The organism is Streptomyces sp. NPDC002889 (assembly GCF_042888425.1).
Taxonomy (GTDB): domain Bacteria; phylum Actinomycetota; class Actinomycetes; order Streptomycetales; family Streptomycetaceae; genus Streptomyces.
This window is the reverse complement of record NZ_JBIAPT010000009.1, coordinates 1-112,062: the sequence shown is the minus strand read 5'-3', so window position 1 is coordinate 112,062 and position 112,062 is coordinate 1. Positions and strand designations below refer to the sequence as shown.

Here is a 112,062-nt window from a genome sequence, read left to right as displayed (position 1 = left end):
ACGACCCGTACATGCCGCAGCTCGCCCAGCCGGCCCTCGGCGATCAGAGCGCGGGCGTAAGCGATCGCGGGCACCCGGCGGTAGTTGAAGCCGACCATGGCCAACTGACCGCGCCCCCTTGCCTGTTCGGCGACGGCGACCATGGCCTCGGCCTCGTCCACCGAGTTGGCCAGAGGTTTCTCGCACAGGACGTGCTTGCCCGCCTCCAGCGCCGCGATCGCGATCTCCGCATGGCTGTCCCCCGGTGTGCAGATGTCGACCAGCTGCACATCGTCGCGGGTGACGAGGGCGCGCCAGTCGGTCTCCGCCGCGGCCCAGCCGTGTTTGTCGGCCGCGGCCCGCACGGCCCGCGCGTCACGGCCGCCGATCGCGGCGAGGACCGGCCGCAGGGGCAGGTCGAAGACACGTCCGGCGGTGCGCCACCCCTGCGAGTGGGCGGCGCCCATGAACGCGTAGCCGACCATGCCGACGCCGAGTGTCGGGGCCTCACTGTCCCTCAGTTCCATCGGTCTCCTCGCGAGGTGACCACCGGCGTCAGCCGGTGGGGGAATCGCATCCCTGGTCTGTGATGGCTTGCTCACGTCCCGTGAGGGACCGGTTCGGGCTGGACCGCGACCCTTCGGCCGGAAGCCCCCCTCTTCGGGTTGGGCGCAAAGTCACACGGTTCCTCCTCGTCATGAGCGCAATGAGGGATCAACGCCGGTCAGCTGAAGCCGGTGGGCAGGTAGGCGTCGACGTTGTCCTTGGTCACGACGGCCGAGTACAGGGTCAGCGAGGCGGGGATCTCCAGCTCCGCCATGCCGCCGATGCCCTTGCCCTGCCCGAGAGCGCGGGCGAGGTCGATGGCGGAGGCCGCCATGGTCGGCGGGTACAGGACGGTGGCCTTGAGAACGCTGTTGTCGGCCTTGATGGCGTCCATCGCGGACTTGGCTCCCGCGCCGCCGACCATCAGGAAGTCCTTGCGGCCGGCCTGCGCGATGGCGCGCAGCGCGCCCACGCCCTGGTCGTCGTCGTGGTTCCACAGAGCGTCGAACTTCGACTGGGCCTGGAGCAGTTGGGCCATCTTGGCCTGGCCCGACTCGACGGTGAAGTCGGCGGCCTGGCGGGCCACTTTCTTGATGTTGGGGTAGTTCTTCAGGGCGTCGTCGAAGCCCTGGGTGCGTTGCTTGGTCAGCTCGAGGTTGTCGAGTCCGGCCAGTTCGATGACCTTGGCGCCGGGCTTGTCCTTGAGCTGCTCGCCGATGAAGTTTCCGGCGTTGAGGCCCATGCCGTAGTTGTCGCCGCCGATCCAGCAGCGGTACGCCTGCGGGGACGCGAAGATGCGGTCCAGGTTGACGACCGGGATGCCGGCCTTCATGGCCTGCAGTCCGATCTGGGTGAGCGCCTTGCCGTCGGCCGGCAGGATCACCAGGACGTCGACCTTCTTGTTGATCAGGGTCTGGACCTGGCCGATCTGGACCGCGGTGTCGTTGGACCCCTCGGTGATCTCCAGGGTCACGTCGGAATACTTCTCGGCACGGGACTTGGCGTTGACGTTGATGGCGTTCAGCCATCCGTGGTCGGACTGTGGTCCGGCGAAGCCGATGGTGACGGGCTTGCCCGGCTTGTCGTCGACCGACGGTACGTTCTGTGCGCCCGGCTCCTGCTTCTTGGGTTCGTTGCTGGTGCAGGCGGTCAGCAGCGCGCCGGCGGAGACTGCGGCGGTGCCGAAGATCAGGCTTCTGCGGCTGGTGGCCGGGATTTCTGGCATGACGGATCAACCCTTCAGCTGGGCGGTTGGGCAGGTGGGGGAAAGGAGGGGCAGGAAGCAGGGGCGGGAAGGCGTCGGCGGTCAGGCCTCGCCCCCGCGCAGGGTGCGGTGCTGGATCAGTACGGCGGCGACGATGATCGCGCCCTTGGCGATCTGCTGAACGGCGCTCTCCAGGTTGTTGAGCGCGAAGATGTTGGTGACGGTCGTGAAGACGAGGACGCCGAGCACCGAGCCGGCGATGGTGCCCCGGCCTCCGCTGAGGAGCGTGCCGCCGATGATCGCGGCGGCGATGGCGTCGAGTTCGTACAGATTGCCGTTGGTGTTCTGCCCCGAGCCCGCGAGGACGATCAGCATGAAGGCCGCGATGCCGCAGCACAGTCCGGACAGCAGGTAGAGGTGGAGCCGCTGGCGGCGTACGTCGATACCGGCGAGCCGCGCGGCCTCCGCGTTGCCGCCGACGGCAACCGTGCGGCGGCCGAAGGTGGTGCGGTTGAGCAGCAGCCAGCCGACGGCCGTGACCGCGGCGAAGACCAGAACCAGCGGCGGGATGCCCAGGATGTAGGCGTCCTTGACACCGAGGTCGAGCACGGAGTCGACGGTGACGATCTGCGTCTTGCCGTCGGTGAGCTGCAGGGCGAGACCGCGGGCCGCGGCGAGCATGGCCAGGGTGGCGATGAACGGCACCATCGAGCCGTAGGCGATCAGCAGTCCGTTCACACCTCCGCAGCTCACCCCGACGATCACGGCGGTGAAGAGGATGCCGGCGAATCCGTACTCCTGGGTGGCGACGGTCGTCGCCCATACGGAGGCGAGCGCCACGATCGCGCCGACCGAGAGATCGATGCCGCCGCTGGTGATCACGAAGGTCATGCCGACGGTGACGACACCGATGACGGATGCCTGCGTGAGGACCAGTTGCAGATTGCTCGTGGCGAGGAACTCGTCGGGCTTGGTGATGCCGCCGACCGCGATCAGCACGGCAAGGACGCCGAGCAGCGAGAGACTGCGGACATCGACGCGCAGTCCGAGCGGTGCCCGCGGGCGCCTGTCCGCCGGTGCGGACATGGCGGCGGTCACGGGCGTATCCTGCTGCGCCGGAGAGGCTGGGGGCGTCATGCCGTCGGGCTCCCTTCCATCACAAGGTCGAGTACGCGGTGCTCGTCGAGCTCCCGGGCGTCCGCCGTGTGCACGACGCTGCCCTCGCGCAGCACCAGCACCCGGTCGGCGAGGCCCAGGACCTCGGGTACTTCGCTGGACACGAGAAGTACGGCGAGGCCTTCGTCGGCCAGCCTGCGGATCACGGCGTAGAGCTCGGCGCGGGCGCCGACGTCCACACCACGGGTGGGCTCGTCCAGCAGCAGCACCCGGCAGCCGCGCAGCAGCCAGCGGGCGAGGACGGCCTTTTGCTGGTTGCCGCCGGACAGGGTGCGGATGCGTGCGTCGGGGTTGTCGGGGCGCAAGGACAGTTCCCTGGTCGCCTGTTGTGCGGCCGCCCGCTCCCGGCGGCGGTCGAGCCAGCCGGCGCGGGCGAAGCGGGAGAGGGTGGACAGGGAGACATTGCTGGTGACGGACTCCAGCATCAGCAGCCCTTGCGCCTTGCGCTCCTCGGGGGCGAGCCCGATGCCGGCTCGGACGGCGGCGCGTACGCTTCCGGGGCGCAGCGCGCTGCCGTCGACGAGGACACGGCCCGCGCTCGGCCTGCGGGCTCCGTAGATCGTCTCCAGGATCTCCGAGCGTCCGGAGCCGACGAGTCCGGCGAGGCCGACGATCTCCCCGGGCCGCAGCTCCAGGTCGACGGGGGCGAACTCGCCTTCCCGGCTGAGCCCTTCGACCCGCAGCACGGGCTCTTCGGCGGCGGCGACAGCGTTGTCGGGCCGCTCGGGGAAGACGTACTCGACATTGCGCCCGGTCATCAGAGCGACGACTTCGCGGGTCGGGGTGGACTTGGCGGGCAGTCCGACGGCGACCGCCCGGCCGTCCTTGAGCACGGTCACCCGGTCGCCGATACGGCGGATCTCCTCGAGGCGGTGGGAGATGTAGACGACGGCGACGCCGTCGGCGGTCAGGTCGCCGACGATACGGAAGAGGTTGTCGACCTCGTCGGGATCCAGGGCGGCGGACGGCTCGTCCATCACGATGAGGCGCACCTCGTGGGAGAGGGCGCGGGCCATGGAGACGATCTGCTGCTGGGCCGCGGAGAGCCCGCCGACCAGGCGGGCGGGGTCGATCTCCGGGTGCCCGAGTCGCCCGAGCAGCCGGGCCGCCGCGGTGCGGGCCGTGCCGGAGCGTACGACGAACCCGGCGGAGGTGGGCTCGTGGCCGAGGTGGACGTTCTCGGCCACCGACAGCCCTTCGACCAGGTCGAGTTCCTGGTAGATGGTGGCGATACCGAGGCGCATGGCGGCGATCGGGGACTTGAGGGAGACCGGCTCGCCGCGCCAGGTGATCTCTCCGCCGTCGGGCTGGTGGGCTCCGGAGAGCACCTTGATCAGGGTGGACTTGCCGGCACCGTTCTGGCCGAGGAGGCAGTGGACCTCGCCGGCGTGGACCTCCAGGTCCACGCCGTCCAAGGCGCGGACGCCGGGGAACGACTTGGTGATCTCGGACATGGTGAGCAGGGGTGGTTCTGGTGCCATGACACATCCCCTCGGCGGGTGCGGCCGGTGAGCGGGCAGGGTGGGACCAGGTGCGGTGTGCGGTGGTGCGGACCGGCCGAAGGATCAGGCCGGCGAGAACAGGTGGTCGCTGATGAGCCGGGCCGCGCCGATCACTCCGGCGGCGGGGCCCAACTCGCCCAGCACAATGGGCAGATTGCCGGTGGCCAGCGGCAGGGACTGCCGGTAGACCTGGGTGCGTACGCTCGCGAGCAAGGTGTGCCCGAGGCCCGTCACACCGCCGCCGATCACTACCAGTCCCGGGTTGAAGAAGCTGACGAGGCCCGCGATGACCTGGCCCACGCGATTGCCTCCCTCGCGGATGAGCCCGAGGGCGGTGGCATCACCGGCGGCCGCGGCCGCCGACACATCGAGGGCCGTGAGGTGGCCTGCCGTCTCGAGCCGCACGGCGAGCTCGGGCGAGCGCCCACTGCGGGCCGCGTCCTCGGCGTCGCGGGCGAGGGCGGCACCGCTGAAGTGCGCTTCCAGGCAGCCGTGGTTGCCGCAGGCACAGGCCCGGCCGTCCGGTTCGACCTGGATGTGTCCGATGTCGCCCGCGCTGCCCGTCGTACCGCGGTAGACCTCACCGCCGACGACGATGCCGCAGCCGATGCCGGTGCCGATCTTGACGCAGAGGAAGTCGCCGACGGAGCGGGCGACTCCGGCGTGCTGCTCCCCCATCGCCATCAGATTCACATCGTTGTCGACCATGACCGGGCAGCCCAGGTCCTGGCTGAGCGCCTCGCGGACCGGGAAGCCGTCCCAGCCCGGCATGATCGGCGGTGCGACCGGCACACCTTCGGGGAAGCGGACCGGGCCGGGGACACCGATCCCGGCCCCGTCGAAGCTTTCGGCGAGTCCGGACGCCTTGAGTTTGGCGGCCATGGACAGCACCTGCTCGAAGACGGCAACCGGGCCTTCGCGCACGTCCATGGGCTGGTTGAGATGCCCGAGGACCTCCAGCTCCGCGTTGGTGACGGCCACGTCGATCGAGGTGGCCCCGATGTCGACGCCGAGGAAGCGCAGCGCGGGCGCCAGCCGGATGTTGTGGGAGCGGCGGCCGCCGCGGGAGGCGGCCAGTCCGTCCGCGACCACAAGTCCGGTCTCCAGCAGCCGGTCGACCTCGACGGCGAGCTTGGAACGGGAGAGGTCCACCTGGTCGCCCAGCTGAGCACGGGAGTTGGGCCCTCCGTCGCGCAGCAACCGGAGCAGTCGAGCCTGATGTGCGTTCGCGGGTCGAGCGGTCATTCGTCTCACGTGCCCCTCCCCTCTCCTGGCCTTCGGCATGGGGAACCCCAACTCAGGCTCTCCTTCGGGCTTTCGAGGGGAACGTAGCAGCGCTTTGCCCAACTGGGAAGAAGTTGAGCGCAGTTCTGGTACGACTTTCCCCACACCCGGGACAAAGATGGGGCACGGCCGACGGCAGGCCCTGTACGGCGCACGGGGCGTGGGCCGACGAGGCCGTCGGCCTGCGCCGTCGCGACAGCCTCTCGCCCAAGGCCCTCGAGCCGACACGGGGTCAGGGATCAGGGATCAGGAACGGGGCCGGAGAAAAGTCACGGCCAACGGTCACAGGAGCGGAGCCAGCCGTTCGAGGAAGACCCGCTGACCGGCCACCAGTTTCGGGCGCGCTTCCTCGATGCCGAGCCACTCGGCCCGGTCGATCTCGGGGAACTCCCGCATCACGCCCGAGCCCCTCGGCCACTCCATCGTGAAGGTGCCCGGCACGACGAGCCCGGTGTCCAGGTCGCCCTCCATCGCCCACACCGTCACGAGTTTGCCGCCCGGCTGCCGGACCTCGCCGAGCGGGTGCCAGTCGCCTTCGGGCGGCTGAAGCCCGAGCTCCTCCTCGAACTCCCGGCGCGCGGCGGCCATCGGCTCCTCGTCGTCGCCGTACTCCCCCTTCGGCACGGACCAGGCCGCCTCGTCGCGCGACTGCCAGAACGGGCCGCCCATATGGCCGATGAGAACCTCGGGCTTCCCGTTCCTACGACGGAAGAGCAGCAGTCCGGCACTTCGTTTCGTCACCATGCCGTCAGTTTGCCCCGCTTCGGCGGGCCTGGCGTACGCCTGAGCTGTGCGCAGGTCAGGGGCAGCGGATGACCTGTCCCGCGTACGAGAGGTTTCCTCCGAAGCCGAACAGCAGGACCGGATCTCCCGTCACGATCTCCCCGCGCTGCACCAGCTTGGACAGCGCCATGGGGATCGAGGCGGCCGAGGTGTTGCCGGACTGCACGACATCACGCGCGATCACGGCGTTCACCGCGCCGATCTTCTGCGCGACCGGCTCGATGATCCGCAGATTGGCCTGGTGCAGCACCACGGCCGCGAGTTCCTCGGGCGCGACTCCCGCCCGCTCGCAGACCTTACGGGCGATGGGCGGCAGCTGCGTCGTGGCCCAGCGGTAGACGGACTGGCCCTCCTGCGCGAACCGCGGCGGAGTGCCCTCGATCCGCACGGCATGCCCCATCTCCGGTACGGAACCCCACAGCACGGGGCCGATGCCCGGCTCCTGGCCGGGATCGGTAGCCTCCACCACGGCCGCACCGGCGCCGTCGCCGACGAGCACACAGGTGCTGCGGTCGGTCCAGTCGGAGATCTCCGTCATCTTGTCCGCGCCGATGACCAGCGCGCGGGTGGCCGCTCCGGCCCGTACGGTGTGGTCGGCCGTGGCGAGCGCGTGAGTGAAGCCCGCGCACACGACATTGATGTCCATCACCGCGGGTGAGCGCATGCCCAGCCGGGCGGCGACACGAGCCGCCATGTTCGGCGAGCGGTCGATCGCGGTGGAGGTGGCGACCAGCACCAGGTCGATGTCCTCGGGCATCAGCCCGGCGGATGCCAGGGCCTTCGCGGCGGCCTGGGCGGCAAGCTCGTCGACCGGCTCGTCGGGGCCGGCGACGTGCCGGGTCTCGATCCCGACACGGCTGCGGATCCACTCGTCACTCGTGTCGACCATGGCCGCGAGGTCGTCGTTGGTGAGCACCTTGGCGGGCTGGTGGTGCCCGAGTGCGACGACACGTGAGCCGGTCATGGATGGAAGTCCCCTCGAAAGACAGTCAGGAGCCACCCAGTCTTGGCTGCTACCAACCGGTACAAGGGCAGGTGATCCCACAGCTTCGCGGCCCGGTCTTTGGAGCTTCCGGGAGAGTGCGACCCGGGGATTCCCGTCGGTGACCGATGGTGACCGACAGCGACCGTACACAACGGCCCTTGGCTGTCCGCATCATGCGGGAACAACCTCTCTCTGCACGTGCGTGACAATGAGATCGTCGAGGTCACCCCGCCGCACGACAACCCGGTGACCCACGGCATCCTCCGCATCCAGGGCCGTTGCGGCTGCCAACCACCTTCAGAACCGGGACTGATCACCATGGGACGGGTCACCGAGCGCCGCCGTACCATCCGGATCCGGGACGGTGCCGTCTCGACCCGGCCGGACACCCTGGTCGCCGAGGAACCCATGGAGATCCGTCTGAACGGCAAGCCGCTCGCCATCACCATGCGCACCCCCGGCGACGACTTCGCGCTGGCGGCGGGCTTCCTGGTCAGCGAGGGTGTGATCTCCTCGGCGGCGCACGTGCGCTCGATCGTGTACTGCGCGGGGGCCACGGACAATGGCTCGAACACGTACAACGTGGTGGATGTGCAGCTCGCGCCCGGTGTTCCGGTTCCCGACATCACGCTGGAGCGCAATGTCTACACGACGTCGTCGTGCGGGCTGTGCGGGAAGGCGAGCATGGACGCGGTCCGTACGACCGCGCACTTCCCGATCGCCGACACTCCCCCGGTCCGGATCGAGCCCGCGCTGCTCGCCGGCTTCCCCGACCTGCTGCGGGCGGCCCAGCGGGTCTTCGACCGGACCGGGGGCCTGCACGCGGCCGCGCTGTTCTCGCCCGAGGGCGAACTGCTCGACATACGGGAGGACGTGGGCCGGCACAACGCGGTCGACAAGCTGGTCGGGCGGGCGCTGCAGGACGGCCGGCTGCCGCTGTCCCGGGTGATTCTGCTGGTGTCGGGGCGGGCGTCGTTCGAGCTCGCCCAGAAGGCGGTGATGGCGGGCATCCCGGTGCTGGCGGCGGTGTCCGCGCCCTCCTCGCTCGCGGTGGACCTGGCCGCGGAGACCGGGCTGACCCTGATCGGTTTTCTGCGTGGAGCCAATATGAACGTGTATGCGGGCGAGGAACGCATCGCCCTCGGCACCGAGGTCTGATGCGCCCCGTCGCACGGGACACGGACCCTCAGCGCATCCTGCGGCGGGCGTCCGAGGGCGGCGGGATCACTTGTAGCTCGAGGGTGGCCGGGACGTCGGAGACACCGGGGCCGCCGGCGCTCGCCCAGGCTATGACGTCGTCGGTCACATCGTCGTCGAGGGCCCAGCCGATCCAGGCGGCGCGGGCGCCGCGGCGGCGGCCCTCGGTGGAGGGCTGGACCACGATGACATTGGCCTGTCCGCAGGGGCCGAGACAGTCGCTCGTCCGCACGGCGAGCCGCCCGTCCGAGGCGGCCGCCGCCTCGCGCAGCCGGGCCAGTTGACCCTCGTGATCGGTCCCGGGGTTCTTGCGTGCGTCACCGCAGCAGCAGCCGCGGCACACGACCAGAGTGCACGGGCGGGGTCCGAAGGGGCGCAGGGCGTACGTCGTCACCCGGCGATCTTGCCAGCCGCAGCGCGCGTGCGGGTCGGCGAGACGTCGCGGCCGGGCGAGTCCTTGGTCACGTCCCGCGGGGGGCCTCGGTCGTTGCAGGAGGACCCGGTGAGGGGCGGAGTTCCGTGGAGGTACCGTCGGCCTCCATATCCACCACCAGCCACGGCGTGGGCTCTGCCGCCCGGCGGCGCCCCGGGGTCCGCGATCCGGTCGAGGCGGGCTGCCCGGACACTTCCCCGCCGCGGCTGCGCCGCTTGGCGATCACCGCGCACACCATCAGCTGCATCTGGTGGAACAGCATCAGCGGCAGGACCGCCAGGCTCGCCTGCGCCCCGAACAGGACCGCCGCCATGGGCAGCCCCGCCGCCAGGCTCTTCTTCGAGCCGGCGAACTGGATCGCGATGCGGTCCGCACGCCCGAAGCCCAGGCGCTTCGCACCGAACCAGGTCAGTGTCAGCATCGCCGCGAGCAGCAGCGCCTCCACGCCGAGGAGCGCACCCAGCCGGGCCGGGGTGACCTGGTGCCAGACGCCCTCGACCATGCCCTCGCTGAAAGCGGTGTAGACGACCAGCAGGATCGAGCCCCGGTCGACGTGACCGAGCGTCCGCTTGTGGCGGACCAGCAGTCCGCCGACCCATCGGCGCAGCAACTGCCCCGCCAGGAACGGCACCAGCAGCTGGAGCACGATCTTCAGCAGCGAGTCCGCCGAGAAGCCCCCCGCGCCGCCGCCCAGCAGCAGGGCGGCGAGCAGCGGCGTGAGGACGATGCCGGCGAGGCTGGAGAAAGAGCCGGCGCAGATGGCCGCGGGCACGTTGCCACGGGCCAGGGAGGTGAAGGCGATCGACGACTGGATCGTGGACGGCACCAGGCACAGGAACAACAGCCCGGCGGCGAGCTCCGGGGTCAGTACGAGGGGCTGGAGCCCACGGGAGGCGGCAAGCCCCAGCAGCGGGAAGGCCACGAAGGTCGCCGCGAGCACCGTCAGGTGCAGGCGCCAGTGGCGCAGCCCGTCGAGTGCCTCGCGCGTCGACAGGCGTGCTCCGTAGAGGAAGAAGAGCAGGGCCACCGCTCCGGTCGAGGCGCCGCTCGCGATGTCGGCCGCGCTGCCCGACGCGGGCAGGAGCGCCGCGAGGAGCACGGTTGCGAGCAGCGCCAGGATGTACGGGTCGATCGGCAGCCAGGACGGCAGCTGCGGGGTGCGGCGGCGGCTCATGCGCTCCACTTGCTTTCGGTTCAGGGCGTGCCCGCTCCATGGTCCCCCTCTCTGCGCCGATCGGGAATCCCGTACACCGCTCTCACTGTCATCACGGATCGCGATGACGAGCTATCGTCGGTCCATGTACGACCCGACGCAGCTGCGCACCTTTCTGGCCGTCGCGCAGACGCTGAGTTTCACCCAGGCCGCGCGCCGGCTCGGGCTTCGCCAGTCCACGGTGAGCCAGCATGTGCGCCGGCTCGAGGAGGCGACGGGGCGGCAGCTGTTCACACGGGACACGCACAGCGTGGAGCTGACCGAGGACGGCGAGGCGATGCTCGGCTTCGCCCGGACGATCCTGCAGGCGCACGAGCGGGCCGCCGCGTACTTCACCGGCACCCGGCTGCGCGGCCGGCTGCGGTTCGGGGCCTCGGAGGACTTCGTACTGACCCGGCTCCCCGAGATCCTGGAGTCGTTCCGCCGCGATCACCCCGAGGTCGACCTGGAGCTGACGGTCGAACTCTCCGGAACGCTGCACGCGCGGCTGGAGGCGGGGCGGCTGGATCTGGTGCTGGCCAAGCGCCGGGCGGGGGCGACACACGGCGAACTGGTCTGGCGGGACCGCATGGTGTGGATCGCGGCCGACGGCGTACGACTGGACCCCGACCGGCCCGTTCCGCTGATCCTCTTCCCGCCTCCCGCCGTCACCCGGGCCCGCGCCCTCGACGTACTGGAGCGCGACGGCCGTGCCTGGCGCATCGCGTGCACCAGCGGGAGCCTCAGCGGCCTGGTGGCCGCGGCCCGGGCCGGCCTGGGCGTGATGGCGCACACCCACGGCCTGATCCCGCCCGGCCTGGTCCCGGTTCCCGACCGGGTCGGCCTGCCGGATCTCGGCACCGTGGACTTCGTGCTGTTGCACGGCCATCGCCGCAACACGGCCCAGGAGGCGGCGTCCGCCCTCGCCGACGCACTGCTCGCGGCGGGCGACCGCCTGCACGGGCCGGCCGGCCGCTGACCGGCCGGGGCCCGTACAGGTACGGACCAGGACGTCGCACGGTAGAGCGGCCGTGACCACGTCGTACAGATTCCGTGGAGATTCCGGCCCGGTCTGCTTACTCCAGGGTCAGTAATCGGCGCACACATTCCCTTCCATGGCCCGATTTCCGTGGCTGACCTGTGTCGATTCCATACATTCACACTTCACGCGGCCCCTCCCGCCCGCAGAATCGGTGGGGTAGCGTCACGGCGCTGTGCGGAGCGCCACAAGGAGCAGGCCATTGCGCGAGTTCACTGTCCCACCCATGGCCGCAGCGCCTCAGGTCGGCGGACTGGCGGATGCGGTCTTCGATCATGCCCTGGACGATCCCGACCGGGTCGCGCTGTGCCGCAAGGACAACTCCGGCCAGTGGCAGGACGTGACGTCCGCCGAATTCCGCGACGAGGTGCTGGCGCTGGCCAAGGGCCTGCTCGCGCAGGGCGTCCGGTTCGGGGACCGGGTCGCGCTGATGTCCCCCACGCGCTACGAGTGGACACTCTTCGACTTCGCGCTCTGGACGGTCGGCGCGCAGTCGGTGCCCATCTACCCCACCTCGTCCGCGGAGCAGGTCCACTGGATGCTCCACGACGCCGAGGTGTCCGCCTGTGTGGTGGAGCACGAGGACCACGCCATGACCATCGGCTCGGTGATCGACCAACTGCCGCAGCTGAAGCGGCTGTGGCAGCTGGACGCCGGCGCGGTGGCCGAACTGTTCGAGGCGGGTGCGCACATCGACGACGAGACGGTGCAACGGCACCGGCGCGCGGTGACCCCCGACTCGGTCGCCACCATCATCTACACCTCGGGCACCACCGGCCAGCCCAAGGGCTGTGTGCTCACCCACTCCCACTTCATGTTCGAGACCGACACTCTCATCGAGCGCTGGGAGCCGGTCTTCCACTCCAAGCCGGGTGACGAGGCCGCAACACTGCTCTTCCTCCCACTGGCCCATGTCTTCGGCCGGATGGTGGAGGTCGCCGCGATCCGCGGCCGGGTCAAGCTCGGCCATCAGCCGGTGCTCCAGGCGGCGGCGCTGCTTCCCGATCTGGCCACGTTCCGGCCGACCTTCATCCTGGCCGTGCCCTACATATTCGAGAAGGTGTTCAACGCTGCCCGCCGCAAGGCGGAGCTCGCCGGCAAGCTGGGACCCTTCGACAAGGCCGTCGAGGTCTCGGTGAGGTACGCGGAGGCGATGGAGCACCGGGCGTTCGGCATCGGTCCCGGTCCTTCGGCCGCGCTGCGGCTGCAGCACCAGCTCTTCGAGAAGCTGGTCTACAGCAAGGTGCGCGACGCGATGGGCGGCCGGGTACGGCACGCCATGTCCGGCGGCTCGGGCATGGACCGTCGCCTCGGCCTGTTCTTCGAGGGCGCGGGCGTCACCATCTTCGAGGGGTACGGACTGACCGAGTCGTGCGCGGCCGCGACCGCCAACCCGCCCGAGCGCACCCGCTACGGCACGGTCGGCCAGCCGATCCCGGGGACGACCGTGCACATCGCCGAGGACGGCGAGGTGTGGCTGCACGGCGGCCAGGTCTTCTCCGGGTACCTGGGCGACCCGAAGGCCACCGACGCCGTGCTGCGCGACGGCTGGCTGGCGACCGGTGACCTCGGTGCGCTCGACGAGGACGGCTATCTGACCATCACCGGCCGCAAGAAGGAGATCCTGAAGACGTCGGGCGGCAAGAGCGTGTCGCCCGCGGGTCTGGAGGAGCGGGTACGGTCGCATCCGCTGGTGGCCCAGTGCATCGTCGTCGGCAACGACCGCCCGTACATCGCGGCGCTCGTCACCGTCGACCAGGAGGCCGTGGACCACTGGCTGTCCATCCAGGGCAAGGCCCTGCTGCCGCCGGCCGATCTGGTGCGCGACCCGGATCTGGAAATGGAGATCCGCCGCGCGGTGGTGGCCGCCAACACGTCCGTCTCCAAGGCCGAGTCGATCCGTACGTTCCGGATCCTCGCCCATCCCTTCAGTGAGGAACACGGCCTGCTCACACCGTCGTTGAAGCTGAAGCGGAAGGCGATCGAGAAGGCGTACGCGGTCGAGGTGGAGGCCCTCTACCAGTGAGCACCCGGCCCGCCGTGACGACCGTGCCCGTGGCGCTCACGCCCCACGGGGCGGCCCGTGTCGTCGTCGCCGACGGCGACCAGCGCAGCTGCCAGGACGCGGCGCTCGCCGCCATGGCGGAGCCGGGCAGCCCGGCCGTGCCGCCGAGTGCCGCGCCCAGTACTGCTCTGCGTGATGCCGTCATGTCCCTCACGTCGCTGCGAGTTGTTCGTTCCTGATCAGAAGGGTGCTGGCGGCGGGAGCGTCCGGACCGGGATACGGCTGCGTGGCCGCACCGAACTCCACGAGTTCACATGGGCGACCCGCGTTCATTCACCTGCCCAAGCGTTGCGCGTTGACGAGCCGGGTCAATGGTCTGGACCGAAGGGCCGGAGCTACATCTCGCCAACTTCGGTGGCGGGAATGGGAGCGCGGAGGTGATCGTTGACCATGTGCGTACCAACCGACGACGTAAGGAACGACCGCTCGTGAGCAAGGTCCCTTCCCTGACCCTCAACAACGGTGTCCCGATGCCGCAGCTCGGCTTCGGTGTATGGCAGGTACCCGACGACGAGGCGGCGAAGGCGGTCGCCACGGCCCTGGATGCCGGCTACCGCAGCATCGACACCGCGGCCGTCTACAAGAACGAGAAAGGCACGGGCAGGGCCCTTGCGGCCTCCGGAATCGCCCGTGACGACCTCTTCGTCACCACCAAGCTGTGGAACAGCGACCAGGGCTACGACTCGACGCTGCGCGCCTTCGACGCCTCCCTCGACAAACTGGGCCTCGAATACGTCGACCTGTACCTGATCCACTGGCCTCTGCCCTCGAAGAACGCCTACGTGGACACGTACAAGGCCTTCGAGAGGATCTACGCGGACGGCCGCGCCAAGGCGATCGGCGTGTCGAACTTCCTCCCCGAGCACCTCGAGCGACTGCTGGGCGAGACCGAGATCGTGCCGACCGTGAACCAGATCGAACTGCACCCGCAGCTCGCCCAGTCCGCGTTGCGCGCCTTCCACGAGCGGCACGGCATCACGACGGAGGCATGGTCCCCGCTGGGCTCGGGCAGGGGCCTCCTCGAGGTCCCGACGATCGTCGCCGTCGCCCACAAGCACGGGCGCACCCCTGCCCAGGTGGTGCTGCGCTGGCACCTGCAGCTCGGCAATGTGGTGATCCCCAAGTCCGTGACCCCGTCGCGGATCCGGGAGAACATCGACGTGTTCGACTTCGAACTGGACGCCGACGACCTGGCGGCCTTCGCCGCCCTGGACGAGGGCAAGCGCCTGGGTCCCGACCCGGCGACGTTCGACATGGGCTGAGCGGTGTGAAGGAACCGGCGCAGCCGCGGCGACCGCCTTCGCCGCCCTTCACCACGGAGTCCGGACAGTACATGGAGTTCGAGGAGGACGCGCTTCTGATGGCCCAGGGGCAGGCGGTGACCGTGCGGTACCGTCCCGCCTCCCCTGCCCGTTCCGCCACCGTCATGGGACCGGGCGGGGCGTGGTCGCCGTTGTTCGGGCAGCTTCTCGGGATCTTCGTCACGGGGATGTTCACGCAGCTGGGCCTGGCCTGGGTGCGGGTGGGCTTCGAGCAGGTCCAGCGTTAGCGGCCGGGAGCGGTGCCGGGTGGCAGGACGAGCGAAGGAGCGGGAAGTGAACGGGGCGATGCCACCAGGGCTCTTCCTGGTACGGAACGTCGGCAGCGGGCTGCTGCTGGAGGTGTACGGCGGGGCCAGGGGCGGCGGCGCCGTCGTACAGCAGGGCAAGGACACCGGCGCGCCCGCCCAGCGGTGGCAGATCGATCCGGTGCCGGGCGGGAGCGGGCTCCACCACTTCGTCAGCGCGGCGAGCGGAAAGCGGCTGGACGTCGCGAACGCCTCGACGGACAACGGGGCCCGCATCCAGCAGTGGCGGGCCAACAACTTCGGTGCCCAGGAGTGGATCATCGAGCAGCATCTCGACGCGCCCGGCACGGTCACCATCGTCAGCTTCATCAGCGGGCTGTTGCTCGAAGTCGCGGACGGCAGCAGCCAGGAGGGCGCGCGCATCCAGCAGTGGGAGGACACCGACTCCCCCGGTCAGTGGTGGCGGCTGGAGCCGGTCTCCCCGTGACCGGGTACGGCGCGCCCCCGTCGGCCGCCGCCCGGTATCCGTTCCCCGATCCGGCCCGGATGCGGGGTCGCCACGGCCCTCAGCTCGGCCCCTGCCTGCCGGTGGCGTACTTGTCGGCGAGCCTGGCAAGCGCCACCGCGGCGACCAGCAGTCCGAAGTCGCGCAGCGCGATGTCGTAGTGGCCGGGGATGCTCAGCAGGTTGACGATGATGCCGGCGAGCCATCCGGCGACCAGCCAGCCTCCGAAGCGTGGCGCGATCGCGACGACCAGGCCTGCCACGATCTCGATCACACCTACGGCATACATCGCCGCCTGGGCGCTGCCCGGAACGATGCCGTCGATCCACGGCGCGAGGTAACCGGGCCAGTCGACGAGGAGATTGGCGAACTTGTCCAGGCCGAACAGGATCGGCGCCACCGTGAACACGATGCGCAGGCAGAGGAACGCCTGATGGCCGGGATCCGAGAGCGCGGCCCGCCGGGGGGAGACGGACGGTGCGGACAGGGGTGCGGACATGACCCCTCCTTCTCTTGAGTCTTCTATCTACAACTTCCATTAACGATAGAAGCCCCTTCGCTCTTAAGTCAATGACCGTGGGTTTTACACTGGTGCCGTGGACCATGACTCAGACCTCTCCGCAGTCGCCGCTCTCGACGAGCCCACCCGCAGGCGGTTGTACGACCACGTCGTACGGCAGATGGCGCCGGTCGGTCGCGACGAGGCCGCCGAGGCTCTGGGCCTCGCGCGGCAGACCGCCGCATTCCATCTGGACCGTCTCGCCGACGAAGGCCTGCTCGATGTCGTGTACGAACGGCGCAGCGGACGCAGCGGCCCCGGCGCGGGACGGCCCGCCAAGCTCTACCGGCGCTCTTCGAGGCAGGTCAGCGTCAGCCTGCCGGGGCGTCGCTACGACCTCGCCGGGCGGCTGCTCGCGCAGGCGCTGGAAGAGTCCGAGGCCACGGGTGAGCCACCACGGGCGGTACTCCACCGCAAGGCCCACGAGGTGGGCAAGGAGCTGGGTGCGCAGGACGGTGCCGGCGCCCTGGATCTCCTGGAGCGGTACGGGTTCGAACCGCACCTCGAGGGAGATGCCGTGGTCCTCCGGAACTGTCCCTTTCACGCGCTGGCCCGAGAACACACCGAGACGGTGTGCGGCATGAACCTCCACCTGCTGAACGGCTTTCTCGAGGGACTGAACGAGACCGGCCTCCACGCGTGTCTGTCGCCCGCCCCCGGCCGGTGCTGCGTCCGCCTGGAACCGGCCTCGGGCCACTAGGCCAACCGCCGTCCGCCGAGGCGCGGTTGCGTACTCGCCCGATTGAGGAAGCCCCCGCCGGGTCCCGTCGGGCGGTGTGCACCATATGCGCGGTCAGCAGATGTGTGTCGGCCCGTTGGCGCAGGCCCTGCCGGTCGTCGGGGCCGAGCAGCCGGCCCGGATCCGACCGAGGGCAGCGCGCTGATCACCCAGGTGGCGCACCGCGTTGTCCGCCCGGATCAGGTCCGTGTCGCCCAACTCGGCGACATCACCCGTGGCTTCGGCACACATGGTACGGAACCGCCCGGGCCGGCCCGGGCCGTGTGCTCGGCGGCCCGCGCCGAGGTCGTCAATGTGCGTGCCGTGGCAACAACGCGCCCGTGCGGTGCTCCTGCGGGCTGATGCCGCGTACCCGCTTGAAGGCGGCGCTGAGCGCGAACGAACCGCTGTAGCCGACCTTCCTGGCGATCGCCTCCACCGTCGCATCGCTCTCGCGCAGCAGATCCGCGGCGAGCGCCATCCGCCAGCCGGTGAGGTACGCCATCGGCGGCTCACCCACAAGATCGTTGAAGCGTCGGGCCAGTCCGGCCCGGGAGACCCCGCACTTGGCAGCCAGCGAGGCGACGGTCCACGGGTGCGCCGGATCGTCCTCGAGCAGCCGCAGCGCCCGGCCGACGATCGGGTCGCCCATGGCCCGGTACCAGCCCGGGGCCTCGGCGTCGGGGCGCGAGAACCAGTCCCGCAGCACCGCGATCAGCAGCAGGTCCAGGACCCGGTCGAGCACCACGCTCTGGCCGGGCTCGTCGCGGGAGATCTCCTGGTCGAGCACCGGCATGAGGGGACAGTCCCAGGCATCGGCGGGCAGCCGCAGCGTCGGGGGCAGGGCGTCCAGCAGCCGCCCGCTGACCTCCCCCTGCATCTGGTACGTCCCGATCAGCATGGTGGTCGAGCCGTCGGCGGCGTTGCCCCACGTCCGTACGCCCAGGTGCATGCTCTGGGCGAGCGGCTCGCCCTGGAGTGTGTGGCAGGTCCCGCCCGGGCCGATGCGTGCCCGCGGCGCCCTGTCGGGGGTGTCGGCCACGGTGTACGGCTCGGGGCCCCGGGCGATGGCCACATCGCCGGGGCGCAGCAGCACGGGCCGGCCCGCGTCGGGCACGAGCCATGCCTCTCCTTCTGTGACGCACATCAGACACAGCGGCGCGTGGTCCTCGATGCGGATCGACCACGGCGGTTCCATCACCATCCGCAGCACAAAGGCGCCCCTGGCGCGCGGCCCCTCCAGAAGTCCGGCGAGAGCGTCCATGACAGCAAGCGTAGACGGACGCGTATGGCATTGAGCCTTTGCAGCATGGAGAGTCCAGGAGCGGGCGCCGAATCTTGAGTCATGACACAGAACACGATGAACGAGACGGTGTTGGTGACGGCGGCCACGGGCAAGACCGGCCGCCGGGTGGCCGAGCGGCTGGCGGCCCGTGGCGTGCGGGCGCGGGCCGGCTCACGCAAGGGCCCGGTCGTCTTCGACTGGGAGGACGAGTCGACGTGGGCCGCGGCCCTGCACGGCGTGGACGCGGCGTACGTCGCCTACTTCCCCGATCTGTCGGCCCCGGCCGCACCGGCCGTGATGCGGAGCTTCGGGCGGCTCGCGGCCACGGCAGGCCTTCGGCGGCTGGTGCTGCTGTCCGGGCGCGGGGAGCCGGAAGCCGTGGTCGCGGAGGATGCGCTGCGCGAGTCGGGCCTGGAGTTGACGGTGGTGCGGGCCGCCTTCTTCGCACAGAACTTCAGCGAAGGGGCCATGTACGAGGGCGTGCTGGCCGGTGAGTTCGCCTTCCCGGCGGGCACGACCGCGGAGCCGTTCGTCGACGCCGACGATCTGGCGGACGTGGTGGTGGCGGCCCTGGTCGAGCCGGGGCACGCCGGAGAGGTCCACGAGCTCACCGGTCCGCGGCTGGTCACCTTCGAGGAGGTGGCACACGAGATCGGCCGGGCCACGGGCCGCGAGGTGCGCTATGTACCGGTGTCCGCCCCCGAGTACGCGCGGATGCTGCAGCAGTACGGTCTGCCGGCGCCCGAGGCCGAGTGGCTGGCCGGCCTGTTCGGAGCACTGCTCGACGGGCACAATGCGTCGCTGACGGACGGGGTGGAGCGAGTGCTGGGCCGGGCCCCGAAGGACTTCGCGGCGTACGCGAAGGACGCTGCGGCGGCGGGTGCGTGGGACGCATGACGGCGCGGGTCCCTCTCCGCACCGACCACGGCGGGCCGCTCATGAGCACACCGCACGACGTCGACTTCCCCGCCGCTCCGCGGGCAGTGGCCGACGGCCGCGCCTCACGGCGCTTCGACGGCCTGCCGTGGCTCGCCGCCCCGGGGCGTGGCTCACCGGCCAGGGCTCTGGGGTCGGCCTTCCTTGCGGAAGGCCCGGAGTACGTACGAGGGCTCGGCGCGGCGGACGTCCTGGCCGGGCAGCGTGGCCAGCTCGGCGGCCAGCTGTCCCGCCGTGGCCCCGCCGTCGCCGAACCACGAGCGGAAGCGGCCGGCGAGCAGCGCCTCGGCCGTACTGCGCGGGGTACGGCCCTGGCCGTGCCCGGCGAATCGTGCGCTGCCCGCCGGCCGCATCCCGCAGGAGCCGGCATGTCGCTCGATCAGATCGGCGCGGTCGAAGGCCGCGTCGAACGAGCGGTGCGGGGCGAGTACGGCGTCGATGTCGGCACCGACGTCGTGGCCGGCATCCTTGTCGACGGTCGTGATGAACACCCCGCCCGGCCGCAGCACCCGAGCCGCCTCGGCCACCACCGCGGATGCCTCGGCCACGAGATGCAGCAGCCATATCGCGCTCACCGCGTCCACGGCCGCATCCCGCAGCGGCAGCCGTCGTACGTCGCCGAGCACGACGCGGCCGCCGGTGCGTTCGACGGCCTTGCGCGCCATGCCGTGCGAGCCGTCGGCACCGAACACCCTCAGTCCGGGGCGGATCAGACGCCCCGTCACCAGCCCCGTACCGCACCCGATGTCGAGCAGGGTGCGGGCGGACGGCGGGACGAGGCCGAGCAAGGCCGCCGCGGCGGCCTCGGCCCGCGGCACGCCACCGCGTGTCGCGTCGTAGAGGACCGCCTCACGGTCGTAGTCGAGCATGGGCCGAGCATGCCAGGTGCGCGACCGCGCGGTCAGCTCGCGCCGTGCGCCGGGGCGATGTCCTCCACGCGCTGCGCCAGCCGGAAGTCCCGCTCGGTGAGCGCTCCCGCGTCATGGGAAAGCACCGACAGGGCAAGGGTGTTGTAGCCCAGGGTGAGGTCCGAGTGGTGGTTCAGCTCCTCCTGGATCTGCGCGATGTGGACGACCATGGCGGTCGCCGCGAAATGCGATTCGAGGCGGTAGGCACGGGCGATACGGTCGCCCTCGAGGGACCAGCCGGGAAGCTCCCGCAGCCGGTCCTCGATCTCCTTCTGCGACAGGGGCTCGGTGGGCATGACGAGGATCCTTCCGGCAGGGGACGGTGGCGGTGGCGACAGACGGGGTCACCATAGATCGGATGCCCGAAAAATTGGCTCCGTGCACCCGGACGCGCTGGGTACGTTCCACCGCCTGGAACCGTGCGGCCCTCGCGGGGAGGGAGCCGGGGGTGCGGCGCCGAGGTCAGTTCCGTGAGGCCAGCACCTGCTCGATGGTGTCGGCCTGGGCGGCGGGCTTGTCGGGGCGGTGGCGCAGCACCCGGGCGAAGCGCAGGGTGACACCGGCGGGGTAGCGCGGGGAGCGCTGCACCCCGTCGTAGGCGATCTCCACAACGAGTTCGGGGCGCACCCGTACCGTGAACCCGTCGTCCTCGACGGCGAGTTCCCGCAGCCGCTCGGTCTGCCAGCGCAGCATCACGTCGGTCATTCCCTTGAAGGTCTTGCCGAGCATGACGAATCCGCCGTCGGCGGTGCGGGCGCCGAGGTGGAGGTTGGACAGCAGTCCGGTCCGCCTTCCATGGCCCCATTCGGCGGCCAGTACCACCAGGTCGAGGGTGTGGACGGGTTTGACCTTCAGCCAGGAGCGGCCGCGGCGGCCGGCGGAGTACGGCGCGTCCAGTGCCTTGACCAGGACGCCTTCGTGGCCCCGGCGCATTGTTGCGGCGAAGAACTCCTCGGCAGCGGCGATCTGCTCCTCGTCCCCGGGATCCTCGACGACGGTCCGGCGCACCCGCATCGGTTCGGGTACGAGCCGTGCGAGTACGTCGTGCCGTGCACTGCCGGGGAGGTCGAGTACGGGGTCGCCGTCGACGGCGAGGACGTCGAAGTAGACCGGGGACAGGGGAAGTGCGGCGCGGGCGGCCTCGACATCGGTGCGCGAGCCGACACGGGAGGCGATGTCCTGGAAGGGGACGGGCCGCCCTGTGGTGTCGAGCGCGATGACCTCCCCGTCAAGGATGAACTGATCTCCCGTCATATTCCTGGCACCGGTGACCACTTCGGGCAGCCGGTCGGTGATGTCGTCGAGGGAGCGTGTGTGGACGCGGATGTCGTCGCCGTTGCGGTGCACCTGGACACGGATGCCGTCGAGCTTCTCCTCGACGGCGCAGGCGGCGTCCAGGGTGCGGACCGCCTCGGTCACGGACGCGGCCGTGTGCGCGAGCATCGGCTGTACGGGGCTGCCCACGCGCAGCCGGAACAGCCGCAGTGCCTCGGGCCCGTCGGCGAGCAGGGCACGGGCGACGCGCGGCAGCGAGCCGTCCAGCATGACAGCGCGGCGGACGTCGTCGGCCGGGGCGTTCGCGGCCTTGGCGACCGCCTCCAGGGCGACGGCGTCAAGCGCTCCCTGGCGCACTTCGCCGGTGAGCAATCGCGTCAGGAACCTCTGCTCGTCAGCGGTGGCCGCGGCCATGAGGTCCCGTACCCGGCTCTTGCGCTCGGCCTGGGAGCCGGGGCCGGCGACCTCGGCGAGCGAGGTGAGCGCGGCGTCCGTCTCGGTGACGGTCAGAGCCGGGACTTCGGCGGGCGGCACGGGGTCCTTGAGCACGCTCCAGCCGACGCCGATACGGCCCTGGGGGACGCGGCCGGCGAGATACGCAATGACCAGCGCGACGTCCTCGGGCCTGGCCTCGACGAACAGCTCCCCCAACGCGGCGATCTTGCGCGACCGCGCCGAGATGGCGGCGACCTCATTGGACACGGCGGCGACTCGGGCGAGCAGCATGCGCCCATCGTGCCCCGCTCGGCCAGGGGCCGCTCGTTCGCCGCGCGGGTCACGAGGTCCGGCGGGCGGATCCGCCAGGGGCCCGTTCCGGACCCTGCAGCCGTGGGTGGTCGCCCGGACCTACGAAGGGGTGGGCGAGCGGGGTGGGGGAGAGATCGCTGCGATCCTCGCCGGGTTCCAGGAGCGTGTCGGCGGCTCCCACGACCAAGGGGTCGGGTTTGCCGACTGCTTCCTCGTTCCTGCTGGTGTAGTCGAAGCGCCACAGCAGGCTGCGCATGGCCTCCAGTCTGCCCCTGCGCTTGTCGTTGGCCTTGACCACCGTCCAGGGAGCTTCGGCTGTGTCCGTGGCACGGAACATGTCGACCTTGGCTGCGGTGTAGGCGTCCCAGCGGTCCAGTGAGGCGACATCGGTGGGGGACAGTTTCCACTGCCGGACGGGATCGACCTGGCGTATGGCAAAGCGAGTGCGCTGCTCGGCCCGCGACACCGAGAACCAGAACTTCACCAGCAGGAATCCGTCCTGCACCAGCATGCGCTCGAATACGGGGCACTGCTCCAGGAACAGTTCGTACTCGTCCTTGGTGCAAAAGCCCATGACGCGTTCGACGCCTGCCCGGTTGTACCAGGAGCGGTCGAAGAACACGATCTCGCCCGCCGAGGGCAGATGGGCCACATACCGCTGGAAGTACCACTGGCCGGCCTCGCGCTCCGTGGGCTTCTCCAGGGCCACGACCCGGGCACCACGCGGATTGAGGCGTTCGGTGAAACGCTGGATCGTGCCGCCCTTGCCTGCGGCGTCCCGGCCCTCGCAGACCACGATGAGTCGCTGACCGGTGTCCTTGACCCAGCGTTGCAGCTTCAACAACTCGATCTGCAGTACCCGCTTCTGCCGTTCGTACTCGTTGCGCCGCACCCTGCGCTCGTACGGATAGTTCTCCCTCCACGTCTGGATCGTCCGGCCCGTGGCGTCGAGCAGCACCGGCTGTTCCGGCCTGCTCGCGTCCACAGTCAGGCCGTCCAGGAGTTCCGGGGCCTCTTCGTCTCGGGCGTCACTGCTCACCATGGCCTTCTTCCCGCTTTTACCCTCCTCACCATTGTCGTCCTCGGTGAAATGTGCGACGGCCTTCGCGGAGTGACGAGCGGCTCACACGCTGAAGGGAGGGAAAACAATGCGCGCCGGCGCGTACCTGCGAGGCCCCCGAAAGAACCAGAGGGCACTCCGATTGCCTGACCCGGACGGAGCGGCACGCCGAGACCGTCGGCCTTCTGGCCACCCGCCCCGGCGCATCGCTCCGCCCGCCGCGGTTCGCCCCTCTGCATGCGTGTACACGCCGACGCAGGCCCCTGGCTTCTCGACACAGAAGGGCGATGGAGGCGGGATACGGAGGTGACGGGCCCGGGAATGGAGGCGCCGGACGGCACAGGAGGACGGCTGCCTCGAAGCCCGACCGTGTCGTGCAGGCATGGATTCGTGCAGCCATTGCGCCAAAGGCGGCGGAAAGTACGGCAGGCCTTGGGGCGGAGGAATAGGGCCGGCACGGGCGCGGCTGTCATCAGCATGAGCACTCTTGGACTGATCGGCAGTGGACACATCGGCAGTACCCTCGCGAGGCTCGGCGTGGCCGCCGGGCTCGAAGTCGTCCTCAGCAACTCACGCGGACCTGAGACCCTCGCCGACCTGGTGGCGGAGCTGGGCCCGCGCGCGCGGGCCGCGACACCCGCCGAGGCTGCGGCCGCCGGCGACTGGGTCGTGGTCACCGTCCCGCTGAAGAACTACCGACAGGTGCCGGTGGCGCCGCTGGCCGGGAAGGTCGTTCTCGACACGAACAACTACTACCCGGAGCGTGACGGACAGATCGCCGAACTGGACGCGGAAGAGACCACCACCAGCGAGCTCCTCCAAAGGCATCTGCCGGACGCCAAGGTCGTCAAGGCGTTCAACAACATCTTCTTCGCGCATCTCGCCGCGCTGGCCCGGCCCTCAGGCGCCGTGGACCGTTCGGCGTTGCCGATCGCCGGCGACGACCCCGAGGCGAAGGCCGCCGCCACCCGGCTGATCGATCTCCTCGGCTACGACGCGGTGGACGCGGGGCCCCTCGGCGACAGTTGGCGTTTCCAGCGTGACACGCCGGCCTATGTAGTTCCGTACGCGAAGAACCCGCAGGGCCGCGGCATTTCCGTGGATGACCCGGGAGTGAGCGCGGACGCCGCAACGGTGCGCGCGGCCCTGGCTGCGGCCCAACGCGGCTGAGGAGCGACCGGGTCGGGATGAACTTGTCCGACCTTCTTTGCGAGGGGCAGGCCTGCCTTCTTTGCGAGGGGCAGGCCTGCTGCCGAGTTCCGCGCACCGCCGTTCGACGTCAAGACCGGGACCGGCACTGATGATGTGAGGCAACTTCGGACGGCCCGGTGGTGCAGCGGTGGGTGAACGGGCCGACTGCCAGGTCGCGTTGAGCGTCCACTCTGCCACCGACACCGTCTCCTGACCCCTCGCCCGGCAGCTGTACCCGCCCCGGGAACGGAGCGTGCCCCGGACAGCTGCCGGGCGGCCGGGGTGCCCGACGGGATCGGGCACCAGGAGAAGTGGCGTCCGGCCGTGGGCCTGGCGGCCACGCTCGCTGATGGGCAGCCGAGCGCTCCCGTCGTGGTGGCCGACACGGGACAGAGGGCCAGCACACCCTTCCGCATCCCCGCCTGGACCGCTTCGAAGGCCCACCTGGTGGCGCCGGCACCACCACGTCGCCCTGGCCACCGGCGCCCAGGCATGCATCACCCTGCGCCGGCTGCCCCAAAAACGCCCCCGCACCGGCCTGACCCTCCACCAGGTCCTCGACGCCATCCAGGCCCTCCTGCGGCGCTGGGCCGGAACCTGCACCACCTGCGGACGTCCCCTGCCCATCCCCAGAAGCAGAAGACCGGCCCCCGGCCTGACGAAGCGCTATCAGGGGGGTCGGATTCGGAACACATCTGACGCGTTTTCATCGGCCGGGTACCATCTCCCCACGGTTCACTCAACTCCCCTACTCTTCCGTCGACTTGACCGCATCGACGTAAGGAATGGGGAACCATGGGGAAGTTCTCGCGCACGGTCGTGACGACGGCCGCCGCGGCCGGACTGCTCGCCGCCGCACTCGCACCGGCACAGGCGTCCACGTCCCGCTCCGCGGACCCGGGCCGACTGCCCTACTCGTCCGCGACCTGGGTCGGCGTGCACAACGCGTACGAGAAGTCGAAGTACCCGTACTTCGCCGACGCGCTCGACTCCGGCGCCGGCATGCTCGAGATCGACGTCTGGACCAATGTGTTCGGCAGATCGTGGCGGGTGTCGCACAGCAACCCCCTGGGCAACAACAACAACTGCGAGAACGCCTCGACCCCCGCACAGCTGCGCACCAAGGCCAGGAACCAGGATCTCGGCGGCTGCCTCGCCGACATGAAGGCGTGGCACGACGCTCATCCCGGCCACCGCCCGATCCTGATCAAGATGGAACTCAAGGACGGCTTCCAGAACAACGCCGGCCGCGGCCCCGCCGCACTGGACGCACTGCTGACCGCGAAGCTCGGCGACGCCGTGTACCGCCCGGCGGACCTGGCGCGCGGCCAGGCGGATCTGGACACGGCCGTACGCAACAGCGGCTGGCCCACCCGCGCGGAGCTCGCCGGCAAGTTCGTGTTCGAGCTGATCCCGGGCACCCTCGAGCAGGACAACCCCGGGGACTCGCTGTGGACCGACCGCGAGTACGCCGAGCACCTGCGCAATCTGAAGGCGGCGGGCCGGCTGGGCCAGGCCGGCGCGTTCCCGGCGGTGATCAAGGCGGCTTCGGGCGACCCGCGCACCCGGTACGCGGATACCTCCATCCGCCCGTGGTTCGTCGTCTTCGACGGGAGCGCGGGCACCTACTCGAGCGGGTCGGTCGACACCTCCTGGTACGACCGCAACCACTACCTCGTCGTGATGACGGACGCGGCCGGGGTCGCACCCGTGATCGACGGCACGAACCCGACCGAGGCCCAGGCCCGCGACCGGGTCTCCCTGCTGGCCGGCCGCCACGCGAGCGTGGTCTCGGCCGACTGGTACCCCCTGCCGTCCGTACTGGCCACCGTGGTCCAGCGGGGCGCCGGCGGCTAGCCGGGGAGCCGTCACGGGAAGGGTCACCGCGGGTAACACTGATCACAACAGGGCCCGACAGGATCACGGAACACCGATCGATGGTTTATCGTTCATCTAGACGTGGATGCGAAGGGGAGAGTACCCCCGGGCCTCGCCTTCTGCCCGCACGGAAGATCGTTCGACGAAAGCCCTGCGGCGCGTTTCACCACGAGGCGAGCACCCTGTGCACCCACACCCCCTGACCGCCCCGGCCGGAAACCCCCGTCCGGCCGGGGCTCCCCACTCCTCCACCCCATTTTTTTGGGGATATGCGGCAGCGCAAGAGCCTAGCCATCCGCGCCCCATCGTCGGACGCTGGTGATGCAGGTCACACGCGCCACTGGTGTAGCTCGCGTCAGCAAGAGCCTGCCCGTGACGTCTATGTGCAAAGGGAGCTGAACGCACCGCAGCAGAGGAGCGAGCGATGTCACCCACCGTCGAGCAATCCGTTTCGGCCCGTCTCATCAGCGACGCACCGCACTCCCTGGTCGTGCCGGTGAGCCTGCACTACAACGCCCACGACCCGCTCGCCGTCCGTATGGTCTTCCCCGCCGCGGTCTGCCTCAACGCCACCGGCGTCACCTGGACCTTCGCCCGCAGCCTGCTCGACAAGGGCCTGCGCACCCCGTCCGGCACGGGCGATGTGCACATCTGGCCGTGCGGCCGCGCCCAGACCATGGTCGAACTGCGCTCGCCGGAGGGGGTTGCCCTGCTGCAGTTCGACACCGCGGGTCTGCGCCGCTTCCTGATCCACTCGTACACCACCGTCCCCCTCGACCTCGAGAGCGGCGCGATGGACATCGAACGAGCGCTGGCAGCACTGCTCGGCGAGGCCAAGGGCTGAGCCGGGCCGCCTACCGGGACCGGGGTCCCGTCTCGTACTACGGTCCGGGTATGACAACTGCAGCGTCCGACACCGGCGTAGGGAAGCTGCTGCGCGGCTGGCGCGCGCAGCGCCGCCTCAGTCAACTCGAACTGGCCCTGCGAGCCGGCTCCTCGTCCCGCCACATCAGCTTCATCGAGACGGGCCGCTCCCGCCCCAGCGAAGAGATGCTCCTGCGCCTCGCCGATCAACTCGACGTTCCCGTTCGAGAGCGCAATGCCCTGCTGCTGGCGGCCGGTTACGCGCCGCGGTTCACACAGACCTCGCTGGACGACCCGGCAATGGCTGCGCTGCGCGAGGGGATGGAGCGGCTGTTGCAGGGGTACGAACCGTACCCGGCGATCGTCGTCGACGGCGTGTACGACGTGGTCGCCGCCAACCGCGGTATCGCGATGCTGCTGGAAGGCCTGCCGGAGCATCTGCTCACCCCGCCGCTGAACGCCATGCGGATCACACTGCACCCCGAGGGTCTGGCCCCGAAGATCCGTAATCTGCCCGAGTGGCGCGGCCATCTCCTGACCCAGATGGAGCGCCAGATGGCGCCGACCCGCTCGGACGCGCTGCGCGAGCTGTACGACGAGGTCGCCGCCTACCCCGTCCCAGAGGCGGGCGACGACAACGGTCCGGGCGGAGGTGGCGCGCCGCCGTACCCGCACTTCGCGCTTCCGCTGCAGATCGAGCACGAGGGCCGGGTGCTGTCCTTCGTGTCGTCCATCTCCACCTTCAACACGCCGATGGATGTGACGGTCGCCGAGCTGGCCATCGAGACCTTCCTCCCGGCCGACCCGGCGACGGTCAAGTACCTGCAGTCCCTCACGCCCTAGTCGAGACCCCGCGGGCAGCGCACAGGGCGGACCACTGCAGGACCGCGAACCCGGCGACGGCCAGGGCCTGCAGCACGGTCCACACCGCGCCCGTGGCCGTCGGCTCCAGCCGGACGGCGAGCACCACGATGCCGCGGGCTTCCGCCTGGCCGTGAAAGCGGTCCAGCCGCCGGCGTAGAGCACGCCTACCGTCGTGATGCGGGCCGTGCAGTAGCCGTGTCGGCGGCGCATCAGCCCGGCGTCGGCTATCACCTTCGACAGTCTGGCGAAGTCACTGCCGGACACCCGTGAGGGCCGGGGGACGAACAGGAGCATGAATTGTCATCGTGACCGGAACTTTCCGTCGGCTGTGAGCACGTGGCTCGGGGAATCGGTTCACAGCGCGAAGGAGCAGGACCGAGCCATTCTGACGTTGGATGCTGTGCGGGGAGAGCGTCGCTGGCATGTTCCGCCGAATGCCCTGACGGACGCGTCGCGGTTACCAGTAGTGCCGTCGTCCGCCGACCGCGTGTCCTACCGCTCCAAGAATCCACAGCAGAACCCCGATCGCGACCAGGATGATCCCGATGGTCCAGAGAATGCCGATGCCGGCCAAGAGGCCGATGATGAGCAGAATGACTCCGAGGATGATCATGACGTCCTCCGGTATCGGGTGACCCCCCTCTCCTGTCACGGCTCCCCGCCTTGACGCGGGGCAAACCCGGGTCTCGGCTCGACCAGTACTTACGCCTCCCGGCAGCGGCACTGCGATTACGGTCCATGGGGACGGCAGATCGGCTGGGACCTGCAGGGGATATGCGTTTAAGAAACCATTTATGGGCGAGATGGAAGTTACCCATTGAGTTCGAGTGAGCGGGATGTGAGTGCTGTGGCCAAGGACGAGAAGGCCAAGGCCAAGGTCGAACACGCCAAGGGCAAGGTCAAGGAGACCGCGGGCCGTGCGGTAGGCAACGAGGGAATGACGGCCAAGGGCCGCGCCGATCAGGCGAAGGGTGACGTTCGTCAGGCCAAGGAGAAGACGAAGGACGCCTTCAAGCGCTGACAGGGGCCTAGGTGTGTTGTCCCGGAAAGGTTGCTACACACCTAGGACTCTGCCCACCCGTAGGGCACATGGCTGCGATGGATCCGACGCAGGTGGGATAATTGCGATATCGCCAGGCAAAACGCGTGTGATTGCGAAGGACAGGCAGGTGAGGTCATGCCCAGGCATCCGAAGCCGTCTCAGCCCTCACAGGGCGAGGGTCAGAGCCGACACACGGGCACTCAGCACGGCTGGGCGCAAGACGTGGACGAGACTCGTCAACAGGAAAACCCGAGCGCCCACCGTTCCTTCCACCCGGATGAATACGCCCCCGCGAAGGGCAGCGGCAGGAAGGTCTCCAAGGAGGAGTCGAAATCCGTCCCCGGTGACACCGTCGAGAGCACCAGCCGCCGCGGGGAACAGCAGGGCAAGGGCTCTGGCGAGAAGGGCATGCACGACAAGGGCCGCAGAGGTCGCTCACAGCGTCCCAGCGGAACCAAGGACGCCTCCGCCTCGACTGGTGTGGACCCCCAGGACCCGCCCGGCAAGCGGAGCGCCGGCTAGACAGCCGAAACGGTCAACCAGGTCATCATGGAGCCGACCGATGGCCAAACCAGTGCAGACCGCCATGCACGTGCGTGGCCAGTGATCATCGCGGACCCAGCGACGACACGTCAGTCAGCGGAGTGTGGAATGCCAGGAGTTCCGCCTGATCGGCCCTACGGCTCGCCCCAATTGCGTCGCAGCTCATGGGCCCCAAGCCCTTCACCGCAGCAGGGACCCCGCCAGAGCTGCCCATCCATCGATGCGCAGCTACGTCCGCGGCGAGCGTGTCTTCTACGCACCAGCTGGCGGTCCCACAACCCCGTGCGCTCGTTTCGGTCCATCAGCCGCAGCTGAAGCAGGGTCGATCACGGGCCTGCAAGGCCATGCGACTTGCCGCGTCTGGAGTATGCAGTGATTCACCAGCAGCACGTCTTGCAGGGCCGAGCCGCCGTCGTGACGGGCGCTGCCCGCGGCCTGGGGGAGGGCATCGCCCGGTGCTTGGCCCTGCGCGGTGCCCGGATAGCGCTGCTGGGCCTGGAGGAAAGTGCGCTGATTCGTGTGGCTGCCTCCCTCCCCACGACGGCGAAGCACTGGGCTGTGGATGTCACCGACGATGATGCGATGAGGCGGGTAGCCGACGAGGTGCGTCAATCTCTTGGTTCGCCGTCTGTCGTGGTGGCTAACGCCGGTATTGCCGAAGGGGGACCGTTCTCCGAATCCGATCCAGCGCTGTGGCGGCGTGTGATCGAGGTGAATCTGATCGGTAGCGCGATCACCCTCCGCGCCTTTCTGCCCTCGCTCATCGCTACGCACGGTTACTACTTGCAGATCGCTTCGATGGCGTCCATGGCAGCCGCGCCCATGATGAGCGCGTACTGCGCGTCCAAAGCCGGCGTTGAGTCCTACGTGCACGCGGTGCGCGCCGAACTAGTCCCCCAAGGCGTCGGTGTGGGCATCGCCTACCTCAACTGGATGGACACCGACATGATCCGCGACGCGGATCAACATGCTGTGTTGCGCGAGCTGCGGGCGCATATGCCTAAGCCCGCCAGAAAGATCTACCCGGTCGACTTCGTCGCTACGCGGCTTGCGGCCGCCGTAGAACGGCGCTCTTCCGCCGTCTACGTCCCCGCCTGGCTCCGCAGTGTGCAGGTGGTACGCGCGGGCCTGCCGGGCATGGTCGCCCGCTCGGCGCGTCGCGAACTCGCCCGCTCGTCATTCACCGCGACCGGCCCCCTTGGGGCAGGCGGCCGCGCGGCTGCAGAACGCAGCGACGCCATGTGATCCAGTGCCGCGTCGGGTTACGTTCGCTCGGTTCTCGTTCCCGGTGCCGGAGGCGCTTCCGATGAATTCTGCTGAATGCGGAGTCGGCCGGCGAGCAGCCGCTGAGCGGCGGTAAGGACGCGGGCCGTACCGGCGGCGCCGTGGAGCGCCGCGCGGGCCGCGTTGGCGCCGCAGGCGCCATGCACTCCTCCGCCCGGGTGTGCGGAAGCCGACGCCAGATAGAGACCCCGAACAGGAGTTTCGGGGCGCCCGGTACCCGGCACCGGGCGAAAGATCAGCTGCTGGTGCAGGCTGGCCGTGCCTGCGTTGATGGCACCGCCGTGCAGGTTGGCGTCAAGGGCCTGGAGGGTCGGGGGGGCCAGGATTCTGCGGGCCCGGATCAGCGAGCGGAAACCGGGTGCGTAGCGCTCCACATGCCGTTCTACACGGTCGGCCATGGCTTCCTGGTCGCGCTCGTCCCACGCTCCGGTGATGTCGTCCTCGCCTGCGTCGGCGGTAATGGTTTGGGGGACGTGTGTGTAGGCCCAGGCGGACTCGGTTCCGTCCGGGGAGCGAGAAGGATCCGCGGTTGTCATCTGCCCCAGGAGGGTGAACGGGCGATCGGGTACGTGGCCTGTGGCGAGCTGGCTGGCGAAGCGAGTGAGGTCGTCTACACCGTCGGACAGGTGCACAGTGCCGGCGCCGGCGGCGGCTTCCGCGTTCCAGGAGATCCGGCCGCCCAGCGCCCAGTCGATTTTGAAGGTGGCGAAGTCCCACTGGAAACGCTGCATGCTGTCAAGGATTCGGCGAGGCAGGTGCTGCTCGTCCACTAGTCCGCCATAGAGCTCGGGTGCGGAGACGTCGGCCAACACACAGCGGCGAACCGGGATCGCTTCCCCGCTCGCGGTGCGAACGCCCATGGCGCGGCCCCCTCGGACGACGATTTCCCGCACAGGTTCGCCGCACCGCACCGTACCGCCGAGGCGCTGGAGGCGACGCACCAGCGCGGTTGCCAGCTGTCCCGCACCTCCGGACGGGACCGGGAAGCCATGCTGCTGGCCGAGCATGCACAGCAGCCACCCGAAGCCCCCACTGCCGGCGGCCTCCGGAGCCAGATCCGCATGCAACGCATTCCCCGCCAGCAGCAGACGCCCGCCTTCACCACGGAACTCCTCCTCACCGAGCCGTCGGGCGGGCAGCACGAGAGAACGGGCAAGAGGCAGACCGACTGGCCCGCGGAGCCGCAGCGCAAGGCGGGTCCCGGCCTTCAGCGGGGGAAAGGGAGTGAACAGTGCGTCCAGGAGATCCCGGCTGACCTGTTTCCAGGTGCCGCACATGCGCGACCAGGCCTCTCCGTCCCCGGCGGCAAAGGCGTCCAGCCCTTCCGCGGTCCGGTCCTGTGACCGCTCGAGGACGGCGCAGCGTCCGTCCGGGAGGGGATGGGCGAGCACGGAGGGCGCATGGGCCCAGCGCAATCCCTCGGCCTGCAGATCGAGACGCCGGATGACTGGCGAGGCCGCGGCAAGCGGGTAGAAGGCACTGAACACGTCGTTCACATAGTCGGGATGGACCCCGCGGTCGCTGCGGACGGCGCCGCCGGGCTCGCTTTGCGCCTCGAGAACCTCCACGTTCCAGCCCGCGTCGGCCAGTAGATTCGCCGCCACCAGGCCATTGGGACCTGCTCCGATGACCACGGCGTCGTGCATGCTCAGCTCCTCACTCCCGGCACGAGCAAGCGTCTTTCACACGATGCGGTCGACAGAGGCTGCCGCCGGGGACATGCGCTCCACGAGCCGTGCAAGGCGAGGCAGCATGCTGCGGTGCCGCAGCTGGATCAGAAGGTCGAGGGGCGCTGCATGTAGAGCGCCTCCCAGCCCTCGCAGCGGATGCTCATCCACGATGACCAAGGTATGTCCGCCCCAGGACCGCACCTCAATAGCGATACGAGCTGTGCCCAGGCGGCCGCTGTGTACCTCGAGCTCCAGCCATCGGCGCGGTTCGAAACGCCGCACCACCGTGCGTCCTTCGTACGACCAAGGTCCCAGACTCACCGAGTACCCCAGCGACGCATCGACCTGCGGCCACTGGTTGTCGAGCGGCCATGAAGCCAAGGTACCCACGACCCACTCGCCGTAGAGCTCGGGATCCTCCAGGACAGCCCACACCGCTTCGGGAGGCTGCTCGATGACTTGGTGTCGGATTGCCAAGGGAAACCCCTCACGCCATCGTAAATAGGTCTATAACAGCCTAGTATTCTTCTCCTGCCGCAGCACGAGGGCGACGCCGCGCCACCTGTTAGCTGCAGGTCAGGAGACCGGTGCGGAGTTCGCGGACCTCGCCGCGTGCTCGGCGAGTGGATGGACATGTCAGGCGAGCGTGAGTCGCTCGTCACGCCCGGACGTCGTACCGGACCGGATGCCGGAGCGGCGGCGTCGACGGCAAGGGCGCGGTCAGCTTCGGAGGCGGCGGTGTGAACAGTTGTGAGAGCAATTTCGGCGCGAACCGCCTCGCCCACCGGTCGCAGGTTGCAGGTGGATTGACGGTCCGACATCCAGCACCAGGGGTCAGTGGGCCGGGCGTCGGTGCGAGCGCGCCATCGAGCGCACGAGCAGGTACAGCACGGCGACGACGAGCAGCAGCACCCCGATGGAGAGCAGGTACAGCATGCCGTCCACGACAGCGCCGATGATGACCAGCGGGATGGCGCTGCAGAGCAGAACCAGGAAGAGGACCATGGCGCTACGCCTCCTGGGGTCGTGGCGGAAGGAAGGACTGGACTACGAGGCGGCACCAGGGCGGGAGACGGCCCTGCTTCCCTTCGAGTTCTGGGAGGTTCTGGCCCGGTATGCGGCGAAGGTTCCTCAGGTGACGCGGTGGGCGCGGTGGCGGACCTCCCGGAGTCGCACCTTCGACGGGAGGCGGTCCAGGCCTGCCGAGTCCCGTGCGTGTGCGAGCGTTTCCCGGTTGAGTTGCATCAGGACCTGCGCTGGTTCCGCGGGAGGCTCCAGCCACAGCCGCACTCGTGCGACCGGAGCAGTACGCCGACCCGTCAGCCGGACATGAGCCCGCGAGACCCCGTCCAGGGCTTGCGATTCTGCTTCGATCACGTCCTCCAGCGCGCGGCCGTTGAGTTGGGCCGCCGCGCCGTCTTCGCTGTCGACGAGGACCTGGCCCAGCCGGCCTCGGAGTTGCGCAATGAGCCACCACAGCAGCAACGCCAGCAACACGGCGAGCACCGCGATGACGGCCGGCCACCACCAGCCCTCTTCCCGCCACCGGGTGCGTCCCACAGTGCCCAGCACCACATCGTCCGGCCCCCGGAAGGGCCACCAGCCCGGCACGTCGAAACCCCAGCGGCGCTGAAGATCCAGCCCGCCCAGCAGCACGCCGCCACCCAGGGCGAACAGTCCAAGGCCGAGCAGCCCCAGCAGCACCCGGTTCACTGTCTTGAGCATCGGGAATCACCTCAGCCTTTCTTCGGGCGCCGGACGCGCACGGCCAGCGTGGGTGGCCGTGCGAGCCCCAAGGTCCTCACGGCTTCGCCCAGCGCAGTGCCCAGGTCCGCGCGGACCTCGTCGAGATCGCGGAAATGGACCTGTGCCCGGGCTTTGACCTTCCGGCGGCCGACATCGACCCGTGCCGATTGGACACCGGACACCCGCATGGCCCGGTCCCGCAGAAGCATGGCGGCTGCGCGGCGGTCGAGCCCGGCGCGGACCTCATCTGCTCCGGGGGTACCGGTGGGCTGCCGCATGGGTAGCAGCCTGCGCAGTCCCGGCGTCACCGCCAGCAGGAAAAGCCACAGGCCGAGGGCCATGGCCACTGCGGCCCCGACGATCATCCAGATGTCATCCAGCGGTCGTGTCGCCAGCTCCTCGGCGAGTCGCCGTCGCCAGCGCATTGCAGGCCCGCCTGCCCGCACCGAGACCACGTCGTACAGGAGCAGTCCAATGCCCACGGCGGACAGCAGAGCCACAACGGCCGCGGGGATCCGCCGCGCGGACCAGAAACGGGGCTCCGACCGGCCGGAGTCGTCGTCAGCTGCCGTCGCGCCCGCGCCCGGGGGATCATCGGCGGCCGAAGCTGCCTGTCCGGGATCAGAGGGAAGATCCACTTCGCCGGTCGGCAGCCGCCGGGTGTTCTGATCGGGCTCGCCTGCGCTCATCTCACCCTCTCCTGACCTGTGCGCCGCGTGTGCACCGAGTGCAGCTTCTCGACCGACACAGAGAGGTCGGAGACGTCCATGCCGGCCCATGTCCTGAGCCGTTCGGTGACCTCTCGGCGCACCGCAGCGCACTGCCCCCCGATGTCGGACGGATAGCCCAGCTCCACAGCGATGCGTACCCTTGCTTCGCCGACCACGACTGGACGCCCGGGGGCGGCCTCGCCCTCACGGCGTTCTGTGGCATTCCGCTCGGGTGCCCGCCGCACGGAAACCGTCACGTGCGGTGCCGGGCGGCCGCGCGGTACGCGGCCGTCCGACTCGGTGAAGCGGCTCAGCGCCTCGCGGGCCACCTGGGAAGCGATCTTCGCAACGACCCGGTCGGCGACTGTGATCGCACCCCGCTCTTCGCGGGGACTGTCCGGAAGGCGATCGGCGTCACTGGTCACTGCCGCCAGTCTCCTCGAGCCCGTCGCCGGTCGTCGCGGCCCCGGTCGTCACGGGGCCGGAAGAAGTCGCCCAGTTCCAGGTCACCCTCCATCAACCGCCCGGCCACAAGTCCGACAACACCCAACGCCAACACCACCAGGAATGCCCCGAAGCCACCGAAATACCCGGCGAAACCCAGTGCCATTCCGGCAATCAAGCCGACCACGGCCTTGCTCATCACGCGCTCCTTCACTCAAGCAGGCTGTTCCGCCCCGGCTACTGGACCCGCTGCCGCTCTTCCTCTTCGTCCTCCTCGTCGGGCAGCTTCACATCACTGACCGTGATGTTGACTTCCACCACTTCCAGGCCCGCCATCCGCTCCACAGCGGAAATCACGTTCTCGCGCACGTCACTGGCCACGTCGGTGATCGAGACGCCGTAGTCGACGACGATCTCCAGATCGATGGCCGCCTGCACCTCTCCGACCTCGACGCTCACCCCACGCGTGACGGATTTGCCGCTGCCGGCGCCGGGCATCCGCTCCCGCACGGATCCCATCGAGCGCGCGAATCCACTGCCCATGGCATGGACGCCGAGCGTGGCCCCTGCCGCCATTCCGGCGATCTTCTCCACCACCACATCGGCGATGGTCGTCCGGCCGCGAGAACCGGGCGGGCCGCCGTGCTTTACGCCGGTGTTCTCAGTCATCGGGTCATTCCTCCCTGAACGAGCTCACCTGACAGTCTTTAATCAGATTATATTCTGTTTAGTAGCTTTTGCCCGATATGTGGATCATGAGGCGTGGTGGTCAACCGCGTGGCACGAGCGCCCCTGTCGGGAGCCCTTGCGGACACTCCGGGCTCAGCGGGGCTGGAAGAGAATCGCGGCAAGGGAAGGGTGAGAGCCGGTGAAAACTGAGGCGTGGATGCAGGCAGTACGGCGCCAGCTCGACCTGGGCCGGCTGCTCCCGCTCGGCGGGCCCGACGACGGGACGTGGATCACCGAGCAAGCGGCCGTCCGGGCTCTCAGGCGCACTGCCGCTGAGATTCCCGGCGTGGGGCTGGAGACCCTGCGCATCGGGCCGGCACCGCTCGAGCCCGTGTCCGAGCCAGCCGTCCGTCCGCCGGCCAGCGCGCTACCGCCTGGCCCGCTCACGATCGAGGCCGCCTTCTCCGCATCCATGGGGCAGCCGCTGCCTCGGACAGCCGAACAGTTGAGGAGCGCACTGCTCAACACGGCCGGTGAACGGCTCGGCCTGGCCGCCGTGGCGGTTGATCTGCGCGTCACGGATCTCCTCGACAGCCCGGAGGAAGCTGTCAGGTCGCGGACCGAGGAGAGGGCCATGAGGCCCCCGCCGGAAGCTGCAGCCGCGCGAAGCTCGCCCCCGGTGACCGGAACAGGACCCATGCGTGGGCCCATCGCGGAGCTGGCCGACGTCGCGGCGGCCGTTCCCGGCGTCGCCCGCCTCACCGCCGTGCTGGGAAGCCGCCCGGTCAAGGTGGATCAACATGACGATCCACCCGGCCGGCACATCGAGGTCCAGCTCGCGGTCGCCCCCGGACACCATCCTCTGGAAGTCGCCCGCGCCGTCCGGGCAGCGGTAGCCGACGCAGCCACAAGTGACACTCCGGGCCCGGTCACCGCCGCCGTCCTCGTCACAGAAACCGCGGCCTAGCTACTTGCCCCTGAAAACGGGGTTCGGGCTGGACACGGCCGGCCTGCCAATGGCCTGTACTTCACCCGCTGAGGAGGTCATCCGCTGGACGCGCCACCACTCCCGGACCGCTGTCGGCGTTCCGCCGCACCCGCCTCCGCCCCCTGACCGGCGGATCCGAAATTATGAGCCGGACAGGGCCTGGCGCAGAAGGGGGTCGGCCCCGCACCCGCGGGAATGTTCCGAGGTGGTCGAGGTGATCGAGGGTGGGCGCCGTCGGCCCCGCACCCGCGGGGATGTTCCTGGTTACTGGAGTTCATCGCCCGCACCCCTGACACAGCGATACACACCTCGGGCCCGAAACACCTGGTAGGAGTCGACTGTGGCGATGGTCGGATTGTTCTGGATCACCGAGGAGCCGGTGTACCTGGGCTCCCCGCCGGCCGCTGACGGCCGCTGTGTCCGGCTGACCGCCAAGGGGCTGGAGGCAGCGGGCCCGGACGGCTCCCGGACGTGGACGTGGGCAGGCCTGCGTTCCGCGGCCGTCGAGGATGCTCCCGTGCGCTCGCTGGGCCACCGACTGGAGATGACCCTGGAAGCGCTGCTCACGTCCGTGTCCGGTCTCGGCAGCGAGCCGCCGGAAATGATTCTGCGCCTGGAGACGGCAGACGGCACAGAGAAGGTGCCGGTGTACGCGGCGACGGCCGGTGGGTACGGCCCCGAGGAGCTCGCCCTTTCCCAGGCCCTGCTCGCCCGTTTCGTGGCAGGCACGGCCGACCCGCGGACCCTCACGTCCTGGGGCCAGGAGAACAGCAGCCACGGCACGCCGAAGCCGCGCCAACGTGAAGCCCTCCTGCGCACGTGGACGGAAGCATGAGTGGCAGCTACGCCGCAGTGCCGGTGATCCGGTGCTCCCGTTGCTCGGTGCAAAGTGATGCTGCCTGGCAGCTGGGCAAGGGGTCTGCGTCTGGGATCCCTCTGCGAGGATGTGCCGCATGGATGTGCGGAGCAGGAATCACTTGACGGTGTCCGGCCGGTCCGGTGGCCCAGTGGTGATGCTGGCGCACGGGTTCGGGTGCGACCAGAACATGTGGCGGCTGGTGGTGCCCATTCTGGAGCGTGACTTCACCGTGGTGCTCTTCGACCACGTGGGGGCAGGACGCTCCGATCTTTCGGCGTGGAGCAAGGAGCGTTACACCACCCTGGAGGGCTACGCCGAGGACGTGCTGGAGATCTGCCGCGCGCTGGCCCTTGGTCCCGTGACGTTTGTGGGGCACTCGGTCAGCGCGATGATGGGTGTTCTGGCTGCGGCGCGAGAGCCCGAGCGTTTCTCCGGTCTGGTTTTGCTCGCCCCGTCACCGTGTTTCATCGACGACCCGGACGCCGGATACCGGGGCGGGTTCAGCGCCGAGGACATCGATGAGCTCCTGGAGTCGCTGGATGCGAACTATCTGGGCTGGTCCGGCGCCATGGCCCCGGTGATCATGGGCAATTCGGACCGTCCGGAACTGGGCGAGGAGCTGACCAACAGCTTCTGCCGCACCGATCCGGACATCGCCCGGGTCTTTGCCCGCGTGACGTTCCTCTCCGACAACCGCAAGGACCTCGCGCAGGTGACGGTCCCCACCCTGGTCGCGCAGTGTTCCAGCGACGCGATTGCACCACCGGAAGTCGGCGCCTTCGTGCAGGCAGAGATTCCCGGCAGCCGACTGGTCACGCTGAACGCGACCGGGCACTGTCCCCAGCTGGCCGCTCCCGAGGAGACCGCGGCCGCGATTGCCGCCTTCGCCGGAGGAGGCACATGATGTGCCAGACCAGCGGCGACGAGAGCGGCGAGGAGCCGGCCTTCGACCATCGGTCCAGTGACGACCAAGCGGCTTTCTCGGCCCTGCTCGAGGACAGCGCGGAAGACCTGTACGAGCACGCGCCGTGCGGCTACCTTTCCACGCAGCTGGACGGCAAAATCGCAAAGATCAACGCGACCCTGCTGGACTGGCTCGGCTACCAACGCGACGACCTGGTGGGCCGCAAGACCTTCTCCGACCTGCTCACCGTCGGAGGCCGGCTCTACCACGAGACCCACTTCGCGCCGCTGCTGAGCATGCAGGGCGAGATCAGCGGCATCGCCCTGGAACTCAAGGCCGCCGACGGCAGCCGTCTTCCGGTGCTGGTGACCTCCGCCGTCAAGACCGGCAGCGACGGGCAGCCGCTGCTGATCCGCACCACCGTCTTCGACGCCCGTGACCGCCGCGCCTACGAAACCGAGCTGCTGCGCGCCCGTCAGGAATCCGATCGTGAACGCGAGCGTCTGAAAGCCCTGAACACCACACTGCAGAAGACACTGCTGCCGCCCGCCCTGATGAACGTGCCCGGTCTGGACGTCGGCGCGTACTACCACATCGCCTCCACCGACGAAGTCGGCGGCGACTTCTACGATCTGTTCCCCCTCGCTTCCGGCACCTGGGGATTCTTCCTGGGCGACGTCTGCGGCAAAGGCGCGGCCGCCGCAGCCGTCACCTCCCTGGCCCGCTACACACTGCGCGCCGCCGCCGTCTACAACCCCGACCCGGCTTCGGTGCTCGCCAACCTCAACACCATCCTGAGCCACGAGTACAACGGCCATGAGCCCCGCTTTTGCACCGTCATCTTCGGCCTGCTCACCCCTGACGGCGAAGAGGGCGGCTTCCGCGTCACCCTGGCCAGCGGCGGCCACCCCCCAGCCCTGTTCATGGGTGCCGACGGCAATGCCGACTACCTGCCCACCCCCGGAGGCCAGCTCATCGGCGTCCTGCCCGACGCCCACATCGCCACCACCACCGTCCATCTCGACCCCGGCGACACGCTGCTCCTGTACACCGATGGCCTCACCGAGGCCCACTCGGCCAGTGCCGGCGGCCGCTACGGGGACGAAGCTCTGCTGGAGTTCGCCCAGGCGCTGGCTCCCACCACCGCCCGCGACGCCGTGGCCGCGGTCCGGGACCTGCTCGACACCTTCGGAGCCGGCGTGGACGACGACACCGCCGTCCTGGCCCTCAACGTGCCCCGATCCACCGGTGAAGAGCAGACGTGACCCACGAACTGACCACCCACACCCGCACCACCCCAACCGGAGCCGTGATCGAACTGGCCGGGGAGCTGGACCATCACAGCGCACCGAAGGTACGGGCGCTGCTGCCCGGCCTCGCTCTCCGGCCGGGCCAGCAGCTCATCATCGACCTCGGCCGGCTCACCTTCTGCGACTCGAGCGGCATCACCGTCCTGATCGCCGCCCGCAACCACGCCCTGGAAGCCCAGGCAGACATCGCCCTGGCCGCAGTACCCGACCGCGTCAATCGGATCATCGGCATCACCGGACTGGACCAGGTCTTCCCCACCCACCCCACCGCACACGCAGCCGAAGCGGCCTGGACACCGCCCGCCTCCTGAGCGGGCACACCGCGGCCGTAGCCGGCGTACGCATCCCCTACTCGTCGATCGCCGCCCCAAACTGCGCATTGGCCACCGGCGCCCCGAGGCGTGCCCCGTCGTAGGTCCACGTGCCCTTGGCGACCAGCCCCGACGACGACGCGGGGACGACCCATACGAAGCCATCGTTGGTGTTCTCGCCCGGTGCCGCCGCAAGCAGGCCGAAGAGGCCGTCCTTGTTGGCGTCGATCAGCCGCACCTGGCCGCCCCAGCGGTCGGAGGCCTCCGCCCCGCCGGGGATGTCGGGGTGGTTCTGGTCGAAGCTGCGTGCCCCGGTCCCCGTCAGCCCGCCCGGTGCGCCGCGCAGTGCCCAGACCGCACCCGCGTCGGAGACGGAGCCGATGTCCTCTCCGGGCGCGCCGATGGCGAGGTCGGGAAAGCCGTCGCCGTTGGTGTCGCCGGAGGACATTTCGGCGCCCCACCGGTCGCCGGCCTCGGCTCGGCCGGGGACGCCCGGGGAGTCCTGCGTCCACGTCTGCGCCGGGGTCGGGTCGAGGCCGGAGAGGTCGCCCCTGCCCAGATAAACGGAGACGGATCCGCCGATGGGCGAGCCGAAGCCCGTGTCGCCGATGGCCAGGTCGTCCTGGCCGTCCTGGTTGAAGTCGCTGGAGACGACCGCGGGACCGCCCTCGAACGCGCCGCCGTCCCCCAGCGCCTCGACGCTGGGTGCGCCGTGCAGCACCTGGGTGGCGCCCATGCCCGGCTGGTCGCCGGTGGCCACCCCGGAGATCGCCAGGTCTGCCCAGGCGTCCTCGTTGTAGTTGCCGTGGCTGAGGCTCCGGGGGGCGAAGCCGGTCTCCACCGGGGTCATGTCCACAGCCCGGACTCCTTTGTCCGCCCGCTTCAGCTGCTGCGCGGCCCCCGGCGGGGCGGTGAAGAACAGCAGCGTGTCGTTCTCCAGGACGGCAATGCTGTCGCGGGGGTTGGCGTCCGGGTCCGCCGGGTCCGGGGCGAAGTACCGGGCCGCTTCGATCGCCCGCCCGAAGTTCCCGCCGGCCCGCGGCTGGTCGGGGTTCTCCAGCCAGGTGCTGTCGGTCCCATGCAGCCCGGTCGGCGAGCCCCAGAAGACGATGGCGCCACCGGCGTCGGACAGCCCTGCCAGGTCCTCGCCGGGAATGCCGACGATCGCGTCGTCGTAGCCGTCGTTGTCCAGGTCTCCGGAGGCCACGGCCCGCCCGAAGCCGTCGCCGGCCTCGGCACCGCCCGGGACGCCCGAGGTGTTCTGGTTGAGGACGCTCTTCTTCGTGGTGCTGAGACCGCTTGACGAGCTGTACTGCACGGTGACGTAGCCGGCGCCCGTGGCGCCGCTCACCGTGGCGCCCGGGACGCCGGTCAGCACGTCGTCGAAACCGTTGCCGTCGTAGTCGCAGTTGCGCTGCTGCCAGCCGATGGACGGAAAGGGCACGGCGGCCTGTGCGGCGGGGGCCGCGAACACGGCGCCGCCACCGAGGGTGAGGAGTGCCGCGGCCGTGAGGGCCGCGTTTCTGATGTGACGCACAGGAGAACCTCCTTGGTCTCCTAGGTTGCCGACGGCGTCCTGCTCAGCCGCGGTGGATGGTGCGTGGAGGAAGAGAGATGCGCGGTCAGTTCCCCGGCGGGACGCCGAAGCACAGACCGGTGCAGGTGCCCGGGAGGGCCGGGCAACGCCGCCGCGCCCGCCTCAGTTCGGCGTGGAGCCATGTGCGGCCTCCCCCGTTGGGTAGTGCGGTGAGGGCAATGCCCGTATCGCAGTTACCTGGAAGACATCCGAGGTTCGTCCAGGGTTGTACGCCTCGCCGGACGGTCGTCGCCCTGTCTTCTTGCCCGACCTTGGGTCGGAGGTGATGGCGACGGGGCCCGCTGAGCTGCGGAGTCGCCTGACGGCCGGTGAGCCGCCTCACCGGCCGAAGCCGTAGGAGCCCCGGCCCGCGGTGTGTGCGATGCCGAGGGCGCCCTGGTCGAAGGTGACGGTACGCGAGGCCGAGATGCCGCGGGCGGAGCCGGGCAGCACCCAGACGATCGGGTCGGTGCCGCCCGGTGACGACGAGCTGCCGATCGCCAGTTCCGCCGAGTGGTCCCGGTCGGTGTCCAGCAGGGCGGTCTCCTGACCGAAGCCGACCTCGATGGCGTCGGATCCGGGGATGCCGGGGGTGAGCTGGCTGAAGAGCCGGGCGCCTCGCGTGGTCAGGCCCTCCGCACTGCCCAGCAGCAGGATGACGGTGGGGCGGCCCACTGCGTCCGTTCCTACCTGGCCTCCGAAAGCGAGGTCGGCGTAACCGTCGCCGTTGGTGTCGCCGGCGGACACGGCGTGGCCGAAGCCGCAATGGGCGAATTTCGGCGAGCCCGGCAGTGCGGCCTGCTCGGTGATACGGACCGGCTTGAGCCTGGTGCTCTGCCCCTCGGGGCCGCCGTACGAGACCTCGACCCGGCTGCCGCCCTCCGGGGGCATCGGATCGCCTCGTGTCTCGCAGGCAAGGCCCATGACGATGTCCGCGTAGCCGTCCTTGTCGATGTCGGCGGTGACGGGCGCCTGGCCGTAGAGGTCCTTGCCCTGAGCGTTTTTCACGCGCGGACCCTTGGTGAGCCGGCCGTCGGCGGCACCCCGGTACAGGACGGTGGCGCGGGAGGTGTAGTCCCCGTCGCCGTAGATCGACCAGGTGACGACGAGGTCGTCACGGCCGTCGCCGGTGACGTCCCCGGCGGCGGAGGGTGTGGCGATGTCGTCCCCGGACGTGAAGGGCTCACCCTCCGGGGCGAGGTCGAGCCGGACGGTGTGCTCCGGCTCGCCCGCGCGGGTGAAGGGGCCGAGGGACAGGGTGCCGACGTCCGTATCGGTGTCCGTGGAGACGAGATCGGTGTAACCGTCGCCGTTGAAGTCACCGGCCACGGGTGACATGCCGGTCAGCCGGGCGGCGCCGGACGCAGACAGGCCGCGCTTGCCGCCCCAGACGACGAAGAGGGTCTTCCTGCCCGCTGTCGCGACAAGGTCCGCGTAGCCGTCGCTGTCGAGGTCCGCGCCGAGCGAGTGGGCGCCGAAGTTGCCGCCCGGCCCGGCCTTGCCCAGCCCCAGGTCGTTCTGGACGATGACCTTGCGGCGGGCGGTGTCTGGGCCCTTCGCGGAGCCGTGGACCACGACCACCTCTCCGGCGTCGTGGACGCCCTGGACGGTGGCACCGGAGTCGGTGACGACCAGATCGCTGTAGCCGTCGCCGTTGAAGTCGGAGGCGGAGGCGGAGGAGACGGCAGCCGGGCGTTGCTTCGGCTTGTCAGCGGTGCTGCTACCCGAGCATGCGGTAGTGACGGCCAGGAGGATGCCGAGGCAGACAAAAGCACGTTTCCGCATGGTGGTTGGACTCCCGTCCGCCCCAAAGGTTGTACGGATGACAGCCGATCAGGACTGCCCCTGCGTCTGGAGGACGAGGGGCGTGGCTACCACGTCCTGAAGTGCCGGGCCGGGATTCCGCTCACCCGGGTGGTGCTGGAGCGGGCGACGCGGGACGCTCTACGGCGGCTCCTGGCACTGGTCGGGCGGGCCGCTGCCGGATCGGACACCTTCGGCCACGCGGCGGCGCGGCGCCTGGGAGTCGCGATCCGGACCACACCCGGAGCAACGCGCCCGCGGTGGCCGAGCTGACCCTGACGCTCATGCTCGACGCGTTGCGCGGGGTTTCGCGGCGGACCAACGCCCTGCGCGAATGCATGTGGGGCGCGGCGGTCGACGACCTGCCCGCGAGCAGCCTCGCGGACGCACGGGTGGGTCTGGCCGGCTCCGGCGCCATCGCCCGGCAAGTGGCCGAACCGGTAGGCGCGTTCGGCGCCGAGGTGCGGGTCTTCGGATTGCCGCGCTTCACCCCGGAGCGGGCGGCCGGGTGGCCCGGTCGCCGCGCGGACTCCCTTGCCGAGCTGCTGACCGGGCGCGACGTGGTGTCGGTCCACGTCCCGGCCACCGCGCAGACCGACGGCCCGATCGGTGCCGAGGAGCTGCGGCTGATGCGGCCTCACTCGGTCCTCATCAACACCGCCCGGGCCAGCGTGGTCCGCGAGGAAGCCCTCGACCATGCCCTGCGGGACCCGGCCTCCGGCCCCTGGTGGGCAGCGCTGGAGGTCTTCGAGGCGGAAGGGCCCGGCTTCTCCTCGGCGCTCGCGGAGAACCCCCACTGCACCCTGTCACCCCCCACGTCGCAGGCATGACCCGTGCCGCGATGCGCGCGGCGTCACACCGCCTCCTGGAGGAGTTCGCGCACTTCCTCAAGGACACCGGCCTGTTGAGCGGCGGCGCAACGCCCGGCGAGCCGATCTCCGGGTGAGACCGGCTCACTTGCGCAATGAGTGATGGCCGACGCATGCGCGGCATCCAGCCAATTTATGACACAAAACCAACCCCTCCTGCACCTGTTCTTCACAGGCTTCACACAGGTAACTGCTGTTATGAGCTTGGGCTTTACACGTGCTGGGCCACGAGAACCGGCGCAACCACATCCCCGGCACGACCAGGACAGCGAGGTCGGACCTTGCCGCGCCCTGTTGGCCTGGGGCTAAGGTGAGCGCCGCGCGCACGGGAGGGATCTTGACCATCCTGTCGTGACACGCGCACGCTATTCGGCGGCCGGGGGGACGGTGCCGCCACGGGGGAGGGATGCATCGCCATGCCGCTGTACCGGCTCACGGTGAACGCCGCAGTGGTCGCTGCTGCCTGCCGGCCCTGTCCTCGCGCCAGGACGGCTGGCTGACCCGCGCTTTGCGCCACCGCTCTCTTCTGGCGGCCACCTCCACCTGCCCACGTTCGCTGTGAAGGATGCCCTTTTGCGATTCAGACCGGGGTTGTTCAACCCCAGATCACGATCATCCACCGCTCTCACCACCGCCATCACATCCGTCGCCGCCCTGGCCGTCCTCGGTGGCCTGGCTGTGCAGCCCGGCGCACTCGACCAGTTCGCCGGACAGCGCATGGCCCCGGTGGGGGACGACTACGACTGGTACACGGACACCGCTGCCGAGCAGTTGCGGCAGGACCAGTGCCTGATGGCCGATGTGCTGCGCCTGGGCGGGCCGTCCATGGCCACCACCGCACAGGACGGCCTCAACCAGCCGCAGGACAAGCTGCACGAGCTGGCCAACCGGCAGCACTGGCAGGACACCCCGCTCGCCCAGGCGTACAAGAAGGACCGGGACGCGGCGTCCAAGGAGCTGGACGCCCTCAATGCTGTGCGGGACACCTGGAAGAAACCGCTCGACGGTCTTGAGACTCCCGGTGGCTTCAGTGAGACCGGCTTCCACTGGCCACCGGGTACGACCGACGGCAAGGAGGACTTCTACAGTCAGACCGGTCTGACCAAGTGGGTCGCCGACCGGTTCTGGAAGAACGACAGCGACTTCTACGAGGACCCCACCCCCAAGGCGGACGCGGCGACGGCCAAGGCCGTCAAGGACGTCGGCGCACCGCTGTACGGCAAGGACCCCGATCCGCAGCTGCCCGAGTGGGAGCGTCAGCGCGCCGAACACGGCGCGTACGAGCACCTGTCCGACTGGTCCCTGGAGCCCATGGGCGCGGACAACGCCCGCCTCTTTCTCGCCTCCGGCGGCTTCCCCCGTACGGCGCCTCAGCCGGGTACGGCGGAGCACCGCATCGCGGTGGAGGACCTGAAGACCCGGTTCGCGTCGTGTGCGTGGCGTGATCCGATCGACCCGAACAAGGTCCGGGGCGACATCACCCCCACGGCCGCGCAGGAGTGGCAGCAGGAGGTCGCCTCCCAGGCGACCCAGCGCAACCAGATCCTGGCCGCGAACAAGAGCGCGACCACGTCCCTCGCCACCGGTGCGAAGGCGCTGGGTGACCTGCTGGGTCACTCGTGGGTGGCCGACCGCCTGGCGCGCTGGCAGGACTACTGGTCCGCGGGCGGGCTGGGCTGGATCGGCGACAGCCATGTGACCATCGAGGTGCCGGGCGCGAAGGGCAACTGCCTGGACGTCCAGGGCGGTGGCAAGACCAACGGCACGCCTGTCCAGATCTACACCTGCAACAACGGCGCGGCGCAGCTGTGGACGCTCGAAGGCGGCGAGGACGATCTCCACATCCGCAACGTCGGCTCGTTCAAGTGCCTGGACGTGGCCGGCAACAAGTCCGCGAACGGCACGAAGATCCAGATCACGGACTGCTACAGCACTCCCGGGCAGTCGTGGAAGGGCGACGTCCGAGCCACGTCGCCGCTGAAGAGCGTGTCCACGGGCAAGTGCCTGGACCTGAGCGCGTTCACCAAGAGCACGGACGCGCGGCTGTGGGACTGCAAGGACGCCAGTGCGCAGAAGTTCCTGATCAAGCCGACCGGTCACAAGGGCACGGACAGCCTGTCGTACCCGGACAAGGCGCAGTTCGACAAGGCGAAGAAGGGTGTCACCGACACCCAGGCCGCGGCGAAGAAGCAGCTGGCCGCGCTGAAGACGCAGCTGGAGAACGCCAAGAAGTCGGCCGCCACGTCCGATGCCGCTGAGCAGGCGGCGTACGGGATCGCGGACGCGGCCGGTGCGCCGCGTGGTCGTGGTCTGCTGGTGGGTCAGCAGAAGGCGCAGGTCACCAAGGGTGCTGTGGCGGCCCTGACGGCGATGGTGAAGGCCGCTGAAACCGCCGAGGCGGCTACCCGTGCCTCGGCGGGGGACAGTGACACCATCGCGCAGCGGGCGCTGGCGCAGGCGGCGCAGGTCAACGCGGAGTTCCGCAAGGAGGCCGCGCACATCGCCGAGTTGCAGGCGAAGGCGGCGGCGGACGCGGCCAAGCTGCACCGGGACAACGCGAAGAAGGACAAGGAGACGGCGGAGGCCAAGCTCGCCGTCGCGCTGAAGGCGGAGGCGGACGCGAAGGCGGCTGCCGCTGACGCGCACGCCAAGCGGCTGGCGGCCGAGGCCGAGGAGAAGACGGCCAAGGCGGAGAAGGAGACCGCCGCGGCCAAGCAGGCCGAAGCCAACCAGCACAAGAAGACCGCGCAGGCCGAGGCGGCGAACGCCCAGGACGCCAAGGGCAAGGCGGAAGCGGCTGAGGCGACCGCAGTCGCTCGGAAGAACGACGCGGTCAACGCCCGCGACAACGCCAAGGCCAAACGGGACGACGCCTGGGACGCCGAGCAGAAGGCCGACGTCGCCCGAGCCAAGGCCGACGCGAAGGGCGCCTACGCCGACTCCCTGGAGGCGGGCGACGCGGCAGACGCTGCGCGCGCCGCTGCCAAGGAAGCAGACAAGCATGCGGATGATGCCGAGGCGGCTGCGGGTAGGGCCCGTGCCGCGGCGGACGCGGCATCGCAGGCGGCGGCCGAGGCGGACGCCGCGGCCACCCGCGCCGAGGCAGCAGCCAAGCGGGCGCGCTCCAACGCGGACGCCGCCCAGGCCGCCAAGCTGAGGGCCGACGCCGCCGTCAAGACCGCGACCAGCGCCGTGGCCGACGCCATCAAGGCGTCCGAGCACGCCTTCGCCGAGGCCAAGACGGCCGTCGAGCTGGCGAACGAGGCGGAGAAGCTGGCCAAGACCGCCAAGTCCGAAGCTGATGCAGCGAGCAAGGAGGCAGCCAAGGCCCTGGCCGCTTCGGCGAAGGCCGCCGGCTTCGCCCATGTCACCGCGCAGGCCGCGGTCGACGCGGGCAACGCCGCCGCCCAGGTCGCCAAGCCGGCCAACGACGCGATCCAGCTCGGCTCCCCGTACGTCACCACCGACTCGGCCGCCGGCCTGGTCGTGCTGACCGGGCAGGCGTCGAAGTCGATCGCCGACCAGCAGAAGGCCGTCGCCGACGCCCACGCCAAGAACGCCCAGGCGGAGGCCGCCGCGGCCAAGAACCTCGCCGACCAGGCGACGGGTGACGCGAAGATCGCGTACCAGTACGCGGCCAACGCCGCCGGCCACGCCGCCAACGCCCGCACGTACTCCAAGGAGGCCCTGGGCTACGCGGCCGATGCCGCCAAGGCAGCGTCGGCAGCATCGGCATCACTGGCCCGCACCATCGAGTACGACCGCCAGGCAACCGAGGACGCCGCAGCCGCCGACCAGGCGGCCGGACGCGCCGAGGGCTACGCCAAGCAGGCCCGCAACTCCGCCGACCAGGCCGCGCTCGACGCCCAGGCCGCCCGCCAAGCCGCAGCCGCGGCCGAGCAGGCCGCCAAGGACGCCCGCGCAGCCGCCGACCGCGCCGACGCCGCCGCCACCGAAGCCGAACAGGCCGCCAAGGACGCCGAGAGGTACGCCAAGGAAGCCCAGGAAGCGGCCGACAGGGCCGAGAAGGCCGCGAACGCGAAGCAGATCGACGCCGGAACCGTCGTCGACGAGGCCGGTGGCTCCATCGGCAACATGTTCTATGTCATCGACCACATCGAGGAGGTCGGCGATCCCGAGACCGTAAAGAAGACGGCGGGCTGCGACGGCTGGATCGACAAGCTCTTCTACCGGGGCGACTGCACGATCACCGCAAAGATCCGGTACAGGGCGATTGTCGACCTGTACATGTGCAGCGCGCAGGATCTGAATCCGTCGAAGTACACCTGCCCCGCCAGCGCGACCGTGTACCTGGGTCAGCACACGACCAAGGAACTGTCCCAAGAGGTCACGCACACCATCACGATCGCCGAGTACCAGCAGGGCATCGACCCGATCGACATCCTCTTCGGCAGCTGGATCAAGTGCGCCCAAAAGCTCACCCCCGGCGGTGAAAACGGAAGCTGGGGCGGATGCGGCTGGGCAGCCGTGGATGTCGCGAGCCTGTTCGCAGGCAAGATCCTCAGGCCCATCGCCGACGCCGTCAGGGCAGTGGACGCCGCCGCGAAGACAGGCATCGGCTTCGCCGACGCCTACAAGGCCCTGCGTACCCTCGGTCTGTCCGAAGAGGTCATCGCCGGCATCAGCAAGACGCAGTTCCTGCGGCTGAGGGCAACCTGTCTGACGGCTCTGGCACCGTCCAAGTCGCGCGCGCTGCCGGCCGACGGCAGTGCGAAGCGGATCAGCGCGACCAGCAGCGCCAAATGCCCGGACTACGTTGAGGTGGCGCCAAGCGGATTTGGAATGGTTGCAGGCATCAACGACGCCGGCCTCGTCTCCATGGCCGTCAAGAAAGGTCCTGGTACGCGGAGTGGCGGCGAGATGTTCAACTCCGCCATTGCGCACTTCGGCGACAAGGTCAAGGGAGTAAAGGCGTACTGGCAGAACGGTGGAGATCTCAGCGACAACCTGAACGACTTCAACAAGGCCGTGCGAAGTGGCGAATACGCATCACTTGAGGAAGCCGCACTTCGGGGAACGTTCACGGGTCACATGTCTGCGAAGCACGGGTTCACGAAGGTAGAAATAATTGAACTTCGAGGAATGCCGGGCGAGTACACTGAGGTTGGTGTGATCTTCTCGTAGGCTATCGCCCGTGCGATTCGCGAGATGATGGACGTATGTGAGGACGGGTCTCACGCGAAGTGAGACCCGTCCTCACACCGCAGTTGGTGCGCAGGGCAGAGCGGAAAGTTGGGTGCGAGATGGGTGATCTGGAAAAAACAGCAGACGAACTGAGGGCGGCTCACGCGGAAGGCAAGGGTGCAGTGGAACTGGCCTTGCTTTCCAGGGACAAGTTGGGTTCGGCGTTCGGTGTCATCTCCTTCATTGCCGCATTCCGCATTGCGTTTGATGTTCCGCTGCCCGTTCTTCAGCGGGCGCAAGCGTGGGAGCGATTCGGCTGGGGAGGCGTCCAGATTTCTGACCAAGAGTTTTCCGCCCTCCTCTCGCCTTGGCTCACCGACTGACGAGCTCGTACATGATTGACGGTGCATGTTGAAAGCGTGATCGTTGATCATGGTCCGCGTGGTGAGAACCGGGCACGTGCAGCGATTGTCCGAAGTCAGCGGATCACGGGACTGTCGTCCGGCGTGGACTGGCCTGTTGGTTCGGTGTCGACAGTTCCACGATCACACGCACCATCGGCGAAGTGCGGGCCGCTGTGTGTACCGCGGCAGACACCAACGTCTCGCCGACTACTCACCGCGGGGGTTGCAGCCGTGGTCTCCGCACCAGGTCCTCGTCGACCGCCACCTTGTACCGGATCAGGTCCAGGCAGCGGGTGGGCTCGGCGATCTGGTCGCTCACCCGTGCCTCGTGCTCCCGCAGCAGGGCCAGGCGTTCGGGCTCGTTGCCCGCTCCCGCCCGCGCGAGCCCGGTGTAGCGGCGGATCTCCGGCAGCGGCATGCCGGAGGCACGCAGGATGACACAGAGGTTGAGCCGGGCCACGCCATCCTCGGTGTAGACGCGCCGTCCGCCGACTCGCCGGACGGACTCCGTCAGCGGGACCCCCTCGCGCTCGTAGAAACGCAACAGGTGGACACTCAGGCCCGTCCGTTCGGCCCCTGACCGATGCTCAGCTTGTGCTCGGTCACAGCGTTCCCCCGCCCTCTTCAGCAGTTGATCCAGAGCCGAGTCCAGGTGGGTGCGCTGACGTGGAGTCCGCTCGCCTCGGGCTTCGCCACCGGGCGCTACCGCAAGGGACGGCCGATCGACCTCGGCAGCGGACGCGCCGCGCTCACGCCCGCGCGTTTCGATCCCGCCCTGCCGGCAGCCACGGCCAAACTGCCGGCAGTCGAGGAGCTGGTGGGGGTCGCCGACGGGCTCAGCCGCACGCTGCCCGAACTGGCGCCGGCCTTTCCCCTGGCGCACCCGGCGGTGACCTCGGTGATCATCGGGCCGCGTACGCACCAGCAGTTGCGCGACACGCTCAATCACGTGCGTGCGGGGTGATCACGGTGACCCCCGTTCCCGATGCCGTGCCCAGCGCCATGAGGGCATCCGGTACGGCCTCCAGGCCGATACGCGTCGTCACCAGCAGTTCGGGGCGCAGTGCCCCGGAGGAGACCATCGCCATCATTTCCGGGTAGTCGTGCGCGGCCATGCCGTGGCTGCCGAGGATCTCCAGTTCCAGCGGGACGACCCGGTCCATCGGCAGATGCACCCCGGCCGGGAGCAGGCCCACCTGCACGTGCCGGCCCTGGCGGCGGAGGCTCTGTACGGAGTTGACGCAGGTCACCTGCGCGCCCAGGGTGTCGAGGGACAGCTGCGCGCCGCCGCCCGTGGCCTCGCGGACCGCGTCGGGGACCCCGCCCTCGGGGAGCCCCGAGGCGTCCAGACACACCGTCGCGCCGAACGTCTTCGCCAGGTCCAGCGCGGCGGGGGAGACATCGACGGCGACGACCCGGGCCCCGCAGGCGGCGGCGATCATCACCGCGGACAGGCCCACTCCGCCGCATCCGTGCACGGCGACCCACTCCCCCGGCCGCACCCTGCCCTGCCCGACCACGGCGCGGAAGGCGGTGGCGAACCGGCAGCCCAGACTTGCGGCCGTGGCGAACGACATCGTCTCGGGCAACGCCACCAGGTTGGTGTCGGCATGGCGCACGGGAACGTACTCGGCGAAGGAGCCCCAGTGGGTGAAGCCGGGCTGCTCCTGGCGTTCACACACCTGCTGGGCACCACGGGCGCAGGCGGCGCACCGGCCGCAGGCGCAGATGAACGGCACCGTGACCCGCTGGCCGGGGCGCCAGGCGGTGACGTCGACGCCCACCGACTCGATCACACCGGACAGTTCGTGCCCGGGGACGTGCGGCAGGGAGATGTCGGCGTCATGGCCCATCCAGCCGTGCCAATCACTGCGACACAGCCCGGTCGCCTCGACCCGTACAACGACCCCATCGCTCACCGCCACGGGGTCGGGGACCTCCCGTACCTCGGGCCGCTTGCCGAACTCCTCGAACACCACAGCGCGCACCTGCACACCCTCCCTGGTCGGGCCGCCCGGATCATGCGGGCGCGGTACCCCAGGCGTACACCAGCACCCCGGTGAAAGGAAGGGCATGCCCTGGGGGACGGTCCCCGGTGATGGAGAGCGGGCGGGAAGGGCTGTGCGCGTCACGCCTGTTTGCGCGGCAGTGGGTGTTCGGTCCCCGGAACGTCCCTCCGGCCGCCCGGCCGGGAGACCTCCCGCGGGCCGATCGGCACCTGCGGCCCCTGGCACTCGCGCAGCCAGCGCCGGAGCACCCGGTGCACCTGCTCGGCGCCGACCAGTTCCCCGCCGACCTCGACCGGCGGCGACATGTCGAACGGCGACAGCAGGAAGGGCTGGGACTGTTCGCCGCCGAGCCCGCCGTGCGAGCCGATCTGTTCCTCGAAGGCATGCACGGTACCGGTCTCGGGGTCGTGCATGGAGTTGACCATGATGTCGGCGACATGCGGAAAGGAGTCCGTACGGCGTACCGCGTCGGCGGCACCCGTGCCGAAGTCCGCCAGCGGGCCTCCGTCGCCGTCCTTCAGCCCCGCGACAGGCACCTCGACGCCGCCCTGTCCCAGGACCAGCGAGCCGTGCCGCTCGCTGTGCACCAGCAGGAATCCGATGCCGGGATGGTCGGCGAGGGTGCTCAGGAGTGCGGGATGGCGGCGGTCCATCTCCTCGCGGCTCATACGCCATGGAACATCGGGAAACGAGATCAGCGCGAGATTGCCGGACGCCAGCACGATGGGGTCGGAGCCCGGCACCGGACGCTCCTCGGCGCCCTCCTCGTCGAGGCGCACATGCAACGCGCTGCGCAGCGCGTCACGGGCCGCGTCGCGGGCCTCCGCGCCGCTTCTGGAACGCTCGGCGCGCCGGGAGACAGGCAGGCCGCACCCCGCGCGCACAAGATCCTTCAGCGTGAGGCCGTACGCTCCCCGGAACGTCTCGCCCGGGCTCTGGCCGTGGTCCGACAGCACCACGATCCGGTAGCTGCGCGGCGCGTGTTCGGCGACCTTGGCGATCAGCGCGAGCGACCGGTCCAGGCGCTTCAGCACCCGTTCCGCGTCCCGGCTGTGCGGTCCGGAGTGGTGCGCCACCTCGTCGTAGGCGACCAGGTCGGCGTAGACGGCGGTGCGCCCGGCGAGCATGTCCCCCATCACGGCGGCCACCACCACATCGCGCTCGACGACGGTCGCGAAGGCCCGGATGAACGGGTAGAGCCCGCCGCGCCCGACCCGAGGCCGGTCACCGCGCAGCCGCGCCCGGGTCGACTGGCCGATCTCGCGGCCCGCTTCGGCGACGAACGACAGCGCGGTACGGACCGCGTTGGCGGGGTCGGAGAAGTACGCGAAGTAGCCGGCCCTGGAGCGATTGGCCCGGCCGCGCCTGGCCGCCATGGACAGCACGAGAGCGAGCTGGTCCGCGCCGCCGCTGAAGAGATTGCCCCGGCTGGCGCCGTCCACGGTCAGCAGCCCGCCGTCGCCGGTCCGCTCGATGGCACGGCGCTGCAGCTCCACGGCGCCGGCCGGCCGGTTGCTGACGACGAAGCGGCCCCGCTCCTTCTCGTACCAGCGGAACGCCGGGACGTCGTGGTTGGAGCCGTGCAGGATGCCGAGCTGGCTCGCACCTGTCTGGCTCGACCAGTCGGTGCGCCAGGGGGTCAGCCGGTGCGTGGCGCCGATCCAGCCTGCGACGGTCGGCATCACCCCGCGGTCGGCGGCGCGGCGCAGCACCTCGTGGCCGACGCCGTCGAGCTGTACGAACACCGTGCCGGGCGGGCCTGACCCACCGCCGTCGTCACCGCGCCGCCGTCGGCGGCGGTGGGCGAGCCGGGAGAGTCTGCGCCGGTAGGCGTTGTCGTCGCGGACGGCGAGAGCGGTGGAGGTGGCGGAGGCGACCGCGGACATCACGGCGGCGACGACCACCGCGGTCTCCGGGTTGGCGGCGCCACGTCCGTCGGGGATCAGCCACAGGGCGATGAGCAGCAGCGAGCCGTTGAGGAAGAACACCAACAGCCCGAGCAGCAGGGCGGGCACGAGCAGCAGGGCGCGTACGACAACGGGCCAGACGAGCGCGGTCAGCAGACCGAACGCGCCCGCTCCCCATGCGGCGGTGAGCGCGGTTCTGGTGATGCTGTCCCCGTCGTCGGACTGCAGCTGGAACTCGGGCAGTAGCCCGGCGAGCGCGAGCATCGTCAGCGTGGACACGGCCCACACAACGATCACGCGGAGCAGGGCTCCCCCGGCCGTCCGCCACCGCCCTTCGCCCACGCCGTCCCACCTCCCCGTCGCCCCGTACCGGAACCCAGGCGGCACCGTCGGGACCCATCCCTCCAGCCTGGCACAACGTCCGGCGCGTGCGGTCGGGGCCGGGACCGGTCAGCAGTCGCCGTCGGCAGCCGTCCCGGCCCGCCGTCAGCAGCCGTTGTAGCCGGCCGTCGGCATCGACAGCCGGCGGTGCACATTCGCCTTCATCGCCGCGTCGTACACCGGCTCCTCCAGGCCCGCCGTCTCCAGCCGCACCCCGCGCCGTTCGCATTCGGCACGGAATCCCGCCACCGACGTCAACGCCCGTGAAAGCACCCGCTCGTTGGGCGCGACGAACAGGTCGACATGGCCCGCGCCCACATCGGACCACAGGCCGCAGTGGTCGGGCCGCACACCGTGGAACAGCAGCCGACGGGTGACGACACAGCCCTTGTCGGCCGCCCAGCGCAGGCACATCTCGTGCTGGCTGCGGGAGTCCACCAGGAAGGGGTCGCGGTCCAGCTCCTCGAGCGGGGTCAGGCCGGCGATCGCCGCCACCCGTACGCCGTCCATCGCCGCCCCCCGCCCCCGCGCCGGTCCTGCTCCGGCCGCGCGTCGGATGCGTGCGGACGGTTTTCGTCGCGGTCGACCTTACGGGACATCTAGTCTCGTAGAGGTACGAAGAGCAGGACCCATGGGGAGCGGAAACCGACGGGAACCGAGGAGGCGCCGCGTGCCGGTCGAGGTCACCTGGTGGGGGCATGCCACCTGCACGATCGAGGACTCCGGCGTCCGGGTGCTGACCGACCCGTTGTTCGTGCGGCGGCTCGCGCATCTGCGCAGACGGCGCGGGGATGTGCCGCCCGTCGAGGCCCGCGTCGCCGAGGCCGTCCTCGTCTCCCATCTGCACTCCGACCACCTCCATCTGGCATCGCTGGCCCGCCTCGCGCCCGGCACCCGGCTGATCGTGCCGCGCGGCGCCGCACGCTCGGTGCCGGGGCTGCGGAGGCTGGCCGCCGAGGCCGGGCTGCGGATCACCGAGGTCGCGCCCGGCGACGAGGTCCGCGTGGAGGGACTGCGGGTACGGGCCGTGCCCGCGGCGCACGACGGGCGGCGGCTGCCGCTGGGGCCGCACCGTTCGCCGGCGCTCGGCTATGTCGTCAGCGGCGAGGCGCACACCTACTTCGCCGGGGACACCGGGCTGTTCGACTCGATGGCCGACGAGGTCGGCCCGGTCGATGTGGCGCTGCTGCCGGTCGGCGGCTGGGGACCGTATCTGGGACACGGCCATCTGAACGCGGACCGGGCCGCTCAGGCGCTGGCCGCCCTCGCGCCGCGCGCGGCCGTCCCCGTGCACTACGGCACGTACTGGCCGATCGGGATGGACGGGATCCGTCCGCACGAGTTCTACGCCCCCGGTGACGAGTTCGTACGCAAGGCGGCGCGACTGGCCCCGAAGGTGACGGTGCACCGGCTCGGGCACGGCGAGCGCGTCAGGCCGGAGGCCAGGCCGTGACAGAACGGATCGCCGAGGCACTCGCGCAGCTGTCGGAGGTGGTGCGGCGGCTGCCGCCGGAGTCGACGCAGCAGGCCGTCGGCTATCCGTCGCTGTTCTTGCTGGTGTTCGTGGGCGCACTGGTACCGGTGGTGCCGACCGGCGCGGTGGTCAGCTCGGCGGCCGTCGTGGCCTTCCACCAGATGACCCCCGCGGCAATGTTGTTCGTGTTCCTGGTGGCATCGCTGGCCGCGTTCCTCGGTGATGTCTCGCTGTACTGGCTCGGCCGGCGCGGGACCCGGTCGAGGAACGGCTCGCGCTGGCTGGCCGCCCTGCGCGACCGGGCCACCCCCGACCGGCTCGAACAGGCGCGGCGCAAGCTGGACGAGCACGAAGTGACCGTGCTGGTGCTCTCGCGCCTGATACCGGCGGGGCGGATACCGGTGATGCTGGCCTGTCTGCTGGCGAAGATGCCGACGCGGCGCTTCGTCCGCGGTGACATCCCGGCCTGCCTGGCCTGGGCGGCGACGTATCAGCTCATCGGGATCGTGGGCGGCTCGCTCTTCGCGGAGCCGTGGCAGGGCGTGCTCGCGGCGGTGTCGCTGACATTGGTGATCAGCGCGGCGCCGACGCTGTGGCGCAGGGTGCGGCGCTCGGGCCGGGCTCCCGCGTGAGCGGCCGTGTTCAGCCTGGGGACAGCACGCGTGAAGCGCCGACCGGCAGGTCCCACAACTGCGCGCGCGGGCGACCGGTGTGCTCCCACGCAGCCCGCAACCGCACCAGCGGCTCCAGTACCGGCTCCGCGGAGAGCACGAACGTCGCCCAGTGCATCGGGGCCATGTTCAGGGCCCCGAGGTCCTCGAAAGCGCGAACGGCCTCCTCGGGGTCGGTGTGCACATCCCTGAGCCACCAGCGCGGGGCGTACGCGCCGATCGGCAGCAGCGCCAGATCGAGGTCGGGGTGGCGGCGGCCGATCTCCTTGAACCAGTGGCCGTACCCGGTGTCTCCGGCGAAGTACACCGACTGCCCGTGGCCGTCGCTGAGCACCCAGCCGCCCCACAACGAGCGGCACGTGTCGATGAGGGTCCGCTTGGACCAGTGATGGGCCGGTACGAAGTCGAACCGTACGCCGTCCAGCTCCGCGCCCTCCCACCAGTCGAGTTCGGTCACCCGCGGGAAGCGGCGGCGCCGGAACCAACGGCCCAGACCCGCGGGGACGAAGAACGGGGTGCGGCGCGGCAGCCGCTTCAGGGTGGGGGCATCCAGATGGTCGAAATGGTTGTGGCTGATGACGACCGCGTCGATCGGCGGCAGATCGGCCCAGCGCACGCCGACCGGAGTGATCCGGGCCGGCGTGCCGAGGATACGGCGCGACCAGACCGGGTCGGTCAGGACCGTGAGCCCGCCGATCTGCACCACCCAACTCGCGTGCCCGGCCCAGGTGACGGCGACGGTGGCGGCGTCCACGACGGGGAGCGGGCCGGGTTCGAACGGCAGCAGCGGAATGTCGTGCAGACCGTCGGGGCCGGGCCGTACCGCGCCCTCGCGGGCGAGCCGGGCCATGGCGCGTACACCAGGCAGCGGGGCTGTGAGCCGGTCGGCGAAGGACTTGGGCCAGGTGCGGCGCCCGCCGAGCGGGCGGGTGGTGCGAGGGTGGATGCGGGGCGCATCCGTGGACCCACGCTGGTGTGTCTGGTCCGTCTCCTGCCCCGCCGGCTCCGTCTTTTCCGTCATCCTGGTCTCCGATCAACGCAGTTCGTCGAAGGCCGATCCGAAGTTCCTCAACGCCTCGGCGACATGGGGCAATTCCAGAGGATCCGGCGCACCGAGCGATTCAAGGCGCTGCTCGGCGTTCGCGCCCAGCAGCGGCCCCGTGGACAACCGCACCCGCAGCGCGCCCAGTTCGTCACCGAAGCGGTGCCCGCCCGGCACGGGTGTTCCGAGCCGGGCGGTCAGATAGTCCTCGAGCTCCATGGAGTCGTTGACGCCTCGCTCGGCGAGGCGGGCCCGCAGCGGGCCGAGGTCGGCGTAGAAGTGGCAGCCGGCCTGCGGCGGCCTGGCGAGCGCGCCGGAGACGAGGACCGCCCGGTGCGCCGCGGCCGCCACGCGCGCATGCAGGGCGGCGGCCTGCTCCGTCCGGTCGGACACGACGGGGGGCTCGTCCAGGGCGTGGGAGGCGGCCGCGGCGACCGGCGCCGCCACCACCGCACCGAGGGCGGTCAGGATGTCGAGGGTCCTCGCGCGCCGGGCCGCTCCCTGCTCGGTGGTCGGGAAGCGGGCGACGGCGACGGGCCAGGCGGCGGGGACGAGGGCGCCCGCCAGGTCGCTGAGGACCGTGACGTCCTCGGGGCACATCTCGGCGGGGCTGAGCAGGACGGTGTCGTGCGGCCGGTGGAGTGTGTCGCGCCAGGTCTCGTCGCTGAAGATGTGCAGCCCCTCGGCGACCGCGGCCTCGCACGCCTCGCGCACGGTCTCGGGCGGGGCGACGGTGGCGGTCGGGTCGTCGGCCACGGAGAGCAGGAGGAGGCGGGGCCGGCCGCCCTCGGCGCGCACTCTGCGTACGGTCTCCAGCAGCGCGAACGGGTCCGGTACGCCTCCGCACTCCGCCGGGGTCGGCACATGGTAGGCCGGTCGGCCCAGCAGCCTGACCTGCGGAGTCCACCAGGCCGGACAGGGACGGGGCATCAGTACGTCGCCGCCGTACGCGCCGAGCAGCGCGAACAGGAGCGGCTGCGCACCGGATGCGGCGACGACGTCACCGGGCCGGCTGCGGAGCCCGCGCCGCCACCAGTAGCCGACGGCCGCCTCCCGCAGCTCGGGCCCGCCGCCGGGCGGCTCGGGCCCGACGAGTCCGGCGGCGGCCGAGAGCACGGCGCCCAGTTCGTCCGGCACGGGCAGGCCGGGTTCGGGAGCGTGCGGCCCGTAGCGGACGGGGCCGCGCCCCTCCGAATCCGTGCGCTCCATCCCACCACCTCCACCGCGCTCGCTCGTGGGCCGCGCCCGGCCCACGAGCCCTTTATACGAGCGTTTGCCCTGCCTCGCCCCGCGGGAATGCCCGGAGGTGCCTCACTCCCGCGGCGCCGCGGGCCCCGCAGGCCACTCGACCGGGCTACAGGGGCGCATATGGGCGAAGTCGGCGGGTTCGTCAGGTCCCGCCTCACGACGCGAAGGCCACGAGCCACGGTCCGTACCGACGCGCGCCGTGCTCGCGGCGCCCGTGGTCGGCCCGGCAGGGCGTCACAGCGGGGCCCGACCCCGGGGAAGCCGGTGACGGCCGGGCGCGCGGACCGGAGCCCGCAACCCGCCCATGCGGCCGGAGGGCAGGGCCTGCGGGCACGGCCGCCTGCCCGGGCGCAGGTGCCTCGAGGGGCCGGCCGCCGGACGAGGGCCGCGGGCCGCGGGCCCAGGTTCCGGTCGGGGACGCAGTCGGGGTCCGGGTCGCGGGGCCCAGGCCCAGGATCCGAGGCGGCCGGGTCACGGGCCCCGGCTCACGATCCGAAGCCGGGGGCCGAGTCGGATCGCCACGCCCGGGGATCCGAGGCGGGGGGCCGAGTCCGGGGTCCCTCCTGCCCCGGACTCGGGGATGCGCGTCGCCAGACAGGGCGCGCCCGGACCGGTCCACCGCTCCACCGCGCGTCCGCGTACCACGCGGCACACCCAGCGGTCGGCACACGGCGCAGCCCCCGGCGTGGCGTCGGGCACTGCGGGGTACACGCGGTCCATGACAAACCCTCACACGGCTACGACCCCGCCGCTCCGGCAGCGGATCGCCGCACTTGTCACCGGCTGGGACCGGCAGATCCATCATGCCGTTGCCGCACGGCAGTGGCCGGGGGCCGAACCCGTACTCCCCCGCCTCAGCCGTAGCGCCAACCACGGCGTCCTCTGGCTCGGCACCGCCGCAGGCATCGCCGCGCTCGGGCGCGGAACCCGGGCGCGACGGGCCGCCGTACGGGGCGTCGCGTCGCTGGCGGTGGCATCCGCCGTCATCAACACCGTCGGCAAGCGGTCCGTGCGCCGGACGCGGCCGCTGCTGGACGCGGTACCGGTGATACGGCAGTTGAAGCGGCAGCCGTTCACCACGTCGTTCCCGTCCGGGCACTCCGCCTCGGCCGCCGCGTTCGCGACCGGCGTCGCCATGGAATCCAAGGGCTGGGGCGCGGTGGTCGCCCCCGTGGCCGCCTCGGTCGCGTTCTCCCGCGTCTACACAGGTGTGCACTATCCGAGCGATGTGCTCGTGGGTGCCGCGCTGGGCGTGGGTGCCGCGCTTGCGGTGCGCGGGCTCGTGCCGACCAGGTCTCAGCTGCCTCCGCCCGGCCGTCCGACGGCCGAGGCGCCCGCGCTGCCCGACGGTGAGGGACTGGTGGTTGTGGCCAACCGCCTGTCCGGCACACCCGGTGCCGCCGAGGTCGTGCGCGACGCACTGCCACTGGCGCAGGTCATCGAGTGTGAGCCCGACGAACTGCCGGCCGCACTGGAGAAGGCGGCGGGCAGCGCCCGCGCGCTCGGAATCGTCGGTGGGGACGGCACGATCAACCGGGCCGCGACGGTGGCAGCCGCGCACCGGCTCCCGCTCGCCGTCTTCCCCGGAGGTACGTTCAACCACTTCGCGTACGACCTCGGCGTCGAAGCGGTCCATGACACCTGCCGGGCCCTGGCGTGCGGCGAGGCCGTGCGGGTCGACCTGGGGCGTTTCACACCCGGCCCGGACGGCAGCGCACAGCCCGGTCATTTCCTCAACAACCTGAGCCTGGGGGTCTATCCGGAGCTGGTCCACATCCGCGAGCGCTGGGCGCCGCGGATCGGCAGCTGGCCGGCCGGAGTGCTGGCGGCCATTCAGGTGCTGCGCGGCGAACATCCGCTGGAGGCCACGGTGCGGGGCAAACGGCGTCCCATGTGGCTGCTGTTCGCGGGGAACGGCCTGTACCGGGGCGTCGGCCCCACGCCCGGTCATCGCTACAACCTCTCGGACGGGCTGCTGGACGTCCGCATCGTGCATGCCGGTCGCCTGCCCGGCCTGCGGCTGCTGGCCGCGGCTCTGGCGGGCCCGCTGAGCCGCTCCCCGGTGCATGCCGCCCACCGGATGCACCGGCTGCACATCAGCGGGATCGCGCCGGGGACGCCGCTGGCGTACGACGGTGAAGTGACCAGCATTTCGGGCGAGTTGCTGGTGGAGAAGGAGGTCGAGACGCTCACGGTCTACCGGCCGATCGCCCTCTAGGGTCTCCCGGCGAATAATCGGATCGACGGGCTCCCGTCGCGTCCCGCACCATGTAGCGCGTGCAGATCCGCAGCGCTCAGGTGCACGACGCGGCGGGATTCGCCGCTGCGCACGTATGTGCGCAGCAGGCAGGTTCCCGGGACTCGTGCCGCAGCACCGGCTCGGTGCCCTCGATCCCGGTCGCGAGGCGCTGAAGTGGGCGGATCGGCCCACTGAGCCTCGGCGGCCGGACACGGGGGTGCTGGTCGCCGAGGTGAACGGGGCTCCGGTCGTCCTCGCCCGCTGACCGGCCGCCGTTCTTCCACCGGCGCGCACTTCCCGCCGCTGCCGCGATCGCCGCCTGAATCCGTCCGGACCCGGAGGCCGACGCTCCCGCAGGGCCTTTCTTGGTGCGGTAACTCCTTTCCATGTGCCCCTCGTTGAGAACGCTGTCCATATATCAAGATAGGGGTCTCGCGATACGAAATGACGGCGTAGCGTGCTCCGTAAGTGCCCCAGCCTCAGCAGAAGGAGTCCGGCCATGCCGAAGGAGACCGCTGTCTACACCCACGGCCACCATGAGTCGGTGCTGCGCTCGCACACATGGCGCACCGCCGAGAACTCCGCGGCCTATCTGATCGGCGAACTCCACCCCGGACTGGACGTACTGGACGTCGGCTGCGGTCCGGGCACCATCACTTCCGATCTGGCCGCCCTGGTCGCGCCGGGACGGGTCACGGCGGTGGACGCCGCCGAGGACGTACTGGGCCAGGCACGCGCCCACGCGACGGAACGGGGCCTGAGCAACGTCCACTTCGCGGTCGCGGATGTCCACGCTCTGGACTTCCCCGACAACTCCTTCGACGTGGTCCACGCGCACCAGGTACTGCAGCATGTGGGCGACCCGGTGCAGGCACTGCGCGAGATGCGCAGGGTCTGCCGGCCCGGCGGCATCGTCGCGGCCCGCGAGAGCGACTACGGCGCGTTCACCTGGTTTCCCGAACTCGCGGCGCTGACCGCGTGGCAGGAGCTGTACAGACGGGTGGCCCGCGCCAACGGCGGTGTGCCGGACGCCGGGCGCAGGCTGCTGTCCTGGGCCCGCCGCGCCGGCTTCACCGACATCACCGCTTCGGCGGCAAGCTGGTGCTTCAGCACCCCCGCGGACCGTGCCTGGTGGAGCGGCTTGTGGGCGGACCGCACGGTCGCATCGGTCTACGCCGAGCTGGCGGTGGAGGGCGGCCACACCACAAGGGAGGAGCTGACGTCGATCGCGGAGGCGTGGCGTGCTTGGGGTGCGAGCGACGACGCGTGGTTCATGGTCCCGCACGGTGAGGTGTTGTGCCGGGCGTGACCGAGCCAGGCACGCGAACTACCCTCGGCCGTATGGAGATCCTCGGAACCACGCTGCGCATCTGCGTCGACGACCTGGAGACCGCGGCAGCCTTCTACGAACGACTCACCGGAGCCACTCCCCTGCGTTTCGAGCGCGGCGGGGTCTCGGTGGCCGCCGTCAACTGCTTCCTGCTGATGAGCGGTCCGCAGTCCGAACTGGAGGTGCTGCGCAAGGTGACGGCGACGATCGCGGTGAAGGATGTCGACGACGCGTACGCCTCGCTCACCGAGGTCGGCGCGAGAATCATCGCGGGCCCGGTGCCGACCCCGGTCGGCCGCAACCTGATCGCCGTCCACCCCGACGGATCGGTCTTCGAGTACGTCGACCGGAAGACGGCCGTGTGACCAGGGCCGCAGCTCGACCGCCGCGCGGTTGTCGCCGGCCGAACGTGCGCAAGAAAGGCCCATCCGAAGTGGCCCGAGGGTTGACTGTCACTGAGCGACCGAGCGGGCCGGGTGACTCGACATGCGCCTACCGCCGGTCGGCTTCCTCTGCCCCGCCTGCCGTGGCGTCGCCGGTCCAGGGACTCTCGGTTGTGCCGGCGCCGTCTCCGCCGTCGGCCGGTGATCCGGTACCGTTCGCGCCCGTTGCGGGCGTGCCGGTCTGTGCGTCCGCCGATCCGTCGCTCGGCGAAGGCTCCGGCGACAATGAGGCTGTCGCCGTCGCGGACGGTGCCCCCTCCGGAGCCACGACGAGGGTCACCACCGAGCCCTTGGTCAGCCGCTGCCCCGCGGCCGGGCTTTGCTCCAGGACGGTGCCGGGCGTGGCGCTCTCCGAAGCGGCATCGCCGGTCGCGGCGGTCTCGCCGGTCGCGTTGGTCTCGCCGGTCGCGTTGGTCTCCACGTCGAACCCGTGGTCCTCGAGGATCCGCGTGGCCTCCTCGGCCGGCATACCCGTCACTGCGGGAACCTCGGATTCGACGGACTCGGCGCCGGGATCCACCGGCAGAGGCTCGTCCTGCGCACCATCCGTCCCCGCGGGCCGTTCCAGACCTGTGGCCTTCCCCTCGAGGTCGACCAGTTCATAGAAGCTGACGGGCCGTTCCTCGACCACGGGCCGAACCTTGACGATCTTCTCCTGGTCGTACGTCTTCCACTTCGCGTTCATGCCTTCGAACTGCACGTCCGCGCTGCCCACGTCGGCCTTGAAGGCACCCAGTGGATTTCCGCAGCTGCACTGCACGGCCGGCTTGCCGTACGCGTCGACCAGAACGGCGATGCCTGCCTGCAGCAGCGCGTCGAAGCCGACCGCCTTGCCCTTCTTGTAGTCGTGGTTCCTCACCAGGGTGTCGTTGCGCAGCACCACGGGCGTCAGCCGTTCGACGAAGCGCGCTATTTCACCGACGTCGACGCCCTGCACCCTCGCCCATTCCGCCGCCTTCTGACGGTGGGCCGGGTCCTTCAGAAAGCGGACGAGTTTGCCTGTGGCGCAACTGCTGCTGTTCCGCGACCCGCCGTACAGGCCGGGCTGGTCGCCCTGCTTCGTACCGCCCTTGAGGGCCAGCGCCTCGCCGACCAGGGTGTCGGCGCCGAGCCGGAGCGCCTTCTTGAAGAATGGGGCGTCGGTCGGGACGCCCCGGGCCACCGCCTTGACCGCGACCCGGCCACCGATGGCCGCGATCTTGCCACCCGCGCAGCCGGTGGTCATCGCACTGATGCTGATCAGGATCGCGGCGAACAAAGCAACCGTCCGCCCGATCCTCCGTAGGCGTGTCATGCTCATCCCTCTTCAGCGTTTCATGCGCCACCGGACCCGGTCGGCGCGTGTATCCGGCTCCGGCGGCACCTGGCCGGCCGGCTGCTCGTCGACGAGCTCTCCTGCAGCACTGGACTCTCCCGGAAGGGGCGCTGGCCGCACATCGGGGCTGGCACGGGAGCAACTGTCCGTGTCAGTACGGATACCGCCGGGCCGCTCCCACCCCTACCGTTGATTCATGCCTTGGCCCCGTCGCATCTCCCTGGCCATCGCGCTGCTCACCGCAGTGACGATCGTGGCGGTCTGTGCTCTCACTCCTCTTACGGCGGTCTCGGCCGAGGAAGTGCTCGCACTCGTGATGTCCGTGATCGCCGGCACACTCTCCACCTGTCTCGGGCTGTTCGTCTCGCGTCGGCGCCCCACGAACCGGGTCGGCCCGTTACTCAACCTCGTCGCGCTCGCCCCGCCATTGCTGACGCTCTTCGATACCTATGCCTATGTGCATCTCTCGCGGCCGTTGCCCGGTGCGGAGGTGGTCCATCAGCTCACCGCAGGCGCATGGATGCTCTGGTATGTGCCCGTCGTGCTGCTGGTGCTGTTCTTTCCCAATGGGCAGCTCCCGCCGGGACGGTTCCCACGTCTGGTGCTGTACGGGGTGCTGTCGTGCATGGTCGCCTTCATGGCGAGCGCCGCCATGGACCCCAGCCCGTACGACCCGCCGTTCGAGGACTACGGACATCCGCTGCCCACGCTGCCAGGAGCGGTGATATGGAGCATGCTGCTGCCGCTCCTGGGGGCGTTCATGGCGCTGCTCGTCTGTTCGGCGCTGGTGATGCTCCGCCGCTATCGCGCGGCCGACAAGGTCGAGCGTGCACAGCTGAAGTGGTTCGCGCTGGGCACCGTCGCACTGTCCGGCACGCTGCTGTTGTGCTGGGCCGACTACCTGCTGTTCGGCGAGGTGGGCATTCTCATCTGGGTAGGCCTGCTCTCGCTCTGCCTCGGAGTGCCATCCCTGACCGCCCTCGCGATCCTGCGCCACGATCTGTACGACGTGGACCGCGCGACCAGCGCGGTCGTCACCTGGGGCCTGGTCACCGCCGGGCTGCTCGCCGTGTACGGCACCGCCTCGTTCACCGGCGGTGTGGCACTGGGGCGGGGCAACGCGGTGACGGCCGCGGCGGTGACGGCGCTGGTCGCCGTGGCTCTCGTGCCGGTGAAGAACAGGGTCCGGCGCTGGGTGGACCGGCGTTTCTATCCCGCACGGGAGCGGGCGGTGGCGGCCGTGGGGGCGCTGGAACGCGACGTTCACCACGGGCTGGCGCGCCCTGAGCAGTTGGAGGAGGTGCTGCGAGAGGCACTGCGTGAGCCACAGCTGCGGGTCGGGTTCCTTCTGCCGGGGGGTACGGAGTTCCACGACATGGCCGGCTCGCCCGTCCCGCGGGGATCCGAGGTACGGCTCGCCGGGCGCCCGATCGGGGTGATCGACGGGCCATGCCCGCGTGAGGTCGTCACCGCCAGCGCGTTACTCGTCGAGACTGTGCGGCTGCGGCTCGAACTCCGACAGGCGCTCGGGGAGGTGGAGGCAAGTCGCAGTCGGCTGCTGAAGACGGGATACCGAGAGCGGCGCCGTCTGGAACGGGACCTCCACGACGGGGCCCAGTCCCGTCTGGTCAGTCTCGGCATGGCTCTGCGGCTCGCCCAACGCCACCTCGACGACGACACGGTCGACGTCGACGGCCTCCTCGATCAGGCGGTCGACGAACTGGGCGCCGCCGTGGGCGAGTTGCGTGAACTGGCCCACGGGCTACGGCCGAGCTCCCTCGATGACGGACTGGGACCCGCCCTCGAAGCACTCACGGTACGGGCTCCGGTACGGCTCGACTGGCGGCTCGACGGGCACCGCCTCCCCGACGACGTCGCCACCACGGCCTACTTCGTCGCCAGCGAGGCTGTCACCAACGCGGTGAAGCATGCCGAGGCCACGAGCATCGCAATCGTCGTCGGCGACGACGGACACGGCAAGCTGTGCGTCACCGTCCAGGACGACGGGCGCGGTGGCGCCGACCCGGTGAAGGGATCAGGGCTGTCGGGCCTGGGAGACCGCGTCGCCGCACTTGGCGGACGGCTGCGCATCACCAGCTCGCCCGGCGGCGGGACAACTGTGGAGGCGATGCTGCCGTGCGTATCGTGATCGGCGAGGACTCGACCCTGTTCCGGGAAGGGCTGGCGCGACTGCTCGCGGACGCAGGGCACGACATCGTCGGCCGTGCCGCCGACGCGTCGGCGCTCGTCGGCGCGGTCACCCAGGCCCGCCCCGACCTGGCCATCATCGACATCTGCATGCCACCGGACCTCACCGACGACGGCGCCCGCGCTGCCCGGCGGATCCGGGACGCGTACCCCCAGCTCGGCATCGTGCTGCTCTCGCAGCACATCGAAACCCGCAACGCCGTGGAACTCGTCGCACAGGGTCGCTTCGGCTATCTCCTGAAGGACCGCGTGCTCGACGTGGACACCTTCCTCGAAGCCCTGCTCCGGGTCGCCGCGGGCGGCTCCGCACTCGACCCGCACGTGGTCTCCCGCATGATCGGTACCCACCGCGATCCACTCGCCTCGCTCACCGTACGAGAGCTGGACGTGCTGGCGCTGATGGCAGAGGGTCATACGAACCTGGGCATCGCACGACGGCTGTGGCTGGCTGAACGAACCGTCGAGACCCACGTCGCCTCGATCATGGTGAAACTCGAACTGACGACGAGCAAGGAGCACAACCGCCGCGTTTTGGCCGTCGTGGCGTACCTGTCGTCCCGAGGCCGCCGGTAGGAGCCCGGGTCGACGATGCCGCCGCGCGGGAGGGAGGCAGCGTGATTGCCCGCGGCGTCGGACCGTCCGATCATGCGTCGAACCACCCGCTGCGGCGGGTCCTCCGGGCTCACACTGATCAAGGTCACGGATTCGGGCCGTCACGGAGCGATGATTTCCGGGCTGCTGGACGGTCGGAACCAGCGAAGACCGACAGCATGCCCGACGAGATCAGGAGAACGACATGCCCCGGATCACACCCAATCTCTGGTTCGACACACAGGGCGAGGAGGCCGCGGAGTTCTACTGCTCGGTCTTCCCCAACTCGGAGATCAAGAAGGTGTCCCACTACGGCGAGGCGGGGCCCCGCCCGGCCGGGACCGTCCTGACCGTCGACTTCGTCCTCGACGGCCAGGACTTCACCGCGATCAACGGCGGCCCCGAGTTCACCTTCGACGAGGCCGTGTCCTTCCTCATCGACTGCGCGGACCAGGAGGAGGTCGACCACTACTGGAGCAAGCTGTCCGAGGGCGGGCAGGAGGGTCCGTGCGGCTGGATCAAGGACAGGTACGGCCTGTCCTGGCAGGTCGTGCCGTCCGTGCTGGAGGAACTGCTCACCGACCCGGACGAGGCACGCGCCCAGCGGGCGATGAAGGCCATGCTCGGAATGCAGAAGCTGGACGTCGCCGCGCTGCGCGCCGCCGCGGACGGAGCGTGACCAGGGGTTTCGTGCGTCAGTCTTCGGTAAAAGCCGCCACGATCAGATCGGCGAGCAAAGCCCCCGCGCTGCCGTCGGGGTCGAGATCGGGGTCATAGATGGTGACGTTGAGGCCCACGCACCGCTCGGAGTGGACCAACACCTTGAGGATCGCGGTCAGTTCGTCCGGCAGCAGTCCGTCGGGGTCGGGGCTGTCGACGGCCGGCATCACGGACGGGTCGAGCACATCCGCGTCCAGATGCACCCAGAAGCCGTCGAGTGCGGGTGCGTCGAGGGACCGCAGGGTGGCGGCGGCGAGGTCGGCCGGGCCCCATTCCCGCAGGTCGCCCACGGTCACGGTGGGTATCTTCAGCTCCGCGAGCTCGGCTCGGTCCTCCTCGAAGGCGTCGCGGGTGCCGAACAGCCGCACATCCTCGTCGCGCAGGTAGGGCCTGCGGCCTTCGAGGTCGGTCAGGTCGTCCTGTCCGCGCCCGGTGGCCAGCGCCAGCTCTTCGCCGCCCGCCGCACCGATGGGGCCGTTGGTGCCGGAATTGCCGGAGTGGCGGAAGTCGGGTGAGGCGTCGATGGCGGCGAGCCCGTACCGGCCGAGGCGACGCAGCGCGAGCGCCGCACCGAGCTGGATGGAGCAGTCGCCGCCGAGGACGAGTGTGAAGTCACCGGTGCGGACATGCCGCTCGATACGGTCGGCAAGCTTGACGGTGTACGCCGCGATGGCCTCGGCGTTGAAGACGCCGTCGCCCACCTGCCAGGATCCGCGGTCGTAGCGCGGCGGTACGACGACCCCGCCCTCGAATGCGCCGAGGCGTTGGACGATCCGCTGTTCGCGCAGGGCACCGGCGAGTTTGTAGCATCCGGGGACCGTGCCCGGGGCCGGGGGCTTCAGGCCGAGGTTGGACGGCGCGTCGATCACCACGATATTCCGCATGGCCCTCATCCTCGCCGCCGTACGCTGCGCCTTCAACGGGTTTCACGAGACGTGGGCATGGTGTCCGTCTTCGCCGGCCTGCACCAAGAGTTGGTACTCGCCGCCACCAATGACGGCCTGGCCGCCGCCGGTGCCCGCGGCAAGACCGGCGGACGGCAGCTCACATGACATCCGCAGGCACGATGAACCGAGACGCCGGCCTCGGCACGTCTCGCAACACAACGCATCACGCCTGCTGATCGTAATCGCCTGACGTGCGGCGGGACATTGGTCCGTGGGCGTACGCCCACGGGCTACAAGCCCTCCGGCGAGTGCGGCCGACGGGCCGATGCCCGACGGACACTCTCCCGGCACCGTTGGCCGGGAGATCGAAGTCAACGAACTGACCAAGCGATACGGCAGGACCACTGCCGTCAACGGCCTGAGCTTCACCGTGCGCCCCGGGCACGTCACCGGGTTCCTCGGTCCCAACGGTGCCGGCAAGAGCACCACCCTGCGGATGCTCCTCGGCCTGACCGAACCCACCTGCGGCACCGCCACCATCGATGGCCACCTGTTCCGGGACCACCCGCGCGGTCTGTTTCACGTCGGCGCTCTGCTCGACGCCCATGATGTCCACGGCGGTCGCAGCGCAGCGGCCTACCTGTCCGCCCTGGCCCGCAGCAACGGCATCCCGCGGCGCCGGGTGGACGAGGTCCTTGAGGAAGTGGGACTCGCCGCCGCGGCCCGGCGCCGCATCGGCGGGTTCTCCCTGGGCATGAAGCAGCGGCTCGGCATTGCCACGGCACTGCTCGGCGACCCTCCGGTGCTGCTGTTCGACGAGCCGGTCAACGGCCTGGACCCGGAGGGCGTGCGGTGGGTACGCGGCCTGTTCAGGCAACTGGCCGCCGAGGGGCGCACGGTGTTCGTCTCCAGCCACCTGATGAGCGAGATGCAGAACACCGCCGAGCACCTGATCGTCATCGGCCGGGGCGAGTTGATCGCCGACGAGAGTGTGGCGGAGTTCGCGGCCCGCGGCACCCGCCCGAGCGTGACCGTGCGGACGCCCGACACCACCGCGCTGGCGTCTGTGCTCAAGGCCGAGGGCGCTTCGGTGCAGCCGGACGACTCGGGGGCAGACGAGTCGCTCACGGTGACCGGCCTGAGCGCGGCCCGCATCGGGGAACTCGCCTCCCACCACCGCATCGTGCTCCTTGAGCTGGCCACCCGCACCTCCTCGCTGGAGGAGGCATTCATGAAACTCACCGCCGACAGCGTCGAATACCTCGCAGGAGAACCCCGATGACCCCGACCACCACCCGGCCGACGGCCGTATCCACCCCCGTACGTACCCCCGGGCCCCGCACCCACTTCCGGGACCTCCTCGCCGCCGAGTGGATCAAGCTGTGGTCGCTGCGCTCCTCGTCCTGGGCGTTCGGGGCCAGCGCGCTGGTCGTCATCGGGATCAACATCAGCGCCGCCGTCGCCGACTACAACAACTGGCCGACCTACAACGAAGGAATCCGGGCCCTCTTCGTCCCGATCTGGGCCATGCGGGACGCCTTCACCATCGGCGCCTCCATGGTCCTGATACTCGCCACCGGCAGCATCGGTGCCCTCCGGTTGTCGGCGAGTACAGCACCGGACAGGTCCGTGGGACCTTTGCGGCCGTACCGGCCCGCCGCTCGGTCGTAGCGGCCAAGATGGCCGCCGTGACGGCAGTCATGCTCGTCTACGGCGCTGTCGTCGCCGGGACCTCGTTCGGCGTGACGCAGGCCGTCCTGTCCGGTCGGGACATCGGTCTGTCCCTCGACCCACCCCGGCGCGTTCCGCGCCGTCGCGGCGTCCGCCTTGCTCGCGCCGGTGTGCGCGCTCATCGGCATGGGCCTCGGCGCCCTCATCCGGCACACCGCAACCACCCTCGTGACGTTCACCAACATCCTTCTGCTGCCGTTCCTCCTCAACGACCGCCACCGCTGGTCGTCCGCCATCCTTCACGCTCTGCCCCACAGTGCGTGGGAACGACTGGTGCAGGTGGGCGACCCCTTCGAATCGGCGCCCTACCCGGCGACCATCAGCGGGTCGTGGATCGTGTACGCGGCCTGGCCACTCGCCGCAGCAATCATCGCCATGGCCGCCGTCCGCCGCCGCGATCTGTTATCCCGCGAGCCCCACGCCACCGCGCACGAGAACTGCAAGGACGCCGAGGCCCCTGGCTGCCCCGATGCACACGGGATCGCGGCAGCAGGCGCTCCGCGTCTTCCCAGTGGGCGATCACCAGGCCATCAGGTCATCGGGTCATCTCGCGGGTGATGGCCCAGCGTTCGTGATCACGCCAGGCACCGTCGATGTAGAGGAAGTCGGGCGAGAAGCCTTCGAACCGGAAGCCGGCGCTGCGTACGAGCCCCAGGGAAGCGGCATTGCCGGGCTGGATGTTGGCCTCCAGGCGGTGCAGTCCGAGGGGACCGAAGGCGTGGCCGATGAGCAGCCCGAGGCCCTCCCGCATCAGTCCGCGGCCGGCCGCGTGCGCGAAGGCCCCGTAACCGACCGCCCCGCACAGGAACGCCCCTAGGACGATGTTGTTGATGGTGATGAAGCCGGCGATCCGGCCCGACGGGCGTTCGCAGACGAGGAAACCGGCGCTGGACGGGTGCTCGATCAGCCGCTGGGCGTGGGCGGCATAGGCCTCGGCGGTCAGCGGCGGGAACAGCCAGGGGTGGTGGTGCTGCGTGCTCTGCCTCGCGAGGGCGGTGAACTCCACTCCGTCGTCGTAGGTGAAGGGGCGTATGCCGACGCGTGCGCCGGTGGCGACGAAAGGGACCGCGGACGAGGTCTCGGACACCTGATCAGGCTATCGGCGCCGTACGCGAGCCGCAGGTCCGCTCACCGCTCCCGCCGCCGCCGGAAGAAGAGGCCGCCGCACAGGGCGCCGATCACGAACATGGCGAGCAGGGCCAGATAGAGCGGCATGGTGACGAGGGGGACCAGTACCCGGATCTCGACCTGGTCGGTGTTCTCGAAGATGAAGACGATCGCCAGGACCGCGAGCACGATCACGGCGATCCTGGCGGGCGTGAGCCACTCACGCAGGCCACTTCTCCTCGCGCTGCCCGCTGCTGCTCTCTTGGCGGTCATGCGACCAGGATGGCCGGTTCCCGGTCGCATGACCGCCGCAGGCGGGCCATACGGGTGAGTCGTAGGGGTCGTGCGCTGCGCCCTCGATCTTGTCAGACAAGTTAGGTTTGCTGTCGACACATGAGCCGAGGAGGATCAGTGGCAGCCAGCGGGCAGCAGCGGAGACCGGTCGTCGTCCTGTACGAGCGGATCGCGGACGCCATCCACGACGGCACCTATCCGCCCGGATCGACGCTGCCGTCGGAGCCCCGGCTCGCCACCGAGCTGGGGGTCGGCCGGCCGGCCCTGCGCGAGGCGCTGCTGCTGCTCCAGGAGGACGGACTGCTCTCGGTGCGCCGGGGCGTGGGGCGGACCGTCAGCGACCGGCCGCCGCGGCGCGGCTACGAGCACATCCAGCCGCTGGAGGAGCTGCTGTCCTCGGGCTCGCCGCTGCGGGTCCGGCCGCTGCTGCGCGCGATGGAGGAGCCGACCGACTTCACCACCCAGCACCTGCTGGCCCCGGCCCGCGCGGAGCTGCGTTTCTGGGAGTCATTGCTGGTCGGCGAGGATGCGGCGACGGCACTCAGCCACGAGTGGGCGGCGCAGGACACGACGCTGCAGGCCAGGCACCCGGCCTTCGCGCAGGCCCTGGAGGCGGCGCAGGACGCGTCGGTGTCGATGCTGTCGGTCCTGACGGAGGCCTCGAAGGGCGTAGCCCTGACCGCCCACAGCGCGGTGAGCGCGACCCTGCTGGGCAGGCGCCGCGGCGACCTGCTGGACCGGCCGGCGGACACCTCGGCGGTACTGGTCACACAGGTGGTCCGGGTGGGCGACACCCCGGTCCTGGCGGCGAAGCACATGCTCCCGACGGGGGCACCGGCGCTGCCGGTGCTCCAGTCGAACTGAGGGGCGCGGGCCGGTCCGGTCGGCGCCCGGCCCGCGCGGTGCGTCTCCCGCCGCCCCGTGCCGTACACTCCCGGGATGCACTTGTCTGACATCCTTCGCGCGCCCAAGGCCGTCCTTCATGACCACCTCGACGGTGGACTGCGTCCGGCCACGATCATCGAGCTGGCCCGCGAGTGCGGCTACCGCGATCTGCCCACCGAGGACCCCGCCGCGCTCGCAGTCTGGTTCCGGGACGCCGCGGACTCCGGCTCGCTGGAGCGCTACCTGGAGACGTTCGCCCACACCTGCGCGGTGATGCAGACCCGCGACGCGCTGGAGCGCATCGCGGCGGAGTGCGCCGAGGACCTGGCGGCGGACGGTGCCGTCTACGCCGAGGTGCGGTACGCGCCCGAGCAGCATCTGGAGCGCGGGCTGACCCTCGACGAGGTCGTGGACGCGGTCAACGCGGGCTTCCGCGAGGGCGAGCGCCGCGCCGGGGGCCGGATCACGGTCCGGGCGCTGCTCACGGGCATGCGGCACACCGAACGCTCCCTGGAGATAGCCGAGTTGACCGTAGCCCACCGTGAGCGCGGGGTCGCCGGATTCGACATCGCGGGAGGCGAGATCGGCAACCCGCCGGCCCGCCATCTGCCGGCTTTCCAGCATCTGAAGCGGCACAACTGCCACTTCACGATCCACGCCGGCGAGGCGGTCGGCGCCGAGTCCATCCACGAGGCCGTGCAGATCTGCGGCGCCGAGAGGATCGGGCACGGCGTGCGCATCACCGACGACATCACGGTGCATGACGACGGCACGGCCCGACTCGGACACCTCGCCTCGTACGTCCGCGACAACGGAATCGCGCTGGAGGTCTGCCCGACCTCCAACCTCCAGACGGGCGCGGCCAAGGACTACGCCACGCACCCGATCGATCTCCTGCGCCGCCTCGGCTTCCGCATCACGCTCAACACGGACAACCGCCTGGTCTCCGGCACCACGATGAGCCAGGAGTTCCAGCACATGGTGGACGCGTTCGGGTACGGCCCCGAGGTCTTCGAGGACTTCACGGTCGCGGCGATCGAGTCGGCGTTCCTGCCCCTGCCGGAGCGGCAGCGGCTGATCCACGAGGTGATACGGCCGGGGTACGCGGCGCTCGCCCGCTGACCGGCGCGGCCGACGCCCGGCACGAGGGCATCCGGGCCGCCGGTGAGCGTGCACGTTTCGTCCCGCGTCAAGGATCGGCCGCCTCCACGGCGATCGCGGTGCGCGGGCAGCCCGCACCACGCCGGTGCGGCACGAGCGCGATGTGCGCCCGGCGCCCGCGGCCGGCGCCCGGCACGAGGGCATCCGGGCCGGCGGCCCGCGGGCCGCCGGGCCGGAACCGGCCCGAGCGCAGACCTCAGCGCAACGCCGGCTCGTCAAGCGTCAGCGTCCTCGCCTCCGCGTCCAGCACCGCCGCGACCCCCAGCGGCATCGTCAGGGCCGTCTCGCTGTGCCCGAACCCCAGCTCCTCGACCACCGGGACGCCCAGTCCACCGAGCCGGTCGAGCAGCACCGCGCGCACCTGTTCGTACGGTCCGCACTCGGCCCAGGACCCGAGCGCGATGCCGCTGACCCCGTCCAGCCAGCCGGAGCGCAGGAGTTGGGTGAGGATGCGGTCGAGGCGGTAGTCCTCCTCGCCCACGTCCTCGATCAGCAGCAGGCCGCCGCGGGCGGACGGCCGGGCGGACGGGGTGCCCAGGTCCGCGGCGAGCAGGCTGACGCAGCCGCCGAGCGTGATGCCCCGGGCGCGTCCCGGCACCATGGTGCGGGCCGTGTCCAGGCCGAGGGTGCGTACCGACTCGGGCTCGAAGAGCGTGGCGCGCAGCGACTCCTGAGTGGGGGCGTCCTTGAGGAAGGTCGCGGCGCCGACCATGGGGCCGTGCAGGGTGGCCAGGCCCGTCCGGACGGCGAAGGCCTCGTGGAGGGCGGTGACATCGCTGTAGCCGACGAAGATCTTGGGGCCGGCCGCGCGTATCGCGGTCCAGTCGAGCAGGTCGACCATGCGCTGGGCGCCGTAGCCGCCGCGGGCGCAGATGACGGCGGAAACGGACGGGTCGCACCAGGCCTCGGTGAGATCGCGGGCGCGGTCCTGGTCGGTCCCCGCCAGATACCAGAAGCCGGGGTGCTGGTCGCGGGCATGGGGCAGTACGACCGGGTCCAGGTCCCAGCCGCGCAGGATCTCCAGGCCCGCGTCGAGCCGTTCGCCGGGTACGGGGCCGCTGGGCGCCACGACGGCGACCTTGGCCCCGGGGCGCAGTCGCGCCGGGCGGGTCAGGGGCGTCAGGGGCGGGCGGTTCACTTCTTGAGCTCCAGTGGGGGGACGTCGGGGCGGGAGATGCCGAAGGTCTGTGCGTACAGGGACAGTTCGGCCTCGAGGGCGCGGATCATGGTGTCGGCCCTGCGGAAGCCGTGTCCCTCGCCCTCGAAGGCGAGGTAGGCGTGCGCGACGCCGCGTCCTGGCATCCGGGCGAGGAAGCGCTCGCACTGGACGGGCGGGCAGATCACGTCGTCCAGGCCCTGCAGCAGCAGGAAGGGCGCGGTGAGGCGCTCCACGTTGTTCAGCGGTGAGCGTTCCCGGTAGCGGCCGGGTACCGCGGACAGCGGGCCGACCAGCGACTCGAGGTAGCGCGACTCGAAGTCGTGTGTCTCGCCGGTGGCCCAGCTGAGCAGGTCGAGGATGGGATAGATGATGGTGCCGCACGCGTACACGTCGGTGGTGGTGAGGGAGGCTGCCGTGGTCCAGCCGCCGGCGCTGCCGCCGCGGATCGCCAGGCGTGCCGGGTCGGCGGTGCCCTCGGCGGCGAGCGCCTCGGCGACGGCCGCGCAGTCCTCGACGTCGACGACGCCCCACTGTTCGCGCAGCCGGTTGCGGTACTGCGTGCCGTAGCCGGTGGAGCCCCCGTAGTTGACTTCGGCGACGCCGAAGCCGCGCGAGGTGAAGTAGGCGATCTCCAGGTCGAGTACGAGAGGCACCCGGCTGGTGGGCCCGCCGTGTGCCCACACGACATAGGGCGGCAGCTCGTCGTCGGATGCGATCCGGTCCGGATTGTGCGGCGGATAGATATGGGCGTGGATCTCGCGGTTGTCCGGTCCGGTGAAGGTGCGGATCTGCGGCTCCGGATAGTACGCGGGGTCCACCGGGTCGCCGTGCGCGCCGCCGATGACCCGGGCCCGGCCGGTACGGGTGTCGAGTTCCACGACCTCGTAGGCGCTGCGCGGGCTGGCGGCGATCCCGATCACCCGGTCACCGTGCACGGCCAGGGTGGGCGCCCACTCGCTCCACGGTCCCGCCGCGTCGACGAGTTCCCCGGACTCGGGGTCCAGAATGCCGAGCGTGGTGGTGCCGGTGCCGTGGATGACCGCGATCAGCCCGTTGTCGAGAGGATGGAACCACTGGCGGCCGATCTGCCACAGCGGGCCGCCGAACTCCTCGGCGCGGCCGGGACACAGGGCGGTGCTCGGGACGAGGCCCGTGCCGAGCGCTTCGGGCCGGATCCGTCGCGGTTCCCACCAGTTGGTGAGGTCCGAGACGAACAGCAGCGAGCCGTCGGCGGCCCACTCGACCTGAGTGATCGACTCCTCCGTGTCCCCGGCGACCGGCCGCACCGCGCTGAACGCGCCGTCCTCGCCCACCTCGCCGAGCATGACGAGCGTGCCGTCCCAGGGCATCTGCGGATGGTCCCAGGCGATCCAGGCCGCCATCCGGCCGTCGGGGGAGATCCGCGGCCCGGTGACGAACCGGTGCCGGTCGTCGCTCAGTTCGCGAACCGCGCCACGGTCCTCGGCGGCCGAGCCGTCCAGCGGTACGGCGGCCATCACCCGGCGTACGTCCGTCGGTGCCTCGCCGGTGAACTCCTCCAGCACGCACCACACTTCACCCTGCTGCGTCCGTATCCTCGGATCGACCCAGCGGAGCCCGCCGCCCACGGGCGAGAGCGGGGTGAGCGGGCGCGGTTCGGCTCCGGGCACATCGGGCTCGTACGCGTACAGCCGCTGGTCGGGGAAGTGCACGAAGACGATCAGAGGCCCTCCGTCGGCACGCTGAACGCCCGCCCAGGGCAGGCCGCCGTACTCGATGACGCGGCTGCGCAGGTCCCACGGCGCGGGGAGCACCGACTCCTCGCCGCCGTCGGCCCGTCTGCGCATCAGAGCCCGCCGGCCGCCCTCGACCGGCCGTGGCGCGGTCCACCACACCTCGTCGCCGACCATGGCGAGAAAGTCGGGGCGTCCGTCGTGCGAGGCGGCGAGGGCCGCGTCGATCGGCGAAGGCCACGTTCCGTAGGGACCCGTGGGTACCATGCCGAACCCCCTATGCGGACTGCAGGTAGTGATCGAGGACGTCGACTCCGAAGTGCAGCGCCTCGACCGGGACGCGCTCGTCGACTCCGTGGAACAGCGCGGCGTAGTCGAAACCGGGCGGCAGTCTCAGCGGTGAGAACCCGTAGCCGGTGATGCCGAGCCGGGAGAACTGCTTGGCGTCCGTGCCGCCGGGCATGCAGTACGGCACGACATGCCCCGCCGGGTCGAAGTGCTCCACGGCGGCGCGCAGTTTGGCGAACGTCGGGGAGTCGACGGGGGCCTGGAGGGCCACCTCACGGTGATGGAACTCCCAGTCGACGTCCGGTCCGGTCAGCCGGTCCATCGTCTCGTGGAACTCGGCCTCGCCGCCGGGCAGCATCCGCCCGTCCACGTAGGCGATGGCGTGGCCCGGGATCACGTTGACCTTGTAACCGGCTTCCAGCATGGTCGGGTTGGCACTGTTGCGTACGGTCGGCTCGACGAGGGCCGCGGCCGGGCCCAGCTTCTCCAGCAGCGCGTCCACGTCGACGTCCGGGGCGTTCACATCGGTGTCGATGCCGTGCAGAGCGGCCAGCTCGGTCAGCGAGGCCCGTACGGTCGGGGTGAGCCGCACCGGCCAGTGGTGCTCGCCGATCCTGGCGACCGCGGCGGCGAGCCTGCTGACGGCGTTGGCCCGGTTGACCTTGGAGCCGTGGCCGGCGGTGCCGTGCGCGGTGAGTTTCAGCCAGCCGGTGCCGCGCTCCCCCGCGGCGATGGGGTAGAGCGCCATCCCCGGTCCGGCGTGAAAGGTGAAGGCCCCGGACTCGCTGATGCCTTCCGTGCAGCCTTCGAACAGCCCGGGGTGATGGTCGGCAAGGAAACCCGAGCCGTCGATCGCGCTGGCCTCCTCGTCGGCGGTGTACGCGATCACGATGTCGCGGCGCGGTCGGATCCCGGCGCGTGCCCAGGCCCGTACGACGGCGAGCACCATCGCGTCCATGTTCTTCATGTCGACGGCGCCGCGGCCCCAGACGACCGAGTCGCGGACCTCCCCGGAGAAGGGGTGCACGCTCCAGTCGGCGGGTTCGGCGGGCACCACGTCCAGATGGCCGTGGACGAGCAGGGCGTCGGCCGAGGGGTCGGTGCCCTCGATACGGGCCACCACGTTGGTGCGCCCGGGGGTGCGCTCCAGCAGGGTGGGTTCGATTCCGGCGTCGGCGAGGCGTTCGGCGACGTATTCGGCGGCGGGCCGTTCCCGGCAGTCACCGCCTCCGCGGTTGGTCGTGTCGATCCGGATGAGGTCGGAGGTGAAGGCCACCACCTCGTCGTGTGCTCGGCCGTCCATGGCGTTCGTCGTCGTCACGTCAGCCATACTGCTCCTCCACCGCTGCCGAGACGATCGTCGTGACCGCTTTGAATGTGCGAATGCCCTCATACATCGTCTCGCTGGTGTAGGCGACGCGCCGCTCGGCGGCGGTCCTCGCCACACCTGGCACCACGGTGGCGGCGGCGGCGAGATGTTCGGCGTCGAACTCCAGCTCCACGGTGAACGGGCCGCCCCGCACGGGCTCGTGACGGGTCGCGAGTGCCGTGGCCTCCTTCGCGGCGGCACGGATGTCCGCCGCGGTACGCGTCGGGGTGCGGCACACGGCCGCGTACCGCGAGACATGGTCCTTGACGGCGACCTTGTGCGCCTCGGGGGCGTAGTCGAGGGCGTCCTCGCAGGTCAGGTCGTCGCCGGTGACGAGGATGACGGGGACTCCGTACTCGGCGACGACATGGGCGTTCAGCAGGCCCTCGCTCGCCCGCACGCCGTTCAGCCAGACGCCGGTGATGGAGTTGGCGAGATAGGTGTGGGCGAGCACGCCTTCCGTGCCGGCGCCGGTGTGGTAGCCGACGAAGGCGATGCCGTCGGCGTCGCCGTGCTGCACGCCCTCCACCATCGAGAGCGACTTGTGCCGTCCGGTGAGCATCTCGGACCGCTCGTCGAGCTGCTCGAGCAGCAGGTTGCGCATGCTCCAGTGCGCCTCGTTGATGAGGACCTCATCGGCGCCGCCGTCGAAGAAGCCGAGCACTGCCGCGTTCACATCGGAGGTGAACATGGCGCGGCAGCGCTCCCACTGGGGTGTGCCGGGCAGCACGTCGGCCGGCCAGGTCACCCCGGTGGCGCCTTCCATGTCGGCGCTGATGAGGATCTTCACAGCTGTCTCCGTTCCCCTGGGCCGCTCTGCCCGGGCACGCCTTGGGGCAGAGCGTGAGTGTAGACCGGAGACAGCCGCACAACCGGTGGTGCGCCGCAGGGGGCGCGCCGTCCGGTGGCGGCGCAGGTTCGCGCCGTCCGGTGGCGCTAGCCGAGCACCTTCTCCAGAGCCGCGAGGGCCGACTCGAGTTCCTCGCGGGTGATGGTCAGCGGCGGGGCGATCCGGATGGTGGAGCCATGAGTGTCCTTGACGAGGACACCCTCGCGCATGAGGCGTTCGCTGATCTGTCGCCCGGTGCCGATCTCCGGGTCGACATCGACGCCGGCCCACAGACCGCGGGAGCGGAAGCCGACGACACCCTTGCCGACGAGTGCGGCGAGACCGTCGCGCAGTACGCCGCCGAGGTCGGCCGCGCGGCGCTGGTACTCGCCCGTGGCGAGCAGGTCGACGACCGCTGAGCCGACCGCGGCGGACAACGGGTTGCCGCCGAAGGTGGAGCCGTGCTCGCCGGGGCGCAGCACCGCCATGACATCCCGGCGCGCGACCACCGCGGAGACGGGCACGATGCCGCCGCCCAGTGCCTTGCCGAGCAGCAGCATGTCGGGACGTACGGATTCGTGGTCGACGGCGAGGGTGGTGCCGGTGCGGCCGAGACCGGACTGGATCTCGTCCGCGATGAAGAGGCAGCCGGTGCGGCGGGTCAGTTCGCGTACGCCGGTGAGATAACCGTCGTCGGGGATGACCACGCCCGCCTCGCCCTGGATGGGCTCGATCAGTACGGCGGCCGTGGTCTCGTCCACGGCCGCCTCGAGGGCGGCCAGGTCGTTGTAGGGAACCACGCGGAAGCCGGGCGTGAACGGGCCGAAGCCGCTGCGGGCGGTCTCGTCCGTGGAGAAGCTCACGATGGTCGTGGTGCGGCCGTGGAAGTTTCCGGCGGCGACGACGATGGTGGCCTGACCCGGCGCGACGCCCTTGACCTCGTACGCCCACTTGCGGGCGACCTTGATGGCGCTCTCGACGGCCTCGGCGCCGGTGTTCATCGGCAGGGTGGTGTCCAGGCCGGTCAGTTCGGCGAGCCCCTCGGCGAATCCGGCGAGCCGGTCGTTGTGGAAAGCACGGGAGGTCAGCGTGACCTCGTCGAGCTGGCGGTGGGCCGCGGCGATGAGCTCGGGATGGCGGTGGCCGAAGTTCAGGGCCGAGTAGCCGGCCAGCATGTCGAGATAGCGGCGGCCCTCGACGTCCTCGACCCATACACCTTCGGCGCGGGCGACGACCACGGGCAGCGGGTGGTAGTTGTGCGCGAGTGTGGTGTCCTCGGCACTGATCAGCTCGGCGGAGGAGCGCTGCGTACGTACGGTGGCGAGGGTCATGCGCGAATCTCCTGGGTGCAGCACTTGATGCCTCCGCCGGCCTTGTGGAACTCGGACAGGTCGACGGGGACGGGGAGGTAGCCGTGCGTGGTGAGTTGTGCGATCAGGGCCGTTGCGCCGGGGGCGACGAGGACATGCTGGCCGTCGGACACGGAGTTGAGGCCGAACGCCGTCGCGTCCTCGCGGGTCGCGGTCAGGGCCTGCGGGAAGAGCCGCTGCAGCACCTCTCGGCTGCCCGGCGAGAACGCGTCCGGGTAGTAGGCGATGTTCTCGTCGTCGAGGACGAACAGGGCGGTGTCGAGGTGGTAGAAGTACGGGTCGACCAGCTGCAGGCTGATCGTCGGCATGCCGAAGAACTCCTGCACCTCGCGGTGTGCGTCCGTGGTGGTTCTGAAGCCGGTGCCGGCCAGGACCAGGCCGCGGACCGGGACGAGGTCGCCCTCGCCCTCGCACACCGCAAGGGACTGCTGCACATCGAAGCCCGCCGCCTTGAACCAGGCCGCGTACAGCGCCTCCTCGGGTTGGCGCTGCGGGGCATGGAAGCGGGAGCCGAAGACCCGTCCCTCGACGACGAGAACCGAATTGGCCGCGAACACCATGTCCGGCAGGCCGGGTTCCGGAGCGACGGTCTCCACCGTGTGGCCGAGGTCGCGATAGGTGGCTACGAGGGTGTCCCACTGGGACCGGGCGAGATCGAGGTCGACTTCGGTGTTCTCGCGCATCCAGGGATTGATGGCGTACCGCACGTCGAAGTACCGGGGTTCGCAGACGAGATAACGTCTCGGGCGAGGCAGACGGCTGGGTGGCACCGAGTGATTCCTCCCGCTTCCTGAGGGTGACCGGGGATGACCCGCATGTCATCAACGGTAGAAAGCGGCGAGGAGCTGCGACAAGAATCAGATACTGCGCATGCGCGCAGCAATGCTGCGTAAATGGGGCCTTCGGCGGTGGTTCGCTTCACCGGGTGCTCCCCGGCCTGTCCCGGGCCCGCTCCAGGGGGTGGCGGTCCGCCTGTTTCACCGCGGTCATCGTCGCGTAGACCACGACGTTGGCCCGGTAGCCGGTGGGCTCGGCATAACCGCCGCCGCAGGTGATCACCCGCAGTTCGGGCAGGTCGGAGCTGCCGTAGACCTTCTTGTCCGGGAATCTCTTCTTGTCGTAGACCTCCACCGCGGCGACGGTGAACAGGGCCGTGCGCCGGTCCGCCCGGCTGATCTCGATCGTGTCGCCCTTGACGAGGGCGCCGAGGTCGTGGAGGACGCCGGGGCCGGTGGGTGTGTCCACGTGTCCGGTGGTGACGGCCGTTCCCGCCGAGCCGGGAGGCGTGCCGTCGCCGTACCAGCCGACAAGGAAGGGGTTGTCGGCGGGCGGGGGCCGCAGCGCCCCCGCGGGATCGAGGTCCAGTCGTGTCATGGAGGCGTCCACGCGGATGGCGGGGATCCGCAGCCGGAGCGGGTCCGAGGGGGGCAGCGGCCGGGCGGCCCTGAGCGCGGGCGAGGCGGTGCGGCCGGGAGCGGGGCGTGGGGAGCCGGAGAATGCCTGGGCGGCCGAAGGCTGCGGTGGCGGCCCGTCGTCGCGTGCCCCGCTGATCACCAGCACCGTACCCGCCAGCAGTGCGCAGGCCAGATACTTCACCGAAGGCCTGAACGGAGGGGGGGAAGCGCTGATCCTGTGACCGGTTTCCATCGCGGTGGCGCCTCCGCTTCGCGGCGGGGTGGGGTGGGACCTCGCGGCCCCCGGACCGGATGCGGTGTCCGGGGGCCGCTGTCAGGGGAGTTGGGCTCTCAGATCCGGTCGCCGCTCGGACGGCGGCGCATTCTGACCACATACCCGACGGCGGCTGCGGCGAGGAGCGCGCTGCCGAGGGCGAGCTGCGTGCCTCTGCCGTCGGCGGCCCCGAAGCCGGCCTCGACCGCGCCGCTCGGGTGGCGGGTGATCTCGTAGTCATCCGTGACCTTGACCCGTGGTGGGCACTTGACCGTGACCGTGTCGCTGCCGGGCCGGGTTCCTTCCGGAACCCGGAACCGGCCGGTGAGCTCGCCTTCACCGTCACCCTTGAAGAGGTGGAACGCTCCTCCCACCTCCGACGTGCCCTTGCCGTAGGTCTCGCCCTCGCCGCAGGCCGTGGTGGTGACGGTGACCGTGGAGCCCGGGGAGGCGTTCCCCGGGCTGATGTCGATGCCCGCGTCGTCGGCGGCGACAGCTGCCGGGACCGACAGAGCAAGGGCACCGAGAACCAGGCCGATACCTGCACCAACGCGTTTGGTACGCATAAGGATCCTCCAACGGAGCAGTGTCCGGCCTGTCTGCGCGGCGCCTCTGCTGTGCTCCGCTCCTGAGGCAACCGACAGTCCGTCAGGTCCGCAACAGGACGTGCCTGCACGGGTGTCACCCGGGCAGGCGTAGTGGCCGCTCCAGCTTGATCGTTTACGCAGGTCACCGAAGCGGAGACGATCGCCGCGGAGTAATCGGCGGAAGGACGGCGAACGGGCGACGGCTCAGTCGTCGTCGCCGAGCGCGGTGGCGGCCCGCCCGGCGCCGGCTTCCGGGCTGCTCGTGAGCAGATGTGACAGGACCATGTAACTGATCGTCTTGCGGATGAACGGCTCGGCCCGGATGCGCTCGAGCACTTCCTCGAAGTGCTCCACATCCGTGGCCCGCACATGCAGCAGCGCGTCGGCGCCGCCGGTGACGGTCATCGCGGCCATGATCTCGGGGTGGTTGCGTACGACCTCGGCCAGGCGCCGCGGCGGGGCGGCGCTGTCGCAGTACACCTCCACATACGCCTCCGTGCGCCAGCCGAGTGCGGCGGGCCGGACCGTGGTGGTGAATCCGGTGATGATGTCGTTCTCGCGCATCCGGTCGACCCGCCGCTTGACGGCGGTCGCCGAGAGGCCGATCGCCGCGCCGATCTCGTTGAAACTGGTCCGTGCGTTCGCGACCAGAGCGGCCACGATCTTCCGGTCCAGGTCGTCGAACGGAACGGACTTGTTCGTCATTTTGGTGATCCTTCGGGCGGCCGGGTAGCGCGCGGACCTTACCGGAAGATCGCCATCGCCTGCACTTCCAGGACCGCGCCGTCGGCGTTCCAGTCCTGGACCTTGCCGAGGCAGCGGGCCGAGAAGGTCCCCTGCGGGACCTCGGTGCGCAGCCCCTCGGTCGCACAGGTGACCCGCACGCGGGGCCCTTCGGCGGGGTCGGCGGGGTCCCCGTACGGGGCCAGCAGAACCGTGCTCCGCGGGGATTCCTCGACCTTGCGGAACCGCCCCCGGATCAGCACGAAGTCCTCGATGTCCCGCAGGAGTACGGTCTGCTGGGACGTCCCGGACCCGTGCGGCGTCGCGAGTCCCCGGGTCAGCGCCGCATTGCGCCGCACGGTCTGGTTGACGAGGTCGACATGGACGATGACGTCCTTCTCCTCCAGTACGTCCATGATGATGCCGATCACCGAGATGGGCTCGGCCACTTCCATGTACTTGCTGACGATCTCACTGTTGTCACGTCTGCCGCCGCCCGCGCTCAGCCCGAACACGGTGGCGCGGATGGTGCCGTCCTTGCTGTCGCTGGTCCGCTGCTCCACCTCTCTGCGCAGGGCCGCCGCGTAACCGCGCATCTGGTAGTGGTCCATGACGGACCGGTCGTGCAGATAGAAGCAGATGCTGTACGTGAGGTTCTGGCCGCGTCCGCGCCTGCCGCGGGTGAGCCGGAGCACGGCCATGACGAGCGCCGTGAAGGCGCCGGCCAAGGTCAGCAGCCACAGGAGCATCCAGGGCCACCAGACGCCCCACCACACCTCACTGAGCACACCCACGGATCTCCTTGAAAGCGTTCAGGAGCGACTGGGCGGTGGCGTCGACCATCCGGCCGCCGGTGGCCCGTGCCGCTCGATCCAGTTCCTCGGTGTCGGCCTCGCCGTGGCGAACGGTGTAGGTGCGCACCGCGCGCGCCTGGGGCGGCAGCGCCGCGTGCCGGCGGAGGAAGGTGTCGAGATCCATCCCCGCGTTGTTCTCTCCGTCGGTCATGAGCACGATGGAGATGTCCTGTCCCGGGTGCTGCCGTACGAGACCGGTCACCTTGACGTAGGCGTGGTCGAGGGAGGACCAGATGGCGGTGGAGTCGGCGAAGTCGTCGGACGCCACGAAGCCGCTCAGCCGGCCCAGGTCGCGCTGCCCCTCGTAGGTCACGCTGCGTTCGTCCAGTACGCGGCCGGCGAATCTCATCACGGTGAGCGCCTCGCCCCGGTAGAACCTGACGAACTTTCCGGAGCGGGAGTCGTCCGCCCCGCTGAGCCCGTCGAAGGTGGCCCGCAGCTGCGCGATGCGTTCGCCGCGCATCGAGCCGGAGAAGTCGAGCAGGAAGATCACCCGGGCGGGCCGGTCCCGCCGGGGAGCCCCGTAGTCGGCGAGCAGCCGGTCGACGACCTTCTGGTCGCCCGGGAAGTACAGCGCGTTGCCGACCGGCTCGCGCAGGCGTGGTATGCGGGGCACGCCGGGATCGATCGGCCGGCGCAGCGTGCGCTCCATGATGTTCTTCTGGACCGGATCGCTCTTGAGCCAGTCGACCATCCTGTCGTACGCGTCCCGTTTGGCGGGGTCGAGCAGCAGCACCGGATAGTCGGAGAGCACCATGCCGTCGTCGGGGTGGACGATCTCCAGCGGCCGGCGCAGCTCGCCGCTCCTGTTGAGCTGGAGCAGTTCTGACTCGTACGTGATCATGGCGTTCAGTTCGTCCTGCCTGCGTACGAACCCGTCGGCCATGCGGGCCGACGAGTCCGCGGTGAGCGCGTGCCCTGCAAAGAAGCCGCGCAGCCGGTCGCAGGAGACGTCCTCGGGGCGCAGGGGGCTTCCCGTGCCCGCCGCGGCCGTCGCGACGCCGATGAGTGCGGCGAGTCCGCTGTTGGTGTGCCGCGGGTCGGCCATCGCGAACTTCAGGGTGCCGTCGGCAGCGGCGTCGGCCGCGTCGGCCCAGGAGATCCGGCCGCCCGGCGCTGTGCGGCGCAGCTGTTCGGCCGTGGCGGGCCGCATGCCGATGACGACGGGCGAGCGCATGATGCTGGTGGCGAGCGGCGGCTCGACGCCCGGCGCGGTCTCCTTCTGCTTGAGGCGGAAGTAGCGGTCGGAGGAGAGCCAGGCCAGATCGTGCCGGTAGCGGCCGGAGGCGAGCGCGTTGCCGGCGTCGACGGTGCCGCGGTAGTCCATCTCCAGCGTGATCCCGGTTTCGCGGCGCAGGTCGTCGAGGAGGGGGCGCATGTCCACGAGTTCGGAGCTGGCCAGTACCCGCAGGGTGACGGACTCGGGGCGGTTCACGGAGCATGCCGTGACGGCGGCGAGCCACAGGCAGGCCATGCACAGGGCGATGAGGCCGGTCGGTCGACGGCGTTGCTGCCTCATCAGGGGCGTCCGGGCAGGGCTTCGACGGCCGGGCAGTCGCCCACGAGGGAGATCATGCGTTCCAGGTAGCGCAGCCGGGGCATCGACGTCCTGGTGTCGTCGTTCTCCATCGAGGGGACGGGGATGTCGCGGCCTTGCAGGAAGCCGGTCAGCTGGTCGCCCGCGACCTCGCCCGTCGGGTCGAGGATCCGGTAGCCGAGCTCCATGGCGCGTCGGCGCAACTCCGGGTCGGTGGAAATGAGTTCGCCGAGTCGGTCGCCGTCGCGGTTGAGGGAGATGAACTGGGGCTGGGTCACGAACTGGCTGGACGGGTACAGCAGCACCCGCTGCGGGTCCAGTTTCTTCGACTCGGCCTGGTAGCGGACCTGGTACGCGAGGTACTGATGCTCGTACGCCACCACCAAGGGAGCGATGCCCTTGCCCTCCGGGGAGATGTAGGTCCGGAACACGTCGGCGGCCGGCAGGCCCTGGTCCATGAGGTGCTTGATCTCGCGCCCCCGCGCGTCCGCCTCCCGGTCGGTGTCCGGCACTTCGTCGCCCTCGCCGTGCCAGGTGAAGGCGACCAGCGCCAGATAGGTGCCTGCCGAGTTGGCTCCGCACACGTCGGGGCTCTGGGCGACGATCCGGTTCGCGTTGGTGATGCCGTGCCGCTGGATGCCGATGTCGTCCCACCGGACCTGCCGGTGGATGTGGTCGAGGAATTTAGGCATGTTCAGTACGTAGTACAGCGGGCCGCCCGGGCCCGCGCGGCGGTGCGCGGTGGCGATCCCCGCGTCCCGCAGGGTCTCGGCGTATTCGCGGTAGGTGGCGAGCACGATGGGGCTGACGAACGGCCGGTGCACCTTGGCGTACTGGTTCCGTGATGCCCGCGCACTGGTGATCAGGTCACCTGCGGGCTGGCCGGAGGGAAAGACGAAGTCGTACCGGGAGATGTCCCGGACGGCAACCTCGCGCGATCCGGAGCTGGTGATGTGCACCCGTATGTGATGCTTCATCAGGATCCGCTGGACCTCGGCGTCCTCGAAGAAGTCCCGCTTGGAGGCCATCTTCCCTTCCAGCGTGACCACCCGATGGAAGGGAAGCAGGATGTTTCCCGACACGGCCAGTGTGAGCGCACCGATCAGTACGGCGGCCAGCAAGGGCACGGCGGCGACAAGGAAGGTGCGCCGCGACGACAAGGAGGACGAGCCGCGCCTGACCTCCAGTCGCGGTTCCTCGATGACCGGTCTCTCCCCGATGGCCACGGCCGCCTCCCCCAGAGTCCCGCGTCCCACGGGGACAGCCTTGCGCAACCGGATGGCTCGCCGGGCACGTTCGGCTCAATCCGAGGTGAACACATCAGTCCTCAGGCACGGCCGCTTCCCATGACCAGCCACCTCGACGGCAGCTCGATGCGGGCCCCGGAGGGGGCGTACTCGGTCGTGGTGAGTGGCAGGTCACCGCTCGCCAGCACCTCGAGACCGGCGGTGGTGAAGAACTCCTCGACCTCGGCGTCCGCCACGGCACCCGGCACGATGCCGTGCCGGAAGACGGGCCGCAGTTTCGGCGGCGGCCCCTCGGGCGACTGCGCGAGGCCCATCAGCTGCCGCCCGGCCGTCTCGGCGAGCTCCACGACGAATGCACGTCCCCGCTCCCCCACCAGGGTCGCGATCCCGTCGGCCACCGCCTGGCGGTCCTGCGGATCGCACTGATGGAGCACGCCTCGCATATAGACGTTGGCGTCACCGAGTTCGGCGTGCAGCTGCGCCATCAGCGCTCCGTCCGCCGCGTCCAGCTCACGGAACCGGGCCTCGTCGCCGCTGTCCCTCCGCCTGGCGCGCTGGATCGCGGCGGGGGCCAGGTCCACGCCCAGCACGGACGGGAAACGGCCGGCGAGGAACAGGGTCTGGGTGCCGTTGCCGCAGCCCAGGTCGACCAGGGACAGGGCGGGTTCGGTCATGTGCGGCTCGTAGATCGCGAGATGGACCCCGGCGGTCAGAGCGGGTTCCGCGTCCCAGAACACCTCCCCCGGCGCGTCGGGGGCCTCGCTCCAGAATCCTTCCCAGGCTTCCTTGTAACGACTCGTCACGCTCATGAAACGCTCCAGTCCCCAGGGTGTGATGTGCTGACACAGCGTCAAGATCGGTCTACCGCTCCGCGGTTGTCGCGACAAGAACCCGACGTGGACCTTTGCGCAGCGTTCGACCGGCAGGATCGGCACGTCCGGCTCCGCGGGTGTGGCCGGGGGGTGTGCGCTGTGGCCGGGGGGAGCTCCGGCGACTACGGCAGCGCCAGCTCGAACCAGACCGTCTTGCCGTGGGCCGTACGGCTGGTGCCCCACTCCCGCGCCAGGCTGCTCACCACTCTCAGCCCCCGGCCGTGCTCGTCGTCGGGGCGCGCCCCGAGCAGTGCCGGCAGCGTCTGGTCCTCGTCCGCCAGCTCGCACAGCAGCGACCCTGCCCGTACGAGCCTCAGCTCCGCGCGCCGCCCGTGCGCGTGCCGCACCGCATTGGCGACCACCTCGCCGGCCAGTTGCTCCGCCGTCTCGCTCAGTGCGCCGAGTCCCCACACGCCCAGCTGTCCCCGTACGAGCCGCCGGGCCCGTGCGGCCTCGCTCGGCTCGAGCGACAGCTCCCAGGCGGCGACCGAATCCGGCTCCATCCCGTTGAGCCTGGCCATCAGCAGAGCCACATCGTCCTTGCGGCCGCCGCGGCCCGCCTGTGAAAAGGACGCGGCGAGCGCGCGGATGATCGTGTCGCAGGCGTCGTCCATGGAGGCGGCGGGGTGCGCGGCCGACTCGCACAGCGTCGCCAGGCCCACACCGATGTCCTCGCCGCGCACCTCCACCAGCCCATCCGTGCACATGACGAGCCGGTCACCGGGTGACACCGGCACCCGGGCACTCTCGAAGGGCACGCCGCCGACACCGATCGGGGCGCCGGTCGGCAGCTCCAGCAGTTCGCTGCGCCCGTCCGCGGCGCGCACGATCACCGGGGGCACATGGCCGGCGTTGGCCATGTGCAGCTCGCCCCGGATCGGGTCGTACACCGCGTACAGACAGGTCGCGAGATAGTGCTCGCCCAGACGCTGGGCGAGGTCGTCGAGATTGCGCAGCAGCTGCGCGGGCGGCAGGTCGAGAGCCGCCATCGTCTGCACGGCGGTGCGCAACTGGCCCATCATCGCGGCCGAGTGGAGGCCGTGACCCATCACATCGCCCACGACGAGCGCGGTGCGCGATCCCGGCAGCTTGATCGAGTCGAACCAGTCACCGCCGACCCGGCCGAGCTGGGTGCCCGGCAGATAGCGGGTGGCGGTGTCGCAGCCCGCCATCCGCGGCGTTGCCTGCGGCAGCATGGAGTCCTGGAGGGTCTCGGCGACGTTCTCCTGGTAGGTGTACATCCGGGCGTTGTCGAGCACGAGGCCGGCGCGGGCGGCCAGTTCGGCCCCGGTGACCCGGTCCATGTCGTTGAACACGGCGCGTTCCGCGTGGCGCAGAAGGATCATGAAGCCCAGCACCACATTGCGCGCCTTGAGCGGCACCACCAGCATGGAGCGGCCGTTGATCAGCGGGCGGATGTCGCGCTTTTCGAACTGCGAGGCGATGGCGGTGCCCATCTGCTCGCTGATCCGCGGCACCAGCACGGGTTCGCCGGTGGTCATGCACCGGAAGAACGGGGTGTGCACGGGGAACGGCATGGATTCGCCGACCGGTACGACATCGTCCCAGCGGCCCGGCTCGTCGACGTGCTCGACGGCGACCCGGTGCCACAGAGTGGTCTCGTCCGGCGGTCCGTCGGGAAAGCCCTCGCCCGCGACGACCTGTTCCCGCAGGTAGGTGCCCGCGACATCGGTGAAGCGCGGCACGACGGCCGCGCTGACTTCCTGGATCGTCCGGGCGAGGTCGAGCGAGGAGCCGATACGGCCGCTGACCTCGTTGAGGAACTCCAGCCGCTCGCGCACGGCGGCGTACTCGAGGTCCTGCACCGGATCGGCCGCTTCGACGGGGTGTCCCGCCGCCGCGGATTTCTCGGCCGCCCGCTGCCGTGCCCTGCGCTCGGCGCGCCGCGGGACACCCCAGTCCGGGGTGACCGGCACCCGGTCGTGGTGGCTGAACTCGAGCACGGGATAGCCCAGATCCAGGACCTGGGAGACGATCCGCGACGACTCCTGGACGCTCATGCTCGGCAGGATCTCCGGGAGTCCGCGGGCCAGTTCGTCGAAGCCGGGGAACTCGGTGTGCAGGGCGAACCCGGGCGAGATGCGCTCGACGCTCTCGTCCTCGCCGGCGAACCGGCTCGCGTCGGCGGCCAGTACGAGCAGCCGCTCGGGGCCGGGCCCGACCATGGGATACGCCCACCACAGCACGTCGACCCGTGCGCCGCCCGCTTCGGAGAGCCGGGCGCGGCCCGCGGCGGGGTAGGCGGTGAGGCCGTTCAGCGACGCGTCGAGGCCGGGACCCGGCCCGTCGTACGCCTCCAGGGCGTCGTACGAGCTGTCCTCGTTCAGCCTGTCCTCGTTCAGCGCGCCGGAGACGGGGAGCAGTTCGACCGCGCTCCGGCCGACCGCGGCCTCCCGCGTGGGTCCGAACAGCCGTCGCGCACCCGTGGACCAGTGCGACACCAAACCGTCGCCGTCCACGACGACCACGGCGAGCGGGACCCGGCCGGCCACGGCGTCCTGCGGTGGCGCTGTCGGCGGAACACCACTGTCCATGGCTGGATGGCTCCTTCCCCGCCGCCCGGATCCGCGGCCTCGGCACCACGTTACGACTCACGAGTAGCTTTGGCGTGGCAATGACGTAACAGGGCGTGCGTGCACGCGAATTGACGTCGCGTCAATTGGCCGCCCACGAGCTGCTACGGGTCAGTCCTCGTGGCCGAGCTGCAGGTCGCGCTCGGTTCGCCCGCCGCCCGCGACCTGCAGGACGGTCGCCACCGGCGGATAACCGGCGGCGATCACGGTGTACTCGCCGGACGACAGGTCCACGAAGCGGAAGGTGCCGTCGGGGCCCGTGGTGAGGGTGTCCATCACGTTGCCGGCCGCGTCGAGGAGGGTGACGCGCGCGTCATCGACCGGCCGCCCGTCGCCGGCCCGTACCGTGCCGCGCAGCAGCGCACCGCCGGCCAGCTCGATGTCCTGTCGGGTCTCGCGGGAAGCCTGCACGCTGACGGGGTGCGCGGCGGGGCGGAAGGCAGGGGCGCTCGCCGCGAGGGTGTACTCCCCCGCAACCAACTCCGTGATCACATAGCCGCCTTCGCGGCCGCTGCGGGTGCTCGCCACGACCTCACCGCGGACATCGGTGAGGGTGACGGCGGCATCCCGCACCGGGGTGCCGTCGGCGGTCACAACCGTTCCGGCGAGCCGGCCCGCGCCGCCGAGGACCACGTCGAGTTCGACGGGCCGCTCGCCCACGGTGACGGTGACGGCCTGCGGCTGGTGCCCGCCGGCCGCAGCGATCATCACATACGAGCCGGAGCCGGGCACGCTCAGCGCATACCGCCCGTCCTCGCCGCTCGCGCCGCGGCCGATCTGCCTTCCCTGTACGTCGATGAGCGTGAGGGCGGCCCGCGGCACGCTGCTGCCGTCGTGGTGCTGGACGGTGCCGCAGACGGGGACACCCACGGGGTACGGGGAAGCCGGCGGCGTCGGCGTGCGGGGGCTTGCGTGGCGGGCGTGCGGAACGGCGGTGGGCTCGGCGGCGGAGGCGTTGTGGGACACCAGCGGTTTCTCCTTGAGGAAGAAGGCGATGAACAGGCCGAGCGCGAGCACCGGCACGAGGAAGAGGAAGATCCGTGGCATCGCGTCCGCATATGCCTGGATGTAGCCGTCGCGCAGGACGGGCGGCATGGCGTGCACCAGCTGCGGGGTGATGGACGTGGGATCGGGCAGGTCCGCACCGGCCGGTAGGCGGTCGGCGAGCGCATCGGTGAGCCGGTCGGCGAAGAGGGTGCCGAACACGGCGGCGCCGACGCTGCCGCCCATCTGCCGGAAGTAGTTGTGGGCGCTGGTGGCGGTGCCGAGGTCGGCGGGCGGTACGGCGCTTTGCACGGCGATGATCAGCACCGGCAGCACCAGTCCGATGCCCACGCCGAGCACGGCCTGCCAGATGCTGTACTCAAGCCGGGGCGTGCCGGCCTCGAGTCCGGACAGCAGCCACATGCCGACGGCGGCGACGAGGCTGCCGAGGACGGGGTAGATCCTGTAGCGCCCGGTGTGACTGATGAGCTGTCCCGAGACGATCGAGGCGACGACGATGCCGCCCATCATCGGCAGCATCAGCAGGCCCGACTCGGTTGCGCCGGCCCCGTCGACCATCTGGAGGAAGGTCGGCAGATAGCCCGCCGCGCCGAAGAGTGCGACGCCGACGACCGCGCCGACGAGCGAGGTGATGACGAAGACCGGGTCGCGGAACAGCCGCAGCGGGATAATCGGTTCGGGTGCGAAGCGCTCGACGACCAGAAAGAGCACGGTAATTGCCGCTGCTGCGGCGGCGAGCCCCAGGATGACGCCCGAGTCCCAGGCGTACTCGGTGCCGCCCCAACTGGTCAGCAGCACCAGGCAGGTGGAGGCTGCCGCGAGGAACAGCGCGCCGAGGACGTCGAGCCGGGCCCGGACCGCCGGCCTGGGGAGCTTCAGCCCCAGGGTGACCACGAGCAGCGTGATCAGGCCGAAGGGGACGTTGAAGTAGAAGCACCAGCGCCAGGAGGCGTGGTCGGTGAAGAAGCCGCCGAGCAGCGGTCCTGCGACGGACGCGAGTCCGAAGGCGGCACCGATCAGTCCCATGAAGCGGCCGCGTTCCCGGGGCGGGACGATGTCCGCGATGATCGCCTGCACGCCGATCATGAGCCCGCCGGCGCCGATGCCCTGGAGGGCGCGGAACGCGATGAGCTGATCCATGGTGCGTGACCAGCCGGCGAGTGCGGAGCCGACGACGAAGACGACGATGGCGAACTGGAAGACACCCTTGCGCCCGAAGAGATCGCCGAGTTTTCCGTAGATCGGCAGGCCGATGGTGGCGGTGAGCAGATAGGCGGTGATCGCCCAGGGCATCCGGTCCAGCCCCTGGAGCTCGCCCACGATCTTCGGCAGCGCGGTGGCGACGATCATCTGCTCGAGGGCGGCGAGCAGCAGCGCGAGCATCAGGCCCAGGAAGACCAGGCGTACGCGCCGGGGGCTGAGAGCCTCGGGGGACGTCGCCGTGGCGGCAGGGGGCGGCGGGTCCGCCGGGCCGACGGCGGCCGCCGGTGCGGCCTGCTCGTCCTTCACCAGAGTGCTTCCGCCCACGGATCTGCTCCCCTCGTCGCCTGCGCGGCGCCATTGTTCGCATTACGCGCCAAGGGGGAGCAAGCCGGACGCCGTCGGGACCGCGGCAGCGTGATCGCGTCAACCGGCCCCAAGGGGGCGCACATCGGGCGCCCATCAGGGGCTTTCCCGTGGCACGTCGTGCGCGGGGCGCATCACGCGCCACGGGGAAAACCACTCGAACCGGTGAGTGGATCGTGGACTGCTACTTCTCGACCTCGGCGGCGAGCCTGGCCAGCACGGCGTCGTAGATCCGGCCGAGACCCTTGGGTGCGAAGGTCTTCTCGAAGAAGCCGCCGACACCTCCGGCGCCGTTCCAGACAGTGGTGACGACAGCCTTGGACTTGCCCTCACCGGCCGGGGTGACGGTCCATGTGGTGACCATCGAGGAGTTGCGGTCCTTCTCGACGAGCTGACCGTCGGTGGGTTCGGTGACCTCGAGCAGGCAGTCGCGGACGCGCTTGCTGGTCGCCTGGAGCTTCCAGTGCACGAGCGTGCCCTCGCCGTCACCGCCCTCGCGGACCTCGTATTCGCTGAAGTGCTCGGGCAGGAGCTTCGCGCGGGTGTTCTCGTAGTCGGCCACGGCATCGAACACCGTCTCCGCGTCCGCCGCGATGATCCGCTCCGTGGTCGCCTCGACCTGCGCCATTCCTGTTTCCTCCAGCACTCGCTCCAGCGGGATGGCGCTAGCCAATCACCTCGGGTCAGGCCTCCCCAAATCCTTGCGCCGTCCACTCCCGACGGCGCGAGGCAGCGATCATGGGAACAGTTGTTCTATTCTGGGGCCAGTGCTACCGAGGAGGCACCCATGCGCTGGGACAATCTGGTCGACAACCCCGCCGCCACCGGCGACACCGCTCTTTTCGGTACGTCCGCGGTGACCACCCGCACCTTCGACACGCCCGAATTCCGCGGCATCACCTTCCACGAGATCCGGGCCCGCTCGATCCTCAACCGCGTGCCGGGCGCATCCCGGATGCCGTTCGAATGGACCGTCAATCCCTACCGGGGCTGCACACACGCCTGCGTGTACTGCTTCGCCCGCAAGACCCACAGCTATCTGGACCTCGACACCGGCCTCGGCTTCGACTCCCAGATCGTGGTCAAGATCAACGCACCGGAGCTGCTGCGCCGGCAGCTCACCTCCCGGCAGTGGAAGGGCGCGCACATCGCGATGGGCACCAACGTCGACTGCTATCAGCGGGCGGAAGGGCGCTACCGGCTGATGCCGGGCATCATCACGGCCCTGCGCGACCAGGCGAACCCGTTCTCCATCCTCACCAAGGGCACGCTGATCCTGCGGGACCTGGAACTGCTGCGACAGGCCGCCGACGTCACGGAGGCCGGCATCTCGGTGTCGGTGGGCTTCGTCGACCAGGAGCTGTGGCGCACCGTCGAACCGGGCACCCCCTCCCCCGAGCGCCGCCTCGACGTCGTACGCGCCCTGACCGAGCACGGCATCGGATGCGGCGTCCTGATGGCGCCGGTGATCCCCTTCCTCGGCGACCGCCCGGACCAGCTGCGGGCGACGGTCCGCGCGATCGCCGCCTCCGGCGCGACATCGGTGACCCCGCTCGTACTCCATCTGCGGCCCGGCGCACGCGAGTGGTTCATGGCCTGGCTGCGCGAGCGGCACCCGCATCTGGTGGGGCGCTACGAACGGCTGTACGCGGATGGGGCATACGCGCCCAAGTGGTACCAGCGCCGGATCACCCGCCATGTCCACGAGCTGGCCACCGAGTTCGGGATCGGCCCCTCGGACCGCGGGATGCCACGCCGGATCCCCGCCCGCGCGGAGCCGGACGCCGCGGCACCGGAACCGACCCAGCTGACCCTGCTCTGAGACCGGCTGTCAGTGGCGTGAGCGAGGATGTGCGCATGACTGCGCATCTCACCCATGTGAACGCCCCCGACGGTGTCGCCCCCGGCACCGGATACAGCCACGTCGTGTGGGGCACCGGCCGCTTCGTCGCGATATCGGGCCAGTGCGCCCTCGACGAGCAGGGTGAGGTCGTGGGCGCCGAGGACGCGGCGGCACAGGCCCGGCAGGTCTTCGAGAACCTGCGCCGCTGTCTTGCCGCGGCGGACGCGTCCTTCGACGACCTGGTCAAGCTGACCTACTTCGTCACCGACGTCGCCCACCTCCCGGCGGTCCGCGCGGCCCGCGACGAAGCGCTCGGCACCGCCCGCCTCCCGGCAAGCTCGGCGGTCCAGGTCTCGGCACTGTTCCGCCCCGAACTGCTTGTCGAGATCGAGGCGTTCGCGCTCGTAGCGGAGACGGGCTGACGCGTGGAGACCCTCGTACGGGAGATGACCACCGACGACTGCGAGGCCGTCGCCACGGTGCGGGTGCGGGGCTGGCAGTTCGCGTACGCCGGGATGATGCCCCAGTCGTATCTGGACGCCATGAGCGTGGCCGAGGACGCCGAGAAGCGCCGGGACTTCTTCGAGAGGGGCCGCGGCAGGGTGACGAACGTCGTCGCGGTGCGGGCAGGAGCGGTGGTCGGATGGGGCTGCATCGGCCCGAGCCGGGACGAGGGCGCGACGGCGGAGCAGGGCGAGCTGTACGCCATATACGTGCTGCCGGAGCAGGTGTCCACGGGGGTGGGGCGCGCGCTCATGGCCCAGCTGAACCGACGCGCCGAGGCGGACGGGTTCCGGAGCATGCGGCTCTGGGTCCTGAAGGAGAACGACCGGGCCCGCCGCTTCTACGAGCGGGCGGGCTTCCTCCCCGACGGCGCGGAGGAGCCGTACGACGTGGAGGGCGTGGCGGTCCCCGAGGTGCGGTACGTCCGGCAGTTGGGCGGTCAGGGCCTTCCGGGTCGGGCCGACTACTCGGCCGGGACCCAGCCACCGGAGCTGTGGTCGTAGTCGTAGACCGGGCGGCCGCGGATGCCGCTCGTGCGGAAGGGCCGGCCCGCGTCGTCGATCCGGATCGTGCCGGAGCGGTCGCCGCTGCTCCATTCCAGTTCCAGGTACCAGTCGCAGTCACAGGTCACCGTGCGGCCGGTGACCAGAAGTATCTCGGGATCGGTGGCGGAGACCTTGTAGGGGAACGAGACCGCCGGGATCGGCTCGCCGGAGTCGTTGCCCGGTACCGAGCGGGCGAGCGGGCGGGGCGCGTCGAGGTCCGTGTCGAACAGCCGCGGCGTGATCGACCCTCCGCAACCGGAGCTCATGCGGTAGACGTTGTGGTTCGGCGGTGTCCGCCTCGCGGTCACGCGGACCCGTAGCGCCTGAAGGACGACGGCCTTGTCGCTCCTGCCCTGCACGGTGATGCGGACGAGGGTGTTGCCGGCGTGCACCGCGCCGAGGGAGCGGGCCCAGGGTCCGGCGTCGGACTCGGCCGGTGGCGGAGGTACGGCACCGGGACCACGGTTGACGGCGTAGGCGTGGTCGCAGCCGTTCTCCCAGACGTGTTGGCCGGTCTTCCAGGTGAACGGCGTTGCGCTGCCCCCGGGTCGGGAGGTGCTGGTCGGCCGGGGGGAAGCCGCCCCGGAGCCGGGGCGCGGCGTGCCCGTGGATCCTGACGGCCCGTCGGACGGCCCGGAGGCCTTCGTATCCGGCGAGGCGAGCCCCTCGGCGCCGGCCTCGTCACCAGGGGCAGCGGAGGCTGCGCTGTGACCGCCGGCGGGCTGCCGGGCCGTGGTGCGCTGTCCGTCGGACGCCAGGAGCGGGGACCGGTCGAACGCCATGAGAAGGACGAGCGTGAGGATGGTCGTCGTGACCAGGGCGGCGGCGTAGACGGTGCGGCGACGGCGGAGGGGGCCGAAGCGTCCAATCCGGACGGGCAGCGCCCCGGGGGCGGACGCCTCGCTGTCCGCGGGGTCCTCGCCGAGGAGGACGGCGGAGACTCGCGGGCCGGTGGCCACATCCGGCGCGGTGGCAGCGTCGGCCGGGCCGTCTTGCCCCTGCGCCGCCGAGCCGCCGGCGGTGACATCAGCCCCGTGGCCGGGGACCACATCCGCCGCCCGGCCCGTGACCGGACCCGCCACCATATCCGCCGAGTCCTGCGGGCCCGACGCGCCCCCGGTGCCTGGAGGGGACACAAGCGCCTTGTCACCGGCCGCCGCCGGGACCCGCCCCGCTCCCTCCCCGTTCTCCTGCCGGCTGCGGCGTTCCACGTCCGCCCTGATCCACATCCGGTGCAGCGCGACGAGTTCCTCGCCGTCGCAGCCGCACAGCCGGGCCAGCCGTTCCACCGGTGCGAATTCCAGCGGCACCGTCCGGCCCGAGCAGTACCGGTGCAGCGTCGACGCGCCGACTCCCACCCTGCGCGCCAGCGCGCCGTAGCTGCGGCCCGACCCGTCCCGGATCTCCCGCAGCCGCCGTGCGAATGCCTCGGTCTCCCGCGCTGCGCTCAAGCCGTCCCACTCCCCCCGGCCGTCCCAGGACGGCGTTCCACCCCTCTGCGTAACCCCACGTCAAAAGGGGTGGAATGGTTCCACCGTCCCACCAGGGCCCACGGTGCTTGCCCAGGCGGTGCGGGCCGCCCACGCTGGTGATCGTTCAGCAAGCCATCGACACGGGGGAATTCCTTCCATGAACACGCTTCGCGCCGCTGCCGTGACCGCCGCAGCCGTCGGCATGACGATCGTCCCGCTCACCACGACCGCTTCCGCCGCAGGCACGGCCGCTCCCGCTCCGCGCACGTTCCTGTCGGCGTCGCAGCTGCCGGCCTCTTCCACCCCCTGGCAGGCCGACGCGGTGCGCAGGGGCCTGCCTGCGGACGGCTCGGTATGCACGGCAGGGATCGCGCCCAAGGCCGGCAGCTCCCACCGCGATTTCAGGACCGAGCTCGACACCGGAGCCCGCCAGACGACCACGGTCGCCCCCAGCACCGCCGCGGCGAAGGCCCTCGCGGCCAAGCTCCGCGCCTCCGTCGAAGGATGCCTCGACCGGCTGAAGGAGCAGTACCCGAGCCTCGAGGGCGAGGCCTTCTACCACGGCAGGGTCGACGTCGAGGAGGGCGCGCACGTCTACAGCATCGACACCGCCGACCCCGAGGCCGGCTCGAGCGACATCAGCCTGTACTCGGTCGGCCGCGACGGCCGGAGCGTCACCGTTGTCGAGTGGGGGCAGCTGGGCGATCTCGACGGCGCTCCGGTCGCCGGCTTCAAGAAGACCGCGGGCATCGCCGTCGCCAAGCTCAACTGAGTCCTGCGCACAAGCACTTCACACAACCGCCCGTCGAGGGACGGTCGTGGCTGCCGCGCCCGATCCGACACCCGACGGGCATATCGGGGGAGCCGCGCGCTCCGGGCCGGGGTTCCCGGTCCGGAGCGCGCGGCCGCGTCCGGTTCACGCGAGACGAGCCAGCGCCGCCTCCGCCGCCGCCGTGAGCCGGGGATGCGTACGCGCGGCGCTGAGAACATCTCCCGCCCGTTTGTCGCCCATCGCGCCGAGGCCTTCGACACAGGCCAGCGCCACCCGCCAGTGCGGATCGCCCGGGGCGGCCAGTCTGCGCGCGAGCACGGTGATCAGTGCCGGTACGGATTCCGGTGCGCGCAGCAGGGTCAGCAGACGCACCGGTGTCAGGGCGTAGGCGACACGCAGCTCGTTGGTGGCGAGTGCCGCCGCGGCGCGCGGGGTGCGGGGGTCGGCGAGCCGGGCGAGGGCGTGGGCGGCGGAGACGCAGCGGTCGGGGTCGCGGTGGTTGAGCAGCAGGACGAGGGATTCGAAGGCGCGCCGGTCACCGGCGCAGCCGAGCCGGAAGGCGGCGATCTCGCGGGCCCACAGCGGGCGCCGGTGTTCGGTGAGGACCGCGACGAGTTCCTCGCGGTCCTCGGTGACCAGCAGGCGCTCGTATGCCGCCCCGCCGCCCGCCTCGTCCCGCAGCCGGTGTGCGAGCGACCGTAACTCCTCGTCCATGGTCGTCAACTCCTCGTCCATGGACGTGAGGATATCGGCGATCTGCCGCCGGTTTGTCGGCGATCCAGATCACACAGGCCCGCTCGGCCACAGGTATGGCGCGCTCGTTACTGGCGAGTTAATCTCAAGTGAGCGGGTAACCCCCGCACACCTCACGGCGGCCTGGTGACGCAGCCGCCGGTGGGGGCACCTCTCTGGCCGCCAGGCCCGGGAGAAGTCGGTTCGGCAGTTCACTACTGCACGATGTGCGGCGCGACTTGGGACAGAGTCCGTCGGCCCAGCACCACGACACGCGATTTCCGCGCGCCGTGCGCACACCCTCAGCAGCACGCCCCTCGGGCAGGCCGCCTTTTCGGCGACTCCGCCCTGGTGGCAGCCGTTTTGTGCGCACCGGCCCGTCCGCGCTCCTCATCAGTCGTCACTCATCCCTGGAGTCCCGTGATGGACATCCCTCTGAACACCATTGCCGTCATCGGTCTCGGCACCATGGGCACCGGCATCGCCGAGGTCCTCGCCGGCGCCGGCCGTGAAGTCATCGGCATCGACATCAGCGACGCCGCCGCCCGCCAGGCCGTTGTCGCGCTCGAGGCCTCCACCGCCCGCGCTGTGGAGCGCGAGCGGATCACGGAGGAGGAGCGCAGCAACACCCTCGCCCGCTTCCGCACCTTCTCCGATCTGCAGGCCGCGGCCGACGCCGACCTCGTGATCGAGGTCGTGCCCGAGTCGTACGAGGCCAAGCAGCAGGTGGTCCGTGAGCTGGACGGCGTCGTGCGCCCGGACACCATCATCGCCACCGGTACCAACGCCCTGTCGGTGACCCGGCTGGCCGCCGAGTCGGCCCACTCGGAGCGCGTGCTCGGCCTGCACTTCTTCAACCCGGCCCCGGCGATGAAGCTGGTCGAGGTCGTCTCCTCCGTGCTGACCTCGCCGAAGGCCGTCGAGGCCGTCACCGCGCTCGCCCGCGAGCTCGGCAAGGAGCCCGTCAAGGTCGGCGACCGCCCCGGTTTCATCGCGGACGGGCTGCTCTTCGGCTACCTGAACCAGGCCGCCGCGATGTACGAGGCCCGCTACGCCTCCCGCGAGGACATCGACGCCGCGATGAAGCTCGGCTGCGGTCTGCCGATGGGCCCGCTCGCCCTGCTGGACCTGATCGGCATCGACACCGCGCGTACGGTCCTCGAGGCCATGTACTCCGAGTCCGGCGACCGGCTGCACGCTCCGGCCCCGATCCTCAAGCAGCTCAGCGAGGCGGGCCTGACCGGCCGCAAGGCGGGCCGCGGTTTCTACACCTACGCCGCCCCCGGCACCTCCGTGCTCGAGGCGGACGCCCTGACCCCGCAGCCGTCCGCCGGCGCGGGCGCGGGCCGCGAGATCAGCTCGGTCGGCGTGGCCGGCTCCGGCACCATGGCCAGCGGCATCGCCGAGGTCTTCGCCAAGGCCGGCTACGACGTCGTGCTCGCCGCGCGCAGCCTGGAGAAGGCGGAGGTCGCCAAGGCCCGCATCGCCAAGTCCCTCGCCCGCTCGGTCGACAAGGGCCGGATGACGGCCGAGGCCCGGGACGAGACGCTTGCCCGCGTCACCCCGGCCGGCTCGCTGGACGCCTTCGCCGAGGTCGACCTGGCCGTGGAGGCCGTGGCAGAGGACCTGGAGATCAAGCAGCAGCTGTTCGCCACGCTGGACAAGGTCTGCAAGCAGGGCGCGGTGCTCGCCACCACGACGTCCTCGCTGCCCGTCGTCGCCTGCGCCCGCGCCACCTCGCGGCCGCAGGACGTGATCGGTATGCACTTCTTCAACCCCGCGCCGGCCATGAAGCTGGTCGAGATCGTGCGTACGGTCCTGACCGCGGACGACGTCCACGCCACCGTGCGCGAGGTCACCAAGAAGATCAGGAAGCACCCGGTGGACTGCGGCGACCGCGCGGGCTTCATCGTGAACGCGCTGCTCTTCCCGTACCTGAACAACGCGATCAAGATGGTCGAGGAGCACTACGCGTCCCTCGACGACATCGACACCGCGATGAAGCTGGGCGGCGGCTACCCGATGGGCCCGTTCGAACTGCTCGACGTGGTCGGTCTCGATGTCTCGCTGGCCATCGAGAAGGTTCTGCACAGCGAGTTCCGCGACCCGGGGCTCGCCCCGGCGCCACTGCTGGAGCACCTGGTGGCCGCCGGTTGCCTCGGCCGCAAGACGGGACGCGGCTTCCGCGAATATGCCCGGCGCTGATGTCGACGGGGGCTGGGGAGGACTGCTCAATCCGGGCGGTTCTCCCCCCGCCTCCGGCACGGGGACCGAGAACCCGCAGGCGCGCCCGGCTGCACGAATGCAGTACGTTCAGCTCATGCCCCAGCCTGCTGAACCCACCCGACGGTCCACCCGCGCAGGCGCTGCGCCCGACGCCCCGGAAAGTGCCGCAGGCTCCCGCGCAGCCGCACAGCGTCTGAAAATGCGGCGTGAACTGGCCGCGGCGGCCATGGAGTTGTTCGCGACCAAGGGGTACGAGGCGACGACCGTCGACGAGATCGCCGCCGCGGCGGGTGTGGCGCGACGGACGTTCTTCCGGCACTTCCGTTCCAAGGAAGAGGCGATCTTCCCGGACCACGACGACACCCTGGTGCGGGCCGAGGCGGTGCTGAACGCGGCGCCCGCCCATGAGCACCCGCTGGACACCGTGTGCCGGGGCATCAAGGAGGTCATGCGCATGTACGCGGCCTCTCCGTCGGTGTCGGTCGAGCGTTACCGGCTGACCCGTGAGGTGCCGACCCTGCGAGAGCGGGAGATCGCCTCGGTGGCCCGCTACGAGCGGCTTTTCACGCGCTATCTGCTGGGCCATTTCGACGAGCGCGACCACCACGACGGCAATGACGACCCGCTGCTGGCGGAGGTGGCCGCGTCCGCGGTCGTCACCGCGCACAACCATGTACTGCGCCGCTGGCTGCGGGCCGGCGGACAGGGCGATGTGGAGACCCAGCTGGACCACGCGTTCGCGATCGTCCGCGACACGTTCGGTACGGGGATCGGGGCCGGCCGCTCCCGGACGGTCCCACAGGCCGGCGATGCGGCCACTCCGGGCGAGGGGGCCGTGGCCCAGGCGCACACGCACGGCGAGGTCCTGGTGGCCGTGGCCCGTACGGACGCCCCGCTGAGCGAGGTCATGCGCACGATCGAGAGGGCACTCAAGGACGGGTGACACCCACCCCTCCTGTCACCCGAATGGCGGCATCCGTCCGGCGCTCCTCGGCCCTCCCGCCGCGGACTTTCCGCACATGAGCACACACCTACAGCGACGGCCGCCCCGTGTGGGGGCGGCCGTTGTTGCTCAGGCGTACCCGCAAGATGACAACTGAGAGAAATTCTTGGCACGCAGTGTCTTGCGACCTGGCACGGGGTGCCATACGTTGATGTTGTCCGGGCGGCCGGCGTGCAGAGACCATTCGTACGCCGGCTGTCCCCGCAACCCATTCGCGGCTGCGCGCCCGGACGCCTGCGTCACAGGCTTCTCCACCGGCGCCCACCGGCGCCCACCGCACGACCCGCCGAACCGACGGCACACCTCCACAGCAAGAACCCGACGTACCCCTCAGCGTTCGCAAAAGCGCTTGTCCCCCGGACTCCGGCCGGGGGGACCCCCTGGAGGCAACACCGTGAAGGAAATCCTGGACGCGATTCAGTCGCAGGACGCCAAGTCCGCCGACTTCGCCGCTCTGCCGCTCCCCGAGTCGTACCGCGCGATCACCGTGCACAAGGACGAAACGGAGATGTTCGCCGGCCTCGAGACCCGGGAGAAGGACCCCCGCAAGTCCATCCACCTGGATGACGTGCCGCTTCCCGAGCTCGGCCCCGGTGAGGCCCTGGTGGCCGTCATGGCCAGCTCGGTCAACTACAACTCCGTGTGGACCTCGATCTTCGAGCCGCTGTCGACCTTCGGCTTCCTCGAGCGCTACGGAAAGCTCTCCGAGCTCACCAAGCGCCACGATCTGCCGTACCACATCATCGGCTCCGACCTCGCGGGCGTCGTGCTGCGCACGGGCCCGGGCGTCAACGCCTGGAAGCCCGGCGACGAGGTCGTCGCGCACTGCCTCTCCGTCGAGCTGGAGTCCTCGGACGGCCACAACGACACGATGCTCGACCCCGAGCAGCGCATCTGGGGCTTCGAGACCAACTTCGGCGGCCTCGCCGAGATCGCGCTCGTCAAGTCCAACCAGCTGATGCCGAAGCCGGACCACCTCAGCTGGGAGGAGGCGGCGGCACCGGGCCTGGTCAACTCCACCGCGTACCGCCAGCTGGTCTCCCGCAACGGCGCCGGCATGAAGCAGGGCGACAACGTCCTGATCTGGGGTGCGAGCGGCGGACTCGGCAGCTACGCCACCCAGTTCGCGCTGGCCGGCGGCGCCAACCCCATCTGTGTCGTCTCCAGCGACCAGAAGGCGGACATCTGCCGCGCGATGGGCGCCGAGGCGATCATCGACCGCAACGCCGAGGGCTACAAGTTCTGGAAGGACGAGCACACCCAGGACCCGAAGGAGTGGAAGCGCTTCGGCAAGCGCATCCGCGAGCTCACCGGCGGCGAGGACGTCGACATCGTCTTCGAGCACCCGGGCCGCGAGACCTTCGGCGCCTCCGTGTACGTGACCCGCAAGGGCGGCACGATCGTCACCTGCGCCTCGACGTCGGGCTACAACCACGAGTACGACAACCGCTACCTGTGGATGTCGCTGAAGCGGATCATCGGCTCGCACTTCGCGAACTACCGCGAGGCGTGGGAGGCCAACCGCCTGATCGCCAAGGGCAAGATCCACCCCACTCTCTCCAAGGTGTACTCCCTGGAGGAGACCGGCCAGGCCGCCTACGACGTGCACCGCAACCTGCACCAGGGCAAGGTCGGCGTGCTCGCGCTCGCTCCCGGCGAGGGCCTCGGCGTGCGCAACGAAGAACTGCGCGCCCAGCACCTCGACGCCATCAACCGCTTCCGGAACATCTGAGTCAGAGGTCCGTTAGATGACAGAGCGCCAGAAGGACCGGCCGTGGCTCATGCGGACGTACGCCGGCCACTCCACGGCCGAGGCGTCCAACGAGCTGTACCGGCGCAACCTCGCCAAGGGCCAGACCGGCCTGTCGGTCGCGTTCGACCTGCCGACGCAGACCGGCTACGACCCCGACCACATCCTTGCCCGGGGCGAGGTGGGCCGCGTCGGGGTCCCGGTCTCGCACCTCGGTGACATGCGCCGGCTGTTCCAGGACATCCCCCTGGAGCAGATGAACACCTCGATGACCATCAACGCCACGGCCATGTGGCTGCTGGCGCTGTACCAGGTGGTCGCCGAGGAACAGGGCGCGGACATCACCAAGCTCCAGGGGACGACGCAGAACGACATCGTCAAGGAGTACCTGTCGCGCGGGACGCATGTCTTCCCGCCCGGTCCTTCGCTGCGCCTGACCACCGACATGATCACGTACACGGTGGCCAACATCCCCAAGTGGAACCCGATCAACATCTGCAGCTACCACCTGCAGGAGGCGGGGGCCACGCCGGTCCAGGAGATCGCGTACGCGATGTCCACCGCGATAGCCGTGCTGGACGCGGTCCGCGACTCCGGCCAGGTGCCCGCCGAGAAGTTCGGCGACGTCGTCGCCCGTATCTCCTTCTTCGTGAACGCGGGCGTCCGCTTCATCGAGGAAATGTGCAAGATGCGCGCCTTCGGCCGCATCTGGGACAAGGTCACGCGGGAGCGCTACGGCATCGAGAACGACAAGCAGCGCCGTTTCCGCTACGGCGTCCAGGTCAACTCGCTCGGTCTGACCGAGGCGCAGCCGGAGAACAACGTCCAGCGCATCGTCCTCGAGATGCTGGCAGTCACGCTGTCGAAGGACGCCCGTGCGCGTGCCGTGCAGCTGCCGGCATGGAACGAGGCGCTGGGCCTGCCCCGGCCCTGGGACCAGCAGTGGTCGCTGCGCATCCAGCAGGTACTGGCGCACGAGTCGGACCTGCTGGAGTACGAGGACATCTTCGAGGGCTCGCACGTCATCGAGGCCAAGGTCGAGTCCCTGGTCGCCGAGTGCCTCGCCGAGATCGACCGGATCCAGGAGATGGGCGGCGCCATGGCGGCCGTCGAGTCCGGTTATCTCAAGTCGCAGCTGGTGTCGTCGCACGCCGAGCGGCGGGCGCGGATCGAGGGCGGCCAGGAGAAGATCGTCGGCGTCAACATCTACGAGACCACCGAGGACAACCCGCTCACCGCGGACCTCGACACGGCGATCATGACGGTCGACCCGGCGAACGAAGCGCGTGTCGTCGCCAAGCTCCACGAGTGGCGCGCCGATCGCGACGAGGCCCGCGCGGCCGAGGCGCTGGCTGCCCTGAAGAAGGCCGCCGCGGGTTCCGAGAACCTGATGGCCGCCACCGTCGAATGCGCCCGCGCGGGTGTCACCACCGGCGAGTGGTCCTGGGCGCTGCGCGACGTCTTCGGCGAGTTCCGCGCACCGACGGGCGTCTCGTCCGCGCCGGTCGCGGTGACGGCGGAGGCCGGCACCCCGCTCGCGGTCGTACGGGAGAAGGTTGCCCGCACCGCCGACGAGCTCGGCGCGGGCCGGCTGCGGCTGCTGGTCGGCAAGCCCGGTCTGGATGGGCACTCCAACGGCGCCGAGCAGATCGCCGTACGGGCCCGTGACGCGGGCTTCGAGGTGGTCTACCAGGGCATCCGGCTCACGCCGGAGCAGATCGTCAGCGCCGCACTCGCGGAGGACGTGCACTGTGTGGGCCTGTCGATCCTGTCCGGCTCGCACGCCGAGCTGGTGCCCGACGTACTGGAGCGGCTGCGCGAGGCCGGTGCGGCCGACATTCCCGTGATCGTGGGTGGCATCATCCCGAACGCCGACGCCGCCGATCTGAAGGCGGCCGGTGTCGCCGCCGTATTCACACCGAAGGACTTCGGCATCACCGAGATCATCGGCCGTATCGTCGACGAGATCCGGAAAGCGAACAAGCTCGACCCTCTGGAGGTCCCCGCATGACCACGCCTGTCCACCCGGTGAACCGCCTTCGCCCGCGCCGTTCCTGCCTGGCCGTACCCGGCTCGAACCCGCGCTTCCTGGAGAAGGCCCAGGGTCTGCCGGCCGACCAGGTCTTCCTGGACCTCGAGGACGCCTGCGCGCCGCTCGCCAAGCCGGACGCCCGGCACACCATCGTGAAGTTCCTGAACGAGGGCGACTGGACCGGCAAGACGCGTGTCGTGCGGGTCAACGACTGGACCACCCATTGGACGTACCGCGACGTCGTCACGGTCGTCGAGGGTGCCGGCCAGAACCTCGACTGCATCATGCTGCCGAAGGTCCAGGACGCCCAGCAGATCGTCGCCCTCGACCTGCTGCTCACCCAGATCGAGAAGACGATGGGCTTCGAGGTCGGCAAGATCGGCATCGAGGCGCAGATCGAGAACGCCAAGGGCCTGGTGAACGTCGACGAGATCGCGGCCGCCTCCCCGCGTGTCGAGACGATCATCTTCGGCCCGGCCGACTTCATGGCGTCGATCAACATGAAGTCGCTGGTCGTCGGCGAGCAGCCGCCCGGCTACCCGGCGGACGCGTACCACTACATCCTGATGCGCATCCTGATGGCGGCCCGCACGCACAACCTCCAGGCGATCGACGGCCCCTACCTGCAGATCAAGAACGTCGAAGGCTACAAGGCGGTCGCCCAGCGTGCCGCGGCCCTCGGCTTCGACGGCAAGTGGGTCCTGCACCCCGGCCAGGTCGAGGCGGCCAACGAGATCTTCTCGCCCTCCCAGGAGGACTACGACCACGCCGAGCTCATCCTCGACGCGTACGAGTACTTCACCTCCGAGGCAGGCGGCAAGAAGGGCTCCGCGATGCTCGGCGACGAGATGATCGACGAGGCCAGCCGCAAGATGGCCCTGGTCATCTCCGGCAAGGGCCGCGCCGCCGGCATGACCCGTACCTCCAAGTTCGAAGCCCCGGAGGCCTGAGCACCATGCAGTTCGGACGCACCTATGAGGAGTTCGAGGTCGGCGCTGTCTACAAGCACTGGCCCGGGAAGACGGTCACCGAGTACGACGACCACCTCTTCTGTCTGCTCACCATGAACCACCACCCGCTCCACATGGACACCAACTATGCGGAGAGCACGACGGACTTCGGAAAGAACGTCGTCGTCGGGAACTACATCTACTCGCTGCTGCTCGGCATGTCCGTCCCGGACGTCTCCGGCAAGGCCATCGCCAACCTGGAGATCGAGTCGCTGCGGCACGTGGCGCCGACCTTCCACGGCGACACGATCTACGGCGAGACGACGGTGCTGGACAAGACCCCGTCCAGGTCGAAGAGCGACCGCGGGATCGTCTACGTCGAGACCAAGGGCTACAAGCAGGACGGCACGCTCGTGTGCGTGTTCCGCCGCAAGGTGATGGTCCCCACCGAGACGTACATCAAGGAGCGCGGCGGCGAGCAGCCCGGCCGCCCTGAGCTGATCGAGCCCTCGAAGAAGGCGGAGAAGTAGCCATGGCCCGACTCGCCCAGACCGCAGGTCTGAACGACATCCAGCAGGAGATCCTGTCGACCGTCAGGGACTTTGTCGACAAGGAGATCATCCCGGTCGCGACCGAGCTGGAGCACCGCGACGAGTACCCGCAGCAGATCGTCGACGGCCTCAAGGAGCTCGGGCTCTTCGGCCTGATGATTCCCGAGGAGTACGGGGGCCTGGGAGAGTCCCTGCTCACGTACGCGCTGTGCGTCGAGGAGATCGCCCGTGGCTGGATGTCCGTCTCGGGGATCATCAACACCCACTTCATTGTGGCGTACATGCTCAAGCAGCACGGCACGCAGGAGCAGAAGGAGTACTTCCTGCCCCGTATGGCGGCGGGCGAGGTGCGTGGCGCCTTCTCGATGTCCGAGCCGGGTCTCGGCTCGGACGTGTCGGCGATCACGTCCAAGGCGGTGAAGGACGGCGACGAGTACGTCCTCAACGGCCAGAAGATGTGGCTGACGAACGGCGGCACGTCGACTCTGGTCGCGGTTCTCGTCCGAAGTGACGAAGGACACCCCGAGGGCACGGCCCCCCATAAGTCGATGACGACCTTCCTGGTCGAGAAGGAGCCCGGCTTCGGCGAGGTCCGTCCCGGCCTCACCATCCCCGGGAAGATCGACAAGATGGGCTACAAGGGCGTCGACACGACCGAGCTCATCATGGACGGACTGCGCATTCCGGCCAATCGGGTACTCGGCGGGGTCACCGGTCGAGGGTTTTACCAAATGATGGACGGCGTCGAGGTCGGCCGCGTGAACGTCGCGGCACGTGGCTGCGGTGTCGCACAGCGTGCGTTCGAGCTGGGCGTCTCCTACGCCCAGCAGCGCCACACCTTCGGCAAGGCGATCGCCCAGCACCAGGCCATTCAGTTCAAACTGGCCGAGATGGCCACCAAGGTCGAGGCCGCCCATGCCATGATGGTGAACGCGGCACGCAAAAAGGACTCCGGGGAGCGAAACGACCTGGAGGCAGGGATGGCGAAGTACCTCGCCTCCGAGTACTGCAAGGAAGTCGTCGAGGACGCCTTCCGGATCCACGGCGGCTACGGCTTCTCCAAGGAGTACGAGATCGAGCGCCTCTACCGTGAGGCTCCGATGCTGTTGATCGGTGAAGGTACCGCCGAGATCCAGAAAATGATCATTGGTCGTCGGCTGCTCGAGGAGTACCGGCTCCAGGGGTGATTGTCTCTTTTCAGTCGGTTCGGCCGCGAAGAGGATCACACCCTGTTATCCTCTTCCGGCCGCCGACTCGACTTCTGGCTTTCCCAGTTACGGCTCGCACCCGATAACATCGCTGGAAAGCCGCCGTCCCCCGTTGCCAGCGCGGCATCATCCGCTACGAAGGTCATCCATGCCCCACAGCCAAACCTCTGCACCACGCGACAGCCTCGTCGGCGTACGCCTCGCGCGCGGAGCATCGCCGTGGCTTCTGCCGACCGTCGCCACCGCTGCACTCAGCCTTGTCCGTGCGCGCCGTTCCCGGCGTGCCGCGGCGATCGCCGTGCCCACCACCGCGCTCGCGGCGGGCATGCTGTGGTTCTTCCGCGACCCCGAGCGTGAGATCGCACCGGGGCGGGTCATCTCGCCCGCCGACGGCGTGGTGCAGAGCATCATGCCGTGGAAGGACGGACGTACCCGCGTCGCGATCTTCATGAGCCCGCTGAACGTCCACGTCAACCGGGCGCCGCTGGCCGGCACGGTGACGTCGGTCGAGCACATCCCCGGCGGCTTCGTCCCGGCGTTCAACAAGGAGAGCGAGAACAACGAGCGCGTTGTCTGGCACTTCGACACCGAGCTCGGCGACATCGAGATGGTGCAGATCGCCGGCGCGGTCGCGAGGCGTATCGTTCCCTACATCCCACAGGGGACGAAGGTCGAGCAGGGCGATCGCATCGGTCTGATCCGCTTCGGATCGCGCGTTGACATCTACCTTCCGGAAGGTGTCGACGTCGCTGTCGAGGTCGGTCAGACCACGACTGCGGGGGTGACTCGCATTGACCGTGATTGATCCCGACACACAGGCGAACTGGGTGGCCGAGGCCGAGGAAGAGGACGACGCGGAGGAGATGCCGCTCTCTCTGCGGCTGTCGATAGCGGACACCCTCACGCTCGGTAACGCGACGTGCGGATTCATGGCGGTGTACTTCACCACCACCGGAATCCTCATCCCGCACCTCCAGGGCAGCCAGGAGAGCGGCATGGCGCGGCACAGCGCCGCCACCGCCGTGATCCTGATGCTGCTCGCGGCGATCTTCGACCTCTGTGACGGTCTGGTCGCCCGCAAGCTGCGCAGCTCCCCGATGGGGGCGGAGCTGGACAACCTCTCCGACCTGATCAGCTTCGGACTGGCGCCGGCGTACTTCGTGCTCGTCTACGGCATGGTCGCGGACGACGCCCACCAACGGGTATCGGCGGTGGCCGCGATCGTGGTGCTGCTGGCGGTGGTGCTACGGCTCGCGAGATTCTCGTGCGTGACGATGAAGGACGGCATGTTCCAGGGCATGCCGAGCCCCTTCGGAGCGCTGACCGTGGTCTCGATCGTGCTGCTCGAGCTGCCGTTCATCCCGACGCTGCTGGCGATCATCGGCACGGCGTGGCTGATGGTGAGCCGGGTCGAGTACCCCAAGCCGCGGGGTGTCCTCGCGGTGGCGATGCTCGGCTGGATCGTCTCGGCGATGGGCCTGCTGGCGGCGTGGGCCTTCGACGCTCCGGGCGGGCAGCTGCTGCTCCAGACGGGCTGCGCGCTGCAGGTCGTGCTGGGGGCGGTGATCCCGCTGTTCGCCACGGCGCGCCGGGTGAACACGTTCCGCGACAACCGTCGCGAGAGCCGCGAGGCACGGGCGGCGCAGCTGCCGTAGGCGCCACGCACATGGCATGACTGAGGGCCCGGATGCATCGGCATCCGGGCCCTCAGTCATGCGCTCTGCGTACTCGGGCGCGGTGTGCGTCCCGGGGGACGCCTGTCCGGTTTCGGGTCGGAGACCACGGCGCCCTCACGCCGGTGGGCAACCGCGGGACGGTGACCGTTCCGAGGGAGGGACACAGCCCCCTGGGTAGCGCGGGTGCGCGCGTCGCACGATCAGGGATTGGCCGGCCCGGGTCATATGGCCGGGCAGGGGACGCGCAGGGGTCGTGTCCGGGACGTAAGGCGTCGTAAGTCTTGAGCGGGGCAAGCCCGGGAAAGCAGTCCGGATACGAGCCCCGGAGCCCCCAACACCACACACCCGGACCACGGACACGGACCGGGCCACGCATGGGAACGCAGCCCGTTCCGCCGCCCGCCCAGCGCCCCGTCGGGGTTGAGGATCCGAAGCCGGAGCAAACGAGGCATCAAGGGCAGGGCGCGGCCGGCCGGGCTCGCCGACAGAGGCATCTTCTTTTGGTGGTGGCAGATGAGTACGGACTGCGTTTCGCCGGTTCTCGTGATTCTTCCGGACGGTCAGGAGCTCGGCGGCCTGCTGCACGCACGGCTGCGGACGCAGCGGGCGTGGATGTACAAGGTCGGCCTGCCGGCATGGCAGGCGACGGAGGACGGGTGGGTGGAACCCGCCCAGCACGTGCTCTGGGTGCCCGCCGACTGTGTTCGGCTGCTGGAGGGCGTCCCCTATGAGGACGTGCCGACGCAAGAGCTGCAGCCGACCGCCAATACGCCGGTGCAAGGGCTGGAGCCGGCGCACACCGCCGCGCCCGGCGTGGAGGCGGAGGCGTGGAGGACCCAGAGGCTCCCACGTGAGCGGGGCCGTCCAGGATGGAACGTGGTGCACGTCCACGACTGCAAGGACGCGGACGACGGCGACATCCTCGACCTCGAGCAGGCGCTGACCGTGGTCCGGCAACCAGGTACGAGGCTGTGCACGACATGCGCAGCCGCCGAAACGCTGCGGCCTCTGCTGTAGCCGTTGTCGCTGTCCGGACCCGTTCCCCGGCGGCGGCACGCTGGGCCGAATTCATTGGCTGCCGACAGGTCTTGAGCGGCTCGCGCGGGGCACAAGGGTTTCACCGATTCGAGGGAGAAGCTCATGCTTGGCATTGCAGCAGCCGTGCTGTTTTTCATCGCGTTCCTCATCAACGCCGCGGACATCTCGACCAACGACGTCTTCACATCCAGCAACATCATGCTGATCGGACTGGCTCTGCTCGCCCTGCACATCGCGGGGATAGGCAACCGTTGGTCCGGCCCGAGCCGCAGACGCTGATCTGCCTCTCACGACAGCGGACGCGCTGCCGGCTCAGGCCGGCAGCGCGTCGCTGTCGTGAGGTGAGGGACCCGGGCACGCGGGCGCTCTCTTCTTCAGCGCGGTGCGCCTGTCCCGGAACTTCACCCGGTCGGCGTGGTGAACGTGGGGCCGGTCAGGGGAATGGCCGGGTCGGCATGGCGGGCGTGGGCCCGGTCCCGAGACTGGCCAGACCCACGGGTTCGACGTGGCACCAGTCCCGAGACTGGCCAGACCCACGGGTTCGACGTGGCACCAGTCCCGAGACTGGCCAGGTTGGTGGGTTCGACAAAGGGCCGCCCTCCTGGTCTTGATGGTGGCGGCTGCGGGTCGGGCGTCAAGGGCGCTCGGTCGTTCCTCCCTCGCGTCGCCGTTGGCGATTTCGCTTCGCTTCACCCTTGACCCCCGCCCCTCCACCGCC

Annotated in this window: 107 protein-coding genes and 2 pseudogenes (1 of these 109 only partly in view); 53 read left to right on the top strand and 56 right to left on the bottom strand. The window is 70.2% G+C overall.

The window, feature by feature from the left end; translation table 11 throughout:
* The 7 genes from ACFYWI_RS15545 to ACFYWI_RS15515 all read right to left on the bottom strand — a co-directional run.
* Positions 1 to 506 carry the start of a Gfo/Idh/MocA family protein gene (locus ACFYWI_RS15545; protein ID WP_389231291.1) on the bottom strand. It extends 760 nt beyond the left edge of the window, so only the first 506 of its 1,266 coding nucleotides appear in the window; the start codon lies at positions 504 to 506; the stop codon falls past the left edge of the window.
* Positions 507 to 703: 197 nt separating this feature from the next.
* Positions 704 to 1,750: a substrate-binding domain-containing protein gene (locus ACFYWI_RS15540; protein WP_389231288.1), complete on the bottom strand. Its 1,047-nt coding sequence runs from the start codon at positions 1,748 to 1,750 to the stop codon at positions 704 to 706.
* An 81-nt stretch (positions 1,751 to 1,831) separates the two neighbouring features.
* Positions 1,832 to 2,815 (bottom strand): ABC transporter permease, encoded by a 984-nt coding sequence (locus ACFYWI_RS15535; RefSeq protein ID WP_389231785.1) that lies wholly within the window; start codon positions 2,813 to 2,815, stop codon positions 1,832 to 1,834.
* A 47-nt stretch (positions 2,816 to 2,862) separates the two neighbouring features.
* Complete coding sequence (locus ACFYWI_RS15530) at positions 2,863 to 4,386, bottom strand: sugar ABC transporter ATP-binding protein (RefSeq protein WP_389231285.1); 1,524 nt, start codon at positions 4,384 to 4,386, stop codon at positions 2,863 to 2,865.
* Positions 4,387 to 4,470: 84 nt separating this feature from the next.
* A complete protein-coding gene (locus ACFYWI_RS15525) occupies positions 4,471 to 5,652 on the bottom strand; it encodes an ROK family protein (protein ID WP_389231282.1) in 1,182 nt (393 codons plus the stop codon).
* A 321-nt stretch (positions 5,653 to 5,973) separates the two neighbouring features.
* Positions 5,974 to 6,435, bottom strand: a complete 462-nt coding sequence (locus ACFYWI_RS15520; RefSeq protein WP_389231279.1) for an NUDIX domain-containing protein — start codon at positions 6,433 to 6,435, stop codon at positions 5,974 to 5,976.
* Between the two features lie 55 nt (positions 6,436 to 6,490).
* Positions 6,491 to 7,438, bottom strand: a complete 948-nt coding sequence (locus ACFYWI_RS15515) for a beta-ketoacyl-ACP synthase III (RefSeq protein ID WP_389231276.1) — start codon at positions 7,436 to 7,438, stop codon at positions 6,491 to 6,493.
* A gap of 339 nt (positions 7,439 to 7,777) precedes the next feature.
* On the opposite strand from ACFYWI_RS15515, the gene fdhD reads away from it, so the two are divergent.
* A complete protein-coding gene (gene fdhD, locus ACFYWI_RS15510) occupies positions 7,778 to 8,617 on the top strand; it encodes a formate dehydrogenase accessory sulfurtransferase FdhD (protein WP_389231782.1) in 840 nt (279 codons plus the stop codon).
* A gap of 28 nt (positions 8,618 to 8,645) precedes the next feature.
* Here fdhD and ACFYWI_RS15505 read toward each other — a convergent pair whose 3' ends face one another.
* Both ACFYWI_RS15505 and ACFYWI_RS15500 read right to left on the bottom strand, forming a co-directional pair.
* Positions 8,646 to 9,050, bottom strand: a complete 405-nt coding sequence (locus tag ACFYWI_RS15505) for a (2Fe-2S) ferredoxin domain-containing protein (RefSeq protein WP_389231273.1) — start codon at positions 9,048 to 9,050, stop codon at positions 8,646 to 8,648.
* 67 nt (positions 9,051 to 9,117) lie between these two features.
* Positions 9,118 to 10,263, bottom strand: coding sequence for a bile acid:sodium symporter family protein (locus ACFYWI_RS15500; RefSeq protein WP_389231270.1), 1,146 nt, complete (start codon positions 10,261 to 10,263; stop codon positions 9,118 to 9,120).
* A gap of 124 nt (positions 10,264 to 10,387) precedes the next feature.
* On the opposite strand from ACFYWI_RS15500, the gene ACFYWI_RS15495 reads away from it, so the two are divergent.
* The 6 genes from ACFYWI_RS15495 to ACFYWI_RS15470 all read left to right on the top strand — a co-directional run bounded on the left by ACFYWI_RS15495 (position 10,388) and on the right by ACFYWI_RS15470 (position 15,439).
* On the top strand, positions 10,388 to 11,260 hold the full coding sequence (locus tag ACFYWI_RS15495) for a LysR substrate-binding domain-containing protein (RefSeq protein ID WP_389231267.1): 873 nt from the start codon (positions 10,388 to 10,390) through the stop codon (positions 11,258 to 11,260).
* Between the two features lie 286 nt (positions 11,261 to 11,546).
* Positions 11,547 to 13,346: an AMP-dependent synthetase/ligase gene (locus ACFYWI_RS15490; RefSeq protein ID WP_389231264.1), complete on the top strand. Its 1,800-nt coding sequence runs from the start codon at positions 11,547 to 11,549 to the stop codon at positions 13,344 to 13,346.
* Positions 13,343 to 13,564 (top strand): hypothetical protein, encoded by a 222-nt coding sequence (locus tag ACFYWI_RS15485; RefSeq protein WP_389231261.1) that lies wholly within the window; start codon positions 13,343 to 13,345, stop codon positions 13,562 to 13,564. The genes ACFYWI_RS15490 and ACFYWI_RS15485 overlap by 4 nt, the downstream gene beginning before the upstream one ends.
* Before the next feature lie 249 nt (positions 13,565 to 13,813).
* Positions 13,814 to 14,647, top strand: a complete 834-nt coding sequence (locus ACFYWI_RS15480; RefSeq protein WP_389231259.1) for an aldo/keto reductase — start codon at positions 13,814 to 13,816, stop codon at positions 14,645 to 14,647.
* A 71-nt stretch (positions 14,648 to 14,718) separates the two neighbouring features.
* The gene (locus ACFYWI_RS15475) at positions 14,719 to 14,934 is read left to right on the top strand and encodes a hypothetical protein (protein ID WP_389231256.1); all 216 of its coding nucleotides are present in this window, start codon (positions 14,719 to 14,721) and stop codon (positions 14,932 to 14,934) included.
* 46 nt (positions 14,935 to 14,980) lie between these two features.
* A complete protein-coding gene (locus tag ACFYWI_RS15470; protein WP_389231253.1) occupies positions 14,981 to 15,439 on the top strand; it encodes an RICIN domain-containing protein in 459 nt (152 codons plus the stop codon).
* Between the two features lie 79 nt (positions 15,440 to 15,518).
* Here ACFYWI_RS15470 and ACFYWI_RS15465 read toward each other — a convergent pair whose 3' ends face one another.
* Complete coding sequence (locus ACFYWI_RS15465; RefSeq protein ID WP_389231250.1) at positions 15,519 to 15,956, bottom strand: hypothetical protein; 438 nt, start codon at positions 15,954 to 15,956, stop codon at positions 15,519 to 15,521.
* A 97-nt stretch (positions 15,957 to 16,053) separates the two neighbouring features.
* Between ACFYWI_RS15465 and ACFYWI_RS15460 the strand changes: the two genes are divergently transcribed.
* On the top strand, positions 16,054 to 16,716 hold the full coding sequence (locus tag ACFYWI_RS15460) for a helix-turn-helix transcriptional regulator (RefSeq protein WP_389231247.1): 663 nt from the start codon (positions 16,054 to 16,056) through the stop codon (positions 16,714 to 16,716).
* A gap of 328 nt (positions 16,717 to 17,044) precedes the next feature.
* Here ACFYWI_RS15460 and ACFYWI_RS15455 read toward each other — a convergent pair whose 3' ends face one another.
* Positions 17,045 to 17,998, bottom strand: coding sequence for an AraC family transcriptional regulator (locus tag ACFYWI_RS15455; protein WP_389231244.1), 954 nt, complete (start codon positions 17,996 to 17,998; stop codon positions 17,045 to 17,047).
* Positions 17,999 to 18,079: 81 nt separating this feature from the next.
* On the opposite strand from ACFYWI_RS15455, the gene ACFYWI_RS15450 reads away from it, so the two are divergent.
* Complete coding sequence (locus ACFYWI_RS15450; RefSeq protein WP_389231241.1) at positions 18,080 to 18,916, top strand: NAD(P)H-binding protein; 837 nt, start codon at positions 18,080 to 18,082, stop codon at positions 18,914 to 18,916.
* 152 nt (positions 18,917 to 19,068) lie between these two features.
* Here the strand turns inward: ACFYWI_RS15450 and ACFYWI_RS15445 are convergent, their stop codons facing one another.
* From ACFYWI_RS15445 to ppk2, 4 genes are all read right to left on the bottom strand, one after another.
* Positions 19,069 to 19,824 (bottom strand): class I SAM-dependent methyltransferase, encoded by a 756-nt coding sequence (locus ACFYWI_RS15445; RefSeq protein WP_389231238.1) that lies wholly within the window; start codon positions 19,822 to 19,824, stop codon positions 19,069 to 19,071.
* A gap of 32 nt (positions 19,825 to 19,856) precedes the next feature.
* Positions 19,857 to 20,159 carry a 4a-hydroxytetrahydrobiopterin dehydratase gene (locus ACFYWI_RS15440; RefSeq protein WP_389231235.1) on the bottom strand — a complete coding sequence of 101 codons (303 nt, stop codon included), beginning with the start codon at positions 20,157 to 20,159 and terminating at the stop codon, positions 19,857 to 19,859.
* Positions 20,160 to 20,325: 166 nt separating this feature from the next.
* Entirely contained in the window at positions 20,326 to 21,864 is a 1,539-nt protein-coding gene (locus ACFYWI_RS15435; RefSeq protein ID WP_389231232.1) for an ATP-dependent DNA ligase, read from the bottom strand.
* A gap of 49 nt (positions 21,865 to 21,913) precedes the next feature.
* Positions 21,914 to 22,927, bottom strand: a complete 1,014-nt coding sequence (gene ppk2, locus ACFYWI_RS15430) for a polyphosphate kinase 2 (protein ID WP_389231229.1) — start codon at positions 22,925 to 22,927, stop codon at positions 21,914 to 21,916.
* A gap of 255 nt (positions 22,928 to 23,182) precedes the next feature.
* On the opposite strand from ppk2, the gene ACFYWI_RS15425 reads away from it, so the two are divergent.
* From ACFYWI_RS15425 to ACFYWI_RS15410, 4 genes are all read left to right on the top strand, one after another.
* The gene (locus tag ACFYWI_RS15425; protein WP_389231225.1) at positions 23,183 to 24,115 is read left to right on the top strand and encodes an NAD(P)-binding domain-containing protein; all 933 of its coding nucleotides are present in this window, start codon (positions 23,183 to 23,185) and stop codon (positions 24,113 to 24,115) included.
* 816 nt (positions 24,116 to 24,931) lie between these two features.
* Positions 24,932 to 25,993, top strand: a complete 1,062-nt coding sequence (locus tag ACFYWI_RS15420; protein WP_389231222.1) for a phosphatidylinositol-specific phospholipase C domain-containing protein — start codon at positions 24,932 to 24,934, stop codon at positions 25,991 to 25,993.
* A 445-nt stretch (positions 25,994 to 26,438) separates the two neighbouring features.
* Positions 26,439 to 26,858, top strand: coding sequence for an SsgA family sporulation/cell division regulator (locus tag ACFYWI_RS15415; RefSeq protein ID WP_389231219.1), 420 nt, complete (start codon positions 26,439 to 26,441; stop codon positions 26,856 to 26,858).
* Positions 26,859 to 26,908: 50 nt separating this feature from the next.
* Positions 26,909 to 27,721, top strand: a complete 813-nt coding sequence (locus ACFYWI_RS15410; RefSeq protein WP_389231216.1) for a helix-turn-helix domain-containing protein — start codon at positions 26,909 to 26,911, stop codon at positions 27,719 to 27,721.
* On the opposite strand, the gene ACFYWI_RS15405 is transcribed toward ACFYWI_RS15410, so the two are convergent.
* From ACFYWI_RS15405 to ACFYWI_RS15395, 3 genes and pseudogenes are all read right to left on the bottom strand, one after another.
* Entirely contained in the window at positions 27,711 to 27,848 is a 138-nt protein-coding gene (locus ACFYWI_RS15405; RefSeq protein WP_389231213.1) for a hypothetical protein, read from the bottom strand. The genes ACFYWI_RS15410 and ACFYWI_RS15405 overlap by 11 nt on opposite strands.
* Positions 27,845 to 28,036: pseudogene (locus tag ACFYWI_RS15400) on the bottom strand (hypothetical protein); the annotation flags it as partial. The gene ACFYWI_RS15405 and the pseudogene ACFYWI_RS15400, both read right to left, overlap by 4 nt.
* Before the next feature lie 163 nt (positions 28,037 to 28,199).
* On the bottom strand, positions 28,200 to 28,355 hold the full coding sequence (locus ACFYWI_RS15395) for a DUF6131 family protein (protein ID WP_328400485.1): 156 nt from the start codon (positions 28,353 to 28,355) through the stop codon (positions 28,200 to 28,202).
* A 234-nt stretch (positions 28,356 to 28,589) separates the two neighbouring features.
* Between ACFYWI_RS15395 and ACFYWI_RS15390 the strand changes: the two genes are divergently transcribed.
* The 3 genes from ACFYWI_RS15390 to ACFYWI_RS15380 all read left to right on the top strand — a co-directional run bounded on the left by ACFYWI_RS15390 (position 28,590) and on the right by ACFYWI_RS15380 (position 30,572).
* A complete protein-coding gene (locus tag ACFYWI_RS15390) occupies positions 28,590 to 28,763 on the top strand; it encodes a CsbD family protein (protein ID WP_389231779.1) in 174 nt (57 codons plus the stop codon).
* A gap of 243 nt (positions 28,764 to 29,006) precedes the next feature.
* A complete protein-coding gene (locus ACFYWI_RS15385; RefSeq protein WP_389231210.1) occupies positions 29,007 to 29,306 on the top strand; it encodes a hypothetical protein in 300 nt (99 codons plus the stop codon).
* Positions 29,307 to 29,699: 393 nt separating this feature from the next.
* Positions 29,700 to 30,572, top strand: coding sequence for an SDR family oxidoreductase (locus ACFYWI_RS15380; protein ID WP_389231207.1), 873 nt, complete (start codon positions 29,700 to 29,702; stop codon positions 30,570 to 30,572).
* A 17-nt stretch (positions 30,573 to 30,589) separates the two neighbouring features.
* On the opposite strand, the gene ACFYWI_RS15375 is transcribed toward ACFYWI_RS15380, so the two are convergent.
* The 8 genes from ACFYWI_RS15375 to ACFYWI_RS15340 form a co-directional block, all read right to left on the bottom strand.
* A complete protein-coding gene (locus ACFYWI_RS15375; RefSeq protein WP_389231204.1) occupies positions 30,590 to 32,257 on the bottom strand; it encodes a phytoene desaturase family protein in 1,668 nt (555 codons plus the stop codon).
* A gap of 36 nt (positions 32,258 to 32,293) precedes the next feature.
* Entirely contained in the window at positions 32,294 to 32,758 is a 465-nt protein-coding gene (locus ACFYWI_RS15370; protein ID WP_389231201.1) for an SRPBCC family protein, read from the bottom strand.
* Between the two features lie 357 nt (positions 32,759 to 33,115).
* Complete coding sequence (locus ACFYWI_RS15365; RefSeq protein ID WP_389231198.1) at positions 33,116 to 33,286, bottom strand: hypothetical protein; 171 nt, start codon at positions 33,284 to 33,286, stop codon at positions 33,116 to 33,118.
* A gap of 126 nt (positions 33,287 to 33,412) precedes the next feature.
* Complete coding sequence (gene amaP, locus ACFYWI_RS15360; RefSeq protein ID WP_389231195.1) at positions 33,413 to 34,006, bottom strand: alkaline shock response membrane anchor protein AmaP; 594 nt, start codon at positions 34,004 to 34,006, stop codon at positions 33,413 to 33,415.
* Positions 34,007 to 34,017: 11 nt separating this feature from the next.
* Positions 34,018 to 34,716, bottom strand: coding sequence for a DUF6286 domain-containing protein (locus ACFYWI_RS15355; protein WP_389231192.1), 699 nt, complete (start codon positions 34,714 to 34,716; stop codon positions 34,018 to 34,020).
* On the bottom strand, positions 34,713 to 35,162 hold the full coding sequence (locus ACFYWI_RS15350) for an Asp23/Gls24 family envelope stress response protein (RefSeq protein WP_389231190.1): 450 nt from the start codon (positions 35,160 to 35,162) through the stop codon (positions 34,713 to 34,715). The genes ACFYWI_RS15355 and ACFYWI_RS15350 overlap by 4 nt, the downstream gene beginning before the upstream one ends.
* Positions 35,159 to 35,380 (bottom strand): hypothetical protein, encoded by a 222-nt coding sequence (locus ACFYWI_RS15345; RefSeq protein ID WP_389231187.1) that lies wholly within the window; start codon positions 35,378 to 35,380, stop codon positions 35,159 to 35,161. Before ACFYWI_RS15345 ends, ACFYWI_RS15350 begins: the two co-directional genes overlap by 4 nt.
* 38 nt (positions 35,381 to 35,418) lie before the next feature.
* Positions 35,419 to 35,850, bottom strand: a complete 432-nt coding sequence (locus tag ACFYWI_RS15340; protein WP_389231184.1) for an Asp23/Gls24 family envelope stress response protein — start codon at positions 35,848 to 35,850, stop codon at positions 35,419 to 35,421.
* A 217-nt stretch (positions 35,851 to 36,067) separates the two neighbouring features.
* Between ACFYWI_RS15340 and ACFYWI_RS15335 the strand changes: the two genes are divergently transcribed.
* The 5 genes from ACFYWI_RS15335 (at position 36,068) to ACFYWI_RS15315 (ending at position 40,222) form a co-directional block, all read left to right on the top strand.
* The gene (locus ACFYWI_RS15335) at positions 36,068 to 36,817 is read left to right on the top strand and encodes a hypothetical protein (RefSeq protein ID WP_389231775.1); all 750 of its coding nucleotides are present in this window, start codon (positions 36,068 to 36,070) and stop codon (positions 36,815 to 36,817) included.
* 361 nt (positions 36,818 to 37,178) lie between these two features.
* Positions 37,179 to 37,673 (top strand): hypothetical protein, encoded by a 495-nt coding sequence (locus ACFYWI_RS15330; RefSeq protein WP_389231181.1) that lies wholly within the window; start codon positions 37,179 to 37,181, stop codon positions 37,671 to 37,673.
* A gap of 118 nt (positions 37,674 to 37,791) precedes the next feature.
* The gene (locus tag ACFYWI_RS15325; RefSeq protein WP_389231178.1) at positions 37,792 to 38,601 is read left to right on the top strand and encodes an alpha/beta fold hydrolase; all 810 of its coding nucleotides are present in this window, start codon (positions 37,792 to 37,794) and stop codon (positions 38,599 to 38,601) included.
* Positions 38,601 to 39,866, top strand: coding sequence for a PP2C family protein-serine/threonine phosphatase (locus tag ACFYWI_RS15320; RefSeq protein ID WP_389231772.1), 1,266 nt, complete (start codon positions 38,601 to 38,603; stop codon positions 39,864 to 39,866). The genes ACFYWI_RS15325 and ACFYWI_RS15320 overlap by 1 nt, the downstream gene beginning before the upstream one ends.
* Entirely contained in the window at positions 39,863 to 40,222 is a 360-nt protein-coding gene (locus ACFYWI_RS15315; protein WP_389231175.1) for an STAS domain-containing protein, read from the top strand. Before ACFYWI_RS15320 ends, ACFYWI_RS15315 begins: the two co-directional genes overlap by 4 nt.
* Positions 40,223 to 40,259: 37 nt before the next feature.
* Here ACFYWI_RS15315 and ACFYWI_RS15310 read toward each other — a convergent pair whose 3' ends face one another.
* Entirely contained in the window at positions 40,260 to 41,759 is a 1,500-nt protein-coding gene (locus ACFYWI_RS15310) for an FG-GAP repeat protein (RefSeq protein ID WP_389231172.1), read from the bottom strand.
* A 378-nt stretch (positions 41,760 to 42,137) separates the two neighbouring features.
* Positions 42,138 to 43,583, bottom strand: coding sequence for an FG-GAP repeat domain-containing protein (locus ACFYWI_RS15305; protein WP_389231169.1), 1,446 nt, complete (start codon positions 43,581 to 43,583; stop codon positions 42,138 to 42,140).
* A 278-nt stretch (positions 43,584 to 43,861) separates the two neighbouring features.
* Here ACFYWI_RS15305 and ACFYWI_RS15300 point away from each other — a divergent pair, with 278 nt between their 5' ends.
* The 3 genes from ACFYWI_RS15300 (at position 43,862) to ACFYWI_RS15290 (ending at position 49,998) form a co-directional block, all read left to right on the top strand.
* Positions 43,862 to 44,431, top strand: coding sequence for an NAD(P)-dependent oxidoreductase (locus tag ACFYWI_RS15300; protein ID WP_389231166.1), 570 nt, complete (start codon positions 43,862 to 43,864; stop codon positions 44,429 to 44,431).
* 612 nt (positions 44,432 to 45,043) lie between these two features.
* Positions 45,044 to 49,615 (top strand): ricin-type beta-trefoil lectin domain protein, encoded by a 4,572-nt coding sequence (locus tag ACFYWI_RS15295; RefSeq protein WP_389231163.1) that lies wholly within the window; start codon positions 45,044 to 45,046, stop codon positions 49,613 to 49,615.
* A gap of 119 nt (positions 49,616 to 49,734) precedes the next feature.
* Complete coding sequence (locus ACFYWI_RS15290; RefSeq protein WP_389231160.1) at positions 49,735 to 49,998, top strand: hypothetical protein; 264 nt, start codon at positions 49,735 to 49,737, stop codon at positions 49,996 to 49,998.
* A 232-nt stretch (positions 49,999 to 50,230) separates the two neighbouring features.
* Here ACFYWI_RS15290 and ACFYWI_RS15285 read toward each other — a convergent pair whose 3' ends face one another.
* On the bottom strand, positions 50,231 to 50,563 hold the full coding sequence (locus tag ACFYWI_RS15285) for a MerR family transcriptional regulator (protein ID WP_389231157.1): 333 nt from the start codon (positions 50,561 to 50,563) through the stop codon (positions 50,231 to 50,233).
* A 99-nt stretch (positions 50,564 to 50,662) separates the two neighbouring features.
* On the opposite strand from ACFYWI_RS15285, the pseudogene ACFYWI_RS15280 reads away from it, so the two are divergent.
* Positions 50,663 to 50,950: pseudogene (locus ACFYWI_RS15280) on the top strand (aldo/keto reductase); the annotation flags it as partial.
* A gap of 10 nt (positions 50,951 to 50,960) precedes the next feature.
* Here the strand turns inward: ACFYWI_RS15280 and ACFYWI_RS15275 are convergent.
* From ACFYWI_RS15275 to ACFYWI_RS15265, 3 genes are all read right to left on the bottom strand, one after another.
* The gene (locus ACFYWI_RS15275; RefSeq protein ID WP_389231154.1) at positions 50,961 to 52,007 is read right to left on the bottom strand and encodes a zinc-dependent alcohol dehydrogenase family protein; all 1,047 of its coding nucleotides are present in this window, start codon (positions 52,005 to 52,007) and stop codon (positions 50,961 to 50,963) included.
* Positions 52,008 to 52,147: 140 nt separating this feature from the next.
* Positions 52,148 to 54,277, bottom strand: coding sequence for a phage holin family protein (locus ACFYWI_RS15270; protein WP_389231151.1), 2,130 nt, complete (start codon positions 54,275 to 54,277; stop codon positions 52,148 to 52,150).
* 144 nt (positions 54,278 to 54,421) lie between these two features.
* On the bottom strand, positions 54,422 to 54,826 hold the full coding sequence (locus ACFYWI_RS15265; protein ID WP_389231148.1) for a hypothetical protein: 405 nt from the start codon (positions 54,824 to 54,826) through the stop codon (positions 54,422 to 54,424).
* 160 nt (positions 54,827 to 54,986) lie between these two features.
* On the opposite strand from ACFYWI_RS15265, the gene ACFYWI_RS15260 reads away from it, so the two are divergent.
* The gene (locus tag ACFYWI_RS15260) at positions 54,987 to 55,769 is read left to right on the top strand and encodes an MBL fold metallo-hydrolase (RefSeq protein WP_389231145.1); all 783 of its coding nucleotides are present in this window, start codon (positions 54,987 to 54,989) and stop codon (positions 55,767 to 55,769) included.
* Entirely contained in the window at positions 55,766 to 56,422 is a 657-nt protein-coding gene (locus tag ACFYWI_RS15255) for a DedA family protein (RefSeq protein ID WP_389231142.1), read from the top strand. The genes ACFYWI_RS15260 and ACFYWI_RS15255 overlap by 4 nt, the downstream gene beginning before the upstream one ends.
* Before the next feature lie 10 nt (positions 56,423 to 56,432).
* Here the strand turns inward: ACFYWI_RS15255 and ACFYWI_RS15250 are convergent, their stop codons facing one another.
* Positions 56,433 to 57,482, bottom strand: coding sequence for an MBL fold metallo-hydrolase (locus ACFYWI_RS15250; protein WP_389231139.1), 1,050 nt, complete (start codon positions 57,480 to 57,482; stop codon positions 56,433 to 56,435).
* Positions 57,483 to 57,494: 12 nt separating this feature from the next.
* A complete protein-coding gene (locus ACFYWI_RS15245) occupies positions 57,495 to 58,712 on the bottom strand; it encodes an aminotransferase class I/II-fold pyridoxal phosphate-dependent enzyme (RefSeq protein ID WP_389231136.1) in 1,218 nt (405 codons plus the stop codon).
* 757 nt (positions 58,713 to 59,469) lie between these two features.
* Here ACFYWI_RS15245 and ACFYWI_RS15240 point away from each other — a divergent pair.
* From ACFYWI_RS15240 to ACFYWI_RS15230, 3 genes are all read left to right on the top strand, one after another.
* Positions 59,470 to 60,969, top strand: coding sequence for a bifunctional phosphatase PAP2/diacylglycerol kinase family protein (locus tag ACFYWI_RS15240; RefSeq protein WP_389231133.1), 1,500 nt, complete (start codon positions 59,470 to 59,472; stop codon positions 60,967 to 60,969).
* A 520-nt stretch (positions 60,970 to 61,489) separates the two neighbouring features.
* Positions 61,490 to 62,299, top strand: coding sequence for a class I SAM-dependent methyltransferase (locus ACFYWI_RS15235; protein WP_389231130.1), 810 nt, complete (start codon positions 61,490 to 61,492; stop codon positions 62,297 to 62,299).
* A 32-nt stretch (positions 62,300 to 62,331) separates the two neighbouring features.
* Positions 62,332 to 62,685, top strand: a complete 354-nt coding sequence (locus tag ACFYWI_RS15230; protein WP_389231127.1) for a VOC family protein — start codon at positions 62,332 to 62,334, stop codon at positions 62,683 to 62,685.
* 127 nt (positions 62,686 to 62,812) lie between these two features.
* Here ACFYWI_RS15230 and ACFYWI_RS15225 read toward each other — a convergent pair whose 3' ends face one another.
* Positions 62,813 to 64,057, bottom strand: a complete 1,245-nt coding sequence (locus ACFYWI_RS15225; RefSeq protein WP_389231124.1) for a DUF6777 domain-containing protein — start codon at positions 64,055 to 64,057, stop codon at positions 62,813 to 62,815.
* A gap of 217 nt (positions 64,058 to 64,274) precedes the next feature.
* Between ACFYWI_RS15225 and ACFYWI_RS15220 the strand changes: the two genes are divergently transcribed.
* From ACFYWI_RS15220 to ACFYWI_RS15210, 3 genes are all read left to right on the top strand, one after another.
* Positions 64,275 to 66,227 carry a sensor histidine kinase gene (locus tag ACFYWI_RS15220; protein WP_389231121.1) on the top strand — a complete coding sequence of 651 codons (1,953 nt, stop codon included), beginning with the start codon at positions 64,275 to 64,277 and terminating at the stop codon, positions 66,225 to 66,227.
* Positions 66,215 to 66,859: a response regulator gene (locus tag ACFYWI_RS15215; RefSeq protein ID WP_389231118.1), complete on the top strand. Its 645-nt coding sequence runs from the start codon at positions 66,215 to 66,217 to the stop codon at positions 66,857 to 66,859. The genes ACFYWI_RS15220 and ACFYWI_RS15215 overlap by 13 nt, the downstream gene beginning before the upstream one ends.
* A 223-nt stretch (positions 66,860 to 67,082) precedes the next feature.
* Positions 67,083 to 67,556 carry a VOC family protein gene (locus ACFYWI_RS15210; RefSeq protein WP_389231115.1) on the top strand — a complete coding sequence of 158 codons (474 nt, stop codon included), beginning with the start codon at positions 67,083 to 67,085 and terminating at the stop codon, positions 67,554 to 67,556.
* Positions 67,557 to 67,572: 16 nt separating this feature from the next.
* Here ACFYWI_RS15210 and ACFYWI_RS15205 read toward each other — a convergent pair whose 3' ends face one another.
* Positions 67,573 to 68,481, bottom strand: a complete 909-nt coding sequence (locus ACFYWI_RS15205) for an arginase family protein (protein WP_389231112.1) — start codon at positions 68,479 to 68,481, stop codon at positions 67,573 to 67,575.
* Positions 68,482 to 68,809: 328 nt separating this feature from the next.
* On the opposite strand from ACFYWI_RS15205, the gene ACFYWI_RS15200 reads away from it, so the two are divergent.
* The 3 genes from ACFYWI_RS15200 to ACFYWI_RS15190 all read left to right on the top strand — a co-directional run bounded on the left by ACFYWI_RS15200 (position 68,810) and on the right by ACFYWI_RS15190 (position 70,773).
* Positions 68,810 to 69,766 carry an ABC transporter ATP-binding protein gene (locus ACFYWI_RS15200; protein WP_389231109.1) on the top strand — a complete coding sequence of 319 codons (957 nt, stop codon included), beginning with the start codon at positions 68,810 to 68,812 and terminating at the stop codon, positions 69,764 to 69,766.
* Entirely contained in the window at positions 69,763 to 70,155 is a 393-nt protein-coding gene (locus tag ACFYWI_RS15195) for a hypothetical protein (RefSeq protein WP_389231106.1), read from the top strand. Before ACFYWI_RS15200 ends, ACFYWI_RS15195 begins: the two co-directional genes overlap by 4 nt.
* A gap of 168 nt (positions 70,156 to 70,323) precedes the next feature.
* Positions 70,324 to 70,773, top strand: a complete 450-nt coding sequence (locus ACFYWI_RS15190; protein ID WP_389231103.1) for a hypothetical protein — start codon at positions 70,324 to 70,326, stop codon at positions 70,771 to 70,773.
* Here ACFYWI_RS15190 and ACFYWI_RS15185 read toward each other — a convergent pair.
* Positions 70,751 to 71,302, bottom strand: a complete 552-nt coding sequence (locus ACFYWI_RS15185; RefSeq protein ID WP_389231100.1) for a GNAT family N-acetyltransferase — start codon at positions 71,300 to 71,302, stop codon at positions 70,751 to 70,753. The genes ACFYWI_RS15190 and ACFYWI_RS15185 overlap by 23 nt on opposite strands.
* A gap of 41 nt (positions 71,303 to 71,343) precedes the next feature.
* Positions 71,344 to 71,595 carry a lipopolysaccharide assembly protein LapA domain-containing protein gene (locus ACFYWI_RS15180; RefSeq protein ID WP_389231096.1) on the bottom strand — a complete coding sequence of 84 codons (252 nt, stop codon included), beginning with the start codon at positions 71,593 to 71,595 and terminating at the stop codon, positions 71,344 to 71,346.
* A 138-nt stretch (positions 71,596 to 71,733) separates the two neighbouring features.
* Here ACFYWI_RS15180 and ACFYWI_RS15175 point away from each other — a divergent pair, with 138 nt between their 5' ends.
* A complete protein-coding gene (locus tag ACFYWI_RS15175) occupies positions 71,734 to 72,480 on the top strand; it encodes a GntR family transcriptional regulator (RefSeq protein ID WP_389231093.1) in 747 nt (248 codons plus the stop codon).
* 75 nt (positions 72,481 to 72,555) lie between these two features.
* Positions 72,556 to 73,623, top strand: a complete 1,068-nt coding sequence (locus ACFYWI_RS15170; RefSeq protein ID WP_389231090.1) for an adenosine deaminase — start codon at positions 72,556 to 72,558, stop codon at positions 73,621 to 73,623.
* 235 nt (positions 73,624 to 73,858) lie between these two features.
* Here the strand turns inward: ACFYWI_RS15170 and ACFYWI_RS15165 are convergent, their stop codons facing one another.
* From ACFYWI_RS15165 to ACFYWI_RS15090, 16 genes are all read right to left on the bottom strand, one after another.
* On the bottom strand, positions 73,859 to 74,800 hold the full coding sequence (locus tag ACFYWI_RS15165; RefSeq protein WP_389231087.1) for an LD-carboxypeptidase: 942 nt from the start codon (positions 74,798 to 74,800) through the stop codon (positions 73,859 to 73,861).
* On the bottom strand, positions 74,797 to 76,800 hold the full coding sequence (locus ACFYWI_RS15160; RefSeq protein ID WP_389231085.1) for a prolyl oligopeptidase family serine peptidase: 2,004 nt from the start codon (positions 76,798 to 76,800) through the stop codon (positions 74,797 to 74,799). Before ACFYWI_RS15160 ends, ACFYWI_RS15165 begins: the two co-directional genes overlap by 4 nt.
* 10 nt (positions 76,801 to 76,810) lie before the next feature.
* Positions 76,811 to 78,151, bottom strand: a complete 1,341-nt coding sequence (locus ACFYWI_RS15155; protein WP_389231082.1) for a M20/M25/M40 family metallo-hydrolase — start codon at positions 78,149 to 78,151, stop codon at positions 76,811 to 76,813.
* Positions 78,144 to 78,980, bottom strand: a complete 837-nt coding sequence (locus ACFYWI_RS15150) for a M55 family metallopeptidase (RefSeq protein WP_389231079.1) — start codon at positions 78,978 to 78,980, stop codon at positions 78,144 to 78,146. The genes ACFYWI_RS15155 and ACFYWI_RS15150 overlap by 8 nt, the downstream gene beginning before the upstream one ends.
* 146 nt (positions 78,981 to 79,126) lie before the next feature.
* On the bottom strand, positions 79,127 to 80,350 hold the full coding sequence (gene rocD / locus ACFYWI_RS15145; protein WP_389231076.1) for an ornithine--oxo-acid transaminase: 1,224 nt from the start codon (positions 80,348 to 80,350) through the stop codon (positions 79,127 to 79,129).
* A complete protein-coding gene (ddaH, locus tag ACFYWI_RS15140; protein WP_389231072.1) occupies positions 80,347 to 81,159 on the bottom strand; it encodes a dimethylargininase in 813 nt (270 codons plus the stop codon). The genes rocD and ddaH overlap by 4 nt, the downstream gene beginning before the upstream one ends.
* Positions 81,160 to 81,307: 148 nt before the next feature.
* Positions 81,308 to 82,036 carry a class F sortase gene (locus tag ACFYWI_RS15135; protein WP_389231069.1) on the bottom strand — a complete coding sequence of 243 codons (729 nt, stop codon included), beginning with the start codon at positions 82,034 to 82,036 and terminating at the stop codon, positions 81,308 to 81,310.
* A gap of 98 nt (positions 82,037 to 82,134) precedes the next feature.
* Complete coding sequence (locus ACFYWI_RS15130; protein WP_389231066.1) at positions 82,135 to 82,623, bottom strand: sortase; 489 nt, start codon at positions 82,621 to 82,623, stop codon at positions 82,135 to 82,137.
* A 225-nt stretch (positions 82,624 to 82,848) separates the two neighbouring features.
* Complete coding sequence (locus ACFYWI_RS15125; protein WP_389231063.1) at positions 82,849 to 83,349, bottom strand: Lrp/AsnC family transcriptional regulator; 501 nt, start codon at positions 83,347 to 83,349, stop codon at positions 82,849 to 82,851.
* Between the two features lie 38 nt (positions 83,350 to 83,387).
* A complete protein-coding gene (locus tag ACFYWI_RS15120; RefSeq protein WP_389231060.1) occupies positions 83,388 to 84,161 on the bottom strand; it encodes a hypothetical protein in 774 nt (257 codons plus the stop codon).
* Positions 84,145 to 85,740: a substrate-binding domain-containing protein gene (locus ACFYWI_RS15115; RefSeq protein WP_389231057.1), complete on the bottom strand. Its 1,596-nt coding sequence runs from the start codon at positions 85,738 to 85,740 to the stop codon at positions 84,145 to 84,147. The genes ACFYWI_RS15120 and ACFYWI_RS15115 overlap by 17 nt, the downstream gene beginning before the upstream one ends.
* Entirely contained in the window at positions 85,740 to 87,014 is a 1,275-nt protein-coding gene (locus tag ACFYWI_RS15110; RefSeq protein ID WP_389231054.1) for a hypothetical protein, read from the bottom strand. The genes ACFYWI_RS15115 and ACFYWI_RS15110 overlap by 1 nt, the downstream gene beginning before the upstream one ends.
* A gap of 71 nt (positions 87,015 to 87,085) precedes the next feature.
* Complete coding sequence (locus tag ACFYWI_RS15105) at positions 87,086 to 87,814, bottom strand: class I SAM-dependent methyltransferase (RefSeq protein WP_389231051.1); 729 nt, start codon at positions 87,812 to 87,814, stop codon at positions 87,086 to 87,088.
* A 185-nt stretch (positions 87,815 to 87,999) separates the two neighbouring features.
* Positions 88,000 to 90,432: a SpoIIE family protein phosphatase gene (locus ACFYWI_RS15100; protein WP_389231048.1), complete on the bottom strand. Its 2,433-nt coding sequence runs from the start codon at positions 90,430 to 90,432 to the stop codon at positions 88,000 to 88,002.
* Between the two features lie 150 nt (positions 90,433 to 90,582).
* A complete protein-coding gene (locus ACFYWI_RS15095) occupies positions 90,583 to 93,003 on the bottom strand; it encodes an MFS transporter (RefSeq protein WP_389231045.1) in 2,421 nt (806 codons plus the stop codon).
* A 223-nt stretch (positions 93,004 to 93,226) separates the two neighbouring features.
* Positions 93,227 to 93,670 (bottom strand): SRPBCC family protein, encoded by a 444-nt coding sequence (locus ACFYWI_RS15090; protein ID WP_389231042.1) that lies wholly within the window; start codon positions 93,668 to 93,670, stop codon positions 93,227 to 93,229.
* A 159-nt stretch (positions 93,671 to 93,829) separates the two neighbouring features.
* On the opposite strand from ACFYWI_RS15090, the gene ACFYWI_RS15085 reads away from it, so the two are divergent.
* The 3 genes from ACFYWI_RS15085 to ACFYWI_RS15075 are packed head-to-tail and all read left to right on the top strand — an operon-like array spanning position 93,830 to position 95,892.
* Positions 93,830 to 94,864: an Rv2578c family radical SAM protein gene (locus tag ACFYWI_RS15085; protein WP_389231039.1), complete on the top strand. Its 1,035-nt coding sequence runs from the start codon at positions 93,830 to 93,832 to the stop codon at positions 94,862 to 94,864.
* Between the two features lie 35 nt (positions 94,865 to 94,899).
* Complete coding sequence (locus ACFYWI_RS15080; RefSeq protein ID WP_389231036.1) at positions 94,900 to 95,307, top strand: RidA family protein; 408 nt, start codon at positions 94,900 to 94,902, stop codon at positions 95,305 to 95,307.
* 24 nt (positions 95,308 to 95,331) lie between these two features.
* Positions 95,332 to 95,892: a GNAT family N-acetyltransferase gene (locus ACFYWI_RS15075; RefSeq protein WP_389231769.1), complete on the top strand. Its 561-nt coding sequence runs from the start codon at positions 95,332 to 95,334 to the stop codon at positions 95,890 to 95,892.
* Here ACFYWI_RS15075 and ACFYWI_RS15070 read toward each other — a convergent pair.
* A complete protein-coding gene (locus tag ACFYWI_RS15070; protein WP_389231033.1) occupies positions 95,853 to 97,385 on the bottom strand; it encodes a helix-turn-helix domain-containing protein in 1,533 nt (510 codons plus the stop codon). The two genes, ACFYWI_RS15075 and ACFYWI_RS15070, sit on opposite strands and share 40 nt — an antisense overlap.
* A 178-nt stretch (positions 97,386 to 97,563) precedes the next feature.
* On the opposite strand from ACFYWI_RS15070, the gene ACFYWI_RS15065 reads away from it, so the two are divergent.
* Positions 97,564 to 98,178 (top strand): hypothetical protein, encoded by a 615-nt coding sequence (locus ACFYWI_RS15065; RefSeq protein ID WP_389231030.1) that lies wholly within the window; start codon positions 97,564 to 97,566, stop codon positions 98,176 to 98,178.
* 144 nt (positions 98,179 to 98,322) lie between these two features.
* Here ACFYWI_RS15065 and ACFYWI_RS15060 read toward each other — a convergent pair whose 3' ends face one another.
* Positions 98,323 to 98,913 (bottom strand): adenylosuccinate lyase, encoded by a 591-nt coding sequence (locus tag ACFYWI_RS15060; protein WP_389231027.1) that lies wholly within the window; start codon positions 98,911 to 98,913, stop codon positions 98,323 to 98,325.
* 420 nt (positions 98,914 to 99,333) lie between these two features.
* Here ACFYWI_RS15060 and ACFYWI_RS15055 point away from each other — a divergent pair, with 420 nt between their 5' ends.
* The 11 genes from ACFYWI_RS15055 (at position 99,334) to ACFYWI_RS15005 (ending at position 111,623) form a co-directional block, all read left to right on the top strand.
* Complete coding sequence (locus tag ACFYWI_RS15055) at positions 99,334 to 101,115, top strand: 3-hydroxyacyl-CoA dehydrogenase family protein (RefSeq protein WP_389231023.1); 1,782 nt, start codon at positions 99,334 to 99,336, stop codon at positions 101,113 to 101,115.
* Positions 101,116 to 101,212: 97 nt separating this feature from the next.
* Complete coding sequence (locus ACFYWI_RS15050; protein ID WP_389231020.1) at positions 101,213 to 102,079, top strand: TetR family transcriptional regulator; 867 nt, start codon at positions 101,213 to 101,215, stop codon at positions 102,077 to 102,079.
* A 454-nt stretch (positions 102,080 to 102,533) separates the two neighbouring features.
* Complete coding sequence (gene ccrA, locus ACFYWI_RS15045; protein WP_389231017.1) at positions 102,534 to 103,871, top strand: crotonyl-CoA carboxylase/reductase; 1,338 nt, start codon at positions 102,534 to 102,536, stop codon at positions 103,869 to 103,871.
* 16 nt (positions 103,872 to 103,887) lie between these two features.
* Positions 103,888 to 105,900, top strand: a complete 2,013-nt coding sequence (locus ACFYWI_RS15040; RefSeq protein ID WP_389231014.1) for a protein meaA — start codon at positions 103,888 to 103,890, stop codon at positions 105,898 to 105,900.
* Positions 105,897 to 106,871, top strand: coding sequence for an HpcH/HpaI aldolase/citrate lyase family protein (locus tag ACFYWI_RS15035; RefSeq protein ID WP_389231011.1), 975 nt, complete (start codon positions 105,897 to 105,899; stop codon positions 106,869 to 106,871). Before ACFYWI_RS15040 ends, ACFYWI_RS15035 begins: the two co-directional genes overlap by 4 nt.
* Positions 106,872 to 106,876: 5 nt before the next feature.
* The gene (locus ACFYWI_RS15030) at positions 106,877 to 107,401 is read left to right on the top strand and encodes a MaoC family dehydratase (protein WP_389231008.1); all 525 of its coding nucleotides are present in this window, start codon (positions 106,877 to 106,879) and stop codon (positions 107,399 to 107,401) included.
* 2 nt (positions 107,402 to 107,403) lie between these two features.
* Positions 107,404 to 108,609 (top strand): acyl-CoA dehydrogenase family protein, encoded by a 1,206-nt coding sequence (locus ACFYWI_RS15025; RefSeq protein ID WP_389231005.1) that lies wholly within the window; start codon positions 107,404 to 107,406, stop codon positions 108,607 to 108,609.
* Positions 108,610 to 108,778: 169 nt separating this feature from the next.
* Positions 108,779 to 109,435, top strand: a complete 657-nt coding sequence (locus ACFYWI_RS15020; protein ID WP_389231002.1) for a phosphatidylserine decarboxylase — start codon at positions 108,779 to 108,781, stop codon at positions 109,433 to 109,435.
* Positions 109,428 to 110,285, top strand: coding sequence for a CDP-diacylglycerol--serine O-phosphatidyltransferase (gene pssA / locus ACFYWI_RS15015; protein ID WP_389231766.1), 858 nt, complete (start codon positions 109,428 to 109,430; stop codon positions 110,283 to 110,285). Before ACFYWI_RS15020 ends, pssA begins: the two co-directional genes overlap by 8 nt.
* Before the next feature lie 534 nt (positions 110,286 to 110,819).
* A complete protein-coding gene (locus ACFYWI_RS15010; protein WP_389230999.1) occupies positions 110,820 to 111,323 on the top strand; it encodes a DUF6233 domain-containing protein in 504 nt (167 codons plus the stop codon).
* Between the two features lie 123 nt (positions 111,324 to 111,446).
* The gene (locus tag ACFYWI_RS15005) at positions 111,447 to 111,623 is read left to right on the top strand and encodes a hypothetical protein (protein ID WP_389230996.1); all 177 of its coding nucleotides are present in this window, start codon (positions 111,447 to 111,449) and stop codon (positions 111,621 to 111,623) included.
* Positions 111,624 to 112,062 lie beyond the last annotated feature (439 nt).

What these genes read in the sequence shown, in the direction of transcription:
- ACFYWI_RS15335 (WP_389231775.1), top strand. Translation starts at nt 36,068, where the DNA reads ATGCAGGCAGTACGGCGCCAGCTCGACCTGGGCCGGCTGCTCCCGCTC.
- ACFYWI_RS15180 (WP_389231096.1), bottom strand. Translation starts at nt 71,595, where the DNA reads ATGACCGCCAAGAGAGCAGCAGCGGGCAGCGCGAGGAGAAGTGGCCTG.
- ACFYWI_RS15320 (WP_389231772.1), top strand. Translation starts at nt 38,601, where the DNA reads ATGTGCCAGACCAGCGGCGACGAGAGCGGCGAGGAGCCGGCCTTCGAC.
- ACFYWI_RS15080 (WP_389231036.1), top strand. Translation starts at nt 94,900, where the DNA reads ATGACTGCGCATCTCACCCATGTGAACGCCCCCGACGGTGTCGCCCCC.
- ACFYWI_RS15010 (WP_389230999.1), top strand. Translation starts at nt 110,820, where the DNA reads ATGAGTACGGACTGCGTTTCGCCGGTTCTCGTGATTCTTCCGGACGGT.
- ACFYWI_RS15235 (WP_389231130.1), top strand. Translation starts at nt 61,490, where the DNA reads ATGCCGAAGGAGACCGCTGTCTACACCCACGGCCACCATGAGTCGGTG.
- ACFYWI_RS15440 (WP_389231235.1), bottom strand. Translation starts at nt 20,159, where the DNA reads ATGCCCACCGAGCCCCTGTCGCAGAAGGAGATCGAGGACCGGCTGCGG.
- ACFYWI_RS15230 (WP_389231127.1), top strand. Translation starts at nt 62,332, where the DNA reads ATGGAGATCCTCGGAACCACGCTGCGCATCTGCGTCGACGACCTGGAG.
- ACFYWI_RS15290 (WP_389231160.1), top strand. Translation starts at nt 49,735, where the DNA reads ATGGGTGATCTGGAAAAAACAGCAGACGAACTGAGGGCGGCTCACGCG.
- ACFYWI_RS15055 (WP_389231023.1), top strand. Translation starts at nt 99,334, where the DNA reads ATGGACATCCCTCTGAACACCATTGCCGTCATCGGTCTCGGCACCATG.
- ACFYWI_RS15525 (WP_389231282.1), bottom strand. Translation starts at nt 5,652, where the DNA reads ATGACCGCTCGACCCGCGAACGCACATCAGGCTCGACTGCTCCGGTTG.
- ACFYWI_RS15345 (WP_389231187.1), bottom strand. Translation starts at nt 35,380, where the DNA reads ATGAGCAAGGCCGTGGTCGGCTTGATTGCCGGAATGGCACTGGGTTTC.
- ACFYWI_RS15515 (WP_389231276.1), bottom strand. Translation starts at nt 7,438, where the DNA reads ATGACCGGCTCACGTGTCGTCGCACTCGGGCACCACCAGCCCGCCAAG.
- ACFYWI_RS15415 (WP_389231219.1), top strand. Translation starts at nt 26,439, where the DNA reads ATGTCACCCACCGTCGAGCAATCCGTTTCGGCCCGTCTCATCAGCGAC.
- ACFYWI_RS15090 (WP_389231042.1), bottom strand. Translation starts at nt 93,670, where the DNA reads ATGGCGCAGGTCGAGGCGACCACGGAGCGGATCATCGCGGCGGACGCG.
- ACFYWI_RS15225 (WP_389231124.1), bottom strand. Translation starts at nt 64,057, where the DNA reads ATGACACGCCTACGGAGGATCGGGCGGACGGTTGCTTTGTTCGCCGCG.
- ACFYWI_RS15100 (WP_389231048.1), bottom strand. Translation starts at nt 90,432, where the DNA reads ATGGACAGTGGTGTTCCGCCGACAGCGCCACCGCAGGACGCCGTGGCC.
- ACFYWI_RS15030 (WP_389231008.1), top strand. Translation starts at nt 106,877, where the DNA reads ATGCAGTTCGGACGCACCTATGAGGAGTTCGAGGTCGGCGCTGTCTAC.
- ACFYWI_RS15250 (WP_389231139.1), bottom strand. Translation starts at nt 57,482, where the DNA reads ATGACGGAAAAGACGGAGCCGGCGGGGCAGGAGACGGACCAGACACAC.
- ACFYWI_RS15200 (WP_389231109.1), top strand. Translation starts at nt 68,810, where the DNA reads ATGCCCGACGGACACTCTCCCGGCACCGTTGGCCGGGAGATCGAAGTC.
- ACFYWI_RS15530 (WP_389231285.1), bottom strand. Translation starts at nt 4,386, where the DNA reads ATGGCACCAGAACCACCCCTGCTCACCATGTCCGAGATCACCAAGTCG.
- ACFYWI_RS15375 (WP_389231204.1), bottom strand. Translation starts at nt 32,257, where the DNA reads ATGCACGACGCCGTGGTCATCGGAGCAGGTCCCAATGGCCTGGTGGCG.
- ACFYWI_RS15075 (WP_389231769.1), top strand. Translation starts at nt 95,332, where the DNA reads ATGACCACCGACGACTGCGAGGCCGTCGCCACGGTGCGGGTGCGGGGC.
- ACFYWI_RS15535 (WP_389231785.1), bottom strand. Translation starts at nt 2,815, where the DNA reads ATGTCCGCACCGGCGGACAGGCGCCCGCGGGCACCGCTCGGACTGCGC.
- ACFYWI_RS15025 (WP_389231005.1), top strand. Translation starts at nt 107,404, where the DNA reads ATGGCCCGACTCGCCCAGACCGCAGGTCTGAACGACATCCAGCAGGAG.
- ACFYWI_RS15395 (WP_328400485.1), bottom strand. Translation starts at nt 28,355, where the DNA reads ATGATCATCCTCGGAGTCATTCTGCTCATCATCGGCCTCTTGGCCGGC.
- ACFYWI_RS15040 (WP_389231014.1), top strand. Translation starts at nt 103,888, where the DNA reads ATGACAGAGCGCCAGAAGGACCGGCCGTGGCTCATGCGGACGTACGCC.
- ACFYWI_RS15160 (WP_389231085.1), bottom strand. Translation starts at nt 76,800, where the DNA reads ATGGTACCCACGGGTCCCTACGGAACGTGGCCTTCGCCGATCGACGCG.
- ACFYWI_RS15355 (WP_389231192.1), bottom strand. Translation starts at nt 34,716, where the DNA reads ATGAGCGCAGGCGAGCCCGATCAGAACACCCGGCGGCTGCCGACCGGC.
- ACFYWI_RS15495 (WP_389231267.1), top strand. Translation starts at nt 10,388, where the DNA reads ATGTACGACCCGACGCAGCTGCGCACCTTTCTGGCCGTCGCGCAGACG.
- amaP (WP_389231195.1), bottom strand. Translation starts at nt 34,006, where the DNA reads ATGCTCAAGACAGTGAACCGGGTGCTGCTGGGGCTGCTCGGCCTTGGA.
- ACFYWI_RS15450 (WP_389231241.1), top strand. Translation starts at nt 18,080, where the DNA reads ATGACACAGAACACGATGAACGAGACGGTGTTGGTGACGGCGGCCACG.
- ACFYWI_RS15465 (WP_389231250.1), bottom strand. Translation starts at nt 15,956, where the DNA reads ATGTCCGCACCCCTGTCCGCACCGTCCGTCTCCCCCCGGCGGGCCGCG.
- ACFYWI_RS15325 (WP_389231178.1), top strand. Translation starts at nt 37,792, where the DNA reads ATGGATGTGCGGAGCAGGAATCACTTGACGGTGTCCGGCCGGTCCGGT.
- ACFYWI_RS15365 (WP_389231198.1), bottom strand. Translation starts at nt 33,286, where the DNA reads ATGGTCCTCTTCCTGGTTCTGCTCTGCAGCGCCATCCCGCTGGTCATC.
- ACFYWI_RS15035 (WP_389231011.1), top strand. Translation starts at nt 105,897, where the DNA reads ATGACCACGCCTGTCCACCCGGTGAACCGCCTTCGCCCGCGCCGTTCC.
- ACFYWI_RS15265 (WP_389231148.1), bottom strand. Translation starts at nt 54,826, where the DNA reads ATGGACGGCGTACGGGTGGCGGCGATCGCCGGCCTGACCCCGCTCGAG.
- ACFYWI_RS15065 (WP_389231030.1), top strand. Translation starts at nt 97,564, where the DNA reads ATGAACACGCTTCGCGCCGCTGCCGTGACCGCCGCAGCCGTCGGCATG.
- ACFYWI_RS15135 (WP_389231069.1), bottom strand. Translation starts at nt 82,036, where the DNA reads ATGGAAACCGGTCACAGGATCAGCGCTTCCCCCCCTCCGTTCAGGCCT.
- ACFYWI_RS15520 (WP_389231279.1), bottom strand. Translation starts at nt 6,435, where the DNA reads ATGGTGACGAAACGAAGTGCCGGACTGCTGCTCTTCCGTCGTAGGAAC.
- ACFYWI_RS15105 (WP_389231051.1), bottom strand. Translation starts at nt 87,814, where the DNA reads ATGAGCGTGACGAGTCGTTACAAGGAAGCCTGGGAAGGATTCTGGAGC.
- ACFYWI_RS15125 (WP_389231063.1), bottom strand. Translation starts at nt 83,349, where the DNA reads ATGACGAACAAGTCCGTTCCGTTCGACGACCTGGACCGGAAGATCGTG.
- ACFYWI_RS15455 (WP_389231244.1), bottom strand. Translation starts at nt 17,998, where the DNA reads ATGGACGCTCTCGCCGGACTTCTGGAGGGGCCGCGCGCCAGGGGCGCC.
- ACFYWI_RS15410 (WP_389231216.1), top strand. Translation starts at nt 26,909, where the DNA reads ATGACAACTGCAGCGTCCGACACCGGCGTAGGGAAGCTGCTGCGCGGC.
- ACFYWI_RS15305 (WP_389231169.1), bottom strand. Translation starts at nt 43,583, where the DNA reads ATGCGGAAACGTGCTTTTGTCTGCCTCGGCATCCTCCTGGCCGTCACT.
- ACFYWI_RS15005 (WP_389230996.1), top strand. Translation starts at nt 111,447, where the DNA reads ATGCTTGGCATTGCAGCAGCCGTGCTGTTTTTCATCGCGTTCCTCATC.
- ACFYWI_RS15245 (WP_389231136.1), bottom strand. Translation starts at nt 58,712, where the DNA reads ATGGAGCGCACGGATTCGGAGGGGCGCGGCCCCGTCCGCTACGGGCCG.
- ACFYWI_RS15210 (WP_389231115.1), top strand. Translation starts at nt 67,083, where the DNA reads ATGCCCCGGATCACACCCAATCTCTGGTTCGACACACAGGGCGAGGAG.
- ACFYWI_RS15205 (WP_389231112.1), bottom strand. Translation starts at nt 68,481, where the DNA reads ATGCGGAATATCGTGGTGATCGACGCGCCGTCCAACCTCGGCCTGAAG.
- ACFYWI_RS15500 (WP_389231270.1), bottom strand. Translation starts at nt 10,263, where the DNA reads ATGAGCCGCCGCCGCACCCCGCAGCTGCCGTCCTGGCTGCCGATCGAC.
- ACFYWI_RS15130 (WP_389231066.1), bottom strand. Translation starts at nt 82,623, where the DNA reads ATGCGTACCAAACGCGTTGGTGCAGGTATCGGCCTGGTTCTCGGTGCC.
- ACFYWI_RS15170 (WP_389231090.1), top strand. Translation starts at nt 72,556, where the DNA reads ATGCACTTGTCTGACATCCTTCGCGCGCCCAAGGCCGTCCTTCATGAC.
- ACFYWI_RS15435 (WP_389231232.1), bottom strand. Translation starts at nt 21,864, where the DNA reads ATGCTGCTCGCCCGAGTCGCCGCCGTGTCCAATGAGGTCGCCGCCATC.
- ACFYWI_RS15155 (WP_389231082.1), bottom strand. Translation starts at nt 78,151, where the DNA reads ATGGCTGACGTGACGACGACGAACGCCATGGACGGCCGAGCACACGAC.
- ACFYWI_RS15220 (WP_389231121.1), top strand. Translation starts at nt 64,275, where the DNA reads ATGCCTTGGCCCCGTCGCATCTCCCTGGCCATCGCGCTGCTCACCGCA.
- ACFYWI_RS15475 (WP_389231256.1), top strand. Translation starts at nt 14,719, where the DNA reads ATGGAGTTCGAGGAGGACGCGCTTCTGATGGCCCAGGGGCAGGCGGTG.
- ACFYWI_RS15445 (WP_389231238.1), bottom strand. Translation starts at nt 19,824, where the DNA reads ATGCTCGACTACGACCGTGAGGCGGTCCTCTACGACGCGACACGCGGT.
- ACFYWI_RS15195 (WP_389231106.1), top strand. Translation starts at nt 69,763, where the DNA reads ATGACCCCGACCACCACCCGGCCGACGGCCGTATCCACCCCCGTACGT.
- rocD (WP_389231076.1), bottom strand. Translation starts at nt 80,350, where the DNA reads ATGACCCTCGCCACCGTACGTACGCAGCGCTCCTCCGCCGAGCTGATC.
- ACFYWI_RS15020 (WP_389231002.1), top strand. Translation starts at nt 108,779, where the DNA reads ATGCCCCACAGCCAAACCTCTGCACCACGCGACAGCCTCGTCGGCGTA.
- ACFYWI_RS15420 (WP_389231222.1), top strand. Translation starts at nt 24,932, where the DNA reads ATGGGGAAGTTCTCGCGCACGGTCGTGACGACGGCCGCCGCGGCCGGA.
- ACFYWI_RS15240 (WP_389231133.1), top strand. Translation starts at nt 59,470, where the DNA reads ATGACAAACCCTCACACGGCTACGACCCCGCCGCTCCGGCAGCGGATC.
- ppk2 (WP_389231229.1), bottom strand. Translation starts at nt 22,927, where the DNA reads ATGGTGAGCAGTGACGCCCGAGACGAAGAGGCCCCGGAACTCCTGGAC.
- ACFYWI_RS15540 (WP_389231288.1), bottom strand. Translation starts at nt 1,750, where the DNA reads ATGCCAGAAATCCCGGCCACCAGCCGCAGAAGCCTGATCTTCGGCACC.
- ACFYWI_RS15425 (WP_389231225.1), top strand. Translation starts at nt 23,183, where the DNA reads ATGCGTGTACACGCCGACGCAGGCCCCTGGCTTCTCGACACAGAAGGG.
- ACFYWI_RS15340 (WP_389231184.1), bottom strand. Translation starts at nt 35,850, where the DNA reads ATGACTGAGAACACCGGCGTAAAGCACGGCGGCCCGCCCGGTTCTCGC.
- ACFYWI_RS15050 (WP_389231020.1), top strand. Translation starts at nt 101,213, where the DNA reads ATGCAGTACGTTCAGCTCATGCCCCAGCCTGCTGAACCCACCCGACGG.
- ACFYWI_RS15115 (WP_389231057.1), bottom strand. Translation starts at nt 85,740, where the DNA reads ATGAGGCAGCAACGCCGTCGACCGACCGGCCTCATCGCCCTGTGCATG.
- ACFYWI_RS15490 (WP_389231264.1), top strand. Translation starts at nt 11,547, where the DNA reads ATGGCCGCAGCGCCTCAGGTCGGCGGACTGGCGGATGCGGTCTTCGAT.
- ACFYWI_RS15085 (WP_389231039.1), top strand. Translation starts at nt 93,830, where the DNA reads ATGCGCTGGGACAATCTGGTCGACAACCCCGCCGCCACCGGCGACACC.
- ACFYWI_RS15060 (WP_389231027.1), bottom strand. Translation starts at nt 98,913, where the DNA reads ATGGACGAGGAGTTGACGACCATGGACGAGGAGTTACGGTCGCTCGCA.
- fdhD (WP_389231782.1), top strand. Translation starts at nt 7,778, where the DNA reads ATGGGACGGGTCACCGAGCGCCGCCGTACCATCCGGATCCGGGACGGT.